The 115,343-nt window shown below is 62.3% G+C and carries 97 protein-coding genes and 1 pseudogene (1 of these 98 only partly in view); 48 read left to right on the forward strand and 50 right to left on the reverse strand.

The features are described 5' to 3' along the window. Nucleotides 1-479: the beginning of a hypothetical protein gene (locus tag NLM15_RS15915; RefSeq protein WP_254118009.1), read on the reverse strand. It extends 1,285 nt beyond the left edge of the window; only the first 479 of its 1,764 coding nucleotides appear in the window; it begins with the start codon at nt 477-479; its stop codon lies beyond the left edge, outside the window. A gap of 380 nt (nt 480-859) precedes the next feature. Between NLM15_RS15915 and NLM15_RS15920 the strand changes: the two genes are divergently transcribed. Further along, nucleotides 860-1,396 carry a DsrE family protein gene (locus NLM15_RS15920; RefSeq protein WP_254118010.1) on the forward strand — a complete coding sequence of 179 codons (537 nt, stop codon included), beginning with the start codon at nt 860-862 and terminating at the stop codon, nt 1,394-1,396. A 128-nt stretch (nt 1,397-1,524) separates the two neighbouring features. Here NLM15_RS15920 and NLM15_RS15925 read toward each other — a convergent pair whose 3' ends face one another. From NLM15_RS15925 to NLM15_RS16010, 18 genes are all read right to left on the reverse strand, one after another. After that, on the reverse strand, nt 1,525-4,257 hold the full coding sequence (locus tag NLM15_RS15925; RefSeq protein WP_254118011.1) for an AMP-binding protein: 2,733 nt from the start codon (nt 4,255-4,257) through the stop codon (nt 1,525-1,527). Between the two features lie 144 nt (nt 4,258-4,401). Further along, nucleotides 4,402-6,273 (reverse strand): hypothetical protein, encoded by a 1,872-nt coding sequence (locus NLM15_RS15930; RefSeq protein WP_254118012.1) that lies wholly within the window; start codon nt 6,271-6,273, stop codon nt 4,402-4,404. 11 nt (nt 6,274-6,284) lie between these two features. Further along, nucleotides 6,285-8,273, reverse strand: coding sequence for an asparagine synthase (glutamine-hydrolyzing) (asnB, locus tag NLM15_RS15935; protein WP_254118013.1), 1,989 nt, complete (start codon nt 8,271-8,273; stop codon nt 6,285-6,287). A 3-nt stretch (nt 8,274-8,276) separates the two neighbouring features. Then, the gene (locus tag NLM15_RS15940; RefSeq protein ID WP_254118014.1) at nt 8,277-9,533 is read right to left on the reverse strand and encodes an O-antigen ligase; all 1,257 of its coding nucleotides are present in this window, start codon (nt 9,531-9,533) and stop codon (nt 8,277-8,279) included. Then, nucleotides 9,523-10,716, reverse strand: a complete 1,194-nt coding sequence (locus tag NLM15_RS15945) for a glycosyltransferase (RefSeq protein ID WP_254118015.1) — start codon at nt 10,714-10,716, stop codon at nt 9,523-9,525. Before NLM15_RS15945 ends, NLM15_RS15940 begins: the two co-directional genes overlap by 11 nt. Nucleotides 10,717-10,996: 280 nt before the next feature. Beyond that, nucleotides 10,997-11,659, reverse strand: coding sequence for a helix-turn-helix transcriptional regulator (locus NLM15_RS15950; protein WP_254118016.1), 663 nt, complete (start codon nt 11,657-11,659; stop codon nt 10,997-10,999). 265 nt (nt 11,660-11,924) lie between these two features. Beyond that, nucleotides 11,925-13,199: a polysaccharide biosynthesis/export family protein gene (locus tag NLM15_RS15955; RefSeq protein ID WP_254118017.1), complete on the reverse strand. Its 1,275-nt coding sequence runs from the start codon at nt 13,197-13,199 to the stop codon at nt 11,925-11,927. A 67-nt stretch (nt 13,200-13,266) separates the two neighbouring features. After that, a complete protein-coding gene (locus tag NLM15_RS15960) occupies nt 13,267-14,307 on the reverse strand; it encodes an NAD(P)-dependent oxidoreductase (RefSeq protein WP_254118018.1) in 1,041 nt (346 codons plus the stop codon). Between the two features lie 11 nt (nt 14,308-14,318). Further along, on the reverse strand, nt 14,319-15,056 hold the full coding sequence (locus NLM15_RS15965) for a sugar transferase (protein WP_254118019.1): 738 nt from the start codon (nt 15,054-15,056) through the stop codon (nt 14,319-14,321). After that, on the reverse strand, nt 15,053-16,192 hold the full coding sequence (locus NLM15_RS15970) for a DegT/DnrJ/EryC1/StrS aminotransferase family protein (protein ID WP_254118020.1): 1,140 nt from the start codon (nt 16,190-16,192) through the stop codon (nt 15,053-15,055). Before NLM15_RS15970 ends, NLM15_RS15965 begins: the two co-directional genes overlap by 4 nt. A 44-nt stretch (nt 16,193-16,236) precedes the next feature. Beyond that, nucleotides 16,237-16,953, reverse strand: a complete 717-nt coding sequence (locus NLM15_RS15975) for a sugar phosphate nucleotidyltransferase (RefSeq protein ID WP_254118021.1) — start codon at nt 16,951-16,953, stop codon at nt 16,237-16,239. Nucleotides 16,954-17,274: 321 nt separating this feature from the next. Continuing rightward, nucleotides 17,275-17,553, reverse strand: coding sequence for an acyl carrier protein (locus NLM15_RS15980; protein ID WP_254118022.1), 279 nt, complete (start codon nt 17,551-17,553; stop codon nt 17,275-17,277). A 50-nt stretch (nt 17,554-17,603) separates the two neighbouring features. Next, nucleotides 17,604-19,166, reverse strand: coding sequence for a class I adenylate-forming enzyme family protein (locus NLM15_RS15985; protein WP_254118023.1), 1,563 nt, complete (start codon nt 19,164-19,166; stop codon nt 17,604-17,606). After that, nucleotides 19,163-21,190, reverse strand: a complete 2,028-nt coding sequence (asnB, locus tag NLM15_RS15990) for an asparagine synthase (glutamine-hydrolyzing) (RefSeq protein ID WP_254118024.1) — start codon at nt 21,188-21,190, stop codon at nt 19,163-19,165. Before asnB (NLM15_RS15990) ends, NLM15_RS15985 begins: the two co-directional genes overlap by 4 nt. Before the next feature lie 5 nt (nt 21,191-21,195). Then, entirely contained in the window at nt 21,196-22,206 is a 1,011-nt protein-coding gene (gene nadE / locus NLM15_RS15995; RefSeq protein WP_254118025.1) for an NAD(+) synthase, read from the reverse strand. Beyond that, complete coding sequence (locus tag NLM15_RS16000) at nt 22,160-23,062, reverse strand: thioesterase domain-containing protein (RefSeq protein WP_254118026.1); 903 nt, start codon at nt 23,060-23,062, stop codon at nt 22,160-22,162. The genes nadE and NLM15_RS16000 overlap by 47 nt, the downstream gene beginning before the upstream one ends. A 207-nt stretch (nt 23,063-23,269) precedes the next feature. Continuing rightward, on the reverse strand, nt 23,270-24,574 hold the full coding sequence (locus tag NLM15_RS16005; RefSeq protein WP_254118027.1) for a lipopolysaccharide biosynthesis protein: 1,305 nt from the start codon (nt 24,572-24,574) through the stop codon (nt 23,270-23,272). Nucleotides 24,575-24,835: 261 nt separating this feature from the next. Further along, the gene (locus NLM15_RS16010) at nt 24,836-25,924 is read right to left on the reverse strand and encodes an FkbM family methyltransferase (RefSeq protein WP_254118028.1); all 1,089 of its coding nucleotides are present in this window, start codon (nt 25,922-25,924) and stop codon (nt 24,836-24,838) included. Between the two features lie 186 nt (nt 25,925-26,110). Between NLM15_RS16010 and NLM15_RS16015 the strand changes: the two genes are divergently transcribed. After that, complete coding sequence (locus tag NLM15_RS16015; protein WP_254118029.1) at nt 26,111-27,109, forward strand: glycosyltransferase; 999 nt, start codon at nt 26,111-26,113, stop codon at nt 27,107-27,109. Nucleotides 27,110-27,127: 18 nt separating this feature from the next. Here NLM15_RS16015 and NLM15_RS16020 read toward each other — a convergent pair whose 3' ends face one another. Then, a complete protein-coding gene (locus NLM15_RS16020; protein WP_254118030.1) occupies nt 27,128-28,375 on the reverse strand; it encodes a hypothetical protein in 1,248 nt (415 codons plus the stop codon). A 300-nt stretch (nt 28,376-28,675) separates the two neighbouring features. Then, on the reverse strand, nt 28,676-29,476 hold the full coding sequence (locus NLM15_RS16025) for a response regulator transcription factor (RefSeq protein WP_254118031.1): 801 nt from the start codon (nt 29,474-29,476) through the stop codon (nt 28,676-28,678). 595 nt (nt 29,477-30,071) lie between these two features. On the opposite strand from NLM15_RS16025, the gene NLM15_RS16030 reads away from it, so the two are divergent. Beyond that, nucleotides 30,072-30,764 (forward strand): response regulator transcription factor, encoded by a 693-nt coding sequence (locus NLM15_RS16030; RefSeq protein WP_254118032.1) that lies wholly within the window; start codon nt 30,072-30,074, stop codon nt 30,762-30,764. Nucleotides 30,765-30,870: 106 nt separating this feature from the next. Here NLM15_RS16030 and NLM15_RS16035 read toward each other — a convergent pair whose 3' ends face one another. Further along, nucleotides 30,871-31,107: a DUF6894 family protein gene (locus tag NLM15_RS16035; protein WP_254118033.1), complete on the reverse strand. Its 237-nt coding sequence runs from the start codon at nt 31,105-31,107 to the stop codon at nt 30,871-30,873. Nucleotides 31,108-31,504: 397 nt separating this feature from the next. Beyond that, a complete protein-coding gene (locus NLM15_RS16040) occupies nt 31,505-32,512 on the reverse strand; it encodes an NAD-dependent epimerase (RefSeq protein WP_254118034.1) in 1,008 nt (335 codons plus the stop codon). A gap of 369 nt (nt 32,513-32,881) precedes the next feature. On the opposite strand from NLM15_RS16040, the gene NLM15_RS16045 reads away from it, so the two are divergent. The 11 genes from NLM15_RS16045 to NLM15_RS16100 all read left to right on the forward strand — a co-directional run bounded on the left by NLM15_RS16045 (nt 32,882) and on the right by NLM15_RS16100 (nt 46,841). Next, entirely contained in the window at nt 32,882-33,886 is a 1,005-nt protein-coding gene (locus NLM15_RS16045; protein WP_254118035.1) for an aldo/keto reductase, read from the forward strand. Nucleotides 33,887-34,155: 269 nt separating this feature from the next. Then, the gene (glmS, locus tag NLM15_RS16050) at nt 34,156-35,979 is read left to right on the forward strand and encodes a glutamine--fructose-6-phosphate transaminase (isomerizing) (RefSeq protein ID WP_254118036.1); all 1,824 of its coding nucleotides are present in this window, start codon (nt 34,156-34,158) and stop codon (nt 35,977-35,979) included. Between the two features lie 438 nt (nt 35,980-36,417). Next, nucleotides 36,418-36,618: a hypothetical protein gene (locus NLM15_RS16055; protein WP_254118037.1), complete on the forward strand. Its 201-nt coding sequence runs from the start codon at nt 36,418-36,420 to the stop codon at nt 36,616-36,618. Between the two features lie 376 nt (nt 36,619-36,994). Further along, nucleotides 36,995-37,351 carry a hypothetical protein gene (locus NLM15_RS16060; RefSeq protein ID WP_254118038.1) on the forward strand — a complete coding sequence of 119 codons (357 nt, stop codon included), beginning with the start codon at nt 36,995-36,997 and terminating at the stop codon, nt 37,349-37,351. Between the two features lie 665 nt (nt 37,352-38,016). Further along, entirely contained in the window at nt 38,017-38,196 is a 180-nt protein-coding gene (locus NLM15_RS16070; protein ID WP_254118040.1) for a hypothetical protein, read from the forward strand. Between the two features lie 77 nt (nt 38,197-38,273). Next, nucleotides 38,274-38,954 (forward strand): response regulator transcription factor, encoded by a 681-nt coding sequence (locus NLM15_RS16075; RefSeq protein ID WP_254124252.1) that lies wholly within the window; start codon nt 38,274-38,276, stop codon nt 38,952-38,954. A 59-nt stretch (nt 38,955-39,013) separates the two neighbouring features. After that, nucleotides 39,014-40,435, forward strand: coding sequence for an ATP-binding protein (locus NLM15_RS16080; protein WP_254118041.1), 1,422 nt, complete (start codon nt 39,014-39,016; stop codon nt 40,433-40,435). Nucleotides 40,436-40,581: 146 nt separating this feature from the next. Next, a complete protein-coding gene (gene rpoH / locus NLM15_RS16085; protein ID WP_254118042.1) occupies nt 40,582-41,538 on the forward strand; it encodes an RNA polymerase sigma factor RpoH in 957 nt (318 codons plus the stop codon). Between the two features lie 140 nt (nt 41,539-41,678). Further along, nucleotides 41,679-44,861 carry an efflux RND transporter permease subunit gene (locus NLM15_RS16090; protein WP_254118043.1) on the forward strand — a complete coding sequence of 1,061 codons (3,183 nt, stop codon included), beginning with the start codon at nt 41,679-41,681 and terminating at the stop codon, nt 44,859-44,861. After that, complete coding sequence (locus NLM15_RS16095) at nt 44,858-46,129, forward strand: efflux RND transporter periplasmic adaptor subunit (RefSeq protein WP_254118044.1); 1,272 nt, start codon at nt 44,858-44,860, stop codon at nt 46,127-46,129. The genes NLM15_RS16090 and NLM15_RS16095 overlap by 4 nt, the downstream gene beginning before the upstream one ends. Before the next feature lie 10 nt (nt 46,130-46,139). Continuing rightward, nucleotides 46,140-46,841: a hypothetical protein gene (locus NLM15_RS16100; protein ID WP_254118045.1), complete on the forward strand. Its 702-nt coding sequence runs from the start codon at nt 46,140-46,142 to the stop codon at nt 46,839-46,841. Nucleotides 46,842-46,867: 26 nt separating this feature from the next. On the opposite strand, the gene NLM15_RS16105 is transcribed toward NLM15_RS16100, so the two are convergent. From NLM15_RS16105 to NLM15_RS44035, 3 genes and pseudogenes are all read right to left on the reverse strand, one after another. Next, nucleotides 46,868-47,392 carry a helix-turn-helix transcriptional regulator gene (locus tag NLM15_RS16105; RefSeq protein ID WP_254118046.1) on the reverse strand — a complete coding sequence of 175 codons (525 nt, stop codon included), beginning with the start codon at nt 47,390-47,392 and terminating at the stop codon, nt 46,868-46,870. Between the two features lie 117 nt (nt 47,393-47,509). After that, a complete protein-coding gene (locus NLM15_RS16110; protein WP_254124253.1) occupies nt 47,510-48,718 on the reverse strand; it encodes an ABC transporter substrate-binding protein in 1,209 nt (402 codons plus the stop codon). A gap of 2,740 nt (nt 48,719-51,458) precedes the next feature. Continuing rightward, nucleotides 51,459-51,698: pseudogene (locus NLM15_RS44035) on the reverse strand (transcriptional regulator); the annotation flags it as partial. A 240-nt stretch (nt 51,699-51,938) separates the two neighbouring features. Here NLM15_RS44035 and NLM15_RS16120 point away from each other — a divergent pair. Beyond that, a complete protein-coding gene (locus NLM15_RS16120) occupies nt 51,939-52,880 on the forward strand; it encodes an IclR family transcriptional regulator (RefSeq protein WP_254118048.1) in 942 nt (313 codons plus the stop codon). 174 nt (nt 52,881-53,054) lie between these two features. Next, nucleotides 53,055-53,951, forward strand: coding sequence for a helix-turn-helix transcriptional regulator (locus NLM15_RS16125; protein ID WP_254118049.1), 897 nt, complete (start codon nt 53,055-53,057; stop codon nt 53,949-53,951). Between the two features lie 239 nt (nt 53,952-54,190). Here the strand turns inward: NLM15_RS16125 and NLM15_RS16130 are convergent, their stop codons facing one another. Next, nucleotides 54,191-54,424: a hypothetical protein gene (locus NLM15_RS16130; RefSeq protein ID WP_254118050.1), complete on the reverse strand. Its 234-nt coding sequence runs from the start codon at nt 54,422-54,424 to the stop codon at nt 54,191-54,193. A gap of 321 nt (nt 54,425-54,745) precedes the next feature. Continuing rightward, nucleotides 54,746-54,988 (reverse strand): hypothetical protein, encoded by a 243-nt coding sequence (locus NLM15_RS16135; RefSeq protein ID WP_254118051.1) that lies wholly within the window; start codon nt 54,986-54,988, stop codon nt 54,746-54,748. A 314-nt stretch (nt 54,989-55,302) separates the two neighbouring features. On the opposite strand from NLM15_RS16135, the gene NLM15_RS16140 reads away from it, so the two are divergent. The 14 genes from NLM15_RS16140 (at nt 55,303) to cydB (ending at nt 70,039) form a co-directional block, all read left to right on the forward strand. Beyond that, on the forward strand, nt 55,303-55,584 hold the full coding sequence (locus NLM15_RS16140; RefSeq protein WP_254118052.1) for a hypothetical protein: 282 nt from the start codon (nt 55,303-55,305) through the stop codon (nt 55,582-55,584). 118 nt (nt 55,585-55,702) lie between these two features. Continuing rightward, the gene (locus NLM15_RS16145) at nt 55,703-58,564 is read left to right on the forward strand and encodes a winged helix-turn-helix domain-containing protein (RefSeq protein ID WP_254118053.1); all 2,862 of its coding nucleotides are present in this window, start codon (nt 55,703-55,705) and stop codon (nt 58,562-58,564) included. Between the two features lie 272 nt (nt 58,565-58,836). Next, a complete protein-coding gene (locus NLM15_RS16150) occupies nt 58,837-59,886 on the forward strand; it encodes a catalase family peroxidase (protein WP_254118054.1) in 1,050 nt (349 codons plus the stop codon). Continuing rightward, nucleotides 59,883-60,446: a cytochrome b gene (locus NLM15_RS16155; protein ID WP_254118055.1), complete on the forward strand. Its 564-nt coding sequence runs from the start codon at nt 59,883-59,885 to the stop codon at nt 60,444-60,446. The genes NLM15_RS16150 and NLM15_RS16155 overlap by 4 nt, the downstream gene beginning before the upstream one ends. A 120-nt stretch (nt 60,447-60,566) precedes the next feature. Next, complete coding sequence (locus NLM15_RS16160) at nt 60,567-61,067, forward strand: Dps family protein (RefSeq protein ID WP_254124254.1); 501 nt, start codon at nt 60,567-60,569, stop codon at nt 61,065-61,067. 38 nt (nt 61,068-61,105) lie between these two features. Then, complete coding sequence (locus tag NLM15_RS16165) at nt 61,106-61,729, forward strand: histidine kinase dimerization/phosphoacceptor domain -containing protein (RefSeq protein ID WP_254118056.1); 624 nt, start codon at nt 61,106-61,108, stop codon at nt 61,727-61,729. A 137-nt stretch (nt 61,730-61,866) separates the two neighbouring features. Next, the gene (locus NLM15_RS16170; protein WP_254118057.1) at nt 61,867-62,466 is read left to right on the forward strand and encodes an HdeD family acid-resistance protein; all 600 of its coding nucleotides are present in this window, start codon (nt 61,867-61,869) and stop codon (nt 62,464-62,466) included. A gap of 3 nt (nt 62,467-62,469) precedes the next feature. Then, nucleotides 62,470-63,303 carry a formate dehydrogenase accessory sulfurtransferase FdhD gene (gene fdhD, locus NLM15_RS16175; protein WP_254118058.1) on the forward strand — a complete coding sequence of 278 codons (834 nt, stop codon included), beginning with the start codon at nt 62,470-62,472 and terminating at the stop codon, nt 63,301-63,303. A gap of 21 nt (nt 63,304-63,324) precedes the next feature. Next, on the forward strand, nt 63,325-63,987 hold the full coding sequence (locus tag NLM15_RS16180; RefSeq protein ID WP_256565721.1) for a YoaK family protein: 663 nt from the start codon (nt 63,325-63,327) through the stop codon (nt 63,985-63,987). A gap of 164 nt (nt 63,988-64,151) precedes the next feature. Next, a complete protein-coding gene (fumC, locus tag NLM15_RS16185; RefSeq protein ID WP_254118060.1) occupies nt 64,152-65,588 on the forward strand; it encodes a class II fumarate hydratase in 1,437 nt (478 codons plus the stop codon). Nucleotides 65,589-65,633: 45 nt separating this feature from the next. After that, on the forward strand, nt 65,634-66,038 hold the full coding sequence (locus NLM15_RS16190; RefSeq protein ID WP_254118061.1) for a hypothetical protein: 405 nt from the start codon (nt 65,634-65,636) through the stop codon (nt 66,036-66,038). Between the two features lie 42 nt (nt 66,039-66,080). Beyond that, nucleotides 66,081-67,619, forward strand: coding sequence for a malate dehydrogenase (quinone) (mqo, locus tag NLM15_RS16195; protein WP_254118062.1), 1,539 nt, complete (start codon nt 66,081-66,083; stop codon nt 67,617-67,619). A gap of 15 nt (nt 67,620-67,634) precedes the next feature. Continuing rightward, nucleotides 67,635-69,050: a cytochrome ubiquinol oxidase subunit I gene (locus NLM15_RS16200; RefSeq protein WP_254118063.1), complete on the forward strand. Its 1,416-nt coding sequence runs from the start codon at nt 67,635-67,637 to the stop codon at nt 69,048-69,050. Between the two features lie 2 nt (nt 69,051-69,052). Continuing rightward, complete coding sequence (gene cydB, locus NLM15_RS16205) at nt 69,053-70,039, forward strand: cytochrome d ubiquinol oxidase subunit II (protein WP_254118064.1); 987 nt, start codon at nt 69,053-69,055, stop codon at nt 70,037-70,039. A gap of 58 nt (nt 70,040-70,097) precedes the next feature. Here cydB and NLM15_RS16210 read toward each other — a convergent pair whose 3' ends face one another. Next, the gene (locus NLM15_RS16210; protein ID WP_254118065.1) at nt 70,098-71,348 is read right to left on the reverse strand and encodes an oxalate decarboxylase family bicupin; all 1,251 of its coding nucleotides are present in this window, start codon (nt 71,346-71,348) and stop codon (nt 70,098-70,100) included. 261 nt (nt 71,349-71,609) lie between these two features. On the opposite strand from NLM15_RS16210, the gene NLM15_RS16215 reads away from it, so the two are divergent. Further along, entirely contained in the window at nt 71,610-73,901 is a 2,292-nt protein-coding gene (locus NLM15_RS16215) for an FdhF/YdeP family oxidoreductase (RefSeq protein ID WP_254118066.1), read from the forward strand. A gap of 10 nt (nt 73,902-73,911) precedes the next feature. On the opposite strand, the gene NLM15_RS16220 is transcribed toward NLM15_RS16215, so the two are convergent. The 4 genes from NLM15_RS16220 to NLM15_RS16235 form a co-directional block, all read right to left on the reverse strand. After that, nucleotides 73,912-75,870 (reverse strand): ATP-binding protein, encoded by a 1,959-nt coding sequence (locus NLM15_RS16220; RefSeq protein ID WP_254118067.1) that lies wholly within the window; start codon nt 75,868-75,870, stop codon nt 73,912-73,914. A gap of 357 nt (nt 75,871-76,227) precedes the next feature. Beyond that, complete coding sequence (locus tag NLM15_RS16225) at nt 76,228-76,386, reverse strand: hypothetical protein (protein ID WP_254118068.1); 159 nt, start codon at nt 76,384-76,386, stop codon at nt 76,228-76,230. Further along, a complete protein-coding gene (locus NLM15_RS16230; protein ID WP_254118069.1) occupies nt 76,373-79,510 on the reverse strand; it encodes an efflux RND transporter permease subunit in 3,138 nt (1,045 codons plus the stop codon). Before NLM15_RS16230 ends, NLM15_RS16225 begins: the two co-directional genes overlap by 14 nt. Beyond that, complete coding sequence (locus tag NLM15_RS16235; protein WP_254118070.1) at nt 79,507-80,679, reverse strand: efflux RND transporter periplasmic adaptor subunit; 1,173 nt, start codon at nt 80,677-80,679, stop codon at nt 79,507-79,509. The genes NLM15_RS16230 and NLM15_RS16235 overlap by 4 nt, the downstream gene beginning before the upstream one ends. A 23-nt stretch (nt 80,680-80,702) precedes the next feature. Between NLM15_RS16235 and NLM15_RS16240 the strand changes: the two genes are divergently transcribed. Continuing rightward, on the forward strand, nt 80,703-81,107 hold the full coding sequence (locus NLM15_RS16240) for a hypothetical protein (RefSeq protein WP_254118071.1): 405 nt from the start codon (nt 80,703-80,705) through the stop codon (nt 81,105-81,107). A gap of 276 nt (nt 81,108-81,383) precedes the next feature. Here NLM15_RS16240 and NLM15_RS16245 read toward each other — a convergent pair whose 3' ends face one another. Beyond that, nucleotides 81,384-81,725 (reverse strand): hypothetical protein, encoded by a 342-nt coding sequence (locus NLM15_RS16245; RefSeq protein ID WP_254118072.1) that lies wholly within the window; start codon nt 81,723-81,725, stop codon nt 81,384-81,386. A gap of 274 nt (nt 81,726-81,999) precedes the next feature. Here NLM15_RS16245 and NLM15_RS16250 point away from each other — a divergent pair, with 274 nt between their 5' ends. From NLM15_RS16250 to NLM15_RS16290, 9 genes are all read left to right on the forward strand, one after another. Beyond that, entirely contained in the window at nt 82,000-82,782 is a 783-nt protein-coding gene (locus NLM15_RS16250) for an alpha/beta hydrolase (protein WP_254118073.1), read from the forward strand. Nucleotides 82,783-82,951: 169 nt separating this feature from the next. Beyond that, a complete protein-coding gene (gene mdcA, locus NLM15_RS16255; RefSeq protein ID WP_254118074.1) occupies nt 82,952-84,598 on the forward strand; it encodes a malonate decarboxylase subunit alpha in 1,647 nt (548 codons plus the stop codon). Nucleotides 84,599-84,607: 9 nt separating this feature from the next. Beyond that, nucleotides 84,608-84,925, forward strand: a complete 318-nt coding sequence (gene mdcC / locus NLM15_RS16260) for a malonate decarboxylase acyl carrier protein (protein ID WP_254118075.1) — start codon at nt 84,608-84,610, stop codon at nt 84,923-84,925. Then, nucleotides 84,922-85,860: a biotin-independent malonate decarboxylase subunit beta gene (locus NLM15_RS16265; RefSeq protein WP_254118076.1), complete on the forward strand. Its 939-nt coding sequence runs from the start codon at nt 84,922-84,924 to the stop codon at nt 85,858-85,860. The genes mdcC and NLM15_RS16265 overlap by 4 nt, the downstream gene beginning before the upstream one ends. After that, on the forward strand, nt 85,847-86,569 hold the full coding sequence (mdcE, locus tag NLM15_RS16270) for a biotin-independent malonate decarboxylase subunit gamma (protein ID WP_254118077.1): 723 nt from the start codon (nt 85,847-85,849) through the stop codon (nt 86,567-86,569). Before NLM15_RS16265 ends, mdcE begins: the two co-directional genes overlap by 14 nt. Beyond that, nucleotides 86,544-87,224, forward strand: a complete 681-nt coding sequence (mdcG, locus tag NLM15_RS16275; RefSeq protein ID WP_254118078.1) for a malonate decarboxylase holo-[acyl-carrier-protein] synthase — start codon at nt 86,544-86,546, stop codon at nt 87,222-87,224. The genes mdcE and mdcG overlap by 26 nt, the downstream gene beginning before the upstream one ends. After that, on the forward strand, nt 87,221-88,102 hold the full coding sequence (gene mdcB, locus NLM15_RS16280; protein ID WP_254118079.1) for a triphosphoribosyl-dephospho-CoA synthase MdcB: 882 nt from the start codon (nt 87,221-87,223) through the stop codon (nt 88,100-88,102). The genes mdcG and mdcB overlap by 4 nt, the downstream gene beginning before the upstream one ends. Then, entirely contained in the window at nt 88,099-89,049 is a 951-nt protein-coding gene (locus tag NLM15_RS16285; RefSeq protein ID WP_254118080.1) for an AEC family transporter, read from the forward strand. Before mdcB ends, NLM15_RS16285 begins: the two co-directional genes overlap by 4 nt. Nucleotides 89,050-89,058: 9 nt before the next feature. Then, complete coding sequence (locus NLM15_RS16290; protein WP_254118081.1) at nt 89,059-89,997, forward strand: acyltransferase domain-containing protein; 939 nt, start codon at nt 89,059-89,061, stop codon at nt 89,995-89,997. Between the two features lie 224 nt (nt 89,998-90,221). Here the strand turns inward: NLM15_RS16290 and NLM15_RS16295 are convergent, their stop codons facing one another. From NLM15_RS16295 to NLM15_RS16325, 7 genes are all read right to left on the reverse strand, one after another. Then, nucleotides 90,222-91,235 carry a helix-turn-helix domain-containing protein gene (locus tag NLM15_RS16295; protein ID WP_254118082.1) on the reverse strand — a complete coding sequence of 338 codons (1,014 nt, stop codon included), beginning with the start codon at nt 91,233-91,235 and terminating at the stop codon, nt 90,222-90,224. A gap of 280 nt (nt 91,236-91,515) precedes the next feature. Continuing rightward, a complete protein-coding gene (locus NLM15_RS16300) occupies nt 91,516-92,811 on the reverse strand; it encodes an HlyD family secretion protein (RefSeq protein ID WP_254118083.1) in 1,296 nt (431 codons plus the stop codon). A gap of 10 nt (nt 92,812-92,821) precedes the next feature. Further along, entirely contained in the window at nt 92,822-93,025 is a 204-nt protein-coding gene (locus NLM15_RS16305) for a DUF1656 domain-containing protein (protein ID WP_254118084.1), read from the reverse strand. Next, on the reverse strand, nt 93,022-94,920 hold the full coding sequence (locus NLM15_RS16310; protein ID WP_254124255.1) for an FUSC family protein: 1,899 nt from the start codon (nt 94,918-94,920) through the stop codon (nt 93,022-93,024). Before NLM15_RS16310 ends, NLM15_RS16305 begins: the two co-directional genes overlap by 4 nt. A gap of 158 nt (nt 94,921-95,078) precedes the next feature. Next, nucleotides 95,079-95,459: a response regulator transcription factor gene (locus NLM15_RS16315; protein WP_254118085.1), complete on the reverse strand. Its 381-nt coding sequence runs from the start codon at nt 95,457-95,459 to the stop codon at nt 95,079-95,081. Nucleotides 95,460-95,559: 100 nt separating this feature from the next. Beyond that, nucleotides 95,560-96,231 carry a response regulator transcription factor gene (locus NLM15_RS16320; protein ID WP_254118086.1) on the reverse strand — a complete coding sequence of 224 codons (672 nt, stop codon included), beginning with the start codon at nt 96,229-96,231 and terminating at the stop codon, nt 95,560-95,562. Next, on the reverse strand, nt 96,228-97,829 hold the full coding sequence (locus tag NLM15_RS16325) for an ATP-binding protein (RefSeq protein WP_254118087.1): 1,602 nt from the start codon (nt 97,827-97,829) through the stop codon (nt 96,228-96,230). Before NLM15_RS16325 ends, NLM15_RS16320 begins: the two co-directional genes overlap by 4 nt. On the opposite strand from NLM15_RS16325, the gene NLM15_RS16330 reads away from it, so the two are divergent. The 3 genes from NLM15_RS16330 to NLM15_RS16340 all read left to right on the forward strand — a co-directional run bounded on the left by NLM15_RS16330 (nt 97,809) and on the right by NLM15_RS16340 (nt 99,594). Next, on the forward strand, nt 97,809-98,111 hold the full coding sequence (locus NLM15_RS16330; RefSeq protein WP_254118088.1) for a hypothetical protein: 303 nt from the start codon (nt 97,809-97,811) through the stop codon (nt 98,109-98,111). The two genes, NLM15_RS16325 and NLM15_RS16330, sit on opposite strands and share 21 nt — an antisense overlap. A 569-nt stretch (nt 98,112-98,680) precedes the next feature. Then, nucleotides 98,681-99,388 carry a helix-turn-helix domain-containing protein gene (locus NLM15_RS16335; protein ID WP_254118089.1) on the forward strand — a complete coding sequence of 236 codons (708 nt, stop codon included), beginning with the start codon at nt 98,681-98,683 and terminating at the stop codon, nt 99,386-99,388. Beyond that, nucleotides 99,385-99,594 (forward strand): hypothetical protein, encoded by a 210-nt coding sequence (locus NLM15_RS16340; protein ID WP_254118090.1) that lies wholly within the window; start codon nt 99,385-99,387, stop codon nt 99,592-99,594. The genes NLM15_RS16335 and NLM15_RS16340 overlap by 4 nt, the downstream gene beginning before the upstream one ends. A gap of 83 nt (nt 99,595-99,677) precedes the next feature. Here the strand turns inward: NLM15_RS16340 and NLM15_RS16345 are convergent, their stop codons facing one another. Together NLM15_RS16345 and NLM15_RS16350 are read right to left on the reverse strand one after the other, a co-directional pair. Next, on the reverse strand, nt 99,678-100,028 hold the full coding sequence (locus NLM15_RS16345) for a RidA family protein (protein ID WP_254124256.1): 351 nt from the start codon (nt 100,026-100,028) through the stop codon (nt 99,678-99,680). A 100-nt stretch (nt 100,029-100,128) separates the two neighbouring features. Beyond that, nucleotides 100,129-101,637, reverse strand: coding sequence for an MFS transporter (locus tag NLM15_RS16350; protein WP_254124257.1), 1,509 nt, complete (start codon nt 101,635-101,637; stop codon nt 100,129-100,131). 218 nt (nt 101,638-101,855) lie between these two features. Here NLM15_RS16350 and NLM15_RS16355 point away from each other — a divergent pair, with 218 nt between their 5' ends. Further along, nucleotides 101,856-102,710: a LysR family transcriptional regulator gene (locus NLM15_RS16355; protein ID WP_254118091.1), complete on the forward strand. Its 855-nt coding sequence runs from the start codon at nt 101,856-101,858 to the stop codon at nt 102,708-102,710. A gap of 66 nt (nt 102,711-102,776) precedes the next feature. Here NLM15_RS16355 and NLM15_RS16360 read toward each other — a convergent pair whose 3' ends face one another. The 5 genes from NLM15_RS16360 to NLM15_RS16380 form a co-directional block, all read right to left on the reverse strand. After that, on the reverse strand, nt 102,777-103,325 hold the full coding sequence (locus NLM15_RS16360) for a thioesterase family protein (protein WP_254118092.1): 549 nt from the start codon (nt 103,323-103,325) through the stop codon (nt 102,777-102,779). Between the two features lie 281 nt (nt 103,326-103,606). After that, the gene (locus NLM15_RS16365) at nt 103,607-104,224 is read right to left on the reverse strand and encodes a HupE/UreJ family protein (RefSeq protein ID WP_254118093.1); all 618 of its coding nucleotides are present in this window, start codon (nt 104,222-104,224) and stop codon (nt 103,607-103,609) included. Next, nucleotides 104,221-104,826 (reverse strand): HupE/UreJ family protein, encoded by a 606-nt coding sequence (locus NLM15_RS16370; RefSeq protein ID WP_254118094.1) that lies wholly within the window; start codon nt 104,824-104,826, stop codon nt 104,221-104,223. Before NLM15_RS16370 ends, NLM15_RS16365 begins: the two co-directional genes overlap by 4 nt. Nucleotides 104,827-104,842: 16 nt before the next feature. Next, a complete protein-coding gene (locus NLM15_RS16375; RefSeq protein WP_254118095.1) occupies nt 104,843-105,835 on the reverse strand; it encodes a HupE/UreJ family protein in 993 nt (330 codons plus the stop codon). After that, complete coding sequence (locus tag NLM15_RS16380) at nt 105,832-106,731, reverse strand: peptidyl-prolyl cis-trans isomerase (RefSeq protein ID WP_254118096.1); 900 nt, start codon at nt 106,729-106,731, stop codon at nt 105,832-105,834. Before NLM15_RS16380 ends, NLM15_RS16375 begins: the two co-directional genes overlap by 4 nt. 285 nt (nt 106,732-107,016) lie before the next feature. Between NLM15_RS16380 and NLM15_RS16385 the strand changes: the two genes are divergently transcribed. The 3 genes from NLM15_RS16385 (at nt 107,017) to NLM15_RS16395 (ending at nt 110,184) form a co-directional block, all read left to right on the forward strand. Continuing rightward, on the forward strand, nt 107,017-109,026 hold the full coding sequence (locus NLM15_RS16385) for a hypothetical protein (protein WP_254118097.1): 2,010 nt from the start codon (nt 107,017-107,019) through the stop codon (nt 109,024-109,026). 90 nt (nt 109,027-109,116) lie between these two features. Then, a complete protein-coding gene (locus NLM15_RS16390) occupies nt 109,117-109,458 on the forward strand; it encodes a hypothetical protein (RefSeq protein ID WP_254118098.1) in 342 nt (113 codons plus the stop codon). Between the two features lie 102 nt (nt 109,459-109,560). Beyond that, the gene (locus NLM15_RS16395; protein WP_254118099.1) at nt 109,561-110,184 is read left to right on the forward strand and encodes a putative 2OG-Fe(II) oxygenase; all 624 of its coding nucleotides are present in this window, start codon (nt 109,561-109,563) and stop codon (nt 110,182-110,184) included. Nucleotides 110,185-110,193: 9 nt separating this feature from the next. Here NLM15_RS16395 and NLM15_RS16400 read toward each other — a convergent pair whose 3' ends face one another. Beyond that, nucleotides 110,194-112,899, reverse strand: coding sequence for a spermidine synthase (locus NLM15_RS16400; RefSeq protein WP_254118100.1), 2,706 nt, complete (start codon nt 112,897-112,899; stop codon nt 110,194-110,196). A gap of 134 nt (nt 112,900-113,033) precedes the next feature. Next, nucleotides 113,034-115,229, reverse strand: a complete 2,196-nt coding sequence (locus tag NLM15_RS16405) for a TonB-dependent receptor (protein WP_375166838.1) — start codon at nt 115,227-115,229, stop codon at nt 113,034-113,036. Between the last annotated feature and the right edge of the window lie 114 nt (nt 115,230-115,343).

The following is a 115,343-nucleotide window of genomic DNA, read 5'->3' on the forward strand; positions in this document are numbered from 1 at the left end:
TTGTGCGTCTGTGTCTGCCGCGCCGCGTCGAGTTCCGCTCGGGCCGCAGCCAATTCGCGCGCAAGCCTGTTCGCTCGTTGCCGCTCCTGATCCAGCAACAGGTGCTGGTTGAACCGCTCCGTCTCGGAAGCAGCTTGAGCCGCATTTGACGTCGCGGGCGGTGAAGCCGGCATTTCCTGTGCAGGGACTTCAGCTGCGGAGCGTTGCGGCTCTCTCGAGGTCGCCGCCCCGCGCGATCCGGCTGCCGCCGGCCTGCTGCCAGCGGGCCGTGGCGCGGCGGGCTGAGCCTCGTCCGCGCGTTGAACCAGGAGCATCCTCAATTCCACTCCGCCGATCTGCTCTCGTCCTGGCGTGAAACTGCGCTGCTCGAGCAGCGCCCATGGGGCGAAGGAAGCGCCACGTTCGCCTTCGTCCCGGTCCCGGGATCTGGCGTTGGCAGTTCCAATCAGAAGCGGCAGCAGGCCGTTGATCAGAACCATCGTGAATATACCCGCTCCTGCGTATGAGCGCCGGGTGCCAGCGATGTCGAACAATCCGCGTCCGCGGAACGGAAATGGCCAATCCCCGGGCTGACGCGCAGTGGCAGTTGGCGCGACGGCGCTTCCCTTCGACAGACGGTGTCCGTGCACCCCCATTGCGACGCCCAAATGTTTGATGGAACTCATGGCATGTCATTCATGACACCGCTTTCATTGAGGCCATGTCGATGTCGCAGTCGCGGTAGCCAAAACGGAGTAGACGTGCAGAAATGGGAATTAAGTAGATCGATCGGACCATTACCCGAAGATTCTTGACCTGCACGGGCGCGCTTAAATAGCCTGCGAGGTGCACGCTTCATCACACACGCAGGAAGCACAGCATGACCAGATCGTTTGCCATTTTTGCCGGTGTGGCGGCTGTCGGGCTGATCCTCGTAAGCGGCATTGAATCCCAGGGTTCTGCGCAAACCGCTCTCTTCACCAAAAATCCCGGCGCGTCAGCCAGGAATGCTAATGCCAAGGCGACCGTTGCGACCCCTCGGACGCAGCCGCCGCATCGGCTTGTCATCCATGTCGACGCAAACGATCCGGCCTTGATGAATCTCGCTCTCAACAACGTCAGCAACGTCGTTCAGCACTACGGCGAGCTCAGTCAGAAAGTCGAAGTAGAAGTCGTCGCGTACGGGCCGGGACTGCACATGCTGCGAGATGACACATCCCCTGTAAAAGGGCGCATCAAGGCGATGGCCGAAACCACACCGGAACTGACTTTCTCGGCATGCGGAAACACGCGCGAGAACATGGCGAAGAATGAGGGCAAGGAAGTTCCTCTGATCTCGCAAGCGAAGGTCACCAAATCCGGGGTTGTCCGCCTCATGGAGCTCCAGGAGCAAGGCTGGAGCTACCTGCGGCCCTGACGATCACACTCTGCATTCCTAAGGGCGCGACGGCGCCTTCGAGCCAAGTGCGAGCGGAACCCGCGTGGCCTCTCTATACGATCCTGTGGCGGGCAGGACCGGCGCGTCAGAAAGCATTGTATCGTGGATCAGGAGCAGGACGCCGCGATCGCGCGCTCGATGACTGGTCGATTGATCGCGAGGTGAGGCTCGACCACCAGGTCAAGATGTCCACCGGCGATCGGAATCACGTCCAGCTCCTCAAACAGGGAGTCCCATCCGAGGCGCGGCGTTACGCCAGGCCGGTGGCATGCGAAGACAGTCCCTTTGATGGCCAGACGAGGCTTGGTGTTCTCAACCCAGCGTCCGAAAGCGCGCATCCGGAGAATTTCCTCGAGTTCAAGCCTGAGCATGAAGCGGGTGTTTGCCAGGCGAGGCCATGTGATGGCGTCGATGAGCCTGCAGAAGCGAGCCTCCTGGCCCAAGCGAGCGGCGAACTTCGCCACGGAGCGGCAAAGCATGCGGTAGATCGTCACGCGATGGGATCGAATCCGCTGCAGCGTGCGAGAAAGGGCTTCTCGGTGGTTTGCTCTGCGAGGGCCGACATTCGTGTCTAGGATGCCCAGGAATTTGACCGCACGACCTTGCTCGATCAACCGGCTTGCGACTTCGAATGCGACGCCGCCACCCAGGGAATAGCCTATCATTCGGACATCACCGCGTGGCTGAGCGGCATTGATCTGTTCGACGGCCATCGCGGCCATCTCCTGGACGGAATCGCGGCCCGCGAGGCTCCAGCTCAGGTCCGGATAGCGAATTGGTATCACCCGCGCCACCTTACTGAGCTGGGCGCCAAATGCTGCCATGCTCGGGCCATACCCCATGGAGCCAGGCAGGATTACAAGGCCTGGGAGAATTTGGTCATTTAGACGCTGCCGCACAGGTGGATCCACCGCTGCGATAGCCCGGACCATGTCTTCGGCGCTCATGTCGACCGTGAAAGCTTCCATGCTGACTTCGCGGCCGATGAGGTCTTCGATATCCATGACGCAGCGCAGGAGCTTTAGGGAATCTCCGCCGGCCTCGTCCCAGCGTCCGGCAGCTTCCGACACGCCGAGGATATTGCTCCACACCTGGTGCACGATCTTGTTGGCCTCGGCCAATCCTTGCGTCGCCGGCACAGGCGCGGGCGAGGTCTTCTTGCTCTCCAGATCGAGAAGTTTCAGCCTGGCGTGATCGATCTTACCTCCCGGGAGGCGCGGAATCTCCAATATCTCGTGCAGCCTGGTCGGATGCAAAGCCGCAGGAACCGCCTGCCGAATCACGTTGCGAACGTCGGTCTGGAAGTGCGGTCTCAGCGGATCGGAGGGCGATGCAAAAAGGACCAACTCGTTCGCGTCCGTCACGACGGCGACCGCGTCCTTCACATAGCTGAGGTTGCGCAGCGCACTCTCGAGCTCGGCCGGCTCGACACGCTGACCATTGATCTTGAGCTGGCGTCCTTTCCGCCCCACGATCCGCATCAGTCCGTGCACATCCACGATGACGAGGTCGCCGGTCTGATAGATGCGAGACTTTGGATCATCCGGGGCGGGCGATGCCGGAGAAAGCCGTCCGCATTCCCAGTATCCGAGCATGACGTACCTGCTCTTGATGACAAGTTCGCCGACTTCCCCGCATGGGACGGATTTCCCACTTTCGTCGATCACGGCATAGGATATGCCTGGAAGCAGGTAGCCAACTGGAACGCTGACGCCGTCCGCTCGCCATTCCTTGGGGAGAAACCACTGGGTGCCAGTAGTTTCCGTCGACAAATAGCTGACCTGGATGAAGCAGCCTGGCTGCACCGCTCCTCGGACGAGCGCGATGTCGGTCCACAAGACCTTCTCTCCGCCGATGCGTATCATGCGGAGCGAGTCGAAATCGCCTTGCCGACTGGCGCTGATCAATGCACGCGCCAGAGCTGGTACGACGTATGTAATCGTCACCTGTTCCGTGGTGATCTGGCGAAGAACGCCACGCAGCCCGAGCGCCTCGACATCGACGATGTGCAGTTTCGCACCGGTCAGCAAAGCCGACAACATCTCCCGACAACCGGCGATCGTTGTGGGGCCGCTCAGAGGCATGAAGACGTCAGCCGCACTTATGTGGCATGCATCCACATATTGCTGGACGCGCTGGAGCAGGTTGCGTTGGCTGTTCACCACGCCCTTTGGAACTCCAGTGCTCCCCGAGGTATAAAGCACAACGGCCGGCGCATCGACCGAAACCTGGGTGAGGGTGGGGGTTGTTGCTGAAGGTTCGCTGGCGCTCGCAACATCAAGCCAGACCAGACCATGTTGCTTGACCAACCCGGCAGCATCGCTGTCGTCGTGCCCGATCAGAACGGAAATCCGGGCGGCCGTGGCGATGGCCATGAGCCGCTGCACTGGATCGCGGGGGTTGAGCGGGACGAGGGCTCGTCCGGCTGCCATGCATGCCAGCATGGCGATCGGCTGCCAGGCCGAGCTTCGCAACAGCCATCCGAGGGCCTCCCCCTCCGGGATCAGCGCCTCGATGGCCTGGGCCAAAGTCAAGACCCGGGACAACAGCTGTGAATACGTGAAGGAGTGATTGCCGTCGCTGATTGCGACCTTGTTGGCAAACTTCGCCGTCACCGCAATCAGGTGTTCGATGGCCGATACGCCGGCAAAGCCGGCTTCCAAAGGATCGAATGATCGATCGGTCGGGCCGTTGAGATCGAGAGGCACGTTTACGGGGCTCAACCAGCTCAGCGTCGCGGGAAGTTGCTGAACGATCGATGGCAGGTGCGTGTCAACGGCGTCGCATGGACCGCCAGACGGATCGCCAAGTTTCTGAAGCCGCATCACCGTACCCGTCATTTTTCTGTCCCAACCTATGTTAATCAGGCCCGGGCACGCATACTTCAAACGAAGGATGCTGGGTTGGCATGCTCAGCCGCCGTTTGGTCGATCGGCGTCCTGCCATATCGAAAGGCCCAAATGATCAACCAAGCCTTCTGGTGGTCATTGTCGTGGCCTCAGGCCAGATTCGGCGTGGTCGGAAACATTGATTACAGGTTCGATGCTTAGCCACCGTACCGCCGCTGCTTTGAACCAGCGATAGTAACGCATCAAAGTCGATGTTGATGCCGGCTCCAGATCGGAGCGCGCTAGCTCGGACGGCACTCCGTGCGTCAGGACACACCAGAGCTTGACACGAGTATCGAAATCCGACGTCCCGGCAAACCGGTTCAAGGTGCTCCGTACGACGTCGCGGCTCGTGCTGCCAGCGCGGACGGCAAGCAAGACATGGTCTGCCCACGAGGCGAGAAGTCTCACTTCCGGAGCATCATCCAGCGATGGCGCGTTGATGACGACGAGATCGTAGGTGTTTCTAAAGTGCTCGAACAGCGAGGCGACTTTCGGGCCTGCTAGTGGCCCCAGGCGGCTGCCCTCGGACAACTTTGACGATATGTAATCGATTCCGAGCTCCGGGATGTGCTGTACGGCCTTGGCCGCCGCTCCGTCGTGCGCCAGGAGCTTGAAGAGATCTGCAGCCTCACCGCCGACGCGCCGGGGCACCTGGGAAAAGTCCAGGAGCAGAACGCGCTGTCCGAGCTGCGCGGCGCAGAAGCCGAAACTCCACGCGATCGCGCTCTTGCCTTCACCGTGCAAGCTGGATGTCACCAGGACAACATGCTGCGGCTGGGGCTCGATTGGATCCGCGGTCATGAGAGAAACTACGGTCGAGCGAACGGCTCTGTTAGACGAGGCTTCCGATTGCTCTACGAACCGTTGCGGCGAGGTGCTCAGCTCGGGCGGAATCGAGGGTATCAATCCGACGCACGGGATGTCCAATGCCTCTGCAGCTTCTGCCTCGGTATGCAGACTTCGATCGAAGTGCTTCAGGATGATCGCGACGAGACATGCCATGAGAGCGAAGACAATCGTAATTGGCGGGACGAGGAGGAACGGATTCAACGAGCTGGGAAAATCGGGGGGCGAGGCGTCCGCGATTACGGTCACGTCCGGCTCAGCGACGACGCCCTTCGTGGTGAGAGCCTGCCGCTTTCGTATCAGTGTTTCATACTGCTGGGCCAGAGTGGTGATTTTCCACTCCAACGCGGCGGCTCTCTGTGATGATAAGGTCTGACCTGAGTGATCGGCGTCCCATTCCGCCTTCGCCGCCGACAATTCGCGCTGAACGTTTGCCGATTGTGCTGCGATGGCGTCCAGAGCCTGGAGTTCTACAGCTCGCGTTTGCCGGGCTAGCTCGTCAGCATAGGATCGGGCGACCAGGTTTGCGACGTCCGCGGCTCGTTGCGGATTGGGGTCGCTGGCAATTACGCTGATAACTCTGGACCGGCGCTCCTGACTGACCTTCAAACGTCCTTTCAATGCTGCCAGCGCCGCGCCATCGCTCGGTTGATCTTTCCGGAAGGAGAGGAACCCCTTTATCTTTGACCAAGCCGTGCGGAGCAACGAACCGTTTTCGTGGGCCTGGTTGTCGAGCATCCTCAGTGCTGGCAGGAGCCGCCGCAGATAGGCATCGGATGACATCACCGTGACGTGCGTATCGATAGTCGGGTCGTCCGAACCGCCAGTCGCGGAGGAATTGCCGGGCGCGCCGGGATTCTCCGTTGCTCCGCCACTGCGAGCGCTGACGACAAGCTGTGCCGTCGCAAGATAGGAGGGGGACATAAAAAGACTACCGAGCACAGCGAGCAGCGCGCCCGCGCTGATCATTTTGATAATGAAGTACTTGTATCGCCTGATGCTATCGAGGACGTGCCTGAATGCCGCGATGGCGTCATCGGGAGGAGGCTCATCGGCTTTTGACCGCCCGTGGGACAGAACGGTCACCGGCAGAATCCGTTTACCTGCAAACGCTTCCATTGCCTGCTCCTTTACTGCGCCGGTTCCATTACGCCCGCCGTTCGAGGCGTCCCGGAGGCAAGTGTTGAGTCGAGCCAGGACTGCAGCATCAAGACAGCCCACAGCGGTCGCGAGAAATCGCGGCGACCGCTAAGATGTTGGAGCCAGCAATCCTGGACGCGGGAAACGTCCAGAAGATGCTGGTTGCGAAGGCGCGACTCGGAAATGAGGTCTGACGCCCACGAACGAAGAGGTCCCCTCAGCCAGGAGCCGATCGGTACGTCAAAGCCCTGTTTGGGTCGTTCGAAGAGGTGACGCGGCAGGTGACGGCTAAGGACCTGGCGCAGGAGCCATTTTCCCTGACCGTGACGCACCTTCGCCGAGTTCGGTAGAGTCCAGCTGAACTCAACGACGCGATGATCGAGAAGCGGGCAGCGAGCCTCCAGGCTCGTGGCCATACTCGCACGGTCGAGTTTCACGAGAATGTCACTCGGGAGATATCCAAGCATATCACGAACGATAAGATCGGACAGGAGATCGTTGAGCGGCGGAATCGAGTCGGACTCCGGATCTGCTTGCGCTTGCGTCAACTGCAGTTCCGAGAGCCGCGTCGACCGACGGTACATCTCGCCGACGTCATTGCTGCCAATCAGGTCTGCGAGACGGTTGATGCGGTCGCCGCGTGTCATCCGCTGCAACCAGCCTGGAAGACGAAGCGTCTCGACGACGCTTTCGCGCACGCCGCGCCCGAGCAGTGCCACACCGCTTGCGGCCATCGTCCGTATTGATCGGTTGGAGTTCAGCAGCGGCGCTAAACGGGCGGAAAGAACGTGTCTGGAATACCCTGCGAAGCACTCGTCACCTCCGTCGCCCGAAAGCGCAACGGTGACTTCCTGCCGTGCAAGTCGAGACAACAGCAGCGTCGGGATTTGCGATTCATCGGCAAACGGCTCGTCCCAAATGGTTGGAAGTTCGGGAATGACCGCTCTGGCTTCCGCAGAGGTAAGACGCAGTTCGGTATGGCTGGTACCGAGGTGTCGTGCCACGGCCGCAGCATTGGCCGTCTCGTCAAATGCGCGTTCACCGAATCCGATCGTGTACGTCCGTACCGGGCGCGTCGATTGGGCTTGCATCAGGGCCACGACGGTCGAGCTGTCTATTCCGCCCGACAGGAACAACCCGACCGGAACGTCGGCAACCATTCGGTCGGCGACCGCTGCCTCCAGCAGACCGCAAGCGTGGGAGACGAGCTGTTGGTCATCCGCCGCGGCCAGCGCTGCACGACCCGCTTGCGCGACATCGGCCAACGACCACCAGGAGCGCGCGCGTTCTCGTAGCGCCGCGGCGTCCTGCAAGACTGAGAGGTCCTCGGCACGGATCGACAGGGCACCGCCGGGTGGAAGCTTGAAGACGCCTCGCCATATGCACTGGTCTTCCGGCAGCCATCCGCGAGCTAGAAACTCCGCGACCGCGCGTGAGTCGATCTCCTGGTGAAAGTCGGGGAATGCAGCGATGGCCTTCAACTCCGACGCGAACACGAGCGCACTCGACGTCCGCGCGACGTAGAGCGGCTTTTTCCCCATCCGATCGCGGGCCAGATGCAGCATGCGGTTCCGGCGATCCCACAAGCCGATTGCGAACATCCCATTGCAGCGCTGGAGGGCCTTCTCGAGCCCCCATCGCTCGATCAGGCCCAGCAAGACTTCCGTATCGCTATTGCCGGTGAAGTGCTTGCCTGCGCTCTCGAGTTCTCGTCGCAATGGCTTGTAGTTGTAGATCTCGCCATTGAATGTAATGACGAAGCGGCCGTCGCTCGAAAGCATTGGCTGCCGGCCCGCATCGGAAAGATCGATGATGGATAGCCTGCGATGTCCGAACGCAATGCCGGCGTCACGATCCTTCCAGAAGCCGTCCGCATCAGGACCGCGGTGGCGCAGGCGAGCCGTCATCGGCCCGATTGCCGCGAGGTCGGCGGATCGCGAAGCATGCTGCGTCTGAAGTATTCCGGTAATCCCACACATGACCTAACTTCCAATGCGTGCCTGCGCCGATGGTCGCCGAACCGAGCCGAGGACAAGGCCAAGTGTGACGGCGAACCACACGGTCGGATGCCGTAGGATGAAATGACTGATGCTGAAGATGGCGAGCGCAAAGATCAGAACGGCCAGGGCGTCAAGCCGCGCGCGGAGCAGGAGCACCAGCGTGCCTCCGAGCAGGCTCAAAATGATGATCACCCCAGGCAGCCCACCCTGGGTGAACACGTCCAGGAGCGTGCTGTGTGCTTCCACGGGGAGTGGGACGCCCTTGTCCGTGATGCCGGTTGGTTTCTCCAAGTGCGGTCCGGGCCCAAGTCCAACCGACCCGGACTCCAAACCGGCCTGCAAGGCGTCCTGCCAAAGGCTCAGCCGCAGATTGGCGGTTGCTTTAGTTGCGTCACCGCCACGATCCTTCATCATACCGGCGGCCATCCCCTCGACGTCATTCGCTGTTGCCGCCCCGTAGGGGAGCAGCGAGAGTGAAAGGGGAACTATGGCCACCAGGAGGAGCGCCGCAGCTGCAAAGCGCAGACTCAATCGATGCTCGGGCGACGTTAGCCAGCTTCGCAGCTGCAGCGCAATGAACAGAGGTATCGAGAGCGCCATCGAGATAAGGAATGTATCGCTCTTCGTCAGCCGGCCGACGACGAACGTTCCGAGGCAGCTCAACACTGCGACGAGACGGGCAAACCCGTTCGAGGTCAGCGCCATGTGCAGCGACAGAGGTGTCAAAACCGCACAATAGATTGCAAGCTGGTTCGGGTTCTCCGACCATCCGCGAAATCGATCCCAGTACCACGGGTCGACTGACGCCATGCGGAAATAGTCCCAGCCCAATGCGAGCTGCACGGCCATGGCGATGATCCAGAATCCGATCAGAAACCATAGCGATTGGCGTAGAGTACCTTCCGGTCTCAGCGTCGCGGCGATCAGGCAGGTGATGGTCGCCACGAGGAGGTACGCGAAGATGTCGTGCACAACGAGCTCTGGGTCGACGATCTCCGGGCGCAGCAACGCCAGGAATGCCCCGAAACTCTGGATGAGGACAAAGCAGCCCCAGAATGCGAGGAGCCAGAGCAGAGCTGTGGGGTTGCAGATTCTTGAACTGGTCAGGAGATGCAGGGATGCGAGACCGAGCCAGACGACGAGGCAGGCCTCACCGATCCCCAAGGGGAAGCCGGGAAGGCGCAGCTGCGAAGCCGTCCCGAGTACGAGGCCAAGCGCAAGAAGGGCACTACCCATCATTGTATTTCACTGCTGCTGTGCGTCGTCGCCAGCCCGTCACTTGATGGCCGGGAGAATGAAGCTGCCCGTAAAGCTCCGTATAACGGTCGGCCACGACGTTTAGGTCAAACTCCTGGCGCACCACCTTGATCGAGCGCTGCCCCATCGTCTTCGCGCGCGCGGAATCCGAGAGAAGGTCAAGAATGGCTGCCGCGAGCGCGCGTGGATCACGCGGCGGTACAAGGTGGCCGTTCCAGTCGTCGACGACCACGTCGTCGCACCCCGGCATGCGGGAGGCGACGATCGGCACGCCGGCCAACCCGGCTTCCAGCAGGACACGGGGAATGCCTTCGCGATATTCGGTTGGAAAGGCAAAGAGGTCGGCGAGTCCCAGAAGCGCGGGAATATCCGATCTTGCACCGGTCGCAATCACGTATGGCGCGTGTCCGTCGATCAACGCCTGATCCACGGCGAACGGACCCTCGCTCTCGCGCGGACCAACGAGCAGAAAGCGAACCTTGGGACGGGCCTGATGAACGAGTTTCGCCGCTTCGAGCAGCGTCGCAATGCCCTTTTGTACCGTTAGTCGGCTTACCGTAAGGACGATTTCGGCATCGCCCAACCCGAGTTCGGCGCGTAGCTCGGCCGGCGAGTCCATTCGCGCTTGTGCTGCCTCGAAAGCGCCGACGTCGATCCCCGAGCTTCCGATAACGACGGACGAGCTCTTTCCAAGCAGACGGTGTCGGTCGAAGAAACTCTTATCGGCCTTGTTCTGGAATACGGTCGCGGCGGTCCAGCACGCAGCCAGGCGTTGCATGGCCAGATACATGGGGCGAAAGGCGAGGGCCCTCAGCTCGGTCGAGGAGAAGACCCATCCCATTCCGTTAATGGTCCGCACAACGGGAACGGAGCCGCGAAGCGCCAATGGTGCAAACAGGTTTGGCTTGGTGTCGAATGTCTGGATCACGTCGGGACGGGCGCTCTTCACGAGCTGCGCCAGTTGACCCATGGCGGCACGATCGGCAAAGCCCACGCCAAATCTGTCGAACTGATACTGATGATACTGGATGCCATTCTTCGCAAATGCAGCGACCTCACCGGTGCCCGCCGCGCTAACTCGGAGGCCGCGCTTCTGCAGAGCCGCCAGGAACGGGATACGCAGAGCGTGATCCTCGCCTCCTACGCAAAGCAAGTGCAGCGCCATGTCGGTTCCTTTCGGGGCCATTTGAGCAATCGTGCCAAGACGTTAGTCTTTGCGAAGGGCCCCCGCCTTTCCGGCAAAGAGTTGGACGGGAGCAGGTTAGGACGTGTCCGCGGCCTGTCTTCATGCGTTCGAATGACAGCGGGAGCAGGCGGTTCGCGGACGTGCTTGAACGGAGCTTTTGCAGGCGCAACGAAGCGCGGGCGCATGTTCGCCGAACGCGCCGGGAGTACTCCGATGTCTAACCATTCCAGACAACGAGACACCGCATTCCGCGCCCACGCTAAGGCAGGACGGCGAGGCGTCCGAGCAACGCGATCAGGTCTGCCTGCCGGCGCGTCTGTGTTTTGACAAACAGAGATGCCAGCTGGGAGCGCACTGTCGTCCGACTTAGTCGTCGCGCACGAGCAATGTCGATCAGGTTGTTGCCGCGCGCCAGCTCGATGGCGAGTTGAGTTTCTGCCGCGGTGAAGCCGAACAGGCGCTGCAGCGTCCGCGGTGAGGGCTCCGGATGGGCATCAAGATCCAGCAGGATCAACGCGATGGTGTCGTCGGAATATGCGTTGGCGACCTGGTTGATCAGTGCGGTGAAACCTTCCTTGGTGGATGTCGCCAGCCAGGATGTCGACCCTGCCGGAAATTGTGCGCCTGCGCGGTGGACGAGTTGCTTCACCGCACCATAGAGCGTGTCGTGGCTCGCATCGGCGCGCGCTTCGCGTTCCAATATTGCGCGGCCGGCTGGACTGAGTTCGATGACCCGACCTTGTCGGAGCAAGACCTGTCCGCAGCCGATGCGCGCGAGCACTCCGCGTAGGCCGTCCTGCTTCGAATTATGGGCTTCAGAGTGAGTGGGTGACATGGGATTGGAAATATTGAATATCGATTCAGAAGAATGACGCTGCAAAGCAATTGTGGTCCTTGGCAATGCCTGGCTTAAGTTCAACATTGTTATTCCCCCGGCCGCGCTTCCCGATGGAGTGAACGTGCCACAAAGATTCCAAATTTATGGCGAGCGTGTAAACGTTGAATGGGGGGTACCCCGCAGCGGCCAGAGCGGGGCGAAAGTCCTCGATCCTTCGGGTCCGACCCGATTGTGATCAAGGAAGGGGTAGCAAAGCGGGTCTACGCCTCGCGCGTGCAACCTTGGGGGTATCGAAAGCTACTCCGGAAGGAGCGCGAGCAGTTTACCCATAAGGGAGTACCCCTCGCGGTCAGTTCGACAGGCTGGCCCCCGACGGGCGTAATGTGACTTCGATTACGTCACCAGGTTCCACGTCGAAGTCGACGGAAGCAACTATCCTGTCCCACTGTTGACCGAGCCGCCGCACAACGACCACGTCGGGATTGAGCTCACCTGAATTGACGGGGATGGCACCCGAGCCGCCGACAGGCTGCAGTTTTTGGCTGAGCGCCTGCATTCTCACGCGCAGGTCCGCCAATCGAACGTTCGAATCTTTCTGCTCCCTGAGCAGATTGATCGTACGCTGGCTGGTGACACGTCCCGTTTGCCGCACGAAGTCCTCACGCTGGCGCTGGAGCCGCATGAGTTCGACGCTCGTCTGCAGGCGCCGGGTCGAGGACAGCAACAGGGCGCGCCGGCTTTCACTGACGCGAGGACTTGCCAGCAGGCCGGAGCCGAACGCCTTCATGACCCGCTCGAGTTCCTCTTCGTCGGCCTGCACTCCCTTCTCTTCACCTTCCTGTTGTTTCTTGAGCGTAGCGAACTGCGCGTCCGTTTGCTTTACAGCGTCTTCCAGAAAACGTTGTTCCGTGCGGTAGTCGTTTTGCGACGTCTTCAGAGAGTCCTTCTCGGCTTGAACGACTGAACCGATCACGCTCGCGGGCAGCGAAATGTCGCTTGGGGGCGTCGCGTCGAACGTGTCGCGGCCATCAAGCTCCGCGGCGGTCCGGACGATATGGAAATACTCCTTGGTGTATTCCGTGGCGAGAGACTGGTAGTCCCGTACGAGATCCGCGGGGTCGGTGGCACCGGGTTGCATGCCGCGTGATCGCAACAGGCTGAAACCGCCCGCAACTGCCACGGCCTGGCGCACAGTCATCGAAGCCCGATACGCCTGTTGTCCAGGCGTGAGCACATCTCCGGAGACGTAGACCGGCCGGTATTCCACGACGCTTGCCATGACGTCGCCGGGCTTGACCACAAATGCCTGATCGCGTCCGTCGGTCAGGCGTTGGCGCAGTATTCTTGCTTGCAGCAGCGTGTCGATACGGCTCTGCATCTGAGCCGGGGTCAGGCCTGCGACCTCTACCGTCCCGCCTCCCGGAAGCGGGATGGTGCCGTCGATCTGGATCTGCGTGCGGTTGCGTTGATCAGGGAGGCCGCCGATCGTGATCTCGATGGTGTCGCCCGGTGCCAGCTTGTAGGGAGCTGCAAGGGATGGCCCACTTGTCGTGAGGAACAGAATGGCCGCGCACGAACCCAGCAGGAGGGCGGCCGAGGCCTTGGCTCGCTTCTTGGACTTCATGGACTAACTCCCAATGCAACCGAGCCTTCGACGCCCGCGATTTGGGGACAACCGATCGCGGTTCTTCTCAGACGGCTTTCTTCAGATCCGAGATATGTGCGGTCGGAAGAAATATCTCATAGTTTCCGAAGAAGTATCTCCGCTCTTCGACGTGGTCGAACAGGCCCTGGCTCAAGGCTGCGAGGATTTCGCTGATCCCCTGCTTGACGCTGACCTCAGGCGTGAAATTCAACACCCGGCGGATCTTGTCGAAATTCACTCGGTAATTACGAGGATCGGCGCCGCGCTCCTGATAGGTCACTTTCGATCGCGGAATGTGCTTCAGGATCTCCTCGACCACCATCAGCTTGGTGAAGTTGTTTTCCTCGCAGCCGACGTTGAAGACCTCGTAGGCGACCTTGTCGGTGGGCGCGCGGAGCACTTCTTCGATGGCGCGGGCAAAATCACGAACATGGCAGTAAGGACGCCACGTATTGGGATCGAATACCAGCAGCTCATTTCCCAAATAGAGTTCGCGCACAAATTCGTTCACCGTGAGATCAAAGCGCATCCGTGAGGAAAGGCCAAAAGCGGTCGCAAAGCGGAGGACCGTCGGATGAAATCCGGCTTTTCCTTTGAGACCCAGGATCTTCTGCTCCATCTCCACTTTGTGTTTGGCGTAAAGGGAAAGAGGCGCGAGCGGATAATTTTCATCGACGGCCTTGTCTTCTTCCACTAACCCATAGTTCGAGCAGGTGGACACAAAGATGAGACGGTCGACCGGATGGTGTTGCATCGCGTCGATGAAGGAGCCGACGCCATTCCGGTTGATGGCGTGACTTTCGTCGGGGTACTTGCTCGTGATTGGATCGCCGACGAGTCCAGCCAGGATAACGACGTCATCCACGCCCTTCAACGCTTGAGAGGCGACACGCGAGTCGCGAATATCGCCGTGGATGAATTCGTACTGCGCAGAGCTGAGATAAGGCCATGCACAACTTTCGTTCTTGTAGATGAGCTGATCCAGGCAGCGAACGTGCCAACCTTTCCTCAGCAGATGGCCCGTGATCACCGAGCCAACGTAACCAGCACCGCCTACGAGAAGTACAGTTCGCATTTCAGTCGCCATTTGAACACCCGTCACTTTTGAACCAAGTTTGCACCGAGAGATTCGGCCGTTGGCGCCGTGCCACTCTGGCCGTTCGATTGGGCGCTTCGCATGCGGCTGAGAAGCGGCTCCCCCACAGCGATCCATGCGGCCTGAACAATCCACCAGAGATCCGACGTGACGGTTCGATTGGAATAATATGCCAGGTCGATCTTCGCCTTGGCGGGAAACAAGACGTCACGATAGAAATCCGCCACGTTGCCGTCCTGCGGGAACAGCGTATTTTCATGCCGGAAGAGAATCTGGCACGGTCCGACGAGGCCTGGCCTGTGTTCCAGAATCTTTTCGAATCCGTTTTTGAAACAGTCGGCGAAGACGAGTGTCTCCGGTCTCGGGCCGACGAAGGACATGTCACCTCGCAGGATGTTCCAGAGCTGCGGCAGCTCATCCAGCTTGAATGCAGCCAGCACGCCGCCGATCCTCGTCATGCGGTTGTCATTCACCGCGGTGAGCGGACTTCCGCGATCGTCGCAATCGGCTCTGAATTTGCGAAATTTGTACATGCGGAACGGTGAGCCGTTCAGCCCTAGACGCAATTGCGAATACAGTATGGGTCGACCGCCTTCGATCCAGATTGCAAGCGCAATAACCAACAGGACGGGCAGGGAGACGATTAAGGCCGTGCCCGCACAGAGGACATCGACAAGGCGCCGCAATCGCAAGGCTGGAGCCGCCGCCCGTGCGAATCCCGTGTTGACCGTTTCACTCATGCCTGTACGACCTCCGCAGGATGGCTTGCCCGCAGGCTTTCTGCGAGACTGTCTGTCACGTGGTCGACATCGGCGGGGGTCATGTGGGGGTGGAGCGGCAAGGTGAGCTCACGTCCACAGAAATCCTCAGTATTGGGCAGGCTGACGCTCGGATACAGATCCTGGTAGAACGTCAGCCGATGCACCGGAGGATAGTGAATGGTCGTCTGAACGCCGCGCTTGCTGAGCTGCTCGATCAGGGGCTGCCGAGCGCTTGCCGAAGGGAGGACGACCGGCATCAAATGGTGGGCCGATATCCACGACGCGCTGAAAGGTACCAGCACCGACGGACAACGCTCGGCGAGGCGCCGCCGATAGTGCAGCGACAGATGCCGCCTGGTGTCGTTCCAACCCGGCAACTTTCGTAGCTGCACCAGGCCGACCGCGGCGCGCAACTCGTCCATGCGGTAGTTGAATCCGAGAAGCGTCACGTCATATTCGGGGCTGCGGCTGACGAGACGCTGCCGCGTGTTGGTGGTCATGCCATGCGACCTGGCCCGCTTGATCATATCGTGCAGAATCCGGTGACGCGTTATGATCGCACCGCCTTCGGCGGTCGTCATGTTCTTGTTACCGTAAAAGGAAAACGCGGCTGCATCGCCAAACGTGCCGACCCCCTTGACGCCGGGCGCATGCGCGGCGTCCTCGATCAGGAGTAGACTCTTGCTGCGGGCGAAGGCCTGCCACTCCTCCCGATCAGCGAGGTAACCCCCAAAATGCATGAGGATCACCGCTTTCGTCCGCGAAGTGCACTTGCGCTGCGCGTCAGCCACGGACATCAGGGGAACCGCCCCGGCTTCGATGTCGACGAATACGGGTCGTGCTCCGACGTAGAGCACGGCATTGGCCGTGGCAACGAACGTGAGAGATGGCACGAGGACTTCATCGCCGGGGCCGACCCCGAGCGCATGCAGGATGAGGTGAAGTGCGGCCGTGCACGAGCCGACCGCGATCGAATCCTCGGCACCATGCATGCTTGCGAATGTCTGCTCGAACTCACGCACCCGATCGCCCATGGTGATCCAGCCGCTATCGATCGCGGCAACGAGCGCTTCCTTTTCGTCAACTCCGATGGTCGGTTCTGATACCAACAGCATGTGTTCCTCTTCCCGTTCATTCCTGAGCGAAGGGCGACGCTGCGTCACGCAGCCGCGGTTGCGAATGCGGGCGACTGCTCGTCCCAGGCAACGTCCTGGGCCTTGAGGAAGTCGTCGACCCGACCAATGTCGAGCCACATGCCGGTGTGCTTGAAGACGTTGACGCGGGCCTCCTCCTCGAGCATCTGGAACATCAGGTTGTCGAATCCGAACGGAACACCCGACGGGATGCGCTCGAGGACGACGGGATTCATGCAGTAGATTCCCATGCTGACGAGGTTCGTCAGCTCCGGCTTCTCGCGAAAGCCAGTTACGCGTCCATCCGTTTCATCAATCACCCCGAAGTCCATTTTCGTGCTCCGAACGGAAGTGGCGATGGTGATGTTGGCGTCGGATTTTCGGTGGTTGTGGATGAGCTGGCTCAGGTTCAAGTCCGTCAGAACGTCGCCGTTGAGGACCAGGAACGGCTCGTCGAGCTGTTCTCGCAACAACGACAACGGACCGATTGTCCCGAGGGGTTCGAGCTCCTGCGTGTAGGTGATCTTCATATTCCACTGGTTGCCGTCGCCGCAGACGCTGCGGATCAGATGGCCCAGATAGCCGGTGGTGACGTAGACCTCTCCGATCCCGTTCCGCCGCAGCCATTTGAGAACGAGTTCGAGGACGGGACGGGCGCCGATTGGCATGAGTGGTTTTGGCAGAATGGACGTATGTGGGCGAAGCCGAGTTCCTTTGCCGCCGCATTGGACTACCGCTTTCATATGAACCTCCCTGTACTCAAAAAATGCTCAAAAAAATCGACGCGGGGAAAAAGTAGGAGCGGATCGTGACCGCGTCTTCGTGCGTTTGCATGAGAGCGCTGCGACCGGGCCGCGGAAGAATGTCGCGCGGGCTCTTCATGGAGTCGTGCAGATGAGGCGTACTCCTTTCGGGAGACGCTGGGTAAGCCTGGTTGGACAGGAGCAGTGCGGGCAGAGCCGGTCACAGAAGGGAACTCCGCCGGACGGCCGAGTGAGGCCCGGGCGTCATGCCGTCATCGACGGAAGAGCCCGGCTCCTGTGGTAGCCGGGCCCGCCGGTAGGTCAGGAATAGGCAGCAGAGCTCATCTTGCGCGCGATGTAATGTGCCATGCCTTGAACGGAATCGAGGTTCTCCGGCAGGATTTCGCTGTCATCGACCGCGATGGCGAAGGTCGTCTCGAGAAACCCGACCACCTCGAGAACTCCGGTCGAATCGATGATCCCCTGATCGAGCAGGGAAGCATCGTCGTTCAGCGCCGTGACGTCGCTGATGTAGAAATTCGAGGTTAGAAAGGCGCGGATTTGCTCCTTGCAGCGATCCAGTTCCAGGACGAGCGTCATTGGCTTCGGGCTCCATATGAAAGCGGTGGTCGTTCGGTCTTGTCCACGAACTATCCGGTGATGAGCTCTCTCTTGTTGATCTTGCCCGTCGCCGTGCGCGGCAATGCCGGCACGATGACGATATGCTTGGGGACCATGAAGCTCTCGAGGCGCTTCTGGCACTCCCGCTGAATCTGCTTCTCGCTGAGAGGACGTCCCTGGTCGACCACCACGAATGCCTTGATCGCGTGACCGAGCAGTTCGTCGGGAACGCCAATGACCGCCGCTTCCCTTATGCTCGGGATGTCCAGCAAGGCGCTCTCCACCTCCTTGGGCGCGACCTTCTCGCCACGTGATTTGATGACTTCGTCGCTCCGGCTGACGAAATACAGATATCCGTCGGCGTCCATCTGGCAGTAGTCGCCGGTGTACAGTACCTGCTCGCCGGGGAGCGGTCCGGGCTTGAGTTTCTTCGCAGTCGCTTCCGGCTTTCGCCAATAGCCCTTCATGACTGTCGCGCCGCGGATCACGAGCTGGCCGGCAATACCGGCACCGACGCGTTGATCGCGCTCGTCGACGATCCACATTTCAGTATTTGGGATGGCAATTCCCACACTCGACGGCTTCCGATCGAGATCCTCCGGCGGAAGATAGGTACAGCGTTTGCATTCGGTGAGGCCGTACATCGAATAGATGCGTGCGCCCGGGAAACTGTTTCTCAGTTGGAGCAGGTGCCGGACCGGAAGCGCGGCGCCGGTGCTCGTCAAGTAGCGAATGCTGGAAAGATCATAACTCGCCAGTGAGTCAAGCTGGAGGAGGGTCGAGAACATCGTGGGAACGCCGGGAAAACCGGTAACTCTCTCTTCCGCAACGTGCCGAAGCACTTCGGCGGGGAAGGCAAACGAGCGTTCGAGAACAAGGCGCGCTCCGGCGCGCACGGCCATGATCATCTGGTAGAGGCCGTAGTCAAAGGCGAGTGGCAGGGCGTTGAGGATGACATCATCGTCACGCACCTCCAGATATGATGCAACCGACGTGCACGCCGTCATCATGTTCCGGTGCGTCAGCATCACCCCTTTGGGTTCGCCGGTCGAGCCCGAGGTGTAGACAATAGCCGCGAGATCGATGTCGATGCAGCGGCGCGCCGGTGCTGCGTTATGGGGGGGCGCTGTCGCCGTGTCCCATCGCGAGGCATGTGGCAGTGCGTCCAAAGCGGCGTCGTCGATGGTGCCGGACACGATCACGCGGCGCAAGGACGGGCAATGTCGCGCGGGTTCGCTGAACGTCGCGTAAGAGCGGGTTTGCGTAATGAGCGCAGCCGGCTGGCAGTCATTAAGGAGGTAGCTGAGCTTGTCGGATTTCGTGAGAGGGTTGATGGGGCATACGATCGCATTGGCCTTGAGTGCGGCCCAGAAGCTGACAGCTGCCTCGACGGTGTTGTCGGCAAAGATCATGACACGGTCGCCGCGCTGGACGCCGGCCTCGACCAAGTGGTGCGCGATCGCATTCGACCACGCCTCGAGCTGGTCGTAGGTGACCCGCTGACCGTCGCATACGAGCGCGACCTTCGCGCCGTTTTGACGGGCGGAGGAGATCAGGTAATCGTGCAGGAGCGGCACAGGATCGTTCATCATGCATAAGCTCCCGATACGTCCTGGTGGTCGACGTCCACAGACAGCTCGACGCGGTGCGGTCCCTCCGGGCGGTCTGCGACGAACTGCTGGAACAGGAGCTGAGTGGACAACACGCCGACGAGCGCCATGTTGTCGAAATTGGACAGGTCGCCATCGCCGGCTTGCGCATGAGCTCGGCACTTGGCGCGCAGCCGCTCGACCGCCGCCGGATCGAAGATGTTCGCGGCGCGGACGCTTGCGCCCGAGAGCGCTTCGTCGACATAAGGGGGGGCATCCCTGTCGACGAAGCAGAGTGCATTGGCGGTCCGGTACGGCTGCTTCTTGCGCGTGACGATCTCGGGTGGAACCTGCGACTGCGTTACGCGCTTTAGGATGTGCTTCTCGTCGAGGATGCGAAGTTTGCAGGCGTCGGGAAGGGAGTTCGCGAGCTCGACGACGTCGTCGTCAAGGAACGGGAAGCGTCCCTCGACCGAGTGGGCCATCAGCATCCTGTCTCCCTGGGAGGAGAGCAGGTATCCGGCCAGAAGCGTTTTGGTTTCGAGGTACTGATCTTGTGCAAGCGCCGTCCAGCGGGAAAAATTGGGCGGTAGACGATCGAGCAATTCGGTCACCGGGTCCGTTCGCGAAGACGCAGCACGCATCTCTTCGGAGAACAGGCGCTTGATCGCGCTTGTGCTGCGCCAACGCGGAGAATGAGCAAAGCCGGGCATTTCAGTGTCGGAAATGCCGTGTCCGAAGAACTTTAGCGCCATGGCCTGCGTGTGGACCGGCGATCGTGAGATGTAGGGATAGAGTCGGCTCAGGAGGGCGGCCCGCCGCGTGGAGGCCGGCTGGCGGCCCCAGAAGCGGCGGATCTTGCCCTCGCGAAACACGTCATAGCCGGCGAACATTTCGTCCGCTCCTTCGCCGGTCAGGACGACCTTGATGCCGCGCTCGCGCACGAGTTTTGAGAGGAGGAACAGCGGTGCAGGGGCAGTCCTCAGAATTGGACGCTCGGTGTGATAGATGACCTTGGGAAATACATCGGCGATATCCTGCCGCGAGACCATGAGCTCGTGGTGTTCGCTCGCTATCGTGCGTGCCATTAGGCGCTGATAGGAGGTCTCGTCATACTCAGGGTCGGTGAAGCGCAGGGAAAACGTCTGGAAGCGCCTGCCTGCAAACCGTCTCCCCAGTGCTGCAACAAGCGAACTGTCGAGACCACCGGAGAGATAGCTTCCCACAGGGACGTCGGACCGCACCATTCGTAACGCGGTCGCCGCTTCCAGTGCGCTGCGCACGGTATCAACCACATCGTCAATGCGGCCGACGGACGAAATGCGTTGCTCGTCGGACCGGATGGGGTAGCACGGAGTCCAGAATGCGCGGTCGCGAACAGCGCCGCGCACGTAGCTGCGAACGTGTCCGGGTTCAACTTCCTTGATCCCCCGAAACACGGTTTGCGGCGGCACAGTACTCCAGAAGGTAAAGGTCTGGTCGATGCCTTCCGGATCCAACGCCCGAGGGATTGCCGGATTTGCTGCGAAGATGGCCTTGATCTCACTGGCAAAGTAAAGTTGGCCTTGATGGTCGCAGATATAGAGCGGGCAGATTCCGGTGCGGTCACGGGACAGGACCAGGCGGCCAGCGGAGGGGTCCCAGATGGCAAGGGCCCATTGTCCGTTCATCCGTTCGAATGCTGCCTCGCCCCAGGCCCGATAGGCCTGAATGACGACCTCCGTGTCGCTGCGGGTACGGAAGCGATGGCCGAGCGAGATCAGCTGCTCGCGCAGCTCGACATAGTTGAAGATCTCGCCATTGAACACGACCCAGGCGGATCCGCCAGGATCGGAGAGAGGTTGTTGTCCGCTTGCTATGTCGATGATCGAGAGCCGGGTGTGCGCCAGGCCCGCGCGCTGGTCCCTATAGAGGCCTCGCTCGTCGGGCCCGCGATGTGCAAGCGCCCCGGCCATCCGCAAGAGCGCTTTCCGCGAAGGACTCGGAGCGTTTGCATTCAGCGCCACGATGCCAGCGATGCCGCACATGTCGCTTAATCCTCGATCACCGCATCAACGAGCAGGGGCCGGGTGTGAAGATAGCGCGTCGCTCTACGCTTGGAAGTGATGTCTTTGAAAACCTTCTGTACCTGCGTTGCGGCTAAACCGACGGCCTCGGCCACGTCGTCGGCGGAAATGCCGTGGTCGACTGCGTACATGCAGACATCGGTCAGCCGATAGGGAGCGGCGAAATAGAACTCCTCCTGGCTCTGCGGCAGGGAGAACGTGTCGGACGTCGGCGGCCGCTGCCTGATCTCCTCGTCCACGCCGAGATATTCGGCGAGCTGGTAGACCTGGCTCTTGTAGAGATGTGCGATCGGCATGACGTCCGCATCACCATCGCCCTGCTTCACGAAGAAGCCTTGATCATGCTCCAGCCGGTTCGGCGTACCTATCACGGCGTACTTTAGGCGATCCGCGTGATAGTATTCGGTCATTTTGCGAACACGTTGCTTGTAGTTGGTCGCGGCGACTATCTGCAGGTAGACCTCGGGTGGAAGACGTACGGTGGAGGTTTCGCCATTCGGATCCTGTACGGTCAGACGAGTGATGTTGATGCCATTGCGCTCCAAAATCGAGCCAAGTACCAGCTTGCACTTCCAGTCGTCGTCGTATTGGGGGACGACGGTCTGAATCGCCTCTCGCTGCCGGCGGTATGCGCCCAACGCTTCGAGAGCAGGCGCTATGTGTTCGACAACCGTCGTAAGGCGCAGCTGCGCGGCGACGGCCATGCCAAGCCTCATTGAATCGGCAGACGAGTCGCGCTCGGGCATGAGCAGTCCGAGAACTTTGGTATTTCCAAAGGCGCGTGCACACAGGGCCGCCACCACCGAGCTGTCGATGCCGCCGGAAAGCCCGACAATGGCTCCGCGTCGGCCAAGTGCGCCAAGAACTCGGTCGCGCAGGAACGCGACGATGCGCGCGACTTCCTCTGGCGCGTCCAGGACTAGAGCGTCTTTACTGAACGCTCGTTCGGTTGGGCTGTGAGCTACTTGCAAGGTCACGTGAACAATCCGCCTCTTTCTCGGGAAATTCGGTTGGTGAGTATGTCTGCGACAGCGCCTTCTGAACGAGATGCAAGTTCATTGCGAGGTAAGGGGGCATGACCAGATCGGTGTGAGTGCCCGCGCTTGGGACGACGTCGACCTGGGCAAACGCACGGTCCCACCCGAGAGTTTGGGGCATCTTGTTTCGCTTGCATCGGAATAGGACGGCGGAGATCGGCAACATCGATTTCGGCTCCGCCAACCACCGGAAGTAGGCCTTCGCGCGCAAGACTTCCTGCAATTCCTGCTTGAGCCTAAAAGACGTGAGGTCGAACTGCCCCTTCGTGCGGCGATCGATCATCCGAGCCAGGTTAGCCTCATGGCCGATCGCAACGGTTGCCTTGGCGAGGGCGCGGCAGACCATCCGCGACGCGGTTACCCGGTTGTTGCGGATTCGACGGATGGTGCGGCTCAATGTCTCCCATGCAGAGCTGCGCTCGCCCATGAGACTGGTGTCGAGAATTCCGAAAAACTTCACCGACCGGCCGGAGGCAAACAGTCGCGTCGCGACCTCGAAAGCGACCGCGCCACCGAGGGAATGACCGAGAAGTCGAACATGGCCCCGCGGCTGGACGCGATTGATCTGCTCCACTGCAGCGGCAGCCATATCGCAAACGCTGTCCTGACCCTGCAATATCTTGCCGAGATCCGGGTAACGGATCGGAACGACATGTGCAATTTCGCGTATTGAGGCGGTGAGAGCGGCGAGGCTGGCTCCATAACCAAGTGAGCCAGGCAATAGGAAAAGCATGGGCGGTGCCGCCGCCACAATGTAAGACGGCGGAGAAGCCAGATCCTCGCCTGTATCAATCAATGGTCGTAGTTTCATTTGAATGCAACCGACCGACCGAGCTTCGAAACTGGAGTATGAATGCGTGGAAAATCCTCTCATCATTCATTTGCATGAAGCATATGGTCGCGCTTGAGAAATTGCTTGTTCTCGCCCGAGTCCATCTGTCGTCCATATCCCGCCTCCTCATGCGGACGCGAAGTTCGGGGCGCACTCTTTCGACCTTCCGGGTCACACAGGCCCATTGACGGGTGCGCCCGACGTCCGCGCGCCACCAGGGCCGTTCAAGAGTGACAGCGCCACGAAAATTCCCAAGGCGTAGCCGGTCGCTCCTCCGGCAGCCATGATGTAGATGACCTGCAAGGGGTCGTGGCCGAGGTGGGCACCGATGAGGAGCGGAGCAAATACGAACAGGGCCCGCACCAGATCAACCAGGAGCCGCAGTTCCTGCCGGCGAAAAAGCGTCGGAACTTCTTGAATGGGCGTCGACAAGGCCTGTGCGGCGCACATGAGCGCCAGAGCGGCCATGATCTGACCCGTAGGCATCCAGGAGGGGCCGAGCAGCGGAACGACAACATAGGGGGAGATAAATCCAAGGCCAAGTACCGGCAGAGCGATCAGGCCGGCCGCAACGACCAACAGGCCCCATGCGGTGCCGAGCAGATGCTGACGGTCGAAGTCTTTGCTGGCCTCGGCGACGAAGACATTGCTGAGCGGCAGGGCGATCAGGGTGACCGGACCGGTCACGAGTCGGGCAGCGACGCCGAAATGCCCGGCGAATGCGGTGCCGAATAGCGATCCTATGAAGATCGCGGGGAGATTGATGATCGCAAATCCCGCAAGGGCCGAGGGCAGCTCGAACAGCGGAAACTTGTACTCCCGTCGCGCCGTCGCAGCGACCGCTCCCCATGAGGCCTGCATGATGCGGCGGATGTCCTCCCATTTCAGGAGCCGAACGCAGAGAAATGCGATCAGCACGGCCTGGCTCAGGATGTGGGCCCGGACCATTGCATCGTCCCCGAGGCGCGCGATGCCGAAGCCCACCTGGAGCAGTGCCATCGTGGCCGGCAGGATTAGGCGACCCATGCCGAAGTCACGCATGTGATTGAAGCGCAAGCACCAGCAGTTCATCGCGTCGGCAACGCCGACCGCGGCCATCCCGATCGGTACGAGGTAGGTAAGATGTTGCAGTCGTCCTGGCACCACGCCCGACAGCAGGTATCCCGCGGCAAGCGCAACAGAGGTCGTAGCGCAGACCGCCAGGAGTGTGAGCTTGAGCGCGACCAGCGCGTGAGCTCTGTCCTCAACCACGTACAGAGAGGTGCTGAAGCGAAGCCCGGCTATCGCGCCGAGGATGTTTACGATTGAGAGATAGATCGTGAAGATTCCAAAATCCTCCGGCGAATAGAGCCGGGTAAGGATGGGAATGGCCGCGACGAGCATGAGCTGGCCGGTGAGTGCTAGGGCGGAGACGCCCGCCGCTGCACGAACAAGGGCCCCTGTCCGCGTCGGACCGGTAGCCGTTTTCGCGGCCATGAGAAGCTTCCTCAGTCCAGAATTCATTTCAGAAAAGGCAATTTCGTAGCGGCCGAGCAATGTACTTTGGTTCGATCGTAGGATGGAGCGGAGCGCGCGCCATCATTCGTTCGCATGACGGTACCGCTGGAATCGAAAGAGAGCTTGCATGATTTTCTCGTGCTCGCGGAATAGAACACATTCGGAGTCCGACCCGCGATCGGGGCCGGCCAGTAAAAAAGTGGCTGCGATGCGCCTGGCTTGTAGGCGGATGATAGATCCTCACGCAAGCCGCGCGGATGGGAGACGCCTATCTGCAGGCGATGGGGATGTGAGCTGTGCAAGTCGAAGGCCGGTCCGCGCGAGCAGGTCCGACAAGGCGGGTGGTCTGACAGCGATCAGGTTGTCGTCGTCCGGTCCCGGTATGTCAGGGGACGCCGGCTCGAGTCGTCCCGCCCTGAGATGGTAGAGCGCAAACCCGTGATTGATCAGACGATCATACAGCTCCGCACGCGAAGTGCCGGCCCTTCGAAGGTTGAGCTCAGAGTCTTCTATGTAGAGACATCGGCAATTGGAAACGGTCCGGGCGGCGCCTTTCAGAAGATCGACTTCGAACCCTTCGACATCAACCTTCAGAAGATCCACCGGCCGGTTTCCGACGATCGAATCGAGGGGGCGCACCGGAACTCGGAACGAGGCGCTGCCGGCCGGAGGCGTGGCGCATGCGAAGTTCATGTCATCGCTCCGAAAGTCCGTGAAGACGAGTTCGCCATCCGTGCTGCCGATCGCAGTGTTGTGGACCTCGATGGTTAATCCGTTTAGGCGAATGTTTCCGAGCAGGTATTTGCAGATGCGCGGATGTGCTTCGATGGCAATGACCCGTCCGGATCGGGCAACCCGCATTGCGGCCGCAAGGCTCAGCTGTCCTACATTCGCGCCGACATCAACGAAGGTTTCTCCGGGTTGCAGGTATGCTCCGACGAAGTCGGCGTCTTCGGCGCGAAAATTCCGCCTACGCCATAGCCCAGCGGACACGGAGCTGGGATAGAAGCGCATTTTGTATCCAGCGGGAAAGCTGAAGGTGATGAACCGGCACAATCCGCTCGCCCACAGTGCGCGCGATAGCAGGAACCGAGTCTTGTCGGGCTCTTCTCGAATTCGAGTGAGCAGTTGATGCAATTTGCGCAAGGGCTCTTCACCATGTCTAGCGGTTAGCTGCCCGGCGGAGCTTAGGATGACCGGAACGCCCAGCCATCCTTCGTTTGCATGATGGTATCGATCGGTTGATTCTGAATCTGCTGGTTCCACCGTGATTTTTGCCGACCGAGCTGACAGCTTCGAAACGTTGCGCCGCGGGATGATCATCGTCATGCGAATGAAGGATGACCGGCCCCAATCCCGCTACCTACCTTTGGTCGTGCGTCATTCGGTCGGTATTGACGTTCACTGCCCGTCAAGAAGGAGGCGGTGAGACGCGATGAGGTCGGAGTTTTGCGGAGCCGATCGCGGGTTCGTCTGAGCCGGCAGCTCCAATGAACTGAGCCTGAGGGAAAAGCGATGAACCGGTTGCAGCTCGAAGGGTCGGATAGCATCCGAGATCCAGATGTCCGCCCCCTGATTTCCGTGGCCACGCCAACGTTCCGTCGACCGGATCTGATGCGCCGTACGATTGAAAGCGTGCTGCAGCAGAACTACTCCGACTGGGAAATGGTGATCAGCGACGACGAAGGTCCAGAAGGCGTCACCTGGAGTATGCTGTCCGAATATGCTCGGAGCGACTCGCGTATTCGGGTTGTCGAGAACCACCGAGGACAGGGCCAGGTTGAGAATACGAACAACGCGATGCTCGCATGTCGCGGCCATTGGATCAAAGTGTTGCATGACGACGACTGGCTCGTGCCAGGATCGCTCGACACTTTTGCGGAAATGGCGAGGACGTATCCCACCGCAGCGTTCATGACCTCCACGTCTCATCTCGTCCAGGACGACGGCATAAAATACCGTCGGGGAGGGCAGGTCACGGTATATTCGAGCCAGCAATGCCTGACCGATCTCTACCTGGTCGGTAAGACCCGAGTGCTCGGGATCGTTCCGTCGACCCTGCTGATCAACAGCGAGGTCATCCAGGCGGGTTGTCTGATGCGAAACTACAAGTCGATCAAGTGGGGGGTCGACCAGCTTTTCTTTATCGACCTCGCCTGTCATGGCGACATGGTGGCGATCGACGACGGCTTGATCTTTTATGACATGACGGATCACGAGAGCATTACGGCCTCCAAATCGTTCCCTCAGATCGATCAGGAGACCCTTGATCTCAAATATCTGACCTGGAGCCTTGTCGAGGACAAGCAAGGGCTTCCAGATCCCGAAGCGGTCGTACGTGCATTGCGGGTTGCAAGATTGCGTGGAAGATTTCGCCACCAGTCCTGGGGGGCAACGATCCGGGACGCGCTTCAGATCCTGCGCCCCTCGGTTATCAAGGCCGCCAACATAGCCATCCGGGCGCGAACGCGTGCATCGGCAGCCGGCTCATCGATTCGCCTGGGTCACGCCTGACCGGCCGCCGCTGATCATTTATCGGGACAGAGCGCTGGTCTGACCAGGGCCATTGAGGCGTGTTACAAAGTCGAACACGGGGCCGCCCGGTACCCCCCAATTGCTTGACCAGATCACTTGCGACCCGTCGGGCGACGGCGAACCGTGAGTCTCGCTCCAGTAATTGTGCGGTACGTTGCGTGTGTACGCAATGCGTCGAAATTCGCCACTGCCGTCAATTCGCAGAGCAATGACTTCCCGGGCGAAGGGCGCAAACTTTGGCAGCTGAGCGATCTCGGACGGATCGCCGCCATAGCTGAGAATCACCCAGCCGGGCCAGTGGATCGCGCGCGTGGACGCATGTGAGGCCTCTCCACGCGGAGCAAGGGCGGTAACCATACCATCATCCAGCCGGCGCTTGATTACCTGGTATATGTCGGGATCGGACTTGCTGATTCCGACGTATACCTCGCGGCCATCCGCGTCCACGGCCATGTCGCCGTGGCTCGGCCGATGATGTTCGGTCCAGCTCTGTACCAGATCGCCTGCGACCGTAAAGATGAATGCCTCATCCTTTCCGTCGACCCATCGGCTGCATCTGATGTAGTTGCCGAGGGACGATATCTCACAAACGCCGTCTCGTCCGGGCAGTTTCCCGACTTCGATATCCGGAAACTTCTGTCGGCTCACGAGATCGAACGCGAATGCGACGACCATGCCGTCTGCACGTGTGCCGCGCACGGCGACGCGCCGGCCGTCCTGAGAGGGATTACCCTTTCCTGGTCCGAACTGAAGCCCCCGATAGCCTTCGGCCATCAACATGATCTCTTCGGCATTGGTTCGCGGCGTCCAGAGCGAGATCTTGCGCCCGATCACGCAGATCATTCGCTCGGGATCGCGCGGGTGCCATTCGCACTCATCCTCGCGCTGCCGACGGAACAATGGAACGTATGTCTGTCCGTCGAGAAAGCAGAGCCCGTTACAACCGTTGGCGATCAAGAGCAGAGTCTGGTCCGCGTTCCACGCCTGTGCACTCGAATATCGGTGCGTACAATAAGCTCGTTGGCAAGCCATGCCAGCGCCCAGGGGCCCCGGGGTCGTTATCCGGACGATAGTGGCGCCGGTGTCCGGGTCGATGACCGGAACGAGATAGTCGGGCAAGTTCAGGCTGCTGGCTGTAGTGAGCTTGGTTTTTGCGAGCGTCTGTGCCGCGGCGATGCCTGCCAACGTAAGCGCGACCATCGCAACACCGGCCAAGCCAATTCGAGTACAGAGGGACGGAGACATCGTATCGTGCTCCATAGCAAGCAAGGGCTTGGATCAAGCAAGTGGGTAATCGGCCAACATGAGGCTCGAGGCCCGCCCGTCACCAGGCTCTTGCTGCGGCCAGGGATCTTGTCACGACGGTGCTTTTTGCCTGTCGGATCCCAACGCGCATCATCCGAATGCAGGAGACGACACGCGAAACGCCCGCAAGCTCCGATCCTTCGGCAGATCGTTCCGGCGGGATTGATTCGCTGCGCGGCGAATACCCGCGCCACCCAGCGCTTCGCGACGGTGCGATGCGCGTCAGAACCGACCAGCTGGCTAGTCCAACTCGGGGACGTCGGCTTCGTTACGTCCGCGCACGCGTGGCGCCAGGCTAGGAGCGATCTCGTGATCGATTGACAGCGCCAGCGCGTGCCCATTGGAGGGCCGTACCAGTGATCCGTTGCTCATTCCCCAAATTGCGGCCTGTGTCCTGTTCTGGACCCGTATCTTGCGCAGAATAGCTTTCACGTGAACTTTAACCGTGGCCTCCGCAATATCGATCTTTCGTGCGATGCACTTGTTGGAATTGCCTTCGATCAGGAAGGAGAGAATCGCTCGCTCACGCGGCGACAGATGGGGTGCGATCCGTTCGTCATCCGCAACGATGAGGCTCGATCGCTCCTCGCTCGTTGGCTGCAGCTGAGTCTCGCGATCGGGGCCGCCATCGAGCACGTATGACAGAAATGCAGGTGGAAACACCGTCTCGCCCATCGTCACGAGCTCTATGGATTTGATGAACGCGTCGCAAGAATTGACGTCGACGAAATAGCCGTTGGCTCCGGCCTTATAGGCCGAGATCAGCTCATGCGGCCGGTAATGGTCCGACACGATCGCGACGCGCGCGTCTGGATAGTGCTCCCTTACGAATCCGATATGCTTGATGGCTAAATCGAATTCGTCAGTATTGTTGACAATCACAAACAGTAGCTGTGCCTGGAGCGTGCTGGGTAGCTCGTCGGTGCTCGAGGCTGATATCGCGATATGGAAGTCTGCTGCATGCAGTATTCGTGAAATTCCCTCTCGTATTAGAATGTTTCGCCCTATCAAAACAACCTTACTTGATTGCCGCCTCCTCATAATACCCTCCACAATCAACGCAAGACACAACTGGAATAAACAGCTATAGGTAGGAAAAAGAGCAAGGTTTCATGCTGCCCCGCATTTTCGCTATGCCGAAATGGGGCGTCGTTTCGTAAACGTTTTCTAAAGGTTAGATTCGAATTTTCGACTTTGCCTATATACCTTTCGTTATAGGCCACCCGGCCCGGAGGTTGGCGGATGAGGCCCCTCTGCCCGTGCCGGAGCATGACCTGAAAGCGAGTGAAAAAGCCTATTCAACCGGCGAATGTTGGTCGTAATATAATGTGCGTGGTGGGATGATGAGCCGTTCGCGCGCGCTGGACTCCAGCCCGATCCCGTCGAAGTGGCTCAGGTTGCTCGCTGGCGTTACGGGTCTTGATCACCGGATTCATACGGCCTCTCGATCCGGTAAAATTTGTCGTATATTACTACCTGTGGGATCCATGCGGTTATTTGCCTCATAGGTCTCGCGTCGCCAAATGACACTTTTGGGCATTGGTAAACGTGTGATTGTCAATCAACGTTGAAGCGGCCAGGGCGGGGGCCTCTAGCTTCAATCACAGGAATCGGGGGACGCAGGTAAGGAGGCTCGATGCGTCGCGCGACTGTAGTGATTGCGGACCGACATCCGGTAGTTCTGCACGGCCTCGCAAATCTACTCGGTTCAGAACCCGATTTTGAGATCGTTGCATCCTGTGGCGACGCTGCGAGCTGCATCGAGGCAATAATGGCTCTCGCGCCCGACATTGCAATCGTGGATGCAGCAATGCCGGAGCTGCCGGCGCTGATGAACAACTCCCTCAGCCGTTCGGAAGGTCGGTCGACGCACCTGGTGTTGTTCGCGACCAGCGAGGATTGCGATCTTGGTCTTCCGGGGGGCCCTGCGGGGCACAGTGTCCTTCTGAAGGAGATGACGGGGCAAGCCCTGGTGAAATGCTTGCGGGAGATTAACAACGGTCGAACCGTTGTCCCTTCAGCGCTTACGGATCATGCCCCGCCTGGCGAGCAGAGTGCGAATCCGGAAAGTGCGCTCGCGGTGCTCACCGAGCGCGAGCGCCAGATCATGCGCCTTGTCTCTCGTGGTCTTTCCAACAAGGAAATTGGCCGTCGGCTCAATGTCGCAGACGGCACCATCAAGGTGCATCTCCACCACATTTTCCAGAAGCTGGAAGTCGGCAATCGCACAGCGCTTGCTGCCCTTGCCATCTCGCAGGATGATCGCGCCAATTCAACCCCGGACAAATCAAGCCGTGCTGGACCCGATCCGGTAGCCGGAGAACGCTAAAACATTTTCTCGCGCTGGTTGCAGCGCGAGATGTTTACGAATCGCAGCTGAGCAACCATTTACCGCATCAGGTTCACAGATGCCGGCAACGGGCGCTTACCTTCACTTATCCTGCCAGGGAGAATTGAAGAATGAATAGGGACCGGCCGCCAAGTTCGGGGCTGTCGCTGACTTCTACTTGCCAGGAAATGTGGGGCGTGAATGGATCCATCACGTCTTGCTTGAGGATCTCGCCGCTCAGTTCAACCGCCGCCGTCCGTGCGGCGAAAATGTCAGGGAGATCCAACCCGACATCATCGAGCACTGAATGGCCATCGTGGATATGAAAGAAATACCGCGGCATTGGCGTCTCCGGACAACGCGAACATTCCGATGACTGCAGCGAGTCCCCGCATCGCGATCGAGACTCGCACCGCAGAGGGGCGCATAGCAAGCCGCTATTCTAGGAGGGCTCATCATCATTGATGGGTACCTCGACGTTGATCTGCATGATCACGAATTCAGAATGAACAGTTGCTTATCGAGGACTACGATCATGCTGCGTCGACGGAGCCCACTTCGGCGCAGCGTAGCGGCCCCGGCCTGCGAATCCCAAGCCCCCCGCCGGGGCCGCGCTCTTTTCGCAAGCCCCGCCTTGTCGTCAATCGCAGACCGCCGCGCGGAAGGCGCAGCCCGACACTCCGATTCGTTGGGGTGAGGAAGCTGCGTGCGGTGCAGCGTTTGAGATCATCTCCCAACGGTCAAATTTCATAATAGGCGCGATACCAGCGGACGAAATTGCTTATGCCGGTTTCGATCGATGTGGAGGGCGAAAAGCCGGTATCGCGCATGAGATCGCCAACGTCGGCAAACGTTTCTGGAACATCTCCAGGCTGCATCGGCAGCATCTCCTTCGCCGTGGTTCGCCCGAGCTCCTTCTCGATCAAGTCGACGACGTGCATCAGCGCTTCTGGGCGATTATTGCCTACGTTATAGAGCTTGGCCGGTGCGCCTGCGGCGTCGGCGTTGTCCTCCGGAACACGCTCGATCAGGCGGGAGATGACGCGAGTGACGTCGTCGACGTAGGTGAAGTCGCGTCGCATCCTGCCATGGTTGAAAAGCTTGATCGGCCTGCCTTTGACGATCGCATCGGCGAACAGGAAGATTGCCATGTCGGGCCGGCCCCATGGGCCGTAGATCGTAAAGAACCGTAAGCCGGTGATCGGGAGTCGGTACAGGTGACTGTAGGACTGGGCCATCAGCTCATTGGCCTTCTTCGTCGCGGCATAGAAGCTGACGGGGTGATCGGCTTTATGCCGGGTCGAAAATGGCAACTCGGTATTGGCGCCATAGACCGACGATGACGATGCGTAGATCAAATGACCACAGGCATTGTGCCTGCAGCCTTCCAGGACGTTCAGGAATCCCGCGAGATTGGCGTCGGCATAGGCGTGCGGCTGATCGATCGAATACCGAACGCCGGCCTGGGCGGCAAGATGGATGACTCTCGCAAAACGGTGCTTTGCGAACAAATCGGCCATGGCCGATCGATCTCCAAGATCGATCTGCACGAAGGAGAAGCGCGGATCGCGGCGCAGGATATCGAGGCGAGCACGCTTCAGGGCGGGATCGTAGTAGCTGTTGATGTTGTCCAATCCGACGACCCGGCGTCCCTCATCGAGCAGTCGACGTGCAACATGAAAGCCGATGAAGCCGGCCGCTCCGGTCAGCAGAACGTCGTCGGCAACTTGTTCTGAGCGCGATGACATTCGCTGTCCAGGTCAGGTAGAGTGTGGAACGGGGAGAAGCAGCCATCGATCGCGCAAGTTAACTCTCAACCCCGTCGCTTCTCTATTGCGCAAATGAGCGCACCCGACGATGGCGCTGTCGAGCTGCAAACAGCCACTCGAACGGGTTACCCCGCGCATACACGCGACTGCCTCAAATTCCGGGGGCGCAGCGTATAGTGTCCAAACGAACCCTATCATCATCCATTTGCATGAAGATGAAGCCGAGCAAACCTGCAGAGTTGTGCGGCGGCGGGCGTGTCGAACCTGGCCGTAGACTTGGAACAGCAGGCTGTCGAACGATCGACATAGGTGGCTCGAGCGCAAACGGCGCGGTCAAGGGTGTGCGCGATGAAGATGGTCTGTGTCGATGCTCTTGGCGCGAGTGTATCGGGCATCGGATTCGGCTGCGCGTCGCTCGGGGGACGCATTGGAGCTCGCAGGGGGATCGAGGGGCTCGAGCGTGCATACGACGCCGGAATAACCTGGTACGACGTGGCGCCTTCCTACGGAGATGGGATGGCCGAATCGATTTTGGGCCAATTCGCGTCCAAGAAGCGCGGCAGTGTCTATATCTGCACAAAGGTCGGGATGCGCCCACGTGAGACCTCCGTCGCCATGCGATTCCTGAAGCCGATTGCGCGGGCCTCTCTTGCGGTGTTTCCTGGAATTCGCCCGCGCCTCTCTGCAATGAAGCCAAAGCCCTTCAAAGTCCCATTATCGGCCGAGCTGATCACGACGAGTATCGAGGAGAGCTTGAGACGTCTTCGTACTGACTACGTAGATGTGCTTGCTCTCCACCGTCCCACCCGCGAAGAGATCGTTCGCGAAGACGTCATTCGGGCGGTCGAGCGTGTGGTCCAGGACGGTAAGGCCCGCGCAATTTCGATCGCGGGCAATAACGAAGTGGGAGTTGATGACCTCCATGAATCGTTGCCGTACCAGCTGATTCAGATCGCCAACAATCCGCTCGAGCCGAATCTTCAGAGATCAAAGGGGTCTGCGCGGCGCAGGACGTTTGTCACGTATGGCTCATTTTCGAGCCTCGATCCGCTTGCCGCAAGGCTGGGATCGGAGAAAGAAGTACTGAGCGGCCTCTACGAGATGGGATACCGGGGCGACCTCACCGAGATCGCTGCCGCGTTTGTCGTGGATTATGCGCTGGCAACGAACTCGGCGGGAGTCACGCTGTTCTCGATGTTTCGCAAGGAGCATCTCGCGTTCAATCTGCACCGGTTAACGCAACTCCCAGCGCTTCACCAGCTGAATCGCATAGCCGCCGAGCTCTCGAACGAGCCGCGGCAGGCCGAGCGATTGCTTGGTGCCTCGAATGGTCGGCGCGTCGAGAGGTGTTGATGGGGCGTCATCTACCGGCTCGATTGGTCATGCTTGTGCAGGTGTAGGGTTCAAGTGCAGGGCTTGAATATGAGCATGAGGTCTACTCCGTCATCATCACACAATTGGTGGCTGTGTGTGCTAGAATTCGCGTCCCACGATACTGTCCTGCCGGCGTTGTCGACCATATTCGACAAGCGCGCCGGCGGCCGCTGCCGTCGCATTGAGGAGGTTGCCCACGATTGCCGTTGCGCTTCGTGGGGTCGTTGATAGTTGCTCGGAGACAGACCATGTGCGGAATTGTTGGTGTCGTCGGCCAGGGCCCAGCCTCTGCCCTTCTTTTAGACGCGCTGAAGCGGCTTGAATATCGCGGATACGATTCCGCGGGTATTGCGACTCTCGAGGACGGCTCGTTGACACGGCGCCGTGCGGTCGGAAAGCTCGCAAATCTCAAGAGTCGGCTCGATTTGGAGCCGCTTTCAGGGCGGATTGGAATTGGTCACACGCGCTGGGCGACGCACGGCCGTCCCGATGAGACGAATGCGCATCCTCACATGGTTGACGGTGTGGCGATTGTGCACAATGGAATTATCGAAAACCATCGGGAATTGCGCAATGAGCTCAAAACGGCGGGTGCGCACATTACGACCGAAACCGACTCCGAAGTGGTTGCGCATCTCGTTAGCCGCGAGCTGAAGAACGGATACGCGCCGGTCGCAGCGGTGCGCCAGGTGCTCCCGCGCTTGAACGGAACGTTCGCGCTCGCCTTCCTGTTCGAAGGGCACGACGATCTCCTGATCGGTGCTCGAAAGGGCTCGCCGCTCGCCGTCGGCTACGGGCGCGGCGAAATGTTCCTGGGTTCGGACGCGATAGCGCTCGCACCTCTGACTGATATTGTCGCTTACCTTGAGGACGGCGATCTCGCCGTCGTTACGCGGGAGAAAATCGAATTTCTCGACGTGAACGGCGAGCGTCTGTGCCGTGCGTCGGCCAGGATCACTGGTGCGGCTGTAGCTGTTCACAAGGGCGAGCATCGCCACTTCATGGCTAAGGAGATTCACGAACAGCCGAAGGTGGTCGGGCAGACGCTTGCGCAATACATCGGGCGCAACGGGACAGTCAGGCTACCGCGAGGCATGGATGTCGACTTCAGGACAGTCGATCGCATCTCGATTGTCGCTTGCGGCACCGCCTTCTATGCTGGTCTGATTGCGAGATACTGGTTTGAGCGCTACGCCAAGCTCCCGGTCGAAATCGATATTGCATCGGAGTTCCGCTATCGCGACGTTCCGTTTGGCGCAGGGAATCTGGCGATCTTCGTGTCCCAGTCTGGTGAAACGGCCGACACGCTCGCTTCGTTGGAATTTGCCAAGTCCAGCGGCCAACGAGTTCTCTCCGTCGTCAACGTGCAAACCTCGACGATGGCCCGTGCCAGCCACATCGTATTGCCCACGTTGGCCGGCCCGGAAATCGGGGTGGCATCCACAAAGGCGTTCACCTGCCAGCTGGCGACCTTGATCTGCATTGCGATCGCGGCCGGCCGCAGCCGCGGCGTGCTCTCCGCCGAAGACGAGCACTCACTCGTCCGAGCCGTTGCCGAAATTCCAAACTATTTGGCCCGCGCGCTCGAACTGGAGCCGAAAGTTTACGAGCTCGCGCGCGAGATCTCCAGGGCCCGCGACGCTCTTTTCATCGGGCGGGGCACCAATTATCCGCTGGCGCTGGAGGGAGCCCTCAAGCTCAAGGAGGTCACCTACATTCACGCAGAGGGCTATGCTGCCGGCGAGCTCAAACATGGACCGATCGCGCTGATCGACAAGGGCCTGCCGGTCATCGTGGTAGCGCCGTGTGATGCGATGTTCGAAAAGACCATGTCGAACATGCAGGAGGTGATCGCCCGCGGGGGCCGCATTATCCTCGTGACCGACCAGAGGGGTGCTTCAATCGCTGCATCCAGTGGTTGCTCGGTGCTGGGCTTGCCGGATATGCCCGAGATCGTGGCGCCGCTGGTCCTTGCAGTGCCGCTACAGCTCCTAGCCTATCACAGTGCCGCGATTCTGGGGACCGACGTAGACCAGCCGCGTAATCTCGCCAAGTCCGTGACCGTCGAATAGTCGGTCCGGTGGCGCCACCGCCGCTGGGCTTCCGCTTCGGAGGAGGTGCTGTCCGAATTGGGGATGTCGGCCCGACAGACTGGCATGCTCCGAACTGGGTGCCTCTTTCGCCCAATCCTCGTTCTCAGCCGCTTGGCGTAGAATCTTGTGGCCTTCGGGCCCAGGCTAAGCACCGAAGTCCGTAGGGCAGGCGGCCTCGCTATATTGTAAGCGCGTTGGCGGGGCCGCTGCTGCCTTCAAGCGATCCAGGACCGGGGCTGTCTCTCAAATAAGTGTTCCGGATCCTCGAAGACGTTTCCGTCTCAGGCCGCAAATGCAGCCCGATCAGGGAGTAGCCCTTTCGGGTATTGGAAGCCTGTTCCGCTTCGAGATAGCCTCGAACAAGCCCGTCCGGTCGACGAGTGTGTTTGACGTCCTACGTTCGTTTCGCGAGGGATCATGTCGGTTTTGACGGGAACGGCGGGCGCAGAAATTCGGCGTGGCGATATGATTAAAGTCATCAAAGGGAAGCTGTTCCCGGCGCTCCTTTACGAGCAATACGAGGGCGGGGCCGCAGAAGATATTCCCGAGGGCGCCCGCGCTTATTGCCTCAAAGATAAAGTCTGGCGAACGATGCCTCCCGGCTTCCGCCCCTCTTAGAGTCTGTTGAGGGCGTCATTCCCTTCGTCTTGCCAGAGCTTGCGCCTTGCGTCGCGTGGCGCGCATGATGTGGCCATGCCGCGCTGAACGAGTCCTTGGCGACAGCATCACAAAATGGCCGAGCCAGGCACGGCCAAGTCGTGAGCAGGCAGGCGCCGCAATTCCGCGGTTCGGCCGGTTGTCGCCTATCAAGGCGAGGTAGGCGGCAGAGTTACGTGCGGCGCGGTCCGGACCGATGGCGGAACGATCTGCGTGCAGATTAGCTGCAGCTTAGCGGCAATGGCTGGTCGGGGTGAAACTCGTACCAATCGTAGCAATCTGGATAGGCTCCGTAGAATCCCTATCCGGGCCGATAGCGATCATAGCGGTGAAAAGCATGCTGGCGCAGGCCAATTCCGCCCGCGGCGGCATGACCGCCGAAGCCGAGGTGTTCGCCGCCAAAGCCTCCATTATGCGCCATGCCGCCGATATGCGCGCCGCCGCCGAAGCCCATATGTCCGCCGCCAAAGCCACCACCGCCAAAACCACCGTGGCCGCCGCCACCGCCACCGCCGTGCGCCTCAGCCGCGCCGATAGCGAGGGTCGATGCGAGCGCGGCTGTTGCCAAAATCATGATTGCTCGTTTCATGGGAATTCCTTTCGTGTCGATCTCCTGGCCATCAACTCAGTCCGCTTCCGCGTCCTGCCGTCGCCAAAGGGCCTGATGGCAAGGTTTGTGATGACAGAAAGATAGGAACGGCGCGCGGCCAAGCCCACTAAATTCGGCTTCAGGAAACAGACGCGCGGTTCGGGACGGAAATCGAGCTGCGAGCGACCGCGGTCCATAGAAGAAGGCGGGCCGAATAAAGCCCGCCGCCATCGTTCGATACGAAGCCGCCAACCGGTGCGCTCGGCTCGACAAAAAAGACGCCGCGATCAGAAGCTGCCTGTGCCGGGCTCGCAAGGTACGTTGTCGCCAGTCCACGGTGCCGTCGCGAAAGCGCCGACGCGAGGCGCGGGAACGCAGACGCGGCCTCCCTGCTGATAAAAGGGCGCGCTCGATGCGACCGTATCGGCCTCCATTGCCGGCTGTCGTGCGACGCCGTGGTGTTCGCGAGCCATGACAGGTCCCCCCAACACGGCGGCTGCAATCAATCCCGTCGACAAGAGTTTGAGAGTGGTCATTTAGGCTTCTCCTTTGATGACATCAGGCCGACCAAGCCGGCTTGCGATCAAAGATGTGGTCGATCCGGCTTCGTCAAAACGCACGAATTGCTCACCTCATTTCAACCGCCTGTGAGCCGATTCATAGTCGCAAGCACGATCGTGCGAATGCGCAACATCCGTTGCGTTGTGAGTAACAGCGATCCCGTCGCGGGCATATCTTCGAGATGGCGGGGTTCAGAATGGAGGCGGCAGATGATCACGACGACAGCGAGACGTGTGGCGATGGCGCTGGCCCTGTTGGCGACGGGCGCGGCACGCTTCCTGAAACGCTATTTAGTGGCACCTCATTCTCCGCAGGCCTATTTCGTTCAGCAACGAGTGGCCGATGGCAGGCGGGCGCAGCGCCGCGCGTTCAGAGCGGGCGGACATTGAGCATGACGCCCCGGACCGCTGAACCTGCGTCTATCCGCCGAGGGCCGAAACGCCTCGCAGAACCTGGGACCAGAATGATGACGCGTATCCTTCTGATCGAGGATGATGCCGAAACCGCCGAGGTGATCGTTGCCGAACTCGCCGATCGCGGCTTCGAGGTTCAATGGGCCCCTGACGGCGTCGACGGTCTCGATCAGGCGCGCGCGGCGTGTCCCGATGCCATGATCGTCGATCGCATGTTGCCCGGGATGGACGGACTGACCGTTATCGAGGCGCTGCGCAAGGATCGGGTCGGGACGCCGGTGCTGGTTCTAAGTGCGCTCGGCGCGGTGGACGATCGGGTACGCGGATTGCGGATGGGGGGAGACGATTATCTCACCAAGCCGTTCGCGATCATCGAGCTCGTCGCGCGCATTGAGGCATTGCTGCGCCGTCCCACGGACAGCCGGGAGACCACGCTGCATGTCGGGCCGCTGGAGGTCGACCTGATTGAGCGCACGGCGAGACGTGGCGAGCGCGAGATCGATCTGTTGCCACGTGAGTTCCGCCTGCTCGAATACATGATGCGCCGGAGCGATCAGTTGCTCACGCGCGCGATGCTGCTCGAAGAGGTCTGGAACTACAAATTCGTTCCGGCAACGACGAATCTGATCGATGTGCATATGGGCCGGCTTCGTCACAAGGTCGATGGTCCCGGCGATCCACAACTGATCCACAACGTTCGCGGCTCCGGCTTCATTCTGCGTTCACATCAATAGAGACGCAGGACCCGATGGATCGTGGAGCACGGATTGCACGAGTATCGAGTGACGGATCGATGCACTGGATTCAATTCATTCGTTCGAACACGTTTCTCTGGGCGCTGGCGGTGGCGGCTGCATTTGCGCTGTTCGTGGTCGGGCTGTTCGCGTTCGTCTATTGGAAGCTTGACGACTATCTGATCGCGCGATCCGACCGCATGATCACCACCCAGATCAATTTCATCGCCGATCTACCGCCGGATCGCCGCGTCAGCGCGATCTCCGATCATCTCGCCCAGGATTCCAGAGGCGTGCAATACGCGGGGCTCTTCAATGGCGCGGGCACCCGGCTTGCCGGAAATATCGACCGTGTGCCGCCCACGCTCGGTCTGGACGGTGCGGTGGAGGGTGTGCGGCTCGACCTGATGGATAAGCTGGCGGCCCACGATCCGGTCGTCAGGGCGTTGGGCAGGCGTCTTGATGGCGGCGATGTCTTGGTGATGGGCAGGAATGTCGATGAGACGCGTGAGATCTCGAGTGTCGTGGGGCAGGCGCTCGCGCTCGGCCTGCTGCCGGCTTTCTGCCTCTGTCTCCTGGCCGGTGCGTGGCTGAGTGTCCGCGCCCAGAGGCGCGTCGAGGAGGTGAACCAGCGGGTGCAGCGGATCGTGGCCGGGGAGCTGCGCGAGCGGCTTCCGGAGGACAATGCCGACGATCCGTTTGCGCGACTGGCCAGGATTGTCAACGGCATGCTCGCCGAGATGGAGACCATGATCAACGCGCTTGCCGGCGTTGGCAACGATATCGCCCATGATCTCAGAACTCCGCTCACACGTGCGCGCCTGGCGCTGGAGCGCGGACGAACGCATGCGGCGACGCTGGATCAGCTCCAGGAGGTCACCGACAAGGCGGTGGCCGGAATCGATCAGTCGCTCGCTATCGTCACGGCCTTGCTGCGTCTGACAGAGATCGAGAACAACCGTCGCACCGCCGGCTTTGGCGACGTCGCGCTCGACGAGATTCTGCGCCAGGTGTGCGACGTCTATGAGCCCATCGCCGAAGACAAGGGTATCGGGCTCGGCGTCGTCATCGATCGCCATGTGCGGGTGTGGGGCGATCGGGACCTGTTGTTCGAAGCAATCGCCAATCTCGTGGATAATGCGGTCAAGTTCACGCCGCCGGGCGGACGGGTGGGCCTCGAACTCCTGTCAGAAGACGAGACCGCGCTTGTGCGCGTGAGTGACACCGGACCCGGTATCAGCGAGCAGGAGCGCGAAGCGGTGCTACGGCGATTTTATCGTTCCGACAAGATGCGCAACACGCCGGGGGTAGGGCTGGGACTGAGCCTAGTGGCTGCCATCGTCAAGCTGCACGGCTTTCGGTTGATCATCGGTCCGGCTCCCGGCGGGCGGATCGAGATCCTCGCGTGGACCGGGAGGGCGAGCAAAGCCGCCCCATGCGGGTCCCGAGCCTTGTTCCCCGCAACCGCTGACCTGATGTGACGACGCCGATGATGCGCGATGCTCTCGATGCCAGGAGATGCCGGATGTCTGAAGGCGAATTCAGGTTTGTTACGTTCAATTCAGTGGCCTCCTCCTTCGGAGGCCTCCTAGAGTCCGTTCGACGGTTTCGTATGTGGGAGTGACAGATGCAGATCCGCCACGAAGTTGCGAGGAATAATGCCGTGGCTGTAGCGGCCGGAGTTCCGTCGGCCTCATTCCTCAGCGCGTATTCCGAAGCCATCAAGCGCTATGAACTGCTTGAGCCTGGTCAGGAGCAGCAGCTTGCACGCAGCTGGCAGGAGACGCGGGACCGCAGTGCCGCCAACGCACTCGTTACCAGTCATCTCCGGCTCGCAGCCAAGGTGGCGCGCGGCTACAAGGGATACGGTCTTCCCTTGGCCGATGTGATTGCGGAGGCAAATCTCGGCCTCGTGATTGCCGCGTCACGCTTCGAGCCCGGCCGCGGTGCGAGGTTCTCCACCTATGCGGTGTGGTGGATCAAAGCGTCCGTTCACGAATACATTCTGCGCTCCTGGTCCCTGGTCAGGATCGGCACGACCGCAGCGCAGAAGAAGTTGTTCTTCAGGCTTCGCGGCGAGATGAGGAAAGCCGCGTGCGGTACGATGGCAGGGCTCACGCCCGCTGTCGCCCAGACGATCGCGGAAAGGCTCGACGTCACAGCGCGTGACGTGATCGAGATGGATTCCCGTCTGAACGGTGACATGTCGCTGAACGCGCGCGTAGGCGGCGACGAACAAGGAACCGAGTGGGAAACATTGCTGGTCGATCAGGCGATCGACGCCGAGACGGTGCTAGCCGATCATGAGCAGACGGAGCGCCGTACCAATGCTTTGCGCGTTGCGCTGGGCGTGCTCACGGCGCGCGAGCGCCATGTCCTGGAGGCGAGGCGGTTGGCAGAACGCCCGGTTACGCTGGACCAACTCGCCTGCGAGCTTTCGGTCTCGAGCGAACGGGTTCGGCAGATCGAGATCCGTGCCTTTGCCAAGGTCAGGCGAGCCGCAATTCTCGCCGCGGAGGATGCGGTACGCAAGCGCGCCGCCTGCGTCTCGGGCTCACGGCCGCGGGAGCTCACCACACAATGAGCGATTGGGAAGCGGTAATGCCGGCGCCAATGATGTCTGTCATGTCGCGGAGCTTCTGAACTCGTTTTCATTTGAACGGATGCCCACCCGTCCTCATCTGTTCAACGATCCCGCGCAATTTGTTTCAGGCAGAAACCACCATGGGAATTGTTCGCTTCGCGCTGCGGTTTCCGCACACGTTCTATGTGCTTGCGGCGCTGATCATGTTTCTCGGCGGCATCGCGATCTGGTCGATGCCGACGGACATTTTTCCGGAGATTCGCATCCCCGTCGTCACGGTGGTGTGGAGCTACACCGGTCTTTCGACGCCGGAGATGGAGCAGCGCGTCAGCACCTACAGCCAGTATTCGATCAGCGCCAATGTCAGCGGCATCAAGAATATCGAGGCGCAAACCCTCAACGGTCTGTCGGTTCAAAAGATCTACTTCCAGCCGGACGTCAATCTCGACCTCGCAATCTCGCAGATCGTCTCGGCGACCAACGCCATCCGCGCGCTGATGCCGCCGGGAATTCAGCCGCCGATCATCGTGCAGTTCAACGCGTCGAGCGTGCCGGTGCTGCAGCTCAGCCTCGAGTCCAATAGCCTGAACGAGCAGCAGCTATACGATTTCGGCATCTATCGAGTCCGGCAGCAATTGGCGCCCGTTCCGGGCGTCACGCTGCCTACGCCTGCCGGCGGCAAGTACCGCCAGATCATGGTCGACATCGACCCGAACAAGCTTCTGTCGCGCGGATTGACGCCCCTCGACATCGTCAATGCGGTTAACACCCAGAATCTGACGTTGCCCACCGGCACGGCGAAGATCGGCGATACTCAGTACACCGTTCGAACCAACGCCACGCCGGCTTCGATCAAGGATCTCAACATGATCCCGGTCAAGTTCGCGAACGGAGCCACGATCTTCCTGAAGGATGTGGCCCAGGTCCGCGACGGCTCTCAGGTCCAGCAGAACATCGTGCGCGAGGACGGCCACCGCTCCGTCCTGCTCAGTGTGATCAAGAATGGAAATGCCTCGACGCTCGCCGTCGTCAACGGTGTGAAGAAGGCTTTGAAGTCGATTCGGGCGTCGGCACCCGCGGGGCTGAAGATCAACGAGCTGTTCGACCAGTCGGTCTTCGTGACTCATTCTGTCAATGGCGTGCTGCGCGAAGGCGCGATCGCGGCCGGCCTCACGGCCCTGATGATCCTGCTCTTTCTGGGATCGTGGCGATCGACGCTGGTCGTCTTGATCTCGATCCCGCTAGCGATGCTTTCGTCGCTGGTCGTGCTGTATTGTCTCGGCGAGACCCTGAACACAATGACGCTCGGCGGGCTCGCACTCGCGGTCGGCATCCTGGTCGATGACTCGACGGTGACGATCGAGAACACGCATCGGCTCTGGACCGAGCAAGGCATGCCGCTGCCGGATGCGACGCTGCATGGAGCGGCTGAAATCGCGGTGCCGACGCTCGTTTCGACGCTCGCGATCAGTTGCGTGTTCACCTCGGTTGTGTTTCTCGAAGGGCCGGCCAAGTACCTCTTCACCCCGTTAGGTCTGGCGGTGGTGTTCGCGATGCTGGCGTCATATGCGTTGTCGCGAACGCTGACGCCGATCACCATCGGCCTGCTGCTGAAAGGCGAGCGGCGTCATGGCGAGGGCGGGGCCCCGTCGGGCATCTTCGGACGTGCCTCGGCCGCGTTCGAGCGCGGGTTCGAACGCCTGCGCAACGGCTATTCCGATCTCTTGTTGACGTTGCTTCGGCGTCGCGCCGTCGTGCCGGTCGTCGCGGTGCTGGTGCTCGCTCTCGGGGCCACCATGTTCGTCTATGTCGGCAGGGACTTCTATCCGTTGATCGACGGTGGCCAGATCCAGCTTCATGTTCGCGCCCCCGCGGGCACGCGCATAGAGCGCACGGAGGCAATCTTCCAGGCGGTCGAAGACAAGATCCGAGATGTCATTCCGGAGCGGGACCGGGCGCTGATCGTCGACAATATCGGGCTTCCGGCGCGTCCCTATAATCTCGCGTTCACCGACGGCTCGACGATAGGCGTGAACGACGGCACCATTCTCGTGTCGCTCAAGGACGGGCACAAGCCGACCGCGGACTACGTCAGGAAACTGCGGCAGGTGCTGCCATCGGCATTCCCCGAGGACACGTTCTACTTCCAGGCGGCCGATATCGTGACGCAGATCCTGAACTTCGGTCTTCCGGCGCAGATCGATGTGCGCACGGTCGGCTACGGCAACAACAATCTGGCCGTGGCCAAGGAGCTCCAGAAGTCTCTCGCGGCGATCCCTGGCGTCGTCGATGCCCACCTGCAGCAGGAAGTCGATGCTCCGGCATTCTATGCCGACATTGACCGCACCCGGGCCGCGCAGCTCGGCCTGAATGCGAGCACGGTGGCGACCAATATCAATGTCAGCCTCAGCTCGTCGGCGCAGGTCTCGCCGAATTTCTGGACCGACCCGACGTCGGGCATCCCGTATTACCTGGCGGTGCAGACGCCCGAGTACAGGGCCAATTCGCTGAACGCATTGGGAAACACGCCGGTGTCGACGTCCGTTGCCGCGAGCGGGCAGACGGTGCCGGGGCTCCTCAGCAACGTTGCGACGTTCAAGCGAGGGAGCGTTCCCACCAATTCGAACCAGGCCAACGTCCAGCCGGTGTTTGACGTCTATGCGAGCGTGCAGGGTCGCGATCTTGGCGGCGTGGCGGCTGACATCAGCAAGGTGACGTCGACGCTTCAGAAGCAGCTCCAGCCGGGCAATTCGATCCAGGTCCTGGGACAGATCCAGAGCATGAACCAGTCGTTCCGCGATCTGGGGATCGGACTGCTGTTCGCCGCCATCCTGGTCTACCTGCTGATGGTCGTGAACTACCAGAATTTCAGCGATCCCTTTGTCGTGATCCTGGCGCTGCCGGCGACGTTCTGTGGCATCGTGACAATGTTGTTCATCACCGGAACGACGCTGAATGTGCCCTCGCTGATGGGCGCGATCATGGCGGTCGGGGTCGCCTCCGCGAACTCCATCCTGCTCGTGACGTTCGCGCGAGATGAGCAATTGAAGGGACACTCCGCGTTCCAGGCGGCGCTGAGCGCGGGACGCACCAGAATCCGTCCCGTCCTGATGACCGCTGCCGCGATGATCGTGGGCATGATCCCGATGGCGCTCGGGGGCCCGGGCGAGGAGCAGAACGCCGCGCTCGCGCGCGCGGTTATCGGCGGACTGCTGTTCGCGACCCCGACGACATTGCTGATCGTGCCGTACCTCTTTGCGATGCTGCGCAAAGGTAACGATGGCAAGCCTCACCACGGCGTATTCGAGGAGCAACCGGAATGAGCGACGCTCGCGTGCGGACCAGTGACGATGAAGGGGGGGACCGGCCCGATGCGGAGAGCTGCCGGATCGTCGAGCTCCCGGGCAAGGGCGCTCCATCCGGACGCCGCTACGGCGCCGCGCTGCTCGGAGGAGGGATGCTTCTGCTGCTTGCGGGCGGTCTCGGCGTTGGCGGCTGGCGGCATTATCAGGCGGCGCGTGACGTCGCCGCAGTCGCAGAGCAAGCGAGGACGGCTGTTCCGGACGTCCGGGTGGCGGTGGTCCGGCCCAGCGGCGCGCTGATGAAGGTCACCTTGCCGGCGACGACGACCGCGTTCGAGGCGGCCAATATCTTCGCGCGGACCAGCGGCTATATCGAGAAGCGTTACGTCGATATCGGCGATCGGGTGAAGAAGGGCGATCTTCTGGCGGATATCACAGCTCCGGAGCTTGACCAGCAGATCGCTCAGGCCCAGGCGACGCTTGCACAAAACCAGGCGGCCTTGCAGCAGGCGCAAGCGAGCCGGGAGCTTGCCGACGTCACCAATTCGCGGGACAGTAATCTGGTCAAGCAAGGCTGGCTGACGGCGCAGCAGGGTGACAACGATCGTCTGACCTTGCGTGCGCAGCAGGGGGCCGTGGGTGTCGCCCAGTCGAACATCACCGCGCAGCAGGCGCAGATCCGCGTCCTCGAGCAGGAGAAGGCCTACCAGCGCGTGATGGCGCCGTTCGACGGCGTGATCACACAGCGCAACGTGGACAATGGCAGCCTGGTGCAGGCCGGGTCGACCTTCATGTTCACGCTGATGCATTCCAATGTGATCCGAACCCAGGTTTTCGTGCCGCAAGACGAGGCCTTCGGAGTCGGACCGGGCGTCGACGCGGATATTCACGTCCCCGAGATTCCAGGGCGGTCGTTTCCGGGGAAAGTCACGCGGATCGCGAGCGCATTGCAGCCAGGAAGCCGAACTCTGCTGACCGAGATCGACGTGCCCAATCCGGACGGTGCGCTCAGTCCCGGGATCTACTGCACGGTCGAGCTGTCGATCCCGCGCAAGACGCCGTCGATGAGGGTCCCGTCCGATGCGCTCGTGTTCGATCAGAACGGTCTTCACGTCGCGGTGGTGCGGAACGATATCGTTCATTTGCAGCACGTCTCGATCGCGCGGGACTTCGGCACCTCGGTGGAGGTGCACGAGGGCGTGCAACCCGGCGATCAGGTCATACTCAATCCAGCGGTGAACCTGGCGGAAGGCAGCAAAGTCACCATACGCAAGGTCGAGGCGAGCTAGGAGCACAGAGATGATCCGGATCGTGCTTGCAACGATGATCGCCGTAACGTTGGGCTGCTCTCCGATTGAGGCGCAGGTCGCAACAATGGGCACCACGGCCATGGGCCTTCCCACCGTACCGGGTGCGATCGTCACCTCGCCGCTCAATAGTCCAGGCCCGTTTTCCGCTACAACTGAGCCTGGCACTCCTGACACGACGCTGGCGCCCGTTCCACTTGCCTCGGATCCGACCACGCCGGGTACGGTCGTCGTCTGCGCCGTGCCATTGACGTCTGAGACGCCGGTGCCGGCGACTCCGATCGTATCGAGCACGGGCCAGTCGACGTCAGGCATTGGCGCTCTGATATCGCCGGTCATAGGGCAAACCGGCAGCTCCACCGGAACAATTCCCACAGCGGTACCGGCGGGAACGGGGACGACAGCCGCATGCAGCTCGACGCCGGGAGGGCTCGCAGCAAGCGCTGCGTCGCTGCCGCTCTCGATCCCGCAAGTGCCGGCCAGCCTCGCGCCTGGCACGATCCTGCCGGACACCAGCGCCGCGGGCGGCACTGGCATCGATCCAAATGCCGCCGTCATGCCGAGCCCGAACAGCACAAGCTGCATGGAAGGGGTTTCGATGAATCTCGCCGCGCCTGCGACGGTGTTGCCCGCCAACGCGTCAGGCGCTGCGCCAACGCCGGGAGTGTCGCCGATCTTGCCGCCGGGATGCTGAGGCGGTGCTGCTACAAGACATTCGCCTCATCGCACCGCGTGCGGGTCCGGGGGCGATATTCCGGCTGCCGGCGCCTCGGGAACAAGCGTGGCCGGCGCGCTTGCCAGATCGGATGCGAGCGCCCCGGCAGCTGCTCTGCACAGGCGCCGGTATTCGCTCGGCGTTTTGCCCGTGGTGCGTCCGAAGCTGGTCGAGAAATGCGCAGAGCTGGCGTAACCACAAGCATAGGCAATTTCGGTCAGCGTGCGGTTCGGATCGCGCAGGAGATGTCTGGCGCGCTCGATCCGTTGCAGCATTTGCCAGCGATGGGGCGGAAGGCCCATGGTGGTGCGAAAGCGCTTGCAGAAGCAGCTCGAGCTGAGGCCGATCAATGACGCCATGGCCTCGAGCGACCAGGGTGTGCTGGACGATTCAACCGCCTCTCTGACGCGCCGCAATTGCCATTCGGCAAGACCGTTTCGCACGGAGACGCAATGGACCGGCTGCGCCGGGCTTGGCGAGCCCGATACCTTTCCGGCCGTTAGATTGTGCGGACCGGGCTCAGCGATCATCTGCGGCTCCCCTTATGGCAGAGCTGCATTATGATCCGAACGACGTCGTATTTCCTTGGTGCTTTCGTGAAGTTTCCTGAAGCGCGGGTTGGCGCAGCCGGGGGCAGTACCAGCGCTTCACGTTGCCGGGCGCAGCTTCAGAACCTCGGTGTCAGGCGGCAGCATCGTGCCGCCATCCCGATATTTCCAGTCCACCATCACGCCCTTGTTGCCCCGGACCGTGGTGCGGCCGACAAAGGTCCCCATCGTGCTCTGATGGTCGATGGAACGCCAAATGGCCGGTCCGAACGGCGTTTCGAAGCCGACATTGCCAAAGCCGTCGGCCATCGCCTCGGTATCAAAGCTTCCGAGCTTCCCGATCGGAGCGACGATCGAGCTGATCAAGGCGTGACCGACCACGGAGCCCATCGTGGGAGCCTCGCCATATCGCGCGGAATAGGCCGACGCAAAGGCGTTGTTGGCGTGATCCAGGACTTCGGTCACCGGATAGCCGGTCACGATCCATCCTTCCGGTGCGTCCTGCCCGAGGGGAAGAAGGTATTCGGGCTCGCCGGTCGTGAACGACACGACGTGTCGCCCTTCGAACAGGCCTCTATCATTGCCTTGCCGGACAAACCTGGCGAGATCGGGTCCGAAGGTGACGTTAAGGATCGCCTCGGGCTTGTGTTGGGCGAGGGCGTTGACGACCGCGCCGGCATCAATGGCACCCAGCGGCGGCCACTGGCTGTTGATGAACTCGACGTCAGGGCGACGGTGGCTCAGAAGCTGCTTGAACCATCTTACGGCCGACTGTCCATATTCATAGTTCGGGGCAATCGTCGCCCATCGTGTCGCCTTCAGTTGCGCTGCCTCCTCCACCAGCATGGCGGCCAGCATGTATGTCGAGGGACGGAGCCGGTAACAGTACCGGTGTCCTTGCTCCCAAACGAGAGCGTCGGTGAGCGGTTCGCTGGCCACAAAGAGGATCCGGTTTTGCCGGGCGAAGTCGCTGATCGCCAGCCCGACATGCGACAGATAGGCGCCTGCCAGAAGATCGACGCCATTCCGTCGCACGAGTTCTTCGGCGGCGCGCAGCGCGACGCTCGGCTTGCCTTCATCGTCCCGGCTGATGACCTGTAGCTCTCGCCCGAGGAGGCCTCCACTTGCATTCAGCTGTTCGACCGCCAACTGCCAGCCGCGTCGGTAGGGCAGGGTAAACGCGGGCGCGCTGCTATAGGAGTTGATCTCGCCGATCCTGATCGGTCTCGTGCCCTGAGCACGGATGATGCCGGGCGAAAACACCGAAGCGCCGACGCCGCCTAGAACCTGTCGTCGAGAGATGCTCATCAAGTGCGGTCCGGAGGAATGAATGTGAGGCTGTTCCAGCGCTGCAGGACGTGTCGTCCCGGTCGAAAGATAGTGCAACCTAGTGGCAGGTACTGGATGTGGGCCGGTCGTCGACGCATGTCGAAATCGAGATGCCCGGAGTTTTAGCGAGACCACGAGCAAAGGCGAGCGCGGGAAGATCGACCTCCCGATCGAACAGGGCGCTGACCGGACCGACGAGCTCAAGCGCGGTCTGCTGTCGGTCCGATCCCGCCATGATCCTTGCCCAGGCTGCCGCGACCTTCAGCTCGTAGAAGCGGCATTGCTGTTCCCTGGCAACGGATAGGCCCTCGGAGAACAGCAGTTCCGAGCGGGACCGATCCGGCGTGCCATCGGCAAGCAAAATCTCGCCCTTGATCCGCAGCAGATCAGCAAGGCACCACAATTGCTGGCCTTGCCGGGAGATAGTTAAGGCATCTTCCACGGCGGCCAGGGCCTGCGCCGTCTCGCCGGCCGCGAGCAGCCCTTCGGCGAGCGATCCGAGAAATTCGGGATTGCGCATCAGCCAGCCGTTCTCGGCCCGCGCTTTCAATCCACTGCGCAGCAGCTCTATTCCATCGTGATGTCTGCCTTGCAGGACGAGCAACTGCCCCTTCAGGCACGATGTCCAGCTCGTCCAGAAAGCTATTCCCTCGCGCGTGACGAGTTCGAGGAGAGACGATATCGCCTGATCGGCAGCGTCGAGATCGTGTGTCATCAGCGCAATGGGGCATACGGCGTTCCGCAGCGCGTAAGCGATCGCGAGCTTGTCTTTCTCACGCTGCGCCTCCTGGAGGCATTCCGTAGCCAGGGATCTGCTCTGGGCGATCTTTCCCTGGAGCAGCAGGACACGAGCCAGCATGGCTTTTGCCAGAACGCTCTGGTTGAGCAGGAACCACATCTGGTTCGCGCCGTCCTTCAGCCCGTGAGCCGAATGGTCCAGGGACAGGGTAAGTTCGCGTTGAGCCTCCCCCTGCGCTCCGTAAAAATGGGTGGCGGCGCCTATCAGGCGGCGGCCCACCGTCTCGTTGGCGGGATTGCCTGTGCGCAGGGCGATCTCGAGGTATCGCTCTCCGACATCCTGGGCTGCGTCGTATTGACCCGAGTTGAGATTATAACTCCACAGCGTCCAAACGGCCTTCAGCTGAAGCTCGAGATCCGATAGCTCTTCCGCGAGCACAAGGCCGATGTTCAGCGCCGCTTTCATGCGATCCGCCGAGCCAGTCGTATTGAGAAGCGCGAACCCCAGCGCGACATAAAGCTGCGCCTTGAGCCTCGGGTTGCAGGTCAGCTCTCCGCCGAGATGGGCGAGAGCGTGCTCGATCCGGGTCGAGCATTCCGTGAAGGACAGCAGTTGCATCCATACCGGCACAAAGCCGGCCGTAAGCTCAATGCCGAGCGCGGCATCGCCGCCGGGCGCGAAGGCCCAGTCGAGCGCCGCATGCACGTTTCCGATCTCCTGGGCAAGGCGAGCGAGATCGTCGGAGGCGGGAGAGGCCTCGTCGAGCGGCGTGATGAGCCGCCTGAGAAAGTTCGCATGCCGTCTGCCGGCTTGCTCGACGAGCCCCGCTTCCGCCAGCTTCTCCAGGGCATAAGCGCGGGTGGTCTCCAGCAGGCGCCACCGCCCTTCAAAGGAGGGGTCGAGCGAGACCAGCGATTTCCCGACAAGGTTGAACAATGTTTCGATGACGTCCGACCGGGACAACGCGTCGTCCATCATTGCAATGGCCGCATCGAGCGTGAAGCCGGCCGGGAACACTGCGAGCCAGCGCAGCAGACCTTGCTCTTCCGGCGACAACAGATCGTAGCTCCAGTCCAGTGTCGCTCGCAGGGTCTGGTGCCGCGGCAGCTGGTCCCTGCGGCCGCCGCTCAGCAACTCCAGTCGCTTGTCCAGGCGAAGCAAGACGGTGTCCAGGCCGAGATTCGCGGCCTGAGCCGCGGCAAATTCCAACGCGAGCGGAATTCCGTCGAGCCGGCGACAGATGGCGGCCACTTTCAGCAGATCGTCCGCGCCTGGAGCAAAGCTCGCGCGTAGCGCCCGTGTGCGAGCGACGAAGAGCTGCACGGCGCTTGCCTGCAACAGCAGGCCGGGATCACGCAAATCAGAGTCTGGAACAGCCAGCGGCGGGATAGCCACTACGTATTCGCCATCGATGCGGAGGCCTTCCCGGCTGGTCGAAAGAATAGTGACATTTGGACAATAGCGAAGTGCAGCACTCGCGATTTGTGCAGCGACGTCGATGACGTGCTCGCAATTGTCCAAGACGAGAAGCAGGCGTCGCGAGCCGATAGCTTGGGCGATGCTTGCAGCCGAAACGTCCTTGTCACTCAAGGCCAGCTTAAGCGCACGGGCGGTGGTCGATGTTGCAAGTGCCGGATCCTGCAGGGTCGCGAGTTCGACCAGCGCCACCGAACCTTCGAATGCGGATGCGACCCGGCGCGCGAGTTCGATGGCCAGCTTTGTTTTTCCGATGCCTCCCGGACCGACGACAGTCACGGCCCGATATGCGGACATCAATTCGGCCAATTCGCTCAGGCAATCCTCGCGCCCGATGAGAGGAGCGCGAGTGTTCGGCAGGTTATTCGAAAAGGATGCGACAGCCGGGGCGGATACCGATGTCGCTGGGGACTGATCCAAATGACCGCTGCGCCAGGTCCCGGCGAGGGTATATCCACGGCCCGAGATCGTCTTGAGGAGATCGCGATCTTTGCCCAGCGCCTTCCGGACGGCGGAGATGTGGACCTGTAGCGTGTTGTCCTCGACGGCCAGGCCCGACCAGACACTTCCGATCAAATCATCCTTGGTCACCAGGAGACCGGCGCAACCCGCCAGTTTCTCGAGAATTTCGAATGCGCGGCTCCCGATCGGCACCGTGACGTTGTCGCACCTCAGCTCTCTCCGCTGGCAGTCGATAAGCCAGTTACCGAAGGAGAAGGTTCGTGCAGCGGGCGAAGGCGACATAGGGGGGTCCGTGGATCAGCTTCGCTGCCGCGATCTAGGGAGAGTGACGAGACCCCCGAAAGATCACCGCCCCCGGCAAGATTTTGAAAGCGTGAATATGCCTTGGTGTCCTACAGGGGAGGCCGTTGGGGTGTCAAGAAGACCTTCTCAGTAGCCGGTTGTTCGTCATGGCTCGATGCAGTCGTCTGAAAAGCTCGTCGCTTGCTACACGAATTCGTGAGGACGACTGGGAGCGCTAAAATGGGAGAGCGGGCGGGAAGGAGCGTGCAGCACGTCCCGACAGCGACACAAGGCAAGGGATTTCGCGTCGCGACGGTTCAGAAGCTGGGCAGTCTGCTCGAGCTCTTCGTTCCCGACGCCCTCGATCGAAGCAACACCTGCTCACATTGGGGGCTGCAGGATATCGCGCGACATCTGGGTTGGGACGATGGCACGACGCATCGCTTCCTTGTTTCCCTGACCGAGATCGGTCTGCTCGAACGGAGCAGCGAAGATCGTTTTTCCGTCGGGATGTTCGCGGTGCAGCTTGCCGCCGTCTACATGGCGAGCAATCGGCTCCGCAGTATCGTCATCGAAAAGATGGAGGAACTGAGCGCCGGGACGCAGCTGACAGTGGAGATCGGCGCGTTGCAATGTGCTTCGATGGTCATCATTGCAAGCAAGCAGGGATCGATGCCGTTGATGTCGCGATCGATGCTGGGAGAAAAAGTGCCGCTTCACGCGACGGCGGGCGGCAAGGCCATCCTGTCGCAGCTCGCCGATGCGGAGGTGGAGGAGCTATGCCGCGGCCGGCTCGTCAGCCTGGCATCCAATACGCGGACGACGGCGGCCTCCCTGAAGCGAGATATTTATGACACCCGTGTTAATCGCTTCGTCCGAACTCTCTCAGAATATGCCGAAGGGCTTTGCAGCATCGCGATTCCGATCCCTCGGGGGTGCTTCGGCAGCTGGCCGGCCGCGCTGATCTGCTCGGGCCCGGCTGATCCATCGGAGCCTGTGTGGGAAATCGCCGAGGAGGGTTTGAGGGACTTCGGCGCTTATCTCCACGCCTGTACGTCTGATGGTGCGGCAATCGACGCGCGTGACGGAGCGATCCGTAAAATGTATGGTCCTGCGCTTCGCCAACCGCACAACGGAGTCCGCCGAGCCGCGCATCCGCGGACGGAGCCGCAGGATTCGTAATTTGCGATAGGTCGATCTGGAAAACCTATCGGCCTGGCGGCGGAAGTCTGAAATTACCTGATTTTGCGTCTCTTAACTCGCGGTCGGACCGTGCCTTGCTACCTTACTCGGCAATCGAGGCGCATCGCTCCAATGGCGCCTCGCGGTTTGGATTATCTTAGTCAGGGTAGGATCATGTCTCAGCCACTATCGTCGCGACAACTGAAGCATGGCGATACCCAGGCATTCGTCACCGCGGACCAAGCAGATTTTCGGCCGGCCATTGCAATGGCGTCAGTCGTGCCGCCTCCGAAGGTCATCGCTCATACCAACCGTTTGTGCAGGGACGATCTGTCCGCCCTTGACGCAACGACGATTGCTTTCGAGCGGCTCGGTCTGGTCATTGCGATCGAGGGACAGCCACGGCGCAGCGCCAGGATCTCGCCGTGTGATCCGGAGCACGATGCCGGCCGGCTGCGCGTCGAAATCCCGTGGCAACGCGCGTCTATGGCGACAGCCAAATCCATGGCTATTACGCCTCCTTGCAACGACGGTGATCCGGTTCTTCAGCGTCTGTCCGAAGCTCTCGTCGCGATGGAATGTTTGATGGACACCCATAGCGCTGTTTGTGTTGATGCCCTGAGATTTGCGGTCATTGCCAGGGCCTTTGCCTTGCGGTCCGATACGCAGCAGCTGAAGTTCGGCGAGCGAGCCCGTGTCGACCAACGTCCATCTGAAAGGCCGGTCCGGGGACTGCAGAAGTGGCGGCTCAAGCGGGTGCTCGACTATATCGAGACCCACTTCTGCAGGAAGATCGTGCTCGCGGATCTTGCCGCGGCCGCCGGGCTGAGCCGCATGCATTTCGCCGCCCAGTTCCGCGCGGCGACGGGTTGCAAGCCGCACGAGTATATCTTGCGGCACCGAATACAGCGCTCTAAAGACCTGCTGCGGGATTCCGAGATGCCGATCGTCGAGATCGCGCTCACTGTGGGTTTTCAGAGCCAGGCCCACTTCACGACGACATTCAGACGGTTCGCGGGTGACACCCCGACTCGATGGCGAGATGCGGCCGCTGCCGGATACGATCTTTGATGCCCTCGCTTCGAGCGAGAAGGAATCATTCTCATCGGATATGCTGCAGATGCCGGGCCATGCTCCTGGTGCAGCCAAATGCTCCTCAGATATGACCGGTCGGAAGAACGGAGCTTCATGGAGCCGCCATTCTTCCTTCCGTCATGTCCGTGAGGTGCCCCGAAAACGCTGAGATGAACCTCTTCAAGTCAGCGTTAGCGATTGCCTTCCGGCAATGGAGCTCGTCCCGGCTGGCGTGCTCAATAGCCCGACGTGGGCTCGCACGGAGGCCGACGCCAGGGGTCGCTCGCGAACGCGCCGACGTCGGGAGCGCGAACGCAGCTGCGCTTGGACGTGACCGGCACGCGCTGAACCGATGCATAGGCGTCGGCATTGGTCCGGCGCGCGTTGTTGCTGCCTTCGCGAGCCATCGCGGGGGAAGCAATCATGGCCGCGACCATCAGTCCGGCCGACAAGAGCTTAAGTGTAGTCATTGCACGTCTCCTTGACAAAGCGACGCCGGGAACGCCTCGGCTCGCTCGCTAGACATGTGTATGTCCGTGCCGGATCTGCAGTATCAATCGAACGAACGTTTTCGCCTTTGCACGAAGTCGTAGCCCACGCTTCATCTTCAGAGCGATTGCTTGCTGGTCGGGTGAAACTGCTATCCGGTCCGCATGACTATTCACGAGCGAGCCGAGCCATTCCGACTTCTCGCCAGTGAAGCGCATCATTCGCAGATGCATAATGCGGACGGGGTGCCAGTCCAGCTCAGCGAGCTTTCTGATCGTCTGAGCCGCGCGCTTGGTTGCCGGTCACCGATGCCAGTGCCGATTGTAGATGTGGCCTGATCCGAAGATCGGAGCGGCGCCGGCGGGCCGCTCGAGGCCCATTCGTCCTGCCGGCGTCAATGCGCCGCCATTCAGCACGTCGCGATCGGGATGCATTGATGCAAATGCGGCGGGCTCCTGATCGGCAAAGGACCAGGCCGCGGAGGCGGATGATATCGTTGCCGTTGACAGCAGCGCCGCGGCGATCAGGGCTTTGATTGCAGTCATAGCGAATCTCCATTGCTTGCGATGTGCGGAGAGTCGCTTGACGATGATCGCTGCTCGGCTGAGGGGCGTTTCCGAAATTGTTCTCTATACCGGGCTATATAGGCAGTCCGGCCGGAAAACCCTGCTCTTTGTGCATCACTCTTGCGAGAGGGTGTGCGGGGAATATCCGGTGGGGTGCGCGGGTTATCGACGAGACGTCTTCGAAGCTGAATTCTGTCACGGTTGTCATAGTCGCTCGCGCGAACGTGCATGGTCGAATTGCTCGCGGCATCCAGTTCTAGGTGCAGGTCATAGAAACATGTGGAGTGTGAATCATGAGACTTCTCCCGCTTCTCTGCATCGTCGCCTGCCTTGCGCTCGCGGGCGCCGCATTTGCCCGCGCGGGAATGGGATCCCACATGTCGATGGAGAGCGGTGGCGCGCTCGGTACGAGTGCTGCTGCGCCGGGAACGAACTCGCTCGGCACCGCGCTTCCGTCGTCAGAGGGTGGCGGTCACGCTATGAAAGGACCGTCACTCGGCACGGATGCGGCCATTGACAAGGAGGACGCCCGGCTCGAGAAGATGCTGGAAGGATCCATCTGCCGCGGCTGCTGACACGCCAGCATTGCGAGACTTGCTGCGGGTGTCTGGCGGCCTTGGCCGCCGGACAAGCTGCGTCTTCCGCAAGCGTTGATGATACGCTGGGCGCAAGATCAAGCAACCGATCGAGGCTATGCCGATGATGGCCGGGCCAAGCCAGCGTCCCGTCTACGCCTGCGACAAATGGGAGATCGATCTTGCCAGACGTGAACTGCGCTCGATGGGAGAGTGCGTTCCTCTGGGCGGTCGTGCCTTTGAAATTCTTGCGGAATTGGCTCAGGCCGAAGGCGAGCTGGTCACCAGGAACGACCTGACGCAGCGGGTCTGGCGCGGCGTCTTCGTCGAGGAAAGTGCACTTCGGGTCCATATCGCGGCGATCCGGAAGGCCCTCGGTTCGGATCGCGACATGCTGGCGACCACGGTCGGCCGAGGCTATCGCCTGCTGGGTTCATGGCGGACCCGGCAGATGGACGCCCCGCTACAATCTGCCGCACCCGAGCTGCTGCCGTCGGCCAACATTCCCAATGCGTCATTCGTTCTCATCGGCCGCACCACCGCGCTCGCGCGTTTGTGGGAGCTTTTATCGGCCTATCGCGTCGTGAGCCTCGTCGGGCCTGGCGGGATCGGCAAGACGGCACTTGCACTTCAAGCCGCCAGGATGCCGCCAGCCGGCTTTGCGGCCGACCGGTTGCTGGTCGAACTGGCCTCGCTGCCCGATCCCAAGCTCGTGTGCTCGGCCGTCGCCGGCATGCTCGGCATCAAGCTCGAAGGGGAGGAGATCGCTCCGGATTCCATCGCGCGCGCGATTGGAGCCAGGCCGTTGTTGCTCATTCTCGACAATTGCGAGCACGTCGTTGATACCGTGGCCGAACTGGCCGAGACGATCGTCAGCCGCTGTTCCGGAACGACCGTCCTGGCGACTAGTCGCGAAGCGCTGCGCATTGAAGGTGAACATGTCTATCGCGTTCCGGCCCTGGGTGTGCCGCCCGAAGCGCGGCGCGAGTCCGATGCCGCATCGGCCTACACGGCGGTCGAATTGTTCACGACCAGGGCGAAAGCGCTGGGCTCCAGCTTCGCGTTCGACGAGGAGAATCTCGATGCCGTCGCCGCCATCTGCCGCCGGCTGGACGGCATTCCTCTCGCGATCGAGTTCGCGGCGGCACGTGCTGTGATGCTCAGTCCGCCGAAGATCGAGGCGCTTCTCGACGACAGGTTCAAATTTCTGACGACCGGCCGGCGTACTGCGTTGCCCAGGCAGCAAACGCTTCGTGCGACGCTCGACTGGAGCTACGATCTCCTGCCGGATGTCGAGGCGCGGCTGCTACGGCGCCTCGGCGTATTTGCCGGAGAGTTTCTGCTCGATGCCGTGATTGCGGTTGCCGGCGAAGGGATGGGCGATGTCACCGCGGAACTTGCCAATCTGGTTGCAAAGTCGCTCGTCCTTGCGGATATCCGCGGCGAACGCCCCTACTATCGCCTGCTGGATACCACGCGCGCCTATGCGTTGGAGAAGCTCCGCGCCAGCGGCGAATTTCCCGGCGTAGCGCGCCGCCAGGCCAGATACTATTGCGGGTTCTTTGCGAATGCGGAAGCTGACAGCGAAGTGAAGCCGCAGGCGGAGTGGCTTGGCTTCTATGGCCAGCACATCGATAACGTGCGGTCCAGCCTCGATTGGGCTTTCTCGCCCGGCGGCGATGCGCAGATCGGAACGGCGCTGACCGCAGGGGCAGTCCCGCTCTGGGTACAATTGTCGCTTCTCGCCGAATGCCGCGAGCGGACCGAACTCGCATTGGCAAGCCTCGACGACAGTGCCACCGGCTCATTGCGGCTCCGCATGCAATTGTCGGCCGCGCTTGGTTGGTCGCTGATGTACGGCGTTGGCAGGGCACGGGAGGCCGGTCCGGCCTGGGCTGCGACCCTGCAGCTTGCCGAGCAGCTCGGCGACGACGACTATCTGCTGCGTGCGCTTTGGGGGCTCTGCATCGATCAATTCAACAATGGCGAGTTCCGCAAGGCATTGGAGTTCGCGCACCGTTTCGCGAGTGTCGTGGCCGATTCTCACAATTCCGTCGACCGGATGATGGGCGAGCGGCTGCTTGCCACCACGCTGCACTACCTCGGTGATCAGCGGTTGGCGCATCATCACATTGGGCGGACCTTGTCTCGCCTTTCCGATCTGACGGCGAAGCCGCAGGTGATCCGGTTCCGGTTCGACCTGCGAGCTTCCGCGCGCTATTTCCAGGCGCGCATCCTATGGCTTCTCGGGTTGGCGGATCAGGCATTGAGCGTCGTCGAGCGCAATGTCGAGGAGGGGCGTGCGAGTGGCCACGCCCTGACCTTCTGCAGCGTACTCGGCCAGGGCGCCTGTCCGATTGCTTTCCTGGCCGGTGATCTCGACGCGGCGGAACGCTATTGCACGATGCTGATCGAGCACACCGAACGTCATCCGATCCGCCTGTGGAACGTGTGGGCGCGCGCCTTCAGGGGGATGGTGATCGCGCGAAGTGGCGATGTCGCCGCGGGACTGACGTTGCTGCGCAAGGCGCTCGAGCTGGCGGGCGAGGCCCGCTTCCTGCCGCGCTTCCTGCTTCCTCTCGGCGAACTGGCGGCATGTCTCGGAGAGGTCGGTGAAGTATCGCTAGGGCTTGCGACCGCGGACGAGGCGCTTGCGCGCTGCGAGGCGAGGGATGAGCGGTGGTACGCGGCCGAGCTCTGGCGCATCAAGGGTGAGTTACACCGGCATCCCGGCGAATATCACTCGGCTCTCGCCGCCGAACAGTGCTTCGACAAGGCGTTCGAGGTGGCGCGCGGCCAAGGTGCGCTGTTCTGGGAATTAAGGGCGGCCATCAGCCTGGCGAGGTTGATGGCGAGTCAGAGCCGTCCCGCCGATGCACACCGAATCCTGGCTTCCGTGTACGGCCAATTCACCGAAGGTTTCGAGACCGCCGATCTCAGGCTCGCGAAAGCGATGATGACGGAGTTCTCGACTTCGTGAACTTGACGGGCGATGCCCCAGCGGATGCCTCCGGGGGCATCTTCGAGCATCACGATCGATGTTGAATCGCACGAAAAATTTCGAGAAGACCCGAATCCGGATTGGGATCCCGGCGAAGGCCGAGCAAGTCTGCTCAGGCGGCGTGCCTTCCCGAAATTGGCGGTAGGTTCGAGAAGATCAGGACATGGACGCCGGCTACAAGGAAGCTCGCTCGGTCAGAATCCCGCACGCATCCGGTCGCCGGGCGGTCCGCGCATCGCAAAGGAGACCGAATGAATCAAGAAAAGCCACCGCATTCGGGTCTTGGATCCCTGGTCCTGATCGCAGCCGTCCTCGGCGGCGGTGCAGCTGCGTTCGCATACACTGCGGGGTGGCTCTCGCCGGGATGTCTGACGCCGGAACGGATGATCGCGGCGCTGACGCCTCCGAGCGGCGCACCACTCGGGCACCGGCGAAATCATGCCAAGGGAATCTGCTTCACCGGGACATTCGAGGCGAATGGAAACGGCGCGGAGCTCTCGCGGGCCAAGGTGTTTGTGCAGGGTCAATATCCGGCCCTGGGTCGGTTCAATCTCGGTACGGCTGATCCGAATGCGGTCGATGCGACCGTGCGCGTACGCGGCCTGGGATTGCTGATCACGACGGCAGACGGCGAAGAGTGGCGGTCGGCGATGATCAACCCCCCGTTCTTTGCGGTCTCCACGCCGCAGGCGTTTCACGACCTGCTGATCGCATCCGGCAAGAAGGATCCAGAGGCGATGAAGGCGTTCATTCAGACCAACCCGGAATTCGGTCCCTTCGCGGCCTGGGCCAGGACGGCGCCCTGGACCGGCAGCTATGCGGAGGAGCCCTACAATAGCCTCAACAGCTTCATCTTCACGGACGCCAGAGGTGGCGACCACGCGGTGCGATGGTCACTGCTGCCCTCGGCGCAACCTATTCCAGTCTCGCAGGCTGACCTCGAGACACGCGGTCCGGATTACCTTGAGCAGGAGATCACCGAACGGGTTCGGACCGCTGGTCCGCTACGATGGACCATGGTTACGACCGTAGCCGATCCGGGTGACCCGACCGCGGATCCGAGCAAGGCCTGGCCGGATAGCCGTCGCAAGATGCAGGTCGGAACGCTGATCGTGCAGCGGATCGAGCCGGAGCGCGATGGACCCTGCCGCGACATCAATTTCGATCCGACCGTCCTGCCGCAGGGAATCCGGGTGTCGGATGATCCGTTCCCGGCGGCACGCTCATCGGTCTACCGCAAATCCTACGATCTGCGCGCGGCCGAAGCCGGAGACTATCCGCGAACCGGGACCAGGCCATGACCAGCGCTCCTCATCGTTTTGCTCTGATCCAGCGCTTTCTTCACTGGCTGATGGCGGCTTGCATCCTCGCCATGCTGTTCATTGGCGTCGGCATGGTCTCCACCGTCGCGCCGAAATATCTGCCGCTCATCCTGGTCCACAAGACGCTCGGCCTCACTCTGCTGGTCCTCGTTCTGATCAGGCTGGCGTTGCGACTGTACTACGGTGCGCCGCCTTTGCCTGCCGATCTTTCGAGAACCATGACGTTGGGGGCAGCACTGTCGCATCAGCTCCTCTATGTCCTCATGATCGTCATGCCGTTGCTCGGTCTCGGTATGCTCTGGGCTGCGGCCTATCCGGTCGTCCTGTATGGCGGGATCCGAATTCCCGCGCTGCTGCCGCAGAGCGACTTCGTGCACACGCTGCTCTGGAATGCCCATGTCTATCTGGGCCTCGCGTTCTTTGCCCTCGTTCTGTTGCATCTGGCGGCCGGATTGTTCCACGCATTGATCCGTCGCGATGGCGTATTCGGGGCGATGTCTCTTTTGCCGCTGCGGGACAGGACGACACGCGCGGAATGAACCCGCTGCGACGGCAGGCGCCCTCGCAGGCGTGCGATCCCAAAAGGATCTTCCGCGTCGGAAAGAATTGTCGCGCACCGCGCGGCTAGATTGTTCGAACCTCCAACAAGGATGCCGATCATGACCAAAGCAGACCTCCAAAGCCCGACGGATCTCGGAGCCAATGCAAACCGGGACGTTCCAGCCGCGCTGAGAGCGCTGCTCGCCGACGTCTTTGCGCTCTACCTGAAGACCAAGAACTTTCACTGGCACGTTTCGGGCAGCCACTTTCGCGACTACCACCTTATGCTCGACGAGCAGGCCGACCAGATCTTCGCCATGACCGACGACATTGCCGAGCGCGCACGCAAGATCGGCGGCACGACGCTGCGCTCGATCGGCCACATCGCGCGCGAGCAGCGCATTCTCGACAATGATGCGGACTATGTCGACCCGCAGGACATGCTCGCTGAATTGCGCAGCGACAACCAGCAGCTGACGCGAGAAATGCGCCGGGTCCACGAACTTTGCGACGAATACGGCGATGTGGCCACCGCAAGCCTCCTCGAAAACTGGATCGACGAGACGGAACGGCGGATCTGGTTCCTCTACGAAACCGGCCGAAGCGGCCCGACTTCGTAAGTGCAAAGCGCGCCGTTCGGCCGGGAAGCGGGTGAAGGATGAGCAGCCTCTCGGAATTTGTGCCGGACGGCGGTGTCAAGGCGGAGCGCCTAGTGCTGCGCGAGCTCGCGCATCGGATCGACGACGAGCTTGCCTTGGCGATCGACCTGGTGTCGCAGGCGGTCGATCGTTGCGACGGCGCGGAGGCGAGGACGACCCTCGCTTCCGTGCAGGAACGGCTGGAAGGTCATGCACAACTTCACCACGCGCTGCAAATGCCGCAGTTCACCACGACCGTCGATCTGGCGGCCTATCTCTTGCAATTGTGCCGGTCGATCAGCCGCTCGAGCCTCGAAGACAAGGGTATTGCGCTCTCGCTGCTGCTGCGTCCGCTGAAGATGAACTCCGAGCGCTGCTGGTTGCTGGGCATGATCATCTTCGAACTGATCACCAGGGCGGTGCGCCACGTGTCCCATGGAGGAGCGGGCGTTATTCGTCTCGAAGTGTGGCTCACGGCGACGTCGATCGCGTGCTGCATCATGGACAACGGCTCGTCTGACGAGATCAGGTACCGGGAAGAAGACGGTTCTATCGTCGAGTTGCTTGCAGCGCGTCTGAACGGGGCGGTCGACGTCCGTGCCGGTCCCGACGGGTTCAGAACCGTCGTGAACATCCCGCGCTAGTCGTGAGTCTCGCGCAACGATGCGCATCGTGCGGATGAAATAATCCTGTTGCGTCCTCGAAAGATGGCTCGAGGGCGATCTCGATACTCTGTTCCCGTTCACGGCCGGCGGACGGGTCGTGCAAACAGGATCAAGCCATGACGGACATGTCGAACTCCAAGGCCTCGCTTGGAAGGGCCATTCACGCGATCACAGGAAAATGGGGCTGGTTCGTTGCACTGGGGGTCGGCGAACTGATCCTCGGTGGTGTTGCATCTGCCAATCTGATGGCGGCGAGCCTCGCTTCCGTATTGGTCATTGGTGCCACCATGGCGGCCGCCGGCATTTTCCAGATCGTGCAAGCGTTTTCAGTGCACGGCTTGCGGGGATTCCTGCTTTGGTTGCTGGCGGGGATTGTCTATGCCGCCGCCGGGGCGATCATACTCTACGATCCGATCCTGGCCTCGTTCGCGCTGTCTCTCGCAGTGTGTGCCTTCCTGGTCGTAGCGGGGGTGACCAGGATCTGGGCCGGCTTTCACATGCGGCCAGCCGCGGGTTGGCGTTGGATCGTCGCTGCCGGCATCCTGACGTTCTGCGTCGGTCTCATGCTGGTTGTGGCTTGGCCCGCCATCGGTTTGTGGCTGCTCGGTGTCATGCTGATCGTCGACCTGATCTTCCAGGGATGGGGATTCATCGCATTCGGGATCGCGCTCAGGAACCGTGCCTCCCGCTATCGTGCCGAACCGGCGACGGTATGAGCCATGGAAGAATCGACATTCACGCGGCACTGGGAGATTGCCTGGCGCGGCGGTCAGACGAAGTCCACTTCGCGGCTGGTTGCCGAGGAGACCGCCATCGCGCTCACCTATAACGGCTCGACCCATGCGGTGATGATGGGAACGCCGGGAGATCTGGAGGATTTCGGTATCGGCTTCAGCCTTACCGAGGCCATTGTCGAACGCGCGAGCGAGATCAGGAGCATCGAACTGATCCTGAACGATCTTGGCGCCGAGGTTCGGATGTGGCTCGATGGCGACCGCGCGGCGTCCCTGGCTGCACGGCGCCGAACCATCAGCGGCCCCGTTGGATGCGGGCTCTGCGGCATCGAGAGCCTCGAACAGGCTCGCCGTGCGCCGGCGCGGGTGAAGGGCCGGGGCGTCGCCTTTCACGCGCGCGACTTGCTGGGCGCCATGCAGGCTCTTTCTCCGCACCAAATCCTGAATCAGCAGACGCGCTCCGTCCACGCGGCGGCTTTCTGGCATCCTCGCACCGGCATCGGTCCGGTCAGGGAGGACGTCGGCCGGCACAATGCGCTCGACAAGCTCGCCGGTGCGATGGTGCGCGAGGGGAGATCGGCGTGCGATGGCGCCGTGCTGCTGACGAGCCGCGTATCGGTCGAGATGGTGCAGAAGGCGGCGATGCTCGGTGCGCCGGTCATCGTGGCGGTGTCAGCCCCCACCGCACTCGCCATCAAGACCGCGGATGAAGCGGGGATCACGCTGCTCGCGATCGCCCGTGATGACGGATACGGCCTATTCACGCATCCGCGCCGCGTTGTGCTGCCTGATGGGGCCGCGCCGCGTACGGGCTGCTGAAACTGCGGGTCAACGAGTATGATGAAGCAAGCCGCAGCTCCGGAGCCGGTCGCCGGGACGTGCGTCGGCGTCCATGTTCCGGAGCGATCGCTCCTCGCGGCGTCGCTTCTGAGCATGTCGGGCGGCTTCCTGGACGCCTTCACCTGGCTCTCGCTCGGCGGCGTGTTTGCAAGCTCGCAAACCGGCAATGTCGTCTTCCTCGGCATCGACGCCATATCCGGGCAATGGCAGCAGGCGGCCCGCCACCTCCTTCCGCTTGTCGCCTTTCTCCTCGGCGCATTGGTGGCAATCCGCGTCAAGGCCCCGTTGCTCTGCCTCACCGGAGAGATCGTCTGCCTGTTCGCAGTGATGTTGTTGCTTCATCGGGTTCCGGACATGGTCGCGATCCTCGGGATCTCCTTTGGCGCGGCGCTGCAGTCAGCCAGCTTCAGGCAGGTCGAGCGCTGGAAATATCTCTCCGTCACCGTCACCGGGAACATGCTCCGGGCCATCGACCAATCCGTTGCGTCCGATCGCGATGCGGCGCGTGGCACTGCGGTCATGCTTCTGCTCTGCCTGATGTTCCTGTCGGGAGCGGCCATCGGGGCCTGCGTAACCAAATGGCTGCACGCCTTGAGCCTTGCCCTGCCGATTGCATCGTCGGCGTGTGTTCTTTGGCTCTGTCGGCCGCCGCGGCGAAGCTGAGCTGGATTCGAGTCTCATATATTCGCTCATGGATGGTCCGGCGCGCGCGGCATGCCATTCGGCAAAAGGACGTTCATTCAGGGAAGCGTGCGCGCCATGCGGTGCGTACACTTTTCAACAGCACAGAGATGGCCTTCCGACTTCAACTGCCACGAGAGGCAAGGATGGACGAGCTTCGCAGAGAGACAGACAGCCTGGGTGAAGTGGACGTTGCCGCGGACAAGCTCTGGGGTGCGCAGACGCAGCGGTCGCTCGAGCATTTCAGCATCGGCAAGGACCTGATGCCGCGTGAAATGATCCAGTCTTACGCGATCCTGAAGAAGGCGGCTGCGAACGCCAATTGCGCTGGCGGCCGTCTCGACGGCAGGCTCCACAAGCTGATCGTGCATGTCTGCGATGAGATTCTCTCCGGCCAGCATCAAGAGATGTTTCCGCTTCATGTCTGGATGACGGGCAGTGGAACGCAGTTCAACATGAACGTGAACGAGGTGATCTCGAACCGATGTTGCCAGCTTGCGGGCACGCCTCTCGGGAGCAAGCAACCCGTTCACCCGAACGATCACGTCAATATGTCGCAATCGTCGAACGACAGCTTTCCCTCGGCCATGTACATCGCGGTCGCGATGAACGTGACCCAGCGCCTCGTTCCAGCGGTCGAAGCGCTGCACGACGCGATCGCGGCGAAATCGAGCCAATGGGGTGACGTCGTCAAGATCGGCCGAACCCACATGCAGGACGCGACGCCCCTGACGCTCGGGCAGGAATGGTCTGGCTATGCCGGCATGCTCGCCGACGATCTGGCGCGCATCGATGACGCGCTCAAGGGCGTCTTTCGTCTCGCTCTGGGCGGCACGGCCGTCGGCACCGGCATCAATTCAGCGCCGGGCTTCGCCGAGGCTGTCGCCGCCGAAATCGCGCGGCTGACGGGGCTGCCCTTCGTCAGCGCACCGAACAAGTTTTCCGTTCAGGGTGCGCATGACGCGCTGGTGCAGCTGTCCGGCACGCTTCGCACGCTCGCGGGGTCGCTCTACAAGATCGCGAACGATATCCGTCTGATGTCCTGCGGTCCGCGCGCGGGCTTCGCCGAATTGCTGATCCCCGAGAACGAGCCTGGTTCGTCGATCATGCCGGGCAAGGTCAACCCGACTCAGGCCGAGGCGCTGACCATGATCGCCGTGCAGGTGATGGCGAACGACGTCGCTGTCGGGTTCGGCGGCGCCGGAGGCTACCTGGAAATGAACGTCTACAAGCCGTTGATCATCCATAACATCGCGCAGTCCGTCACCATCCTCACTGACGGATGCGCAAATTTTCGCACCTTCCTCGTCGAGGGCACCGAGCCGAACCACAAGAAGATCAAGGAGTATGTCGAGCGGTCGCTGATGCTCGTCACCGCGCTGGCGCCCGTGATCGGCTACGACAAGGCGTCGCGGATCGCGCACTACGCGATGGACAATGATCTCACGCTGAAGGCGGCGGCGCTCAAGCTCGGTTTCGTGACCGAGCCGGAGTTCGACCGCATCGTGGATCCCGTGAAGATGGTCAAGCCCTATGTCGCCGAGATCAAGGTGCCACTCGCAATTGGCGCGAAGGCCGGCTGAAGAGGGGCGAGGCGGCAATCCAACAACAGCGCAAGGAGAGACGCGATGATCCGTTGTGTACGCCTATGGACTGGAGACGATAACAGCTCGCATTTCGAGGAAGGCGTCATCGAACTCGAGTCCGGCCAACGCGGCGACTTTCTTACCGACAAGATCGATGTCGCCAGCGTCTCGTTTCAGGAAACTGAATCGGGCGGGGCGTTCTCCTGGCACACCGCGCCGGTCCGCCAACTCGTGCTCACGTTGAGCGGAACGTTGGATTTCCAGACGCGCGACGGCCATCACTTCCTCATTCATCCCGGCAACGTGCTGCTTGCCGAGGACACCGCGGGCTCGGGGCATAGCTGGAAGCTGACGGACGACTCATCCTGGCGTCGTGCCTACGTGGTCCTGCGACCGGAAGCCCGAGTGCCGTTCCGGGCCAAAGCGAGGCAATCGGCTCGGGTCTGATCAGGCAATCCAGAACAGCAACATCCAACAAAGAGAAGCACCATGCAAACGACTTCCGACCGCGAAATCGACGTCGTCCTCATCGGCGCAGGCATCATGAGCTCGACGCTTGGCGTCCTTCTCAAGGAGCTCGAGCCTTCTCTGGCAATTGAGATGTTCGAGGTTCTTGACGATTGTGCGCTCGAAAGCTCGGACTCCTGGAACAATGCGGGCACCGGACACGCGGCAAACTGCGAGATGAACTATACGCCGGAACGGTCCGACGGCAGTATCGACATCTCCAAGGCACTTCAAGTCAACGTCGAATTCGATCTCTCCCGGCAGTTCTGGTCCTACCTGATTGGGAAGGGGGCGATTGCGGATCCGCGAGCCTTCATCCATCCGGTGCCGCATATGAGCTTCGTGCACGGCGCGCAGAATGTCGCATTCCTCAGGAAGAGGTTCAAGGCGATGTCGGCCCATCATTGTTATGAGGGCATGGAGCATACCGAGGATCCAAAGCAGATTGCCGAATGGGCGCCGCTGGTCATGGACGGCCGGAGTAGTGACGAAGCGGTGGCCGCAACGCGCATCGTCACTGGCACCGACGTCGACTATGGAGCGTTGACCCATCTGCTGGTTAGTCATCTCGTCAGCCAGCCGGGCTGCGCCGTCCACTACAAGAGCTGCGTCACCGGCCTCGTCCGCGAGCAGGGCGGCCATTGGCGGATCGAGGTGCGCGACACCATGAGTGGCGAAACGCGGTCCGTTCGAGCCAAGTTCGTCTTCATCGGCGCCGGCGGTGGCGCGCTGCCGCTGCTTGAGAAGTCCGGTATCCCGGAGGGGCGCGGTTACGGCGGTTTTCCCGTGAGCGGGATCTGGCTGCGCTGCGACGATCCGGAGATCAACGAGCGTCACCATGCCAAGGTCTACGGTAAGGCCGCGGTCGGCTCGCCGCCCATGTCCGTGCCGCATCTCGATACACGCGTGATTGGCGGTCAGCGCTCGTTGCTGTTCGGCCCTTATGCGGGGTTTTCGAGCAAGTTTCTCAAGCACGGCTCGCTGCTGGATCTATTCGAGTCCATCCGCCCCGCGAACGTCGAGCCGTTGCTTTCCGTGGCACGTGACAATTTCGATCTCACCGAATATCTGGTCGGGCAGGTGTTGCAGTCCGAGAGCCATCGCCTCGCCGCTCTCGATGAATATTTCCCCAAAGCCGATCCGAAGGACTGGAGGTTGCAGGTTGCGGGCCAGCGCGTCCAGATCATCAAGCCCGATGTCAAGCGGGGCGGATTGCTCGAGTTCGGAACCGAGCTCGTCGGGGCGGACGATCATTCGCTGGTGGCTTTGCTCGGCGCCTCGCCGGGCGCGTCCACTGCGGCCTTCATCGCCATCAGCGTTCTGGAAAAATGCTTCGCCGGCGAGCTTACGGCAAGCGCCTGGCTGCCGAAGCTGAAGCAGATCATCCCGTCCTATGGGGTGTCGCTGATCGACGACGCGGAGTTCTGCCGGCAGATTCGCTCGACGACAGCCGCGGTGCTCAAAGTTATCGATATACCACGTCCTGCGGCGCGCGCGGAGTTGGCCGCGAAGCGAGCCTGAGAAGGGGACTGTCCGATGGACCCGACGGCGCTCCTTCTCTCGCGGCTGCAGTTCGCCTTCACCATCTCGTTTCACATCATCTTCCCGGCGTTCACGATCGGGCTTGCCGCCTGGCTTACCGTGCTCGAAGCGATGCACCAGCATAGCGGCAAGCCCGTCTACCGGACTCTGTTCGAATTTTGGCTCAAAATCTTCGGCGTCGCCTTCGGCATGGGCGTCGTATCGGGGGTGGTGATGGCGTTCCAGTTCGGAACGAACTGGAGTGTGCTCTCGAAGATGTCGGGTCCGATCCAGGGCCCGCTTTTGTCCTACGAGACATTCACCGCCTTCATGCTGGAGGCCAGTTTCTTCGGCATTCTCGTCTTCGGCAGGACGCGCGTACCGCCTCGGTTCTACCTGTTCTCGACTGCAATGGTCGCGCTCGGGACGACGCTTTCGGCATTCTGGATCATGGTGAACAACAGCTGGATGCAGGTGCCGACCGGCTACGTCATGCAGAACGGCCAGTTCGTGCCCGACGATTGGATGCAGATCATCTTCAACCGCGTGGTCTGGGTGAGGTTTCCGCACATGCTGCTCGCCTCCTATCTGACCGGCGCGTTCTGCGTGGCCGCAACCGGGGCGTGGTATCTGCTGCGGCAAACCTACCGCGCCGAAGCGCACGTGATGCTGCGCATGGGCCTTGCACTCGCAGCGGTGCTGCTGCCGGTGCAGCTCTTCATCGGACATCTGGTCGGCGACTACGTCCACGATTATCAGCCGGCCAAGTTTGCGGCGATCGAGGCGCGCTGGCACGACGAACAACCGGCCTTTGAGGTGCTGATCGCGATCCCGGATTCGAGCGCCGAGACGAACAGATACGCCATCTCGATTCCGCTGCTCGGGAGCATCATCGGCAGCATGAGCCTGACTTCGAAGGAGGTCGGTTTGACCAGCTTTGCACCGCAGGACCGGCCGCCGGTGACGATCCCGTTCTTCGCCTTTCGTATCATGGTTGGCTGCGGTCTTTTGATGCTGGGGCTGGCCTGGCTCGGGACCTGGCTTGGACTCAGGCATCGCCTCGAGCGGAACCGCCTGTTGCTTTGGGGAATCTTCCTCAGCTTTCCGCTGCCCTGGATCGCGATTCTCACCGGCTGGTACACCGCGGAAGTCGGACGTCAACCCTGGACAGTTTACGGGGTGCTGCGGACCGCCGATGCCGTGACGCCGTTCCTGACCGCGTCTGCGGCGACGATCTCTCTGGTTCTGTTCGTCGCGGTCTATGCCTTCATCTTTTCCTTCGGGATATTCTACATCTATCGACTGCTGCGAGCAGGTCCGGCGGGCCTGGGCGGCAAGCCGCTGCACGCTCCCGCCATGCCCAACCGGCCGATGTCGCTCGCCGATCGGAAGCCGCTCGCGGCCCGCAATTATGTTCAGGCTGGAGAATGACCATGGTGACATTCTGGGTGGCCCTGCTGGCGATTAGCATTCTGATCTACCTTCTGCTCGACGGCTTCGACCTCGGCGTCGGAATCCTGTTCCTGTTGCCGAACAGCGAGCCGCGTCGGCAGGCGATGCTGGGCGCGATCGCGCCGTTCTGGGATGGTAACGAGACCTGGCTTGTTGTGACTGGCGTGATCCTGTGGGGGGCATTCCCGGTGGTCTATGCAACGGTGCTCTCGGCGTTCTACATTCCGGTGATCTTCATGTTGCTGGGTCTGATCCTGCGCGGCGTCGCATTCGAATTCCGAACCAAGTCGCAGAGCTCACGCTGGATCTGGGATATCAGCTTCGGTGTCGGTTCACTCGTTGCGAGCTTCATGCAGGGTGTGATGGTGGGTGCGCTGGTCGAGGGGCTGCCCATCGTGGACGGTCAATATGCCGGCGGCGTGCTCGGCTGGTTGAGTACGTTCTCGGCCTTGTGCGGTGCCGGACTGTGCCTCGGCTATGCGCTGCTCGGTTCGTGCTGGCTGGTGAGGAAACGCGGCGGCGCGGTTCGCGACCTGGCGCGGAGCCAGATCCCGGTGCTGGCGACCGGGGTTCTGCTGTTCCTGATCCTTGTCTTCAGCCACGCGCTGATCCAGCACCTGCCGATCCTGCATCGCTGGATCGAGCGGCCCTATTTGTTCGTGTTTCCGGCGATCGGCGCCGCGGCCGCCTGTATGCTCGCCTCTAGCATTTTACGACACGACGACTACTGGCCGTTCCACATGGTCTCGCTGATCTTCATATCGGCGTTCGGCACGCTGGCATTGTCGTTCTGGCCCTACATGGTTCCCTTCGCCATCACCATCGACGAAGCCGCTGCGCCCCATGCCAGTCTGGCCTTCATGTTCTGGGGAGAGGGTCTCTTCATCTTCCCGCTCATGCTGCTCTATGTCGCGATTGGCTTCCGCGTCTTCCGGGGCAAGTTCGAGTCGGAATCCGCTCGCTATTGATTTATGCGGGATCGTGGGTCGACAAAAAGAAAGGCGCCGATTGCGGCGCCTTTCTCGTTCAGGACTTCTTCGGCATGATGCCTGGACCGGTGTCCGGCCACTGGGCGACCACCTTCTCGTCAATGTTGAAGTGCTGCGCGACCAGTTTGGGCGGCGTGTGCGCCAGCCAGTTGGAGAGCGATACTTCCTCATATCGCGGGGCACGGAATACACCGACGAACTGGACCTCGGTATCGCCGACATTCTCGACGTAATGTCCCAGGTTGCGCGGGACATAGCCGATGTCGCCGGCTGAAAAATCCGTCGTCCGGGCGTTCGGACCCGTATCGAACACCGTCATCCGCGCCTTGCCCTTGATGTAGTACTGCCACTCATCGGCGTTCGGATGCCAGTGCATCTCCCGCACTGCGCCCGGAGGCATCGTCACCAGCGCTGCCGCGACGGTGGTCGCCACCTTGAAGTTGGTGCTGTCGGCGATGCGGATGCTTCCCGCAGAGCTCTCCTTGAGGGGGGCCGAGTTGCCCAGCGAGTAAATGAACGGGTAGGGCGCGGCCTCGGCATTTTTGGCGATTGCCGCTCGATCCGCCGCGAGATCGCCGGGCACCGTGCCCTGGAAGATCCAGAGATTGTGCAGGGGAATCTTGGCGAAAGTTTCGGCCGGCACGCCGAAGTTCCTGGCCAGCACCTCCGGCGGCGTATGTGCAAACCAGTCCGTCACGAGCAGCGTGTTGAACTCGTTGGCATGGCCATCGTCGAAGCAGAGCACGAATTCGGCGCCATCCGGCCCCAGTCCTTGCAGCGAATGCGGCGCGCCCGGCGGAAAGTACCAGAGGTCGCCGGCCTTGAGGTCGCCCACATAGGGGCGGCCCTCGACGTCGAGCACCGTGATGCGGCAGCTGCCATAGGTCATGATCGCCCATTCGGCCGCTTGATGCCAATGCAGCTCGCGGATACCGCCGGCGGACAGCCGCATGTTGACGCCGGAAATCTCCTTCGAGATGGCGAAATCCGCGACCGTGACTTGGCGGGCCCAGCCGCCGTCCTGGATGCGCCTCGGCGCATTGTTGAAGGAGGCCCAATTCATCGGCAAGCCGCCGACATCGGTCGCCGGCGGCGTTGTTGCCGAGGGAAACTGCTTGGCGAGCGCGGGGTTTTGCGGGCCTGGATCGCTCAGGCTTCCGGGGCTCTTGGCATTCACCGCGCCTTGCGGCGGCTCGTCCGGATTGCCGAAGGTGGCAGCTTGTACGCTGGAGCCGACCATAGCGGCGCCTGCCGCCGACACAGCCAGCAAATCACGTCGTGAAAACATGTTGGTCACTCCTGAAAAAGACATTGCAAGCCTCCGTCGCAACGAGGCTCCGGCCGTCCACCCTAATTTCTCGCGGGCCCATCAGCTTCCGGGAAGGACGTCCTTTTTCCGGAATGCACTGCCTGAATCGGGCGGCAGCTCCGGACCGGACTTCTGCACCCGGACTCCTGCAAATGAGAAATTCGACCCCTTTTTTGAAAAGACGCCTCCTCGCGGCGGTCCTTAACTGGCCGGAGGATCGCCATATCGTGAGATATTGAAATGACCAGGAAATCGGTTCATCCCTACAGTGAACCCGCCGGCGGATGGGGTGCGCTCAAGGCACTCAGCGAGGCCCTGCTAGTGCAACGGATTCCGGTGAAGGGTGCGGCAACGCTGAGCCGCATGAATCAGCCGGAAGGCTTTGATTGCCCCGGCTGTGCCTGGCCCGATCCGAAGCACACATCTTCATTCGAATTCTGCGAGAACGGCGGCAAGGCCGTCGCCTGGGAAGCGACGTCCAAGCGCTGCACACCCGAGTTCTTCGCCGAGCACACCGTCACGGAGCTCGCAGGCTGGAGCGACTACGATCTCGAAATGGTCGGGCGTCTCACTCATCCGGTAGCCTATGATGCCGCATCCGACCGCTATCTGCCGGTGGGGTGGAGCGAGGCGTTCGACATGATCGGCCGCGAGCTGAAGGCGCTGCCGGATCCGAACATGGCAGAGTTCTATACGTCCGGGCGGACCTCGAACGAAGCCGCCTTCCTCTACCAGCTGTTCGTGCGCGAATACGGCACCAACAACTTTCCTGACTGTTCGAACATGTGCCATGAGGCGACCAGCGTTGGCCTGCCGCAATCGCTTGGCGTCGGCAAGGGCACCGTGCTGCTCGAGGATTTCGACAAGGCCGACTGCATCTTCATCTTCGGCCAGAATCCGGGCACCAACAGCCCGCGGATGATGACCAGCCTGCGCAATGCGGCTCGCCGGGGGGCCTCGATCATCTCGTTCAATCCGTTCCGCGAGCGGGCGCTGGAACGCTTCCAGGCGCCGCAGAGCCCCGTCGAGATGATCACGCTGTCGTCGACGACGATCAGCTCGAAACTGTTCCAGGTACGCGTCGGTGGTGACGTCGCCGTCCTCAAGGGGATCATGAAGATTCTGGTGGAAGCCGACGAGGCTGCCCGCGCCGCCGAAGAGCCGGAGATTCTGGACTGGGATTTCATTCGCGGGCACACCGTCGGCATCGAAGCGCTGATCGACGATCTCAAGCGCACGCAATGGCCCGATATCGAACGCCAGTCCGGCCTAACGCGTGAGGACATGGAATATGCCGCGGGCGCCTATATGAAGGCTGAACGCGCGATCCTTGTCTATGGCATGGGCATTACCCAGCACCAGCGCGGCGCGCATAACGTGCAGCAGATCGCCAACCTTGCGCTTTTGCGCGGCAATGTAGGACGCGACGGCGCCGGCGTTTGTCCGGTTCGCGGTCATTCCAACGTGCAAGGCGACCGCACGGTGGGCATCACGGAGATCCCCAAGGCGGATTTCCTCGAACGCCTCGAACTCCGCTTCGGCTTCAAGCCACCGACCACGCCGGGGCATAACGTCGTAACGGCATTGGAGGCAATGATCCGCGGTGAGGTGAGGGTGTTTTTCGCGATGGGCGGCAATTTTGCCGCGGCCATACCCGACTGGCAAGCGACGCAGGCCGCGCTACGCGAGCTCGATCTGACCGTTCACGTCTCCACCAAGCTCAACCGCAGCCATCTGATCCATGGCCGCGCCGCCCTGATCCTGCCTTGCCTCGGACGAACCGAGATCGACATTCAGGAATCGGGGCCGCAGTCGGTGACGGTCGAGGATTCAATGTCGATGGTGCACGCCTCTGGTGGCCGCAACAAGCCGGCATCGGAGCATCTTCTCAGCGAAGTAGCGATCATCGCAGGCCTCGCCAAGGCAACGCTCGGCGAGCGCACGGTGGTTGATTGGGACAGCTTTGTGGGCGACTACGATCGCATCCGGGATGCGATCGAGGCCGTCTTTCCCATCTTCCAGAGCTACAATGCCCGTATCCGCATTCCCGGTGGCTTCCATCTGACCTCGACCGCGCGGGAGCGCATCTGGGCAACGTCGTCCGGCAAGGCCAATTTCCTGGTGTTTGAGGGGTGCGGCGAGGACCCGCCGCAGAGTGATCCGGATTTCCTGTGGCTCAGCACGATACGAAGCCACGACCAGTACAACACCACGCTCTATTCGATGTCCGACCGCTACCGCGGTGTGTTCGGTCAGCGAGACGTGGTGTTCCTCAACGAATACGAACTGAAGAAGCGCGGGCTCGCGGATGGGGATCGCGTCGACCTGATCACGGAGTCGACCGACGGCGCCGAGCGGATCGTGCGCGACTTTCGTGTCGTGGCCTATTCGTTTCCGACAGGCTGCTGTGCTGCGTACTATCCGGAGACCAATCCGCTGGTGCCGCTCTACGCCCGCGATCCCCTCAGCTTCACGCCCTCATTCAAGGGCATCCCGATCCGCTTGGTGCGCTCGACCGCCCCGCCGCAATAGAGAGGTCGGGTCAGGCCTCGGCGTCCCGACCGAACGGCGGTGATGACGCCGGCGTCGAGATCGGCAGCGTGAACCAGAACCGAGCACCGCGATCGACGCCAAGGCCTTCGGCGTCGATCCGGCCGCCATGCGATTCGACGATGGACCGGCAGATCGGCAGTCCCATGCCCATGCCGGACTCCTTGGTCGTGAAAAAGGTTTCGAACAGCCGGCCGGCATGTTCGGCGGCGATGCCGGGACCGTTGTCCTCGACGGAGCAGCACAAGGTGGCCCCGTTCTGCGCGGCGGTGCCGATGACGATCCTGCGATCACCGCGTCCCGCCTGCGTCATCGCTTGCACGGCGTTGATGGCCAAATTGACGATCACCTGCTGGAGCTGGGTGCGGTCGCCGAGCACGAGCCCAGCTTCTGCATCGGGCTGGTGCAGGATCGTTACACCGCGGGATTCCATCTCGTGGCGCAGGAAGAGAAGCGCCTCGCGAATGACATCGTCAAGGGATAAAGGAGCACGCTCCGGCGCCTTGCGCGAAGCCATCCCGTGAACACGCGCCACGATGTTCGCGGCCCGCCTCGTATCCGCGGCCATGTTTTCGATTGCGCTGCGGACCTCGGCCATGTCGGGCATGGGCCTGTTCAGCCAGCGCAGCCCGGCAGCGGCGTTGGTCGCGATGGCCGCCAAAGGCTGGTTGACTTCGTGCGCGATGGAAGCGGTGAGCTCGCCGAGCATCGAGACGCGCGCCGCATGCGCGAACTCGGCTTGCACCTGCCGCAGCCTCTCCTGGGTACGGACGCGTTGCGAGATATCGATCGTGGCAACCAGGCTTATTTCGAGATCATTGATTGGACCGACGCGGGCCGTTGTGAAGAGAACGTCGACGATGCGGCCGTCCCACGTCACCATCTTGGTTTCTTCCTCGAAATTCGTTTCACCGCGAAAGCGGGACTCCATGGCCCGCCGAAACGTATCCGGGCGTTCCTTCCAGGTGTCAGACATGGAACGCCCGACATAGCCGTCGACGCCTCCTCCGAACATCTGGATGGCTCGTTCGTTGGCTTCCTGAAACGAGAGTGCGTCCATGCAGGTCCGGAGAAAATCGGGATGGCTGTCAAAATAGCTGCCGAGATCCTTGATGCCCTCGGCACGCAGTTGTCGGAACAGTGCCACCAGTCTGCCGGCGTCGATCTGACGGAGTGCGATCGGCATGCGGCTGAACAGGTGGCGGTAGCGCTGCTCGCTCCGCTCCAGCTCGGTGTGGGCCTTCTTCTGGGCGGTGATATCCATGACCGCGCCGATGAACTGAAATTGTCCCCGATCTTCTGACGATCCGCGGGCGACCACGCGAATGTGCCTGATCGAGCCATCGCTCAGGACCAGCCGATGTTCCTGGGAAAAGTCTTTCCTGTCGTTCGCGGCACGATCGAGCGCCTCGCGTACGGCATTGAGATCGTCGGGATGCGTACGCTTCAGGACGATGTCGAGCGACGGCGATGATGTCGATTCGAGATCGAATATCCTGAACGTTTCATCCGACCAAAACAGTTCCCCGCTGGTGACGTTCCAGCCGAAGCTGCCGGTGTGACTGAGCTTCTGAGCCTCGGCGAGGTAGGCTGCTTGATTTCGCCGCAACACGTCTTCGCGGCGTAGCTGACTGACCAGATTTGCGATCACAAGCGACGTGACGAGAAAGGCGGCCAGGGCGACGATGTCCTGAAGGTTGCTCGCAGCAAATGAATTGACGGGATCGACGAACAGGAAGACCAGCCAGCCAACTGCGACTACGGAACAGATCGCCGACGTCAAGAAGGTGCCCAGCCGTGACAACAGGACGATGACGATCAGGAGGGCGAAAGCACTCGTGGTGAAGTTGAGCCCGAGCAGGAAGCAGCCGAACGACAAGAGGCTCAACCCGACGCTTCCCAACACTGAAAGAGCGGCTTGGGTGAGGAAGCGATCCTTGCGGTGCTCCATCCCGATATGGGGCAAACGAGGCCACCGTCGTTCGGATCGTGCCGCGCGAGAGCTATCCAGGTGTTCGGCCGCTGCGGTCGGCCGTGGACATTCGACCGTCATGACGCATACCGCGGGTGGCCGGGTCGCCACGCTCGGCAGATTACCCCAGTACGGCGGACTGTCGCCGATCTCCAGATACGGCGAGCGAGTCCGTTCAACGCCGGAAGTTTGAATAAACCCAAGGGATACTCGCTGAGCAAAAGACCAATTCCCGAGCCAAGATGCTCGGAGGGTTACACGAGAGGTTCGTGTGTACCGCACCGCGGAAAATCGGTCTTTTGCCTTTCTACACGCTGTTTGCCAAAACGCACGCTGTCACAAATGTGAACCCGGGCGGATGGATGCCGCTTCACCCCGGAAGTTGTTGCGCGGGCGAGATCTCTGCGCCCCCACGTAGCCAACCGTCATCTCGGTCGTGACGGCCACCAGCTTTTCGGCCGTCATGCCGGCGGTCACCCGATCAAGCGGACTCATGGCCCAATCCCGCTTCGCTCGTGGAGGGGGTGGACGTTTCGTTCGTCTGCGGCTTGTGCCTGGTGAGCCAATTGCTGAGCCTATCGAGATAGAGATAGACCACGGGCGTGGTGTAGAGCGTCAGGATCTGCGAGAGCATCAGCCCGCCGACGATGGTGTAGCCGAGCGGCTGGCGCAGTTCTGCGCCGGTGCCGGAGCCGACCATCAGCGGCACACCGCCGAGCAGTGCGGCCATGGTCGTCATCAGGATCGGACGGAAGCGGAGCGTGCAGGCCTGGTAGATCGCTTCCTCCGGGCTCAGTCCGTGCTGGCGCTCCACCTCGAGTGCGAAGTCGACTAGCATGATGCCATTCTTCTTGACGATGCCGATCAGCAGGATGATGCCGATGATGGCGATGACGCTGAGATCCATGTGGACCGCCAGCAGCAGCAGCAGCGCGCCGATGCCGGCGGAAGGCAGCGTCGACAGGATCGTGATCGGATGGATCAGGCTCTCATAGAGGACGCCGAGGATGATGTAGATCACGATCAGCGCCGCCCCGATCAGCAACGGCGTGCCCGACAGGGAAGACTGGAAGGCTTGCGCGTTGCCCTGGAACGAGGTCGACAGCGAGGCGGGCTTGCCGGTGTCCTTCTCGATCTTCTGGATCGCCGTCACCGCGTCGCCAAGCGCGACCCCCGGTCGGAGATTGAACGAGATTGTCACCGAGGGAAACAGGCTCTGGTGATTGATCAGAATGGGCGCGGGCTTGATGACGCTGTGAACCAGCGTGCTCAAGGGGACCTGCTGGCCGGCCGCCGAGTTCAGGTAGATATCCTTGAGCGCGTCGGGCCCATACTGGAAGGCCGGATCGACCTCCATGACCACGTGGTACTGGTTGAGCGAGGTGAACATGGTGGAGACGATGCGCTGGCCGAAGGCGTCGTCCAGGGTGTTATCGATGGTCGTGGGCAGGATGCCGAAGCTCGAGGCAACTTCGCGATTGACGGTGACCTCCAGCCTCGGGCCGGCATTGGCCTGGTCGCTCGCGACGTCGGCGATGAGGTCGAGCGCGCGGAGCTTCTCCAGGAAGATCGCCGACCAGTGGGTGAGCTCGCTGGAATCGGCATCCGTCAGCGTGAACTGATATTGCGTCTTCGACAGGCGTGCGCCGATCGTGATGTCCTGGGCCGCCTGCATGTAAAGTGTGATGCCCTGGATGTGGGCGAGCCGGGGCCCCAGCCGCGCGATCACCTGGTCCGCGCTTGCCTTGCGCTCGGGCTTCGGCTTGAGGACGATGAAGATGCGCCCCTGGTTGAGGGTCGCCGTCGGTCCGCCTGGACCGATATAGCTGGCCACCGATTGGATCGCCGGATCCTTTGACAGGATGTCGACGACCGCCTGCTGGCGTTCGGACATGGCTGGGAAGGAGATGTCCTGGGCGGCCTCGGTGATGCCGACGATCTGTCCGGTGTCCTGTTGTGGGAAGAAGCCTTTCGGGATGATCACGTAGAGATAGCCGGTCAGCGCGATGGTCGAGAGCATCACGAGCAGGGTCGCGAAGCGATGGCGCAGCACGACGCGCAGGCCGCGCGCGTACAGCGCAAGCAGCGAATCGAAGCCGCGCTCGAACAGGAGATAGAGCCGGCCGTGCTTCCTCCGCGAATCGTCCTTCAGGAGACGCGCGCACATCATCGGAGTCAAAGTGAGCGAGATGACCAGTGACAGCAGCAGTGATGCGGTGATCGTGACGGCGAATTCCTGGAATAGCTTTCCGACGTAGCCGCCCATCAGGAACAGTGGAATGAACACCGCGATCAGCGATAGAGTGATGGAGACGATGGTGAACCCGATCTCGCTGGAGCCCTTGAGTGCCGCCTCCATGGGAGTCATGCCTTGCTCGAGATGGCGCACGATGTTCTCGATGACCACCACGGCGTCGTCGACCACGAAGCCCACCGCGATCGAAAGTGCCATCAGGGAGAGGTTGTCAAGGCTGTAGCCGAGCACATAGAGGACCGCGAAGGTGCCGATCAGCGCCAAGGGAACGGTGATCGCCGGGATGATGGTGGCCCAGAAATTCCTCAGAAACAGGAATATCACCATCACCACTAATGCGACCGTCAGCAACAGCGTGAATTGAACGTCGGAGACCGCGGCGCGAATCGTGGCGGTGCGGTCGGCGGCGATCGTCACCTTGATCGCCGGCGGAACCGAGGCTTGCAGTTGCGGCAGCAGCTTCTTGATGCGGTCGACCGTCTCGATGACGTTGGCGCCGGGGACGCGCTGGACGGCCAGGATGATGGCGGGGTCCTTGCCGTACCAGCCGGCCAGCAGGTCGTTTTCGGGCGCCTCGATCGCCGTGCCGATGTCGCGCAGCCGCACCGGCGAGCCATTGCGATAGGCGATGATGAGGTTTTCGTAGGCGGCAGGCTTCAACAATTGGTCGTTTGTGTTCAGCGTATAGGTCACGCGCGGGCTGTTGAGCGTGCCCTTCGGCAGATCGACGTTGGCGCCGGCGATCACGTTGCGGACGTCCTCGAGGCCGATGCCGCGGGCCGCAAGCGCCTGCGGATTGACGCGGATGCGGATCGCAGGCTTCTGCTGGCCGCCGATTCCGACGAGGCCCACGCCTGGAACCTGCGAGATCTTGGGCAGCAGGATGTTTTCAGCGTAGGCGTCGACCGTGGTCAGCGGCAGCGAGTCCGACGTCAGCGCGATCAGCATGATCGGCGTCTCCGCGGGATTTACCTTCCTGATCGTCGGTGGGTAGGGAATGTTCGGGGGCAGAAAGGGGCTGGCGGCGTTGATTGCGGCCAGCACGTCCACCGCTGCGCTGTCCACCGTACGCGACAGCTCGAATTGGACCGTGAGCTGGGCCACGCCGAGCGCACTCGACGATGTGAGCTGCGTGACGCCGGGGATTTGGCTCAGCTGCTGTTCAAGCGGCGTCGCCAGCGATGACGCGATGGTTGCCGGATCGGCGCCGGGCAGTTGCGCCGAGATCTGGATCGTCGGGTAATTGACGTTCGGCAGCGCGCCGACCGGCAGCAGCGGATAGGCCGCAAGCCCGCACAGCAGCAGGCCCGCCATCAGCAGAGCGGTTGCAATCGGACGCAGGATGAACGGCGCGGAAAGGTTCATGGAATCGCGTCCTGCACGGCGCTTTGCAGGTCGGCCTCGCGCGCGGCCTTCCCGTGCAGCTCCCGAACACGGCTGCCTTCCGTCAGCCGATACTGACCGTCGACGACGACGGTATCACCCGACTTCAGTCCCTGGTCGATCAGGGCCTGCCCATCGCTGATCTGCGCGACGTGAACGGGACGCAAGGAAGCGGTCTGGTCGGGAGAGACGACATAGACATAGCTGCCGTTCGGACCCTGCTGCACTGCGGAGCCGGCGACCGTCAGCGCATCCTTCTGAATCTCCAGCAGCAGCCGGGCATTCACCAGCTGTCCCGGCCACAGCCGGTGCTCGTGATTGGCGAATTCGGCCTTGAGCTGGACGGTGCCGGTCGTCCCTGCGATCTCGTTGTTGACGAGCAGCAGGGCGCCTTCGCCGAGCTTCATCTTGTTGTCCTGGCTGTAGGCGATGACTTTCAATGGGCCCTTTGCAGCGTGTTCCTGGATCACGGGCAGGTCCGTCTGCGGAAGGGTGAACAGCAGCGAAATCGGCTCGATCTGGGTGACGACGACGAGACCGTTCGGGTCGGTCGGATGAATCACGTTGCCGACATCGATCTGGCGGACGCCGGTGATGCCGGGAATGGCCGATGTCAGGCGCGTATAGCTAAGCTGGACGTTGGCCTCATCGATCTGCGCCTGGTCCGCTTTCACGGCGGCCTTGAGTTGGGCCACCTGCGCGGTCTGCGTCTCGATCAGCTGCGGGGTCGCATAGCCCTTGTCGCCCAGTTGATTGTAGCGGGAAAGATTGGCCTCGGCATTGGCGAGCTGGGCCTGATCCCTGTCGCGATTGGCCGTCAACTGCTCGATCTGGGCCTCGTAGGGGCGCGGGTCGATCTGGGCGAGCAGATCGCCGGCCTTGACGGTCTGTCCCTCGGTGAAGGCGATCTTGACGATCTGTCCCTGAATCTGGCTGCGCACGACATCGGTGTTGTAGGCGATCACGGTGCCGATGCCGCGCAGATAGATCGGAACGTCCTTGCCGGTGACCGCTGCGGTGACCACGGGTACGGCCGCGGGAACTGGCACGGCGGCGACGGCCGGCTTCCGGTCCATGCCGAAGAACCAGAAGCCTGTACCGGCGAGGATCGCGGCGAGAGCGACAAGCGCGATGGCGAGGTTTCGTTTCATGTGACCATCCTGGATGTCAGGGATTGCTTGAGCCGCCGATCGAGGTCGTGCTGTCCGTTGCGGCAGGGCCGGGCACCGGGACGGACGGACTAATTCCGGCGCCGCCGAGCTCGGTGGCCCCGAGCGGAATCCCGACGCGTCCGACCGTCGATGCCGAGGGCAGGGGAGATGCCGCAGCGATGCTGCCGTTGCAGGTGGCGGATGAGCCACTGGAAAGTCCGCCGCCGTCGAACAATGCGCCCGGTGATGCGGAGGTGCTGGATCCGGCGCACCCCGGCATGGCCTGCGACGGATTGAGCGGCGAGATGCCGGGCGTTGCGATCTCGGTCGAGCCCAGCGGAATTCCCACAGGCCTCGTGGATTGTGGGTTAAGCGGTGACGTCGCAAGCATGCCGGTGGGAGGCGGCATTCCCGGTACCGTCGTTTGAGCGACGACCGCTGCCGGGACGAGCCAAAGAATGGTGGTCGCGAGCAGCATGGCTGGAAGCATCAGAGTGACCCGGCGCGATCCGGATCTTCCGCAGCGAACGTTGCTCGACTGGTGCTGTTCTCGCATGGAAGATCGCTCCGGTTGAATGCCGTCGAACACTAGGAAAGTGCAGGACGGCGGGTATTTCCAGAACGCACGTCCCGCTCCCCGGCAGCACGGCCACAACAGCATTCGACGCTTTGCGATCTACATCTGTCTTTATGGAGACGCATCGCTATCTCAGAATGGCCCGCGCGTGGGCGAGTTCCCGACTGCATGTGGCTGTGTCGCCGATGTGATCGGCGGCGCGCGCGCGATCAAGCGAATCTAGCGCATCCGTGAAAACGACCCCGAGGCCGCCTTCGGCTTCTGCAAGCGAGCGGGGCGTCGGTTGATGACTGCGCAGCGCGCTGAGGCTCTCCGGCTGCCAGCCGCGGGCGCCCGCGTCTTTTTCTATGGCCCGATCCAGCTGGATCTGAGTTTGCGCGATGTCATGCGCACAGGTGCCTGCACGCGCGGGCGAAACTGCGTACAACAGGATGAGAAGCGCGATCTGGAAATTTGCCGTGGATGTCATGTGTCCGATTCCATGCATGGAGGTTCAAGCATCAGAGACGACCTCTTGAATGACAAAGCGGAGCGTTCGTCTTTCGCGTACGAACGCCGGCCGTTCACAGTGATGAGAGGTTTGTAGGCCCGACACATGCGCTGCGTCGAAACTTGCGCCTTAGCTAGGCGCCGTTCCGTCGCCTCGTCCCGACGTGCGAAGTGGCAAGGGCCGTTGTTTGCGGAAATACGCAGGCAAGGGTCGACATTACCGTCGCGTCATTCCAACCCGGAGTGATCCCGACATGAAACACGTCAACGCTGGCCTCGCCTTCGCCGCTCTCTCCCTGTTAGCGACCGTCGCCCCGGCGAGCGCTGAACCCCTGAAGAACATCGTCCTGGTGCACGGAGCCTGGGTCGATGCGTCCGGCTGGAAGCCGGTCTACGAGATCCTGACCAAGGAGGGCTTCCGCGTCAGCATGGTGCAGGAGCCCGAGACCTCGTTTGCCGATGACGTGACGGCGGCGAAACGGATTCTCGATCTCCAGGATGGCCCGACGCTTCTCGTCGGCCACAGCTACGGCGGTTCGATCATCACCGAAGCGGGCGTCCATCCCAATGTGGTCGGTCTGGTCTACGTTGCCGCGCATGCGCCCGACGTCGGCGAGGACGAATCGGCGCTGGGCAAGAAGACGCCAAGCGTGCTTGGAAAGACCGAGGGCGTCATCAAGGTCACGCCGGATAAGTTCACCTATCTCGATCCCGTGCAATTCCCCAAGCTGTTCGCGCCCGATCTGCCGCGTGAGCGGGCCGAGTTCGTCGCGCGTTCCCAGGTCCTGGCCGCGACGCAGGTATTCAGCACGCCGCTGACGGCGGCAGCCTGGAAGACCAAGCCGAGCTGGGGCATCGTCGCCGGCAGCGACCAGATCATCAATCCGGATCTCGAGCGCTGGTACTACGAGCGCGCCAAGAGCCAGACCACCGTGATCCCGGGTGCGAGCCACTCAGTCTTTGAGTCGCATCCGAAGGAAGTGGCGGCGGTCATCACCCGTGCCGCACGCAGCATCGATCAACCCGCCACCCGCTGACGAGTTTTGCCGGTCCTGACGCACGGCCGGCAGAAAGAAGGACGGCGGGAGAGACAGCACTCCCGCCGTCCCGACTGCCTCACCCGGAGATTGCCATGAACCTGATCGAGACGACCTGCACCAATCGCGGGCAGACCGTGACGGTGAGGAGCGCCGAGGAGCGAAGGTCATGACCAGCTGGCAGAACAACCGCACTGCGCGAGAGGCGCGCATTGCGGCCGGTGCCGGACTTGCAAACGGCAAGGTCGTGGAGACACGGGACGCCACGCGCCTGCTGGAAGCCGTGATCCGGCCGGGCGACAGGGTTTGCCTCGAAGGCGATAACCAGAAGCAGGCGGATTTGCTGAGCCGTGCGCTGCTGGCGGTGGATCTCGCCAGGGTCAACGATCTGCACATGGTGCAGTCGGGTGTTGTCCTTCCCGAACATCTCGACCTGTTCGACCGCGGGGTCGCAAAGCGGCTGGACTATGCCTATTCCGGACCACAATCGGCGCGCATTGCGCGCATGCTGTTCGGCGGCAAGATCGAGCTGGGAGCGGTTCACACCTATCTGGAACTGTTCGCCCGCTACTTCATCGATCTCACCCCGCACGTCGCGCTAATCGCCGCCGTCAGCGCCGACCGCGACGGCAACCTCTACACCGGCCCGAACACCGAGGACACGCCGACCGTGGTGGAGGCCACCGCGTTCAAGGACGGCATTGTGATCGCCCAGGTCAACGACATCGTCGAGACGGTTCCTCGCGTCGATATTCCCGCGGACCGGGTCCATTTCATCGTCAAGTCCGACAAGCCGTTCTTCGTCGAGCCGCTGTTCACGCGCGATCCGGCTGCGATCACCGAGGGGCAGATCCTGACCGCGATGCTCGCGATCAAGGGCATCTACGCACCTTATGGCGTGCAGCGTATCAATCACGGTATCGGCTTCAGCACGGCCGCGATCGAGCTCCTGCTGCCGACGTTCGGCGAAAGGCTGGGACTGAAGGGCAGGATCGCAACCCACTTCGCGTTGAACCCGCATCCCGCGCTCATTCCCGCGATCGAGTCCGGGTGGGTCCGGCAGATTCACTCTTTCGGCTCGGAGGTCGGCATGGACGAGTACATCCGCGCCCGGTCCGACGTCTATTTCACCGGCCCTGACGGCTCGCTGCGGTCGAACCGCGCCTTTTGCCAGACTGCCGGGCTTTACGCCTGCGACATGTTCATCGGCTCCACGCTGCAGATTGATCTGCAGGGACATTCCTCGACCGTCACCACCTCGCGCATTGCCGGGTTCGGAGGTGCGCCGAACATGGGGGCGGATGCGCGCGGGCGGCGTCACCCGAGCGAACCCTGGCTGAAGGCCGGAGCGGAGGCCGATCCCGACGGTCCGGCGCCGCTACGCCGTGGCCGCAAGCTGGTCGTTCAGATCGGCCAGACCTTCGGCGACAAGAACGTGCCGCTGTTTGTCGAGAAGCTCGATGCGCTCGAGCTTGCGGAGAAGCTGAACCTCGATCTCGCGCCCATCATGATCTATGGCGACGACGTCACCCACATCGTCACCGAGGAGGGCGTGGCGAATCTATTGCTCTGTCGCACCTTGCAGGAGCGCGAGCAGGCGATCCGCGGTGTTGCGGGCTACACCGATGTCGGCCGCAAGCGAGATCGCAACATGGTCGCGCACCTGCGCGAGCGCGGCGTGATCCGCCGGCCGGAAGATCTTGGCATCAATCCGCTGGATGCGGATCGCAGCATGCTGGCGGCGCGCTCGATCAAGGATCTCGTGCGCTGGTCGGGCGGGCTCTACGCGCCGCCGTCCAAATTCAGGAACTGGTGAGGACAGGCCATGGAAGATCTCAGCTTTCAACACCCGGTTCGCGGGCGGGCGGGCGGCACCAGGCGAAGCGCTATTGTCGGTGTGGTCGCCTCGGGCAATCTGGAAGTGTTGGTGGAGCGCGTCCTGCCGGACGTGGAATGCGCTGTCGAGATCAAAACCGCGGCGCTGGGCTTCGGCGAAATCTGGGGCGCCGTAATCGGCGATTTCGTCGAGCGCTATTCGCCCGGCGGACTGAAATTCTCCATCAACGACGGGGGCGCGCGCCCCGACACGGTCTCGCTTCGGCTCGCGCAGGCGGTGCGATTGATCGCGGAGGACGACCGATGACCGCGCCGCTCTCGCACGTCGCCCCGGCCGAACGGGGCCGCGGCACCAGCTTCAACGAGGCATCGGCGCGGACGAGGCTCGATCTGCTGCTTGATGCCGGCAGCCTGGTCGAGTTCATCGGGCCGGAACAGCGCGAGGTCAGTCCGCATCTGGAGATATTCGGCCTTCCCGAGCAGTTCGATGACGGCATCGTCGTCGGTTCCGGCCACCTCGACGGCACGCCGGTATTCGTCGCCGCGCAGGAGGGACGTTTTATGGGCGGCGCATTCGGCGAGGTGCACGGCGCCAAGCTGACGGGGCTGCTTCGTGCAGCGCGCGAGATCGGCTCGATCCCCGTTCTGATCCTGTTCGATACCGGAGGCGTCCGGTTGCAGGAGGCCAATGCCGGCGAGCTTGCCATCGCCGAGATCATGCGCGCGGTGATGGAGGCACGCAGCGCCGGCGTGAAGGTCATCGGCCTGATCGGCGGGCGCTCCGGCTGCTATGGCGGCGGCGGTCTGATCGCAGGCTGTTGCTCCGCGCTCGCGGTGTCGGAGGCGGGACGCATTGCGGTTTCGGGTCCCGAAGTGATCGAGACCAATCGCGGGGTCGAGGAATTCGACTCCCGTGACCGCGCCCTGGTCTGGCGCACCATGGGCGGCAAGCACCGGCGGCTGCTCGGTGCAGCCGACGTCTTCGCAGACGACACGGTGCAGGATTTTCGCGAGGCGGCGCTCGAGCTGATCGGGTTGATCGGCCCCTTCGGCCTCGACCAGCTCAGGGCAGAGCAGGGGCGTCTGGCCGACAGGCTACGCCGCTTCGGCGCTTGCGAAGACGCCGTCGATATCTGGACGGCCGAAGGTGTTGCGCACGCGGAAACGGTGCCGGAATTGCCGGCGGACCAGTTCATTGCGCTCGCTGGAAGGATTGGGAGGAGCAGCCGTGACGCTCGATGACATTCTCGCCTCGCTGTTTCCCGACGGCCATGAGGTCACGAACGACGATGGCGTCATTGCCGGCGCGGCGACGCTACGGTCCGGCGGCAGGATGCTTGTGATTGGTGTTGCGGATCGTACCGCGCTCGGCGTCGACGAGGCGATCAGGCTTTCCGCGCACGTCCTGGAATCGATCGACCGGGGAAGCGGACCGATCCTGGTGCTCGTCGACAGCGACAGCCAGCGCATGAGCAAGCGTGACGAGTTGCTTGGGCTCAACGAATTCCTCGCGCATCTGGCGAAAGTGCTGATCCACGCGGACATGCATGGCCGCCCGACCATTGGTCTTCTCTACGGCCACTCGGCTGCGGGGGCCCTGCTTGCGACGGGCCTTGCAACGCGCGTGCTGGTCGGATTGCCCGGCGCTTCGCCAGAGGTGATGGATCTGCCGTCGATGGCGAAGGTTACCAAGCTCTCGATGAAGGCGCTTGAGGAGAAATCCAAGTCGACGCCGGTTTTCGCTCCGGGGCTCTCCAATCTCGAGCAGATGGGAGCCGTTCACATGACGTGGATTGATGCCACCTCGCTCGCAGACCAGTTGGAGGCGCTGCTCGCCGATATGCCGGCTGCACGGGATCGAAGAGATGCGCTCGGCAAGGAGCGTGGGGGCCGGCCGAAGGCCGCCGATATCGCGGAGCGCGTTCGTGACCTCGCCCTGCAAGCCCGCTGAACCGCCGGCCGGTCGCCACGACCTCGTTTTTGTCAGCCCGCATGGCTGGCGCGCGATGCTCGAGATGCGCGGCGATCTCGCTGCCGACCCGCTGGTTTTGCGGTGGCCCGAGATGGGATGGCCGACGATCAGGCGGCGCCCTCTGCCTTGCGAGGCAACTGGCCTCGCGCTGGGCCTGCCGTTGCCGCCTTCTGCCGGCAAGAAGCGGCTCTCTCTTCTCGCTGATATCGACCACATCGCATCGGTCGCGAGGCCGCCCTCGCTGCGGCAGGCGCGCGCATCGGCGCCGCGCAACTGGTGGCCCACGCTCGATCGGCTCAACGGGCTCGCGCTTCTGCATTCAGTGGACGTGCGCGTGTTCGGCAGCCTCGCATGGCAGTCGCTGACCGGGCTCGAATACGTGACTGCCCGTTCCGACCTCGATGTCCTGCTGGCGTTCCACCGTGAAACGGACCTGGATCGTCTCGCTGCCGATGTGGCTGCGATCGAGATCGATGCGCCGATGCGGCTCGATGGCGAATTGATGCGTGCGGATGGTGCAGCGGTGAACTGGCGCGAATTCCATGCTGGCGCGAGCCAGCTGCTGGTCAAGACCATCGGGTCCGTAGGCCTGCTCGACAGGGATCGATTCATTTCGGGAGCGACGGGATCATGATCACCGCGGCCGCGCGAGGCATCGAACCGCTCGTTCCACGCCATCGGCAGATGGCGCCCGAGATACGGACCGTCGGCGGCTTCGCTGCAGATTGCCTCACCATGGAGCTGGAAACCTGGCCCAAGCCAGGGCTCGTGAGCCATGTCGACAATGGTAGTCACGACGACATGGACGCCGACACGTTTCGTCGCAGCGCCGTGGCTATCAGGCCCTACCTTCAGAGTCTTGCCGATGCGGGCGCGCTCGGTTGCGGCATGGGCGTGCTGCGGATCATCGGCCTGGAGGCCGAACGTGCGATGCTGGAGGCGACTTCAGGCGTCAATACGCATCGCGGCGCGATCTTCGGTCTCGGCCTGTTGTGTGCGGCGGCCGGTGCGAGGGCCGGCGGGCTGGTCGATCCGGCGCTTCTGCTCGGCGATGTCGTGGCACGCCTCTGGGGTGCCAGCATACTCCACGGCCCGGTGCTGCTGCACAGCCATGGCAGCGCTGCTCGCCGCCGCTTTCACGCAGGCGGAGCCCGTCTCGAGGCGGCGAACGGGTTTCCCAGCGTCTACCGGATCGGCTTGCCTGCCTTGCGGCGGACGACGCCTGGCACGCCTGAGGAAGCGGAAGCGGCTCGGGTCGAAGCGTGCTTTGCCCTGATAGCGTCCGTGGAAGACACGAATCTGCTGCATCGTGGCGGGCTCGACGGGCTTCGCTTTGCGCGCCGCGCGGCGCGCCGTTTCATCGGCGCCGGCGGCGTGCGTGCGCCCGGCTGGCGCTTTAGCGCGCGATCGATCCACGAGAGCTTCGTCGCCCGTCGTCTCAGCCCCGGTGGCTCGGCTGACCTGCTTGCGATGTCGCTCTTCGTCGACGCCCATGACGCGCCGGGGCCATGATGCCCGATGCAATCCTGGTGGCGCTGGTGCCGGTGTTCTTCGTTTTGCTGCTGGGATATGCCGCCGGCAAGTTTCATGTCGTCGACAATCTCCATGTCGATGCGCTCAACGCGCTCGTGATGGATTTTGCCGTACCGGCGTCCCTGTTCGCGGCGACAGCCTCGGCGTCGCGCAGGGAGATGATTGAGCAGGTTCCGCTCTTCATGGTGCTCGGCACAACAATGTTGTTGGTCTATGCCGCTTGGTATCTTGCCGCGCGCCGCTTGTTTAAGGCATCACGGCCTGATGCGTCGATACAGGCCCTCACGGTCGGCTTTCCGAATCTTGCCGGCGTCGGTCTTCCAATCCTGACGTCTGTCGTGGGACAGGGGGGTACCGTTCCCGTCGCGGTCGCATTGGCAACCGGTTCGGTCCTCATCAGTCCGGTGACGCTGATCATGGCGGAAATGGACGCCGCCAGGGCTCGTGGCGAAGAAATGGCGGCGCGGCAGATGCTGACGGCAGTCGGGCGCGCGATCGCCAAGCCGGTGGTGCTCGCGCCCGTGCTCGGCATCCTGTTTTCGTTGTCGGACTTGAGCCTCGACGCGCTTGCGCATGCGTGTCTCGCGCTGATCGGAAGTTCGGCCGCCGGCGTCGCGCTGTTCCTCACCGGGGCCATCCTGTCGGCACAATCATTCCGCCTCAATTGGACGATCGCGGCCGCGACGGTGACCGCGGACTTGGTTCGGCCGCTCGCGGCCCTTGCAGTCACTCACGTCTTTCCAATCGCTTCCGGCACCGCGAAGACGGCCATTCTGCTAGCCACGGTGCCTTCTGGCTTTTTCGGCATCCTGTTTGCGGTCAACTACCGGCTGGACTCCGCAGCGGTCGGATCGATTGTCATTTCGAGCACGGCATTCAGCGTCGCGACCATGGCGGTCGCGATCGCCATGCTCTTTCCGCACTAGGCGGCCGCCATGACGCTTGCGATCTTGTGCTCAGGACAAGGCGGGCAGCATCGGAACATGTTCGCCCTAACGGGAAATGCACCGGAGGCGACCCACCTGTTTGCTCACGCGGCAACATTGCTGGGCGGCAGGGATCCGCGCGATTTCGTGCGCAGCGAATCTGAAGAGGCTCTGCATCACAATCGTTCCGGCCAGATTCTATGCACCTTGCAGGCACTGGCCGCCGCTGCCGCACTCAGGGCCATTATTCCACATGGCGCCGTCATCGCAGGCTACAGTGTCGGTGAGGTGGCGGCCTGGGGCGTGGGAGGCTTGTTCGAACCGGTCCTCACACTCGACCTCGCGGTGCGTCGCGCGGAAGCGATGGATGCGGCCAGCTGCGCAGGTGATGGGCTGATCTTTGTTCGCGGTCTTTCACATGACGATATTACCCGCCTTTGCGATCGCCATGGCGCGGCGATCGCCATCGTCAATCCGGGCGACGCCTTTGTCATCGGCGGTGGCCGGGAGGTACTGAACAGGGTTGCCGAAGATGCGAGGGCGTTGCACGCCACCGGGATCGTCGATCTGCCGGTTGAGGTTGCCTCCCACACCGGACGGCTCGCCGAAGCATCGGTCGTGTTTCGCGAAATCTTGCGGTCGGCGCTGGTGGCGTTCCCCCCGGCGGGCAGCGCGCGCATCCTGAGCGGCATCGATGGCGGTTCGGTCGTCTCCGCAGAGGCGGGCCACGACAAGCTCGCCGCACAGATCTCGCAAACCGTGCAGTGGGGAAATTGTCTGCAAGGCTGTCTCGAGGCCGGCGCCACGGTGTTTCTCGAGTTCGGACCTGGACATGCACTGAGCGGGATGGTTGCGAACGTCGCACCCGACCTGCCGGTGCGGTCGTTGGATGATTTCAGGAGTCTTCAGGGCGTGCGTGCCTGGCTTGCGCAGCATCTTCGCGACTGAAGCGGCAGCTTCCATCCGGGCTCGAATGGACGATGCTCCGGATCGGCGAGCGGCGTAAAAAGAGGGGGCCGTCCTTTGTGGGGAGGACGGCCCCAATGCTCGCATGCCTGGGAGGAAGAGGCTCGAGCCGTGACTTGGGGGTCTCAGTCACTAACACTGCCAACATCGCCGGTCCGGCGTGCAAAGTATTTCACAGACCCACGCGGTTTCTCATTTCGCATGATTCACTGAAAGTCCGCCGGCAGGATATGAGACCCTGGCGCGGGTGCCGGAACCGCATCGCAGTCAGCGAGCCCCGGTGACGCCAATGCGTTCCGGCTGGTGCATCGCCAACGTGCCGGCGTGTCGCCCGTAACACGTTTGAACACGGTGGAGAAATGCGCCTGCGTGCAGAAACCGACGGCAAGCGCCGCCTCGGCCAGGGGCGTCTCGGTGTTCGACAACAGGGATTTTGCATGCTCGATGCGCTGTTGCAGGAGATACTCGCGCGGCCGGTACCCCGTCGCGGCGCGAAACTGTGCTGCGAAGTGCATCCGGGACAATCCCGCAACGCGGGCAAGATCGGACAGGCTGATGGCGCGGTCGAAGCGTGCCCTGACATACTCTTCGACGCGTCGGAGCCGCCATTTCGGCAACGCGTTGACTTTCGCGCGCGGGGGCTCGCGCCGAGCGACGTGCATCGCCAACGTTTGGGCGATGCAGCGCGCAAATTCCCGGTCGGCCGAGTGGCCCTGTTCCGTCAGCACCTTTGCGAGTTGCCCGGCGAACGGGTCGCGCAACAGAACGAGATCGTTCAGGCATTCGGGCGCGAGCGGATCTGTTCCCGGTTGCGGAGATGGAAGGCAACTAGTCGAGATATGGAAGTGCAGGAAATCGCACGGCGCATGGAACTGTGCGCGGAGCGGCTTCGATGGCGCGCCGACATAGAGCGTGCCTGCCGGCATCGTACCGTCGAAAATGGTTTGACTGCCTCTGCTCAGCTTGAGACGCGTGCTCTTCAAGGCGACAGAGAAGAAGTATCGGTCGGGAGGCGTCGTTGCTTCCTCGCGCCTGACGGCCGTCTGCGCATAGGTAAAACGCGAGATCGTGATGTCCTCGCGCGCAACGCCCGCGCGCTGATCGGGCTGGCGCCATTTTCGTTCGTGGGGGAATGCACGTGGCCCTTGAGAGAAATCCGGTTCGCGGGGGCCGGGTTGATGCGTCAACCGGGCGCCGACCGCTTGCATATCTGTGAGCATCGTTCGTTCCCGTCTCTTGGATTCCGCTGCCGCGGTGGCTGCTGAATGCCATTGGTTCACCCTCGAACGATATGTCTGATGCCGCCACAAGGCCCGTTAGAGTTGCTGAAATCGTGTTAGATTTTGCGAAATCTGCAGGTGCGACCGTACGTCGCGATGCTCTCAATTGAGCGAGACGAATCAACGGTCTGGGCTGTGAGTTCCGGTGTCGCGGCGCGACACTGCGTTGATGGGCCGCGCGATGCGGCGCCTCTCGTCCGGTCGGGCGACCCGACCGGATTCAGGGAAGGCGTGGCGAGGCATCGATACCGGGTGTGAGGCCAGGCGCGATCTTGTCCGCTGACGGAATTGCCGGCACCCGCGCGTAGGGAAGCGCCGTCACCTCGGGAGGCTGCTGAGATGGGGATTGGAGGCAGTGTGGGCGGGGCGGAGGTCCTGCGCCGAACAAATCGTACATAGAATCTACGAAAGTCTTGCGGAGCCGCTGGGACCAGGTCTGGCGATCGACCGCATCGGGCTGCCGGATCGTCACCGTGGCTGTCATCCCGGACACCAGCGGCACGTCCGGCGGCACCGTGTCGATGGCGACGCGAACCGGTATGCGCTGTGCAAGCCGCACCCAGGTGTAGATCGGGTCCACGTTGGGCAAACCTTGCGTGCCCGCGGTGGCATTTGACACGCTGACCCCCCGGGTTACGGTTTTCACATGTCCCAGGATCGGCTGGGAGTAGCCGATGAGCTGTGCCTCGACGCGATCGCCGACGCACACATGCGCCATTTTGGTTTCCTCGAAATAGCCGTCGATCCAGAAGCTGTTGGAATCGATGATGGAGACGTTGGTGACACCGGTAAGCGCATAGTCGCCGACGCGTAGCAGGAGATTGGTGACATAGCCGTCGACAGGGCTGAGCACATTGGTGCGCTCCAGGTTCAATTTCGCCTGTGCAAGCTGGTGAGCGGCCGCTGCGTAGGCGGCTTTCGCCTGCATGGCATTGCCGGCGAAGATCTGCTGTTCCTCTGGCGTCGTCGCCAAATCGGATAGATGCCGGCGCCGGTCGAACTCGGCCTGCTTCACCTCCAGGTCTGCCGCCCGCTGGTCGACGAGGGCCTTGCCGACGCGGACGGCTACCTCGAAGTCGAAGGGATCGACGACGTAGAGCACGTCGCCCTTGTGGACGAACTGGTTGTCGGTCACCCGCAGCTCCACGATTTTGCCCGCAATCTGCGGCGCGACATTGGCGACCTGCACGCGCACGCTGCCGTTCCGCGTCCAGGGCGCGGTGACATAGTGCTGCCAGGTTGCAACCGATATCAGGATGGCGACCAAAGCGATGGCAAGAGTGGCAAGATGCTTGCCGACGCCAGCCATGAATCGCTCGGTGGCCTTCGGTGACCGCGTCGATGGCAACGCCTGCCGGCAAGCTTCGCCGTCGTTCGCGGCGCGATCGCTGGTAGCGCGCACCACGGCCTCCATCAGGCTGGAAAGCTCGACGTCGTCAGCTGTGCCCGCCCGTGCTTCGGCCGGGGATTCGGGGCGGAGCGGAACGGCAGCATCCCGGGGCAGGGCCGCGTCCATGACTTTCTCCTTAGCAGAAGAGCGTGAGCAGGCCGAATATCGACACGTAGAGGCAGAGCTCGGCCAGCGACGGGTTGCTGAAGAATCTTGTAAATCTTGCGAGACGCAGCACCGGGCGGAGCAGCAGGAATGCGAGAAGCGCCGTTGCCGCATAGGACACGATCGGGGCGATCAGCACGCCGCCCACGACGAGTTCACGATAGGTGTTCGTCATGGATGTTTTCCATGACTGGAACCGGCGGAGGTCTGCCACCGTTCGAAGGCGATGCCTGCCGGAACGAGCGCGGCGAGCACCGGCTCGACTGACAGGTTGCTTTGCCTCGCTATCTGGCGCAGCGCTTCAGCCGCAACCAGGATCGCGTGTCCATCCCGCAGGGTGAGGGCGGCTCGCGCGGCGTGCGCCGCGCCACCGAGTGAGCTCTCCGCCAGGAGGCTCAGTTCGAAGTGGCACCGCCGCAGCACCACGGCCTCGTCGAAGCAGCGCATAGCCTCCGCGACGACCGGAGGAGGCGCCGTAGCGCCGTTCGTCGCCAGGATCTGTTCGATCCGGGCGGCATCGCGAAACGCTGCTTCCTCCGGCGCGAGTTGCCGGACCTGCCCGGATTCGAGGCGGCCCAGCTCGCGATGGGCTTCGTCCAGTAGCAGCCGGATCCTCCGGTCGCCGGACAATGACGGCAGCAGGAGCTGCGCCGCAAGGACCAGAACCGAAGAAAGTTGGGCGAACAGGCACGTCACGAGGAATGTCTCGGGCGCGTAGCTCTGCGGATTGCTCGGCGCGAGAACGACAAGCATGAACACGAGAGAGAGCCGGCTCAGCGGCGGCAGGACGCCGCTCGGCAGCGTGATCAGGAGCGCCAAGCCGATCACGACGGGCGCGAGGCCAATCGCCAGCAGTTGAAACTCGGATACGCCGTTGAAGACGAGGTATTTCAGGACGCCGGCGAGCAGGCATGCGATCGGCATGGCAAAGACTGCCAGTGTCGTGAAGGCGCGCGGATTAGGAGCCGTTGCGCTCAGGCCGATGATGACCGCGGCAAGCGAGAGGCAGAGCTCGGTGGTCGGCCATCCCGCCATCACGAAGATGATTGCAATGAGGATGAAGTGGATCGCGGCCCTGACGCCGCCTTCCGCTGCAATGCGAGGCGAGCGATACAGCGGCGCGCGCCATTGCCGGGGTGGGTATGTTCCGGTCCGCAGTGCCTCGAGACTGTCGCGCACGTCTGCATTCCCGCGGATGATCTCGTCTCGCAGGTAGGTCCGGCAGATCGTCGTCAGGCCGGCAGCGGCGGGGTCTCGATCGTCCCGAGAGGTGACGGAGGCGATCGGCAGCGCTGCGAGCGTACGGGCGAGCGTCAGCTCGCTGACGAGGCCTACCATCGCGGAACGTGCGGCTGCGGTTCTGGCCGGGCCGCTGATCGACTCCGTGGCGAGGCTCGCGATCTCCGGATGCAGGGCCGCGATATCGCGCAGCATGTCCGCTGCAGCGGTCGCGGACGAAGCTTCACCGCGGACGGCGTCCTGCGCAAATTCCGCGACCCGGCGATGCAGTGTTTCGAGGCGGCTCGCCAGAACCGGATGATAGTCCGGCGCGGCGAGCACTTCGTTGACCAGAGCTACCGCGAGGACGCCGATGGCGATGGCGGCGCCCCGGGCGACGCCGGTCGGAAACACTTGCAACGGGCTGTCGATCTGCTGAATGGCAATCAGGGCAACTGTGATGCAGCTGAGGGCCGCCGCATAAGCGCGATTGCCGTCCAGCATCCCGACGACGAAAACGCAAAGCCCGACCCAGATCCCCAACACGGCGGGCAGGAGAGCGCCGGTTTGGGAAAAGATGCCGGCGATGGCGATCGATGCCATCACGCCGATGGCGGTCGCGAGCAGCCGGTAGCCTGCCTTTTCCATGCCCTGCGCGCGCGTGGGCAGCGCCAGGATTGCCACGGTGATTGCTGCGGACGAGGGGGATTCAAGCTCAAGCCAGAAGCTGACATAGAGTGCGAGGAGCATTGCCAACAGGACGCGCAGCGCGAACGCCCAGGAACTCACCGGAAAGCCGGCAAACACCCGCGGGCGGATGTCGCCGGCAGCGCTGGTGGCGTCCCTTGGCATCGTGCTCCATCCGTGTTGCGCAAAACGTACGGTCTGCCAGCATCGCGAAATCGAAGCGGAGCATGAGCTTTGTCGTGCCCGCCGGTATTTTCTGTCCACCAACGTGCTTTCGGGAACGCACGCCGGAAAGGCGCGCCAAGCCCGAGCAGGGGGCCCGACTATTGCGGCGCGTGGCCCGCCAGAGCCTCTTCGAGGCAGCGGATGATCTCGTCGCCGCTGGATGGCTTGCCGAGATAGCAATGCGCGCCAGCCGCCATGACGCGCTGGCGTACGGGTTCGCTGGGGAACGCGGTCATGAAAATGATCGGGAACCGGCGCCCGGAGGCAACCAGGCGCGCCTGCAATTCATCGCCGGTAACGACCGGCATCTGAACGTCGGCGATCATGCAGGCCGGATCTTCTCCCGCCGGTTCCCGCAGAAAGTCGACACCGGACGCGTAGGCGTGGGCTTCATAGCCGAGCGAACGCACCAGGCTGGCCAGCGACGTGCGAACGCCTTCGTCGTCGTCCACGATCGCAATCACCGGGGTTTTGGCCATTGGCGCATTTCCTGACCGCTGTCTTCCGCCGGGAGGATATCTCCCATTGGGCGGCCGATGGGGCCTTATGCACCGTGCGGCAGTCCCGCCGAAATTATACTCAGGTTTGGTCAGTAGTCTTTCGGGTCTGGAATATCCCGAGCGCTTCGGCCTTGCGAACGAGGTCGGCCAGCGACCTTGCCTCCATCTTGCGCATGACGTTGCCGCGGTGAATCTTCACGGTGATCTCGCTGAGGCCGATCAGGCCTGCCACCTGCTTGTTCATCAAGCCGGCGGTAACATGGCCCATCACCTCGCGCTCGCGGGCCGTCAGGCTCTCGTACTGGATACGGATATCTTCCTTCGTCGCGGCTTCCGCGCGGCGCTGCGCATCGCGCTCGAGCGCTGCCGTCACGGCGTCCAGCATGTCCTGATCGCGAAACGGCTTGGACAGGAAATCCACGGCACCGGCCTTCATGGCGCGCACCGACATGGGAATGTCCCCATGACCGGTCATGAAGATGATTGGATAACCGATGCCCTGGCGGGCCAGTTGCCCCTGGAGATCGAGGCCACTCACGCCCGGGAGCCGGACGTCCAGCACGATGCAGGCTGGGCCGTCAGGCATCGTGCCGCCAAGCAGCTCGGCCGGCGAGCCGAACAGGCACGTCTCGAGGCCGACGGATCGGAACAGGCTGTCGAGCGAGGCACGGATGCTCGCGTCGTCGTCAACGATGATGACGACTGGACTGGAGGATTGGGCCGGCGGTTGCACTTGGTTGGGGCGTGTCATGGCAAGGCGTGTTCTTGGCTGAATGGGAGTGTGAGGTGGAATGTCGCGCCCGAGCCCGGAGGGCTCTCTACCGACAATCGGCCGCCGTGAGCTTCCACCGTGGTTCGGCAGATCGCAAGTCCCATGCCCATGCCGCCACCCTTGGTGGTGAAGAACGGATCAAACAGGTGCGGTAGGTCATCAGGCCGAATGCCCGGTCCGGTGTCCTGGACCGTGATGGCAAGATTTTCACCGTCGGCGGTTCCGGCGCGCAGCGTGACGGTGTGGGAGCCGGGCCGGCCTGACATGGCCTGGCCGGCATTGATCAGAAGATTGACCAGCACCTGCTGAAGTTGGATCCGGTCGCCGCGAACCGGCGGCAGGCCATGCTCCGTCTCGACGATGAGCGCGACGTCGTCCTTGGCGAGCTCGCGCGCGATCAGGAAGGTCGCCTCGTCGATGATCTCGCCGATTTGCAGCATATCCTGCTGGGGCGAGGCCTTCTTCAGGAAGGTCCGGATGCGGGTCACGATCTCGCTGGCGCGGCGGCCCTGAGCAACGACGTGACCGATTGTCGTCGCAACCTCCTTGAGATCGGGTACGTCGCGGCGCAGCCACCGCAAGCCAGCCTCGCCGCTGGTGACGATCGCTGCCAGAGGCTGATTCACCTCGTGGGCAATGGAGGCGCTGAGCTCGCCGAGGGTAGCGACGCGAGCGGCATGCGCCAGCTCCGCCTGCGCCGCGAGCAGTGCATCCTGCGCCTGCTTGCGCTCGGTGATGTCGATCACGAAGGCGAGCACGTTGCGATCCCCATGGGGCTCGGCCGGAAAGGTGATCGTAAACAGGACGGGAACCTTGCGTCCGTCGAAGCTTACGAGGTCGGTTTCCCCCTCGTGGAACCGCTCTCCTTCCGCGAATGCGACCAGCGCGCCGAGGAAACTGCGGTCGTTCTCGCCCAGAAGCCTGTCCACGTTCGCGATGAATGCCGCAGAACCGCTTGTTCCCGCCATTTTCTGGAGGGCCGGATTGACGTCGGTGATTCTGGCGAGCCGGCGGGCATGCCGCACGAATTCGGGATTTCGAGCAAGATAGTCCCGCAAGGTGGCGCCTCCGGTCTCCAGCGAATTCAGCGCGGTCCGAACTGCGCTCCAATCCTCTTCGACGACGCCAATTCGACTTGCGTCAAACATACGGCGGTACCGCTGCTCGCTCTGCACCAGTGCGTTGTGCGCCGCTACGCGGTCCGTGATGTCGGTGTGCGTTTCAAGGACTCCAACGGGCTTGCCGAGATGGTCGTGCTGGAGCGCCCATCGGGCATCGACGGTGAGTGCGCCGCCGGCCTTGGTCCGCTGCTCCACTCTGCCTTCCCATCGGCCGATGTCGAGCAGGCCGGCCTCGATGACCTCTCGCCGGTCGCAATATTTGGTTCTCAGAAGCGCGTCGGCGAGCTGCCCGACCGCCTCGTCAGCCGACCAGCCGTAGGCTTGTTCAGCGGCCTTGTTCCAGAACGTGATCACGCCGCCGCGATCCCTGACGAAGATCATGTCATGCGAGAGATTGAGCAGGCGCGCCTGCGCCGCGAGGCGTTTCGTCGCCGCGTGATTCTGGAGCGCCAGCAAGGTCGTGATCCCGATGGCGGCGAGGCTCACCAGCGCACGAAAGGCAGGCGAGGCGACCGCCTCCAGATCGTGCGACAGCAGATAGGCGGTTATGGTCAGCACGCTGCAGCCGGCAGCGGCGACGACGACGTCGTCACGCCGGTTCGTCCTCGCCGCAAGCAGGATCGCAACGACGTAGAGAACCGCGACCGCGCCCTCGAGCGGCGTCAGCACATCCACCAGGAAAACCGCGACGGCGAGGACGGCAGACCAGAACCGCAGCCCGGCGCGGCTCATGGATGAACCCGTGGCCCGATCAAGACTGGTCATCGTCGCTGGTTGTCGCTCTGGTCATCTCTGGTCACGTTGATGCCGCGATTTGATCGTGCCCACAACATGCGGCAACATGATATTCGTGCTCTCTAGAAAGACGTTCCCGCGGTTCAATCCTGCGCGGGTGCCGACCATGCGCATTCCCCGCCAAAACGGGGACGCGCCCTTCCGATCGCCAGCGAGCGCGTCAACTTACCGCAGGGCGAGGCCCGCTTCTCCATCGCGGCGAAAGGGAAGCCCGCGCGGGCCTGCGACCCGCGGTCATACCTAGGTATGACGCGCTCACCCCGAGAACTTATCGATGCACCCGCGCGTAGAATGGAGCGCGGGGATCGCTGAACTACTCTGCTCCCACGACATTCGGACGAGCCAACGGGTTTCGCCGGGTCGAAAACGGGACAAGGAGTTCGACGATGTCGCTACAGATCTCACACCCGCTCAGCGCAAAGAATCATGTCGTCGGCTCGATCGGCGTCTCGGCCATCGATGGCCGGCAGGCCGGGCCTGCGGAACGTCCGGAACGCGCCGGCGAAAAGGCGATGACGCTTTCCCTCGTTCACCTCGATGTTGCTCTGGCCATCGAGACGCCTGCGCCGAACGTGCGGAGATCCGCCGGCGACGGGTCCAGCTTCAGGGTTTCGGCGAAACGCCTGGCGCGCGTCTCCGTCGAGACCGATCGAGAGGCCGGTGCAGGCGAGTTCTCGGACCCGGTGATGCGACGCCTCTCCGATGCACTCGCGGCAACCGAAGTTGCCCACCATCCTCACTCCGCCATCCTAGCGGACGCCTTGCGCCTTGCCATCCTGACCCGCAGGGCCAGCCGCCAGACGGCCGCCGGGCGCAACGAGGCCGACGGCGAGCGATGCCGGTCTGTGCGATCATTGCAAAAATGGCGCCTCAAGCGCGTACTGCAATATGTCGATGAGAATCTGGCTGGCAAGGTCACCTTGCAGCATCTGGCTGCGGTCGCCGGCCTCAGCCGCATGCACTTCGCCGCGCAATTCCGGGTGGCCGTCGGCATGCGGCCCCACGAATATCTGCTGAACCGGCGGATCGAACGCGCTCAGGAACTGCTGAGGCGCGCTGACGTCTCGCTCGTCGACGTCGCCTTGACCGTCGGATTCCAGACACAGGCGCACTTCACGACGGTCTTCAAGCGTTTCGTCGGCGATACCCCATATCAATGGAGGAGCGCTTATCTCGCGCAATTCCTGCCGTTGCCTCGCGCCGAAGTGAGACCGTCATGAGCAGCGTTGGCATTCAGGTCCTAGTGCTGCCGCTGGCTGGCATTCACTTGGTGATGACGTACCATGAATTCACGGGCTTGCTGGAGGTCGCCCGTGTTCTCGGCAATTCCTATCGCCAGGCGTCTTCAGATCCGGGATCGGGCGCTCTCTATGGCCGATTCATCTTCAATTTCTGCCGAACCATCGTGACGGTTGTCGCGCGATAGGCTCTGGCAGATCAGTACGTTGCTGCTGATGCCAGCATTTGCATGCGTGTTCGTGACGGCTGCTTTCAGCCAGGCTCGTGTCGTTAGGGTCGAGCCGCAATGACGGTCATCTCGAGCTTGACGCCCGGACCGAGATCGGCCGCGCCGATTGCGGCGCGCGCCGGCAGATGAGCTTCTGGAAAGTGCGCCTTCCAGGCCGCATTGAAGTCCGCCTTCTCCTTCAGGTCGGTCATGTAGATGGTCACCTGCAAGACGTTGGCCAGATCGGAGCCGAGGGTCTTCAGCAATTGCGCCAACTGCCCGAGGACGTCGTTTGCCTGGCCCGCCATATCGAGGCTCGTGTCCTCAGGGACGATTCCACCGATGTAAAGCACGCCATTATGCTCGACCACTTCGTGGAGCAGACCTTCGTAGGGCAGGACGCGCTTGATCATGATGAAACCGATGTTGCTTCGAGAATGGTGGCCATATTGCACGTTTCGATCATCAATACGAGGCCCTGCACCTCGCATTGTCTTCCGGGTTGCGTTGCGATCATGTGGAGGAGCGCGGAACACAGCAGGGCTCATTCCCGCTTCGAGACTGGCGCTGCCGCGCATGGCTTCCTCTTGCGATCACAAAGCTCGCCAGCGCCATGATCCAGACGGAAAGCCCCCCATAGAGCATCACCAGCCTGAAGCCGTGGATCAGCGCATCCCGCACGGCGGCGTCTGCCCCCGGCAGGATGCTTAGCTCCGGGATATCAGCTACGTGGCCGGTACCGCCGGCGATCCGGTCCGCGAGATATTGCAGGCGGCTGGCGTCGAGCGCACCGGGAAATGCGCTGCTCAACCGGGAGGAAATGCCGGCGATCAGGATGAAACCCATGAGGGCGATGTTGATCGCCAGGGAGATCATGCGCGCGCTCATGTCGATGCCCGATGCCATGCCGGCTCGCGTGCTCGACACGGCACTCGTCGTGACGTTGGTGACCGGCGTGTTGGTGAGGGCAAGGCCGACGCCCGCAAGCAGGCATCCGGGCGCCAGCGTCAGCCAGGTGACACGTTCGACGCCGCTGCCGGCCCACATCAGCATGAAGCCGAAGCCAATGACGAACAGGCCAAGCGGAATGGCGATGCCGCCTCCGAACCTCAGCAATATCCGTTCGCCGAGTGGCGGAATCACAAGCGTCGGAAGCGTGTAAGTGAGAAGCGCGAGACCTGCTGCGACATTGTCGTAACCTAGCGCGTTGCGGAAGAAGATAGGCAGGTAGATCATGAAGGACCAGAAACTGAAGTTCATGCCGGCCGATCCGAGCAGCGCGCCCGAAAAGGCGCGTATCCGAAACACGGAGAAATCGAACATCGGATGGGCACTGCGCAGCTCCACCAGCACGAAGGCCATGAAGCTCAGGACGGCTGTCCCGATGATCGCAAGGCCGGTCGTGCCGGTGAAGCCGAAGCTGCGGCCTTCCGTGATATAGAAGGCAACGCAGAATACCGACGTCGAGAGGGTCACGATGCCCCCGATGTCGAGATGCTTTGCCTCCGGATCGCGCGATTCCCGTACGCCCGTTACGGCAAGCGCGATCGTGACGACCGCGATGAATGCGTGGATCAGGAAGACCCATTGCCAGCCGGAGGCCGCAACGATCGCCGCGCCGATGATCGGGCCGAAGCCAAGCCCGATCCCGAAGATGATGCCCCAGGCCGCGAACGCCCGTGCGCGCTCCGGTCCCTCCTGGAACTGATGGGAGAGAACGGCGACCTGGCAGATCAGCATGGCGCCACCACTCATGCCCTGAAGGAAGCGGCTCACGATAAGGACGAGGGCGTCCTGCGCCAGGCCGCAAATCAGGGAGGCAAGGCCGAACACGGCGATGCTGACCACGAACACCCGCTTTCGGCCATAGCGATCGGCCAGCGTGCCCGTGGCCATCAGCACCGTCGTGACCGCGATGGTGTAGGCATTCATGATCCATTGCAGCTGCTGGAAATTTGCGTGCAGCACCGTCTCCAGGGTCGGCAGGATCGTCGGCACGCTGGAGATCTCCAGGCCGAACATGAGGGACGCGAGGCACGCTGCGGCACGTCGTGATGGTGAAGCCGTCAAGGTCGTGACCTCCAAACGTGATGCCGATTGCCGGCGCACGCGACATCGGTCGCTCCGGGATTGGTTTCCCGTGCGCCAGGTCGCGTCAGGCAGGGCGAACATAGGGGGCCCTTGACCACAACAAAATCCGATCAATATAGATTTCAGAGACAACAAAGCTGGATGATGGAATGCTCTCGCTCGATGTCGATGCCGTCAGGGCTTTTGTGATGGTGGCTGACCTCCACAGTTTTACGCGCGCCGCCGAGGCTCTCGGCACCACCCAAGGTGCGATCAGCGTGAAGCTGAAGCGGCTCGAGGATCGCGTCGGCCATCGATTGCTCGAACGCACGCCGCGTTCGGTGCGGCTGTCGGCGCAGGGGGCCGCCTTTCTGCAAGGTGCGCGGGAGCTCATCGCGGCTCACGAACGCGCGATTGCGGGATTGAACGCACCTCCGCGCCATTTCGGCCTCGGGATTGCCGCGCATGTTGCAGGGCCGGAAGTCCCAGCCCTGCTGTCACGGCTTCACGCTCACGATCCGAATTTGACCATCGAGGTTCAGCTCGACAATTCGCGCAACCTCATCGATCTGTTCGATCAGGGGCGGCTCGACGCGGCCATCGTCCAACGCGAGGACGATCGCCGCGATGGCGAGACACTGGCGCATGAGCGGTTCGGCTGGTTTGCGGCGCAAGGGTTCGAGCACAGGCAGGGAGAGCCCTTGCGTCTCGCCGCGCTGGCTCCGACCTGCGGCGTCCGCAACATCGCCACGCAGGCGTTGGATGCGGCAGGCATCAAATGGACCGAGGTGTTCTTGGGCGGGGGCTCCTCGGCCGTCCATGCCGCCGTCGTGGCGGGGCTTGCCATCGCGCCGCTGTCATATCGGATCGCACCGGCTGGCACGATCGACATCGGAGAAAAGCTTGGACTTCCCAGGCTGCCACCGTCCGAGGTCGTGCTTCATTCGTCTTTGACCGATCGGCGGTCACGCGCTGCGCTGGGAGAGTTGGCAGCGGCGTTCCGCGAGCACCGCACAAGGGCGTGAGCCTTGCCGTCTTACTTGGCAAGAGCGCATGTTTCAACGATCGACGAATCGACAGTTTCGTCACGCCTAGGCGAGATGTGCCTCCCGGCGGGAGAGCATATCCCTGAAGGAGGCGCTCACCGGCACCGACTGGTGGGTTCTCTGATCGGTGTTGACCCAAACGATCTCGCCGCTCGTGTAGAGCTCATCCGTTGCCTTGCCGAAAATGCCCAGCTCGAAGGTCACGCTGGAGCGGCCGAGTTTTGCCACCCGCACGCCAACGTCGATCTCCTGGTCGAATAGTACGGGGGCCTTGAATTCGACAAACGCGCGCACAGCGTGGAAATCGATGCCGGTTGCCTGTGTGTCGGCAAACAGGTCGTGGCCGAGGGCGCGGAAGTACTCGGTGATCGCCGTGTCGAAATACGTCAGGTAGTGAGCGTTGAACACCACCTTCTGACCATCGACCTCGGAGTAACGCACGCGAAAAGGGTGGAAGAACCAGAAGTCTGATCGTTGCATCTTGATCACCGCTCCATGTTGTTCTGATCGATTTCGCCTGTTGGGGTTTTGGTAGCCGTTCTCCCATTGCGGCGCACAGCCGTCAGCTTCACACGCCTGTGTCAATTCCGCCATGATTAGCGGGGGGAGACTGCCTTGACAATGTGATCGGCAGCCGGCGGCCGCTAGCGTGGTTGCCACCCAGGATGACTGCTCGTCGTCGGCATACCGACAAGAGCGGGATCAATGACGCGGGTGGAGCAGGCAGGCGTCGAGAACCGCGCCCTGATCGTGTTGCAATATGCCGCCGAGAAGAAGGGTTTCAGCAGACACGCCGTGCTCTCGGTCTCTGCTTATCCGCGACCACGATGTGCAGCACGTCCGCGGCGTATATGGCAGGATTCTGCCCAGCTTCCTCACGAAGCAAAAACAAGGCTCGCCATCATCAGGCCGATCGCCGCGATCCAGCCTCCAAGTGCACGAACGGCGATGGTTCGCCAAGATGCTGCGCCGTCCGAACGCGTTCGCTCGAATAAGGCTGTCAGCGCCATCGTCAGTGTGATGACTCCGTACCCCGCACAAGCCAACCCTGCCGCAAACAGCAGCCGGTCCGTTTCAGGCCCGAGGTCCGCGCCGTTCGCAGCGCCCCGTACTACGGCGACTGCGAAGGCAATTGCGCACAGCAGGAATGTGGGAACTTGCACAGCTGCCGCAAGCAGCATGCCTATCACGAGCATCATTGTCGCGTCTGCCAGCTGTGCGGAAGCCGCACCGAATACGTGTCCAAGAGGCAACCCGACCAGCAGTCCAAGCGGAAACACGGGGATAAGCCAGCGCCCCTTGGGAGCTCCAAGCGCACCGGCCAAGATGCCGGTCGCCGTCCAGAGAACGACATCCGGAAGATCGGTGAGGGGATGAGATGCACCCATGTAGAAGTCGCCGAGGCGGGCCGCGACGATATGCGCCTCGGCCGCATTCGCGCCGGTGAGCAGCATCGCTGCGGTCATCAATACCCGTGCGGAATTCAGTTTCATGCGAGGGCTCCGAGTCCCTGCGCGAGGAAGTAGCAGCCAATTCCCGCGATGCCGGCCCCAAGTCCCTGAATGACACGCTCGCCGGCGGGCCAGCGCGTCAACGTGCCGATGATGATGCCGCACAGATGCAAGAGGCCGGTGGCGGTGACAAAGCCGATGCCGTAGGCCAACGCATTCGCCGCGCGTGGAAGCTCGGCTCCGTGCGCGTGACCGTGAAAGATCGCGAAGACCGCGACGACGAGCGCGGCAGCGGCAAACGGCAGTCGCAGTCGGGCGGCGACGGCCACCCCCAGGATCACGGCCGAAACGGCAATCATCGCCTCCGGCATCGGAAGCGGGACATGCAGCACGCCCAGCACCCCGCCGATCGCCATGACGAGCGGGAACGTGATCGGCAGGACCCAGATTGCCGGCGCGCCGAGCTGCGCGCCCCAGATCCCGACGGCCACCATTGCGATCAGATGGTCGATGCCCGTGACCGGATGCAGCAGGCCGCTGACGAGGCCGCCCGCCACGCCAGCCTGCTCGTGCGCGAGAGCCGGCTGCGTCAGTGCTAACGAGACGATCGCGGCCGTGAGGGCTCGGGGGATATATAAAGGCATTGCTTGGGACTCTCGCTCAGATCGCCGCGAACACGCGCGCAAGTCGGCCGAAGAACCAGAACATCGACACCGACCCGATGAGATAGGCTGGAAGGGCCTCGCCCCAGCGCGGCATGACGGCGTCGAGCCGTCGGTGCGCCCAGACCAACGCGAGCACGAGCAGTACGAAGGCCAGCTGTCCGATCTCCACGCCGATGTTGAAGAACAGCAACGCTGCGGGAAGGAGGCGGCGTTCGAGCCCAAGTCCGGCCAGCGCGCCTGCGAAGCCGATGCCGTGAACCAGGCCGAAGGTGAATGCGACGATCCAGGGATAGCGGGCGGTGAGCCCGGTCTCGCCGCGCTGCTGCTTGACGATTTCGACGCCGACGAATGCGATGCTCAATGCGATGCAGGCGTTGAGCGGGCGTTCCGGCACGCCGATCAGGCCGAAGGCTGCCGCGGCAAGCGAGGCGCTGTGTCCGATCGTGAAGGCCGTGATCGTCTTCACCAGACGCCAGCCGCCGCCGACGATCCAGATCAGGCCGAGCACGAATAACAGGTGATCGGCGCCGAGCAGAATGTGATCGATTCCGTAGTTCACGTAGGTCGTGGCCAGCTCGACCCACGCCTCGAGGGTCGGGGCGCCGGTGCCGAGGACGGAGACGACGGGATTGGCCGTCGAGATCGTATAGCTGCGCGGCTCGCCCTCGATCGGGATGACCTTGATCAGGACGACCGACATGTTGGAGCCGAGATTGGAGATGGTGATCGAACCAACCAGACCCTTCTGGCCGCAATTCATCTCGGGCAGGCGAAGAAAGCAGTGGGGCGGCACCCGCAGATCGACCCGGGATGCGCCGATCGAGGGTTCTATGCTCCAGCGGCCGACGAATGCGCCGGGCCGGACCTCGCGGAATTCCAGCACGCCCATCGCCGCTTCATGCGCACTGAGCGCCGAGGGACGGATGAGCGCGGCTAAAGCCAGAGTCAGTGTCAGCAGTGCCAATCGCAGATATCGGATCGTGCTCACTGCTCGTACCGCACTTGATAGGACGCCTTGAGCCGCTTGACCGCTTCCCAGGCGAGCTTGCGAGTTTCTTCCGTATGCCAGATACGGGCCGCCTCATCGCGGACCTTGCCGAGACTGGCGAGAGTCCCCGGCCGCCGGGAATCCAGCCGGGCGACATGCCAGCCGTCCTTGGATTGCAGCAGCTTCCATTCCCCCTCCGGCATTTTCAGCAGGCCATCACGGAAATCATCGCCGAAGGAGGCGGCGAGACTCGCGACCGGCCGGGCGAGGATGGCGCGCGTGAGATTCTGCAACTCCTCGGCTTCGCGCTGCTGGACGATGTCCTCGAGCTGGCGCTGTGCCGTGGCCTGATCCGTCGGCGGAGTGATGTAAAACGACACGCGCTCCGGCTCGTCGAAGCGGGCGTGATTTTCCGCGAACCATGCCTGTAGCTGCTCGTCCGTAGGACGCGGGACGCGTATCTGGTCGAAGATCAGCAATTGCATCTTGTAAGCGATCCGATCGCGGATCGTCTCGTCGCCGCGGTCCACGGCGAGTGTCTTGCCTTCGCGGTAGAGGATCTCGCTCGCGACCCAGCTGTCGATCATCTTCTGGAGCTGGTCGCTGGAAGGGGCGCGCTCCTTGTCCTCGTCGAAATTGTCGATGAAAGACTGACGCATCGCCTTGGTGACGGTGATGACCTTTTCGTCCTTGGCGGGCGGATGCATGACGGCGTCGATGCCGAAGATGATCGCTCCAAGCAGCGCGAAATGCAACAGCGGTTCGCGTGCCATGCGCATGGCTGCAAAGCTGATCGATCGCGACGGCTGCATCGCGGCGTCGGAGCCGTGATCCGAGGATGCCGTGCGCGATGTTGGAAAGGACTGCACTTCGGTTGGTGTGGCTTGCATCGACATCTAAGTGTCACAAATTCTCGCGGCACGCGTGGGTACGCGCCTTATGCGACAGCGCCGTTCTTCTGTCATCTGCAAACATTCGTGCCGCGCAAAAATCAGGCGGGCGAGACGCCGACCGATCGGGCCACGCCGATCATCACATAAAACCTTCATGAAGTTGTATCGGAACTCTGGTCTCTATCGCACCGTAGGGAATGTGTTCGGCGCGATGGGGCGGCAGCTCGTTGCCCGTCACGGTTCACGAATTTGCGAAGCTAAGACCTAGAAGCAAGACAGGGGCGATAGATGTTTCCGACCACCAAGACCATCTTGTTGACCGCAGCGTCGGCATCGTTGGCGCTGACTCAGAGCGCGACGGCCGAGGAGTGGGGGCGCGGCGAGCGCCGCGGCAATCCTTATGTCGCCGGTGACATGCACAATCACAACACCTGCACGGACGGTTCTGTGGCGGCCGGCTACACCATCGATCGTGCGGTCGGGCGCGGCACCGCGTCCGCGGGCGGCAACAATTTCGATCTGGACTGGTTCACGCTCGGCAATCACGGCGGTTCCGGCAATCGCGACTGTCGCTTCAGCGACACCAGCGCCAATCTTCCGGGACAGACCACGACGACCTGGAGCCAGACGCTCGGCCAGACCATCGACGGAATCACCATCAGCAGCCTGAAGGGTACCCCGAACGGTACTGGCACCGGTGCGCAGATGTGGCGCTGGCAGTCGATCCGCGAGATCGAGTATCCGACCATCGTCGATCGTACGGCGAAGTACGACAAGGTGCTGATCGAAGGTCTCGAGTGGATCGCGCCCGGCCATGAGCACGTCGACGTTGCCGTCATCACCGGCCAACACCCGACACACCCGCGGAAGGGGCCGGGCAATGCGGACAAGATGGCGGAATTCGAATACCGCTTCGATCGCGCCGACACCGATGCGATCGGTCCGGTCATCGACGCCAGCGGCAATCAGCTCTGGCCGGGCAAGGACAACGTCAACAATACGGGCACTGCGGGCCACCAGAAGGCGCTCACCGGCGTCAAGTGGCTGCAGGCGAACTATCCGCTGCAATCCTACATCATCCCGACTCACACCGAGCGCCAGGGGCCGTTCAGCGCGACCGCGAACAAGGGCTACAACATCGAGCACTTCCGCGACTTCAACAATGCGGGCCCGACGGTTGCCTTCGGCATCGAATCGCCCGGTCACTTCGCTGAAGGCGGCGCCAGCGGCGGCTCCGGCTCGTACACCCCGACCGCGGTCGGCGGCGGCACCTACGGCATGAGCGGCATCTACACCGCGAAGGTCGGCGGCCTCTGGGACGGCCTGCTCGGCGAAGGCCGCAACTTCTTCATGTATGTGAGCTCCGACTGGCACAGCCGCGGTGCGGGTGGCGCGCGCGACTCCTTCACGACCGCCGATTTCATTCCCGGCGAGTACACCAAGCTGTACGTTCCGAATGCGGGACGGTTCTCGTCGCAGCACGTCATCGACGGCATGCGTTCGGGCAATTCGTACTCGGTTAACGCGGACCTCATCGGTCCGGATATGGTGTTCCGCGCCAAGACGCGCGGCGACGACTGGAAGACCATGGGCGAGACGCTGGTCGTGCGGCCCGGCGAGAAGATCACGGTCGAGATGGAAATGACCATCCCGAAGGAGAACAACAGCCCCTACAGCTTCGATAACCCGCTGCTGGTGCCGGTGGGAATCAAGCAACCCCTCAACAAGCCGACGCTCGACCACGTCGATCTGATCACCGGTCAGATCACGGGCGTCGTTGCGCCTGATGCGCCCAACTATGCGGTGGCGAACGCCGCGGGCACGGCCGGCGCGGCGATCGTGTACAATTCGTCGGCGACCATCGCCCGGCAGATCTCCGCGGAGCAGATGAAGCGCGAACATCGCGGAGACCGCGACGGCGTGCGGCTGAAGTTCACGACGACGTTTGTCGCCGGCACCAAGCCGTTCTACATCCGTGCGCGCGGAACCAACATCCCGAACGGCACCCCGAACGTCTCCGACACCGCCGGCAATCCGCTGCTCGACGCCAACAACGCGCAGGTCAGCTGCGTCGATCCGGCGTGCCCGGCGCATCTGGAGACGGTGAATGGCGCCAAGAAGGTGACCCACGACGTTCAGGCCTATTCGAACGTCTGGTTCTACGCCAACCCGATCTTCATCCGGCCGGAAGGTTCGCCGAAACTTCTGGTCGAGACCAATGCCGAGCTGGCGCGCAAGCTCGGACAGCGGGCCGACAACGACCACGATCACGACGATCATCATCACGACCACCACTGACGTGATGTGAGGCCATCCGGCGGGACGCACCGATCGGTGCGTCCCGCCGTACTCGTTTTGAAGCGGGCTCATGCCCGGCACACGACTGACATGCATCTGTTCCGTATCACCTTCTGCGCACTGAGCTTGCTCGCTGGTATCGGCTGCGGTGTGGCCGCCCCCGCGGCCGCTGTCCCGGTCTCGGACGAGCCGACCCGGGAAGACTGCAACGCTGCGGTTGCGGAGGCGCGCGCATTGGCGACCACGTTGCCGGCCGAACATCTCTCGCGTTACTTTGCCGAACGGCATTTGCTTCAGGCCCTGGTCGAAGCCGGCAACGGCGAGTTCGACGAATGCCTCGACATGGCCGCGCGTGCGTCTGACGAGGTGCGCGAACGGCGGCACGAGCTCCGGCCGGGGGAGAGGCTGAAAGTTCTCGGGGCCGACGAGTAGCAGAGCCTGAGAATTTTGGAGATCCTCCACGCTGTCATCGCAGCGTCATCTTTGCCCGGGCATTGTCGGCCCGCGTTTCAAGAAATAGGTCAACGTTGCGACATGGATCAGATTGAGCCGCTTTTCCCGATTCCCCTGCTGCGCTCGCCGGGGCTGCTTCCGCCCTCGCTGAACGAAGCCGCTGTGGCGGCCATCCGCAACACCCGGATCGAGGGCAATCTGCGCTCGGGTCAGCTCTTCCACACCGAGGTTGCCGACCCTCGCGATAACGAGCTGTTTCGCCAGATCGCCGAGCTTACGGTTCCGAAGCTGGTTGATTTCGGCGTCCTTCTGTTCGGCGAGAAGCTGCGCTGGACCGTGAAGGAGATGTGGACCAACATGCTCGAGACCGGCGGCAACCAGACACTTCATTCGCACGCCAATAGTTTCGTCTCGGGCATAATTTATCTGACGCCCTCGCATCCGGCCTGCAAGACGGTCTTCGTGCGGCCGCCCGGCGGATCCGACTTCTCCTTCCGGCATCACACGCGAAGCGCCGCCATCGGGCCCTTCAATGCCGGCAAGTACGTCCTGCCGGAGGCCGAACCCGGCGATCTCGTGCTTTTTCCCAGCTACCTCTACCACGAGGTGCCGAGGAACCAGGGCGAGCAGAGAATTACGATCGCCTTCAACGCCATTCCCGATCATCTCGACTGCTGGGGCTATCGCGTCAACTTCGCGCCCTAAGGCGGTCGATCACTCGTTTCTCAGGCCGAATTCACGAAGCAGCAGGTCCCTTGCCTCGCGGCGCGACGGCGCCGCCTCGTTGACCTTGCGCAGCAGGCGTGCGGCGGCCGCGCGGTCCGAGCCGAGCAGGGATCGCGCCATCCCCATCAGCGGTCCATAGGCCGGATCGAACTCGGCGCTGAGGCGAAGCGCGTCGATCAGGCCCGGCGATGCTGCTTCGATCAACGCGGCTCCGCGCGGTTCGCCCGGCAAGGACGCGCCAGCTTCGAGAAAGCGGTTGCGTGCGGCCCAATAGGCGTTGAGGCGCGCACCCAGCGCCTCGCGCTCGGCTGCGCGCGCGAGGAGCTCATTCGGATCCGGTCGAATGTCTTTCGTGACGGCAAGCAGCAATGACCAGGGGGCCGCCGTGAGCGCGCGGACATTTCGCCGGGCATCGAAAGTCACGAACGGATAATCGTCCGTGTTGCGCGGGCCATCGCCTGCGAACGTGGAGAGAGGTTGCGGGCCTGCCAGATATTGGCCGAGGAGATCGATCGGGGCCGCGAACCCCAGCGGGCGAACGACGGATGCGGTCGCGGGATCACGAAGCCGCGCAGCGAGCGCATTGATATCGAGATGGCCGCCATCCCTGGTGCCAACGAGCGCCAGCATCGGTGTACGGACACTGTAGTGATTGAGCCAGGCCGAGCCGTCGGGATAGACGTCGAGAAAGCCGCGGACGATCGCGCGCAGGGAGGGCAGATCGAGCTGGTACAGCGGCAGCCATTGGCAAAAGATCCCTCCGGGCGCCAGCCTGCGTTTCACCGCTCCGAAATGCTCGACCGTGTAGAGCGCGCCGCTGCCGTCGAGTGCGGGATGAAACAGGTCGGCGATGATCACGTCATGTTGGCTCGTATCCGCAGCGACGTAGCGGCGAGCATCCGCCACGGTCACCCGCGGCACTGACGTCGGCGTCGGATTGACGAACCAGGGCAGCAGCTCCACCACTTCGCGGGAGAGTTCGACACCGAGCACGCTGACGCCTGGCATCTGCGCCCCGCCGACCATGGTGGCGCCGGTGCCGATGCCCAGGAACAGGGCGTGGCGCGGGGCTTCGTGGAGCAGCAGTGGCAACATCGCCTGGCGGTAATCGGATCGCGTCGAGCTCGTTCCACCCATGCGGAAGTGGCCGTTGACCTCGAGGTAGCGCGTACCTGAGGCGTCATCGACGACGCTCGCCGTCGCCATCGGCCCTTCACGGACCGCAAGCAGCGCTCCGCCCGACGGCACGCGCGTCAACGATGGCGCAGGATTGAGCCACAGCACGAGCGCAGAGATCGCCGGAGCAGCGGACCACAGCAGCGCCGATCGGCCGGGCGGCAGCAGCAGCAGATAGCCCAGCGCAATGGCAAGCAGTGCCGTCCATGCGCCAAGGGCGGGGATCAGGAATTGCGCCGCCACCAACGGCGCGATGCAGGCGCCAAGACTGTTGATGCCGACCGCAGATCCGACGGAGCCGCGCCGATCGCTCACCCGTTGCGCCAGCAGGCCGAACAATGCGCCCATTACGGCTGCGGGCAACAGGAACAGCACGATCGCCACCGCCAGCTCGCCGAATAAATCCGCATTGGCTGCGGTCTCGACCAGGCGGCCCGCATAGGGAACGAGCACCGCGGTTGCGATGCAGGCGAACGCCGTCGCTGCGAGCAGGCCGCGGAGATTTCCATCGTTCGCATCTCGCCCGGTCCGCTGCCATAGCAGGCTCCCCGCCGCGGTGCCGAGCAGATAGGCGGCCAACAGTCCAGCGAACGTGTAGACGGTGTCCTCCATTACCTGTGCAGCGAGCCTGACCACGAGGACCTCGAAGGATATTCCCAGCAGTCCAGTGGCAAACAAGGTGATCGTGAGCCGCAGGTCGCGAATTCGTTCCGGCCGCCGTTCCTCGGCAGCGGCCTTGCCCGCCGCCGATCCGAGCACGAGTGTGCCGAGGGCGCAGAACGCGTTGACGCCAACGAGGCAGAGCAGCGTTCCCGAAAATCCGAGCGCCGGGATCAGGAGAAATGTGGAAGCGAGTGTGCCGGCCAGAGCTCCAGCCGTATTCGCTCCGTACACGCCTGCCGTGACGCGGGCCTCGCCGCGCGTGTCCCGCATCATCCGCTCTAGGGCGGCCAGGGTCCCGCCCATGGCCATCGTTGCAGGCAGCAGCACGAGGGTCGGCAGCGCCAGGCTGCCGGCCCAGAGCAGGGCAGCAGACGGTTCGGTGCCGAGCAGGGGGGACAGCGCGCGACCGGCTGAAGGCAGCAGCCAGACACTGATCAGGCCCCAAACGGCGATCACCGCTTCAAGCATCGCATAGACGCGCCATGGCGATTTCGAGCGGCGGATCGACCGATCGAGCACGAACGCGCCCAGTGCCAGACCGCCGAAGAACCCGGCAATGACTCCGAGCACCGCCATCATCTCGGTGCCCAGGGCAAGGCTCAACTGGCGCGTCCAGACGATCTCGTAGCCCAGCCCCGCAAAGCCCGACGCGGTCACGATCGGGAGGAGGGCCCAGGCGCGGTTTGCGGCCTGACGGGCGCGCGCCGGCGCGGCCCCGTTCTGAGCTGCGCCCGCGAACCGGTCTGCCGAGGCGATCGCGATGCTGTCCGGCTCAGATTGCATTCCCCTCACTCCTGTTTCGAACGCGACCGGCTGTGCGGGGCAAGCCGAGATCCCCGCGATCGCATGTTGCATCGGTCGAGCCGGCGTTCTCGGCCGATCAGAACATCCGCTCTATGTCAGGTTTTTTCAGTATTTGTGACGGTCGCGGGCGGCCTTGGCGTCAAGGCTGGTCGGAGTAGCCCATTGAGGCCGCAAGCCCGCTGCGATCAGAATCTCGCCGCCACGGTCAGCCGCACCGCGAGGGGCTCGGCCGGATGGACGTGGCGATCAGCAACGCCCTCGATGGGCTCTCCCGGCAGTCGCGACAGATAATAATATTCGATCTGGTTGGTCTGGGCGTTGAAGAGGTTGAGCACGTCGAGCTGCACCCGCAGGCCATTGTCGAACTTGTACCCGGCGCGCGCATTGAAGATCAGCGACGACCGCGAGCGGACGCTGTCGTCTTCAATGAGAGGACGCGGACCGAAATAGCGCGCCTTCAGCGCGCCGAACCAGCCGGTGTCGCCGCCCAGCGTGATCGCGCTGCTGGCAACCCACGCCGGCGCGCCGGGAATGCGGGCCCCGGCAGGGTCGAAATCGGTGAAGCGCGCGTGGGTCTGGGCGACGTCGAGATCGACCGTCATCCACGGCAGCGGCTTGTACTGGTTCGTCCACTCCACGCCGACACGGCGGCTGGGCCGGCTCGGCTCCGTCGTGCCCGCGTCCCCGACGAACAACAGCTCCGAGTCGAAGTCGAGCACGAATATTGCCAGCGAGCTGGTGAGCCCCTCGATCGGCCTGGTGCGGATGCCGAGCTCGGCGCCGCGAGAGCGCACAAGCAGCGGCACGCGGTCAAGCGGGGTTACCTTGTCATTGGGATCGACCGTGATCGTTGCGCCGCGGATATCGTTACTGTGCAGGCCGTAGCCGGCATTGCCGTAGAACTCGGTCTTGTACCAGGGACCGAGCACGATCCCGGCCTTCGGGCTCGCCATCGACGCCTGGGCATTGCCTGAATTCTCCGGCGCATCGCTGAAGACGTGTCCGGCGAAAAAATCTTCGCGTATCCCGACAGTGGTATGCAGCCAGTCGTTCCAGTGCGTGGTCGTATCGGTCCAGAGGCCGATATTGCCCTCCTGCACGCGGTCATCGCGGACGGTCGAGAGCCATGCGCGCTGCTCCGTCTTGAACAGCCCGACATGGATATCGTCATAGCGGCTCTGCACGCCGGCGCGGGTTTGCGATTCAAGGCCGGCGAAGCGCCAGTCGAACGTGTGCCGCGCGTCGAAGCCGCCGAGGGTGCGACCGTCGAGCTGGCTGAACTGATCGCCGTTGACGGGGTTATCGAGAAAATAGGTGAAGTTGTTGAAGAGCCGCAGGTCGGAGCGCACGACATAGGCGCTGACATTGGTCTGTCCGTAGGAGCTTGACTGTGCCCAGTTGCCCGACAGGCTGAAACGGCTGGAGGTGCCGCCATCGCTCGGATCGAGCGAGCCGAGGCGGGTGATCAAGCCCTGGTCGATCGCGCGCTGCGGGACCTGGTCAGTCGAGTTCCAGCCGTTGGAATAAGCCATCGCCGTCAGCGTCAGGCCGTCGGTCGCGGTTCCCTGGCTGTAGCGCAGGACGCCGTTGAGCTTGCGGACATCGTCCGGCACGTCCCATGGCCCATCATATTTGACCGCCTCGACCGCCGCCAGCAGCGTGCCACTGCCAACCGGGTTCGATCCCGCGGCCAACGCGCGGCGATAGCCGAAGCTGCCAAAGGTCATCTCCGCGATGTTGTTCGGCAGCTTGTTGACGTAGCTGATCGCCAGGGCGCCAGCGGACGCGAAGTCGCCTTGATCGGCGAAATACGGCCCCTTGCGGACGTCGACAAACTGGATCAGCTCGGGGATCAGGAAATTGATGTCGGCGTAGCCTTGCCCATGCCCATGGGTCGGCATGTTGACGGGCATCCCGTCGACCTTGATCGCAAGATCAGTGCCGTGATCGAGATTGAAGCCGCGCAGGAAATACTGATTGGCTTTGCCCTCGCCGGAGTGCTGCGTCACGATCAGGCCCGGCACCACTTCCAGCGCCTCACCGGGCCGCGAGAACGGGACCGCGTTCACTTCCGCGCCGCTGATGCGGACTGCGCTGGCGGCGGTCGGCTGCAACGCGGGCGACGCGGTGGCCGCGGCACCGGTCGCACCACTGCCCCCGGTCGGACTGTCCGTGCGAGCGGCGGTCTGGTTGCGCGAATTCCCGCTTTTCGGCGGTCGTTTGCGGGCGTGCCGTTTGGGATGCTGATCGTCCGGCGCCGCAACGGCGATCGGCGGAAGCTCGCCAGGCGCGCCCGCGCCGCGCTCGTGAGCCGCTGCCGGAAGTGCGCACAGGGTGGATGATGCGACGGCGGAAATCACCCGCAACACGACCCCGCGCACCACCACGTCTCCACTCGACAACCAGTTTCAGCAAACCACCCTATAACGGGCGAGTATGACGATCCAGCAACAATATCATACTCGCGCCCGACGGGCCGTCGAGAGGCTGCGGAG

The sequence above is a fragment of the Bradyrhizobium sp. CCGB20 genome, from assembly GCF_024199855.1.
Lineage (GTDB): Bacteria > Pseudomonadota > Alphaproteobacteria > Rhizobiales > Xanthobacteraceae > Bradyrhizobium.

Coding starts and splice junctions, on each gene's coding strand:
- NLM15_RS15920 (WP_254118010.1), top strand. CDS start 860: ATGACCAGATCGTTTGCCATTTTTGCCGGTGTGGCGGCTGTCGGGCTG.
- NLM15_RS15925 (WP_254118011.1), bottom strand. CDS start 4,257: ATGACGGGTACGGTGATGCGGCTTCAGAAACTTGGCGATCCGTCTGGC.
- NLM15_RS15930 (WP_254118012.1), bottom strand. CDS start 6,273: ATGGAAGCGTTTGCAGGTAAACGGATTCTGCCGGTGACCGTTCTGTCC.
- asnB (WP_254118013.1), bottom strand. CDS start 8,273: ATGTGTGGGATTACCGGAATACTTCAGACGCAGCATGCTTCGCGATCC.
- NLM15_RS15940 (WP_254118014.1), bottom strand. CDS start 9,533: ATGATGGGTAGTGCCCTTCTTGCGCTTGGCCTCGTACTCGGGACGGCT.
- NLM15_RS15945 (WP_254118015.1), bottom strand. CDS start 10,716: ATGGCGCTGCACTTGCTTTGCGTAGGAGGCGAGGATCACGCTCTGCGT.
- NLM15_RS15950 (WP_254118016.1), bottom strand. CDS start 11,659: ATGTTGAACTTAAGCCAGGCATTGCCAAGGACCACAATTGCTTTGCAG.
- NLM15_RS15955 (WP_254118017.1), bottom strand. CDS start 13,199: ATGAAGTCCAAGAAGCGAGCCAAGGCCTCGGCCGCCCTCCTGCTGGGT.
- NLM15_RS15960 (WP_254118018.1), bottom strand. CDS start 14,307: ATGGCGACTGAAATGCGAACTGTACTTCTCGTAGGCGGTGCTGGTTAC.
- NLM15_RS15965 (WP_254118019.1), bottom strand. CDS start 15,056: ATGAGTGAAACGGTCAACACGGGATTCGCACGGGCGGCGGCTCCAGCC.
- NLM15_RS15970 (WP_254118020.1), bottom strand. CDS start 16,192: ATGCTGTTGGTATCAGAACCGACCATCGGAGTTGACGAAAAGGAAGCG.
- NLM15_RS15975 (WP_254118021.1), bottom strand. CDS start 16,953: ATGAAAGCGGTAGTCCAATGCGGCGGCAAAGGAACTCGGCTTCGCCCA.
- NLM15_RS15980 (WP_254118022.1), bottom strand. CDS start 17,553: ATGACGCTCGTCCTGGAACTGGATCGCTGCAAGGAGCAAATCCGCGCC.
- NLM15_RS15985 (WP_254118023.1), bottom strand. CDS start 19,166: ATGATGAACGATCCTGTGCCGCTCCTGCACGATTACCTGATCTCCTCC.
- asnB (WP_254118024.1), bottom strand. CDS start 21,190: ATGTGCGGCATCGCTGGCATCGTGGCGCTGAATGCAAACGCTCCGAGT.
- NLM15_RS16005 (WP_254118027.1), bottom strand. CDS start 24,574: ATGGCCGCGAAAACGGCTACCGGTCCGACGCGGACAGGGGCCCTTGTT.
- NLM15_RS16010 (WP_254118028.1), bottom strand. CDS start 25,924: ATGACGATGATCATCCCGCGGCGCAACGTTTCGAAGCTGTCAGCTCGG.
- NLM15_RS16015 (WP_254118029.1), top strand. CDS start 26,111: ATGAACCGGTTGCAGCTCGAAGGGTCGGATAGCATCCGAGATCCAGAT.
- NLM15_RS16020 (WP_254118030.1), bottom strand. CDS start 28,375: ATGTCTCCGTCCCTCTGTACTCGAATTGGCTTGGCCGGTGTTGCGATG.
- NLM15_RS16025 (WP_254118031.1), bottom strand. CDS start 29,476: ATGAGGAGGCGGCAATCAAGTAAGGTTGTTTTGATAGGGCGAAACATT.
- NLM15_RS16030 (WP_254118032.1), top strand. CDS start 30,072: ATGCGTCGCGCGACTGTAGTGATTGCGGACCGACATCCGGTAGTTCTG.
- NLM15_RS16035 (WP_254118033.1), bottom strand. CDS start 31,107: ATGCCGCGGTATTTCTTTCATATCCACGATGGCCATTCAGTGCTCGAT.
- NLM15_RS16040 (WP_254118034.1), bottom strand. CDS start 32,512: ATGTCATCGCGCTCAGAACAAGTTGCCGACGACGTTCTGCTGACCGGA.
- NLM15_RS16045 (WP_254118035.1), top strand. CDS start 32,882: ATGAAGATGGTCTGTGTCGATGCTCTTGGCGCGAGTGTATCGGGCATC.
- glmS (WP_254118036.1), top strand. CDS start 34,156: ATGTGCGGAATTGTTGGTGTCGTCGGCCAGGGCCCAGCCTCTGCCCTT.
- NLM15_RS16055 (WP_254118037.1), top strand. CDS start 36,418: ATGTCGGTTTTGACGGGAACGGCGGGCGCAGAAATTCGGCGTGGCGAT.
- NLM15_RS16060 (WP_254118038.1), top strand. CDS start 36,995: ATGCTGGCGCAGGCCAATTCCGCCCGCGGCGGCATGACCGCCGAAGCC.
- NLM15_RS16070 (WP_254118040.1), top strand. CDS start 38,017: ATGATCACGACGACAGCGAGACGTGTGGCGATGGCGCTGGCCCTGTTG.
- NLM15_RS16075 (WP_254124252.1), top strand. CDS start 38,274: ATGACGCGTATCCTTCTGATCGAGGATGATGCCGAAACCGCCGAGGTG.
- NLM15_RS16080 (WP_254118041.1), top strand. CDS start 39,014: ATGCACTGGATTCAATTCATTCGTTCGAACACGTTTCTCTGGGCGCTG.
- rpoH (WP_254118042.1), top strand. CDS start 40,582: ATGCAGATCCGCCACGAAGTTGCGAGGAATAATGCCGTGGCTGTAGCG.
- NLM15_RS16090 (WP_254118043.1), top strand. CDS start 41,679: ATGGGAATTGTTCGCTTCGCGCTGCGGTTTCCGCACACGTTCTATGTG.
- NLM15_RS16095 (WP_254118044.1), top strand. CDS start 44,858: ATGAGCGACGCTCGCGTGCGGACCAGTGACGATGAAGGGGGGGACCGG.
- NLM15_RS16100 (WP_254118045.1), top strand. CDS start 46,140: ATGATCCGGATCGTGCTTGCAACGATGATCGCCGTAACGTTGGGCTGC.
- NLM15_RS16105 (WP_254118046.1), bottom strand. CDS start 47,392: ATGATCGCTGAGCCCGGTCCGCACAATCTAACGGCCGGAAAGGTATCG.
- NLM15_RS16110 (WP_254124253.1), bottom strand. CDS start 48,718: ATGAGCATCTCTCGACGACAGGTTCTAGGCGGCGTCGGCGCTTCGGTG.
- NLM15_RS16120 (WP_254118048.1), top strand. CDS start 51,939: ATGGGAGAGCGGGCGGGAAGGAGCGTGCAGCACGTCCCGACAGCGACA.
- NLM15_RS16125 (WP_254118049.1), top strand. CDS start 53,055: ATGTCTCAGCCACTATCGTCGCGACAACTGAAGCATGGCGATACCCAG.
- NLM15_RS16130 (WP_254118050.1), bottom strand. CDS start 54,424: ATGACTACACTTAAGCTCTTGTCGGCCGGACTGATGGTCGCGGCCATG.
- NLM15_RS16135 (WP_254118051.1), bottom strand. CDS start 54,988: ATGACTGCAATCAAAGCCCTGATCGCCGCGGCGCTGCTGTCAACGGCA.
- NLM15_RS16140 (WP_254118052.1), top strand. CDS start 55,303: ATGAGACTTCTCCCGCTTCTCTGCATCGTCGCCTGCCTTGCGCTCGCG.
- NLM15_RS16145 (WP_254118053.1), top strand. CDS start 55,703: ATGCCGATGATGGCCGGGCCAAGCCAGCGTCCCGTCTACGCCTGCGAC.
- NLM15_RS16150 (WP_254118054.1), top strand. CDS start 58,837: ATGAATCAAGAAAAGCCACCGCATTCGGGTCTTGGATCCCTGGTCCTG.
- NLM15_RS16155 (WP_254118055.1), top strand. CDS start 59,883: ATGACCAGCGCTCCTCATCGTTTTGCTCTGATCCAGCGCTTTCTTCAC.
- NLM15_RS16160 (WP_254124254.1), top strand. CDS start 60,567: ATGACCAAAGCAGACCTCCAAAGCCCGACGGATCTCGGAGCCAATGCA.
- NLM15_RS16165 (WP_254118056.1), top strand. CDS start 61,106: ATGAGCAGCCTCTCGGAATTTGTGCCGGACGGCGGTGTCAAGGCGGAG.
- NLM15_RS16170 (WP_254118057.1), top strand. CDS start 61,867: ATGACGGACATGTCGAACTCCAAGGCCTCGCTTGGAAGGGCCATTCAC.
- fdhD (WP_254118058.1), top strand. CDS start 62,470: ATGGAAGAATCGACATTCACGCGGCACTGGGAGATTGCCTGGCGCGGC.
- NLM15_RS16180 (WP_256565721.1), top strand. CDS start 63,325: ATGAAGCAAGCCGCAGCTCCGGAGCCGGTCGCCGGGACGTGCGTCGGC.
- fumC (WP_254118060.1), top strand. CDS start 64,152: ATGGACGAGCTTCGCAGAGAGACAGACAGCCTGGGTGAAGTGGACGTT.
- NLM15_RS16190 (WP_254118061.1), top strand. CDS start 65,634: ATGATCCGTTGTGTACGCCTATGGACTGGAGACGATAACAGCTCGCAT.
- mqo (WP_254118062.1), top strand. CDS start 66,081: ATGCAAACGACTTCCGACCGCGAAATCGACGTCGTCCTCATCGGCGCA.
- NLM15_RS16200 (WP_254118063.1), top strand. CDS start 67,635: ATGGACCCGACGGCGCTCCTTCTCTCGCGGCTGCAGTTCGCCTTCACC.
- cydB (WP_254118064.1), top strand. CDS start 69,053: ATGGTGACATTCTGGGTGGCCCTGCTGGCGATTAGCATTCTGATCTAC.
- NLM15_RS16210 (WP_254118065.1), bottom strand. CDS start 71,348: ATGTTTTCACGACGTGATTTGCTGGCTGTGTCGGCGGCAGGCGCCGCT.
- NLM15_RS16215 (WP_254118066.1), top strand. CDS start 71,610: ATGACCAGGAAATCGGTTCATCCCTACAGTGAACCCGCCGGCGGATGG.
- NLM15_RS16220 (WP_254118067.1), bottom strand. CDS start 75,870: ATGGAGCACCGCAAGGATCGCTTCCTCACCCAAGCCGCTCTTTCAGTG.
- NLM15_RS16225 (WP_254118068.1), bottom strand. CDS start 76,386: ATGAGTCCGCTTGATCGGGTGACCGCCGGCATGACGGCCGAAAAGCTG.
- NLM15_RS16230 (WP_254118069.1), bottom strand. CDS start 79,510: ATGAACCTTTCCGCGCCGTTCATCCTGCGTCCGATTGCAACCGCTCTG.
- NLM15_RS16235 (WP_254118070.1), bottom strand. CDS start 80,679: ATGAAACGAAACCTCGCCATCGCGCTTGTCGCTCTCGCCGCGATCCTC.
- NLM15_RS16245 (WP_254118072.1), bottom strand. CDS start 81,725: ATGACATCCACGGCAAATTTCCAGATCGCGCTTCTCATCCTGTTGTAC.
- NLM15_RS16250 (WP_254118073.1), top strand. CDS start 82,000: ATGAAACACGTCAACGCTGGCCTCGCCTTCGCCGCTCTCTCCCTGTTA.
- mdcA (WP_254118074.1), top strand. CDS start 82,952: ATGACCAGCTGGCAGAACAACCGCACTGCGCGAGAGGCGCGCATTGCG.
- mdcC (WP_254118075.1), top strand. CDS start 84,608: ATGGAAGATCTCAGCTTTCAACACCCGGTTCGCGGGCGGGCGGGCGGC.
- NLM15_RS16265 (WP_254118076.1), top strand. CDS start 84,922: ATGACCGCGCCGCTCTCGCACGTCGCCCCGGCCGAACGGGGCCGCGGC.
- mdcB (WP_254118079.1), top strand. CDS start 87,221: ATGATCACCGCGGCCGCGCGAGGCATCGAACCGCTCGTTCCACGCCAT.
- NLM15_RS16285 (WP_254118080.1), top strand. CDS start 88,099: ATGATGCCCGATGCAATCCTGGTGGCGCTGGTGCCGGTGTTCTTCGTT.
- NLM15_RS16290 (WP_254118081.1), top strand. CDS start 89,059: ATGACGCTTGCGATCTTGTGCTCAGGACAAGGCGGGCAGCATCGGAAC.
- NLM15_RS16295 (WP_254118082.1), bottom strand. CDS start 91,235: ATGCTCACAGATATGCAAGCGGTCGGCGCCCGGTTGACGCATCAACCC.
- NLM15_RS16300 (WP_254118083.1), bottom strand. CDS start 92,811: ATGGACGCGGCCCTGCCCCGGGATGCTGCCGTTCCGCTCCGCCCCGAA.
- NLM15_RS16305 (WP_254118084.1), bottom strand. CDS start 93,025: ATGACGAACACCTATCGTGAACTCGTCGTGGGCGGCGTGCTGATCGCC.
- NLM15_RS16310 (WP_254124255.1), bottom strand. CDS start 94,920: ATGCCAAGGGACGCCACCAGCGCTGCCGGCGACATCCGCCCGCGGGTG.
- NLM15_RS16315 (WP_254118085.1), bottom strand. CDS start 95,459: ATGGCCAAAACCCCGGTGATTGCGATCGTGGACGACGACGAAGGCGTT.
- NLM15_RS16320 (WP_254118086.1), bottom strand. CDS start 96,231: ATGACACGCCCCAACCAAGTGCAACCGCCGGCCCAATCCTCCAGTCCA.
- NLM15_RS16335 (WP_254118089.1), top strand. CDS start 98,681: ATGACGCTTTCCCTCGTTCACCTCGATGTTGCTCTGGCCATCGAGACG.
- NLM15_RS16340 (WP_254118090.1), top strand. CDS start 99,385: ATGAGCAGCGTTGGCATTCAGGTCCTAGTGCTGCCGCTGGCTGGCATT.
- NLM15_RS16345 (WP_254124256.1), bottom strand. CDS start 100,028: ATGATCAAGCGCGTCCTGCCCTACGAAGGTCTGCTCCACGAAGTGGTC.
- NLM15_RS16350 (WP_254124257.1), bottom strand. CDS start 101,637: ATGTTCGGCCTGGAGATCTCCAGCGTGCCGACGATCCTGCCGACCCTG.
- NLM15_RS16355 (WP_254118091.1), top strand. CDS start 101,856: ATGCTCTCGCTCGATGTCGATGCCGTCAGGGCTTTTGTGATGGTGGCT.
- NLM15_RS16360 (WP_254118092.1), bottom strand. CDS start 103,325: ATGGCGGAATTGACACAGGCGTGTGAAGCTGACGGCTGTGCGCCGCAA.
- NLM15_RS16365 (WP_254118093.1), bottom strand. CDS start 104,224: ATGAAACTGAATTCCGCACGGGTATTGATGACCGCAGCGATGCTGCTC.
- NLM15_RS16370 (WP_254118094.1), bottom strand. CDS start 104,826: ATGCCTTTATATATCCCCCGAGCCCTCACGGCCGCGATCGTCTCGTTA.
- NLM15_RS16380 (WP_254118096.1), bottom strand. CDS start 106,731: ATGTCGATGCAAGCCACACCAACCGAAGTGCAGTCCTTTCCAACATCG.
- NLM15_RS16385 (WP_254118097.1), top strand. CDS start 107,017: ATGTTTCCGACCACCAAGACCATCTTGTTGACCGCAGCGTCGGCATCG.
- NLM15_RS16390 (WP_254118098.1), top strand. CDS start 109,117: ATGCATCTGTTCCGTATCACCTTCTGCGCACTGAGCTTGCTCGCTGGT.
- NLM15_RS16395 (WP_254118099.1), top strand. CDS start 109,561: ATGGATCAGATTGAGCCGCTTTTCCCGATTCCCCTGCTGCGCTCGCCG.
- NLM15_RS16400 (WP_254118100.1), bottom strand. CDS start 112,899: ATGCAACATGCGATCGCGGGGATCTCGGCTTGCCCCGCACAGCCGGTC.